Origin of the sequence: Rhodoferax sp. OV413, assembly GCF_900104385.1 — a bacterium.
In the GTDB taxonomy this organism is placed as follows: domain Bacteria; phylum Pseudomonadota; class Gammaproteobacteria; order Burkholderiales; family Burkholderiaceae_C; genus Rhodoferax_B.
Window position 1 is genome coordinate 510,402 of the sequence record NZ_FNJA01000003.1, and the last position, 106,516, is coordinate 616,917.

The 106,516-nt window shown below is 64.7% G+C and carries 108 protein-coding genes and 2 riboswitches (1 of these 110 running past the window's edge); of the genes, 57 read left to right on the top strand and 51 right to left on the bottom strand.

Features of this window, described 5'->3' with window-relative positions:
• On the bottom strand, positions 1 to 19 hold the start of the coding sequence (locus BLT66_RS14035; RefSeq protein WP_255406900.1) for a 5-formyltetrahydrofolate cyclo-ligase. 584 nt of this gene lie to the left of the window's left edge; the window shows 19 of its 603 coding nt (coding positions 1–19); the start codon lies at positions 17 to 19; the stop codon falls past the left edge of the window.
• 82 nt (positions 20 to 101) lie between these two features.
• On the opposite strand from BLT66_RS14035, the gene BLT66_RS14040 reads away from it, so the two are divergent.
• Genes BLT66_RS14040 through panC form a run of 3 tightly spaced genes read left to right on the top strand, consistent with a single transcriptional unit; the run spans position 102 to position 3,866 of the window.
• Positions 102 to 2,099: a lytic transglycosylase domain-containing protein gene (locus BLT66_RS14040; protein ID WP_092758323.1), complete on the top strand. Its 1,998-nt coding sequence runs from the start codon at positions 102 to 104 to the stop codon at positions 2,097 to 2,099.
• On the top strand, positions 2,096 to 2,992 hold the full coding sequence (panB, locus tag BLT66_RS14045; RefSeq protein WP_092758324.1) for a 3-methyl-2-oxobutanoate hydroxymethyltransferase: 897 nt from the start codon (positions 2,096 to 2,098) through the stop codon (positions 2,990 to 2,992). Before BLT66_RS14040 ends, panB begins: the two co-directional genes overlap by 4 nt.
• A 28-nt stretch (positions 2,993 to 3,020) precedes the next feature.
• Positions 3,021 to 3,866: a pantoate--beta-alanine ligase gene (panC, locus tag BLT66_RS14050; protein WP_092758325.1), complete on the top strand. Its 846-nt coding sequence runs from the start codon at positions 3,021 to 3,023 to the stop codon at positions 3,864 to 3,866.
• A gap of 79 nt (positions 3,867 to 3,945) precedes the next feature.
• Here panC and BLT66_RS14055 read toward each other — a convergent pair whose 3' ends face one another.
• The 6 genes from BLT66_RS14055 to BLT66_RS14080 form a co-directional block, all read right to left on the bottom strand.
• Positions 3,946 to 5,136: an ABC transporter ATP-binding protein gene (locus BLT66_RS14055; RefSeq protein WP_092758326.1), complete on the bottom strand. Its 1,191-nt coding sequence runs from the start codon at positions 5,134 to 5,136 to the stop codon at positions 3,946 to 3,948.
• Positions 5,137 to 5,192: 56 nt separating this feature from the next.
• The gene (locus BLT66_RS14060; RefSeq protein WP_092758327.1) at positions 5,193 to 6,818 is read right to left on the bottom strand and encodes an alpha-glucosidase family protein; all 1,626 of its coding nucleotides are present in this window, start codon (positions 6,816 to 6,818) and stop codon (positions 5,193 to 5,195) included.
• A gap of 2 nt (positions 6,819 to 6,820) precedes the next feature.
• Entirely contained in the window at positions 6,821 to 7,666 is an 846-nt protein-coding gene (locus BLT66_RS14065; protein WP_092758328.1) for a carbohydrate ABC transporter permease, read from the bottom strand.
• Positions 7,667 to 7,677: 11 nt separating this feature from the next.
• A complete protein-coding gene (locus tag BLT66_RS14070; RefSeq protein ID WP_092758329.1) occupies positions 7,678 to 8,616 on the bottom strand; it encodes a carbohydrate ABC transporter permease in 939 nt (312 codons plus the stop codon).
• A gap of 78 nt (positions 8,617 to 8,694) precedes the next feature.
• Positions 8,695 to 9,963 (bottom strand): ABC transporter substrate-binding protein, encoded by a 1,269-nt coding sequence (locus BLT66_RS14075; protein ID WP_092758330.1) that lies wholly within the window; start codon positions 9,961 to 9,963, stop codon positions 8,695 to 8,697.
• A gap of 285 nt (positions 9,964 to 10,248) precedes the next feature.
• Positions 10,249 to 11,283, bottom strand: coding sequence for a carbohydrate porin (locus BLT66_RS14080; RefSeq protein ID WP_092758331.1), 1,035 nt, complete (start codon positions 11,281 to 11,283; stop codon positions 10,249 to 10,251).
• Positions 11,284 to 11,784: 501 nt separating this feature from the next.
• Between BLT66_RS14080 and BLT66_RS14085 the strand changes: the two genes are divergently transcribed.
• A complete protein-coding gene (locus BLT66_RS14085) occupies positions 11,785 to 12,810 on the top strand; it encodes a substrate-binding domain-containing protein (RefSeq protein ID WP_092758332.1) in 1,026 nt (341 codons plus the stop codon).
• Positions 12,811 to 12,831: 21 nt separating this feature from the next.
• On the opposite strand, the gene BLT66_RS14090 is transcribed toward BLT66_RS14085, so the two are convergent.
• From BLT66_RS14090 to BLT66_RS14115, 6 genes are all read right to left on the bottom strand, one after another.
• On the bottom strand, positions 12,832 to 14,097 hold the full coding sequence (locus BLT66_RS14090; RefSeq protein WP_092758333.1) for a multifunctional CCA addition/repair protein: 1,266 nt from the start codon (positions 14,095 to 14,097) through the stop codon (positions 12,832 to 12,834).
• 13 nt (positions 14,098 to 14,110) lie between these two features.
• On the bottom strand, positions 14,111 to 14,794 hold the full coding sequence (locus BLT66_RS14095; RefSeq protein ID WP_092758334.1) for a glutathione S-transferase family protein: 684 nt from the start codon (positions 14,792 to 14,794) through the stop codon (positions 14,111 to 14,113).
• Positions 14,795 to 15,000: 206 nt separating this feature from the next.
• Positions 15,001 to 15,291 (bottom strand): H-NS histone family protein, encoded by a 291-nt coding sequence (locus BLT66_RS14100; protein ID WP_092758335.1) that lies wholly within the window; start codon positions 15,289 to 15,291, stop codon positions 15,001 to 15,003.
• A 190-nt stretch (positions 15,292 to 15,481) separates the two neighbouring features.
• Positions 15,482 to 16,408: an ROK family protein gene (locus tag BLT66_RS14105; protein WP_092758336.1), complete on the bottom strand. Its 927-nt coding sequence runs from the start codon at positions 16,406 to 16,408 to the stop codon at positions 15,482 to 15,484.
• Between the two features lie 12 nt (positions 16,409 to 16,420).
• Entirely contained in the window at positions 16,421 to 16,615 is a 195-nt protein-coding gene (locus BLT66_RS14110) for a DUF2905 domain-containing protein (RefSeq protein WP_092758337.1), read from the bottom strand.
• A 242-nt stretch (positions 16,616 to 16,857) separates the two neighbouring features.
• A complete protein-coding gene (locus BLT66_RS14115) occupies positions 16,858 to 17,922 on the bottom strand; it encodes a class I SAM-dependent methyltransferase (RefSeq protein WP_255406904.1) in 1,065 nt (354 codons plus the stop codon).
• Positions 17,923 to 17,993: 71 nt separating this feature from the next.
• Here BLT66_RS14115 and BLT66_RS14120 point away from each other — a divergent pair, with 71 nt between their 5' ends.
• The 9 genes from BLT66_RS14120 (at position 17,994) to BLT66_RS14160 (ending at position 25,023) form a co-directional block, all read left to right on the top strand.
• Positions 17,994 to 18,797: an SDR family oxidoreductase gene (locus tag BLT66_RS14120; protein ID WP_092758339.1), complete on the top strand. Its 804-nt coding sequence runs from the start codon at positions 17,994 to 17,996 to the stop codon at positions 18,795 to 18,797.
• 9 nt (positions 18,798 to 18,806) lie between these two features.
• A complete protein-coding gene (locus tag BLT66_RS14125; protein ID WP_092758340.1) occupies positions 18,807 to 19,178 on the top strand; it encodes a dihydroneopterin aldolase in 372 nt (123 codons plus the stop codon).
• A 111-nt stretch (positions 19,179 to 19,289) separates the two neighbouring features.
• Positions 19,290 to 20,057 (top strand): substrate-binding periplasmic protein, encoded by a 768-nt coding sequence (locus BLT66_RS14130; RefSeq protein WP_092758341.1) that lies wholly within the window; start codon positions 19,290 to 19,292, stop codon positions 20,055 to 20,057.
• A 48-nt stretch (positions 20,058 to 20,105) separates the two neighbouring features.
• Complete coding sequence (locus BLT66_RS14135; RefSeq protein ID WP_218922611.1) at positions 20,106 to 21,503, top strand: GGDEF domain-containing protein; 1,398 nt, start codon at positions 20,106 to 20,108, stop codon at positions 21,501 to 21,503.
• Complete coding sequence (locus BLT66_RS14140; RefSeq protein WP_092758342.1) at positions 21,496 to 22,269, top strand: substrate-binding periplasmic protein; 774 nt, start codon at positions 21,496 to 21,498, stop codon at positions 22,267 to 22,269. The genes BLT66_RS14135 and BLT66_RS14140 overlap by 8 nt, the downstream gene beginning before the upstream one ends.
• Positions 22,270 to 22,340: 71 nt before the next feature.
• Complete coding sequence (gene ttcA, locus BLT66_RS14145) at positions 22,341 to 23,276, top strand: tRNA 2-thiocytidine(32) synthetase TtcA (RefSeq protein WP_092758343.1); 936 nt, start codon at positions 22,341 to 22,343, stop codon at positions 23,274 to 23,276.
• A gap of 9 nt (positions 23,277 to 23,285) precedes the next feature.
• Entirely contained in the window at positions 23,286 to 23,882 is a 597-nt protein-coding gene (locus tag BLT66_RS14150; RefSeq protein WP_092758344.1) for a DUF4136 domain-containing protein, read from the top strand.
• Between the two features lie 21 nt (positions 23,883 to 23,903).
• Positions 23,904 to 24,548, top strand: a complete 645-nt coding sequence (locus tag BLT66_RS14155) for a histidine phosphatase family protein (RefSeq protein WP_092758345.1) — start codon at positions 23,904 to 23,906, stop codon at positions 24,546 to 24,548.
• 10 nt (positions 24,549 to 24,558) lie between these two features.
• The gene (locus BLT66_RS14160) at positions 24,559 to 25,023 is read left to right on the top strand and encodes a hypothetical protein (RefSeq protein WP_143029223.1); all 465 of its coding nucleotides are present in this window, start codon (positions 24,559 to 24,561) and stop codon (positions 25,021 to 25,023) included.
• Positions 25,024 to 25,119: 96 nt separating this feature from the next.
• Here BLT66_RS14160 and ruvB read toward each other — a convergent pair whose 3' ends face one another.
• Entirely contained in the window at positions 25,120 to 26,181 is a 1,062-nt protein-coding gene (ruvB, locus tag BLT66_RS14165) for a Holliday junction branch migration DNA helicase RuvB (RefSeq protein WP_092758347.1), read from the bottom strand.
• 115 nt (positions 26,182 to 26,296) lie between these two features.
• Here ruvB and BLT66_RS14170 point away from each other — a divergent pair, with 115 nt between their 5' ends.
• Positions 26,297 to 27,517 (top strand): carbonic anhydrase, encoded by a 1,221-nt coding sequence (locus tag BLT66_RS14170; RefSeq protein ID WP_092758348.1) that lies wholly within the window; start codon positions 26,297 to 26,299, stop codon positions 27,515 to 27,517.
• 67 nt (positions 27,518 to 27,584) lie between these two features.
• Here BLT66_RS14170 and ruvA read toward each other — a convergent pair whose 3' ends face one another.
• Positions 27,585 to 28,157: a Holliday junction branch migration protein RuvA gene (gene ruvA, locus BLT66_RS14175; RefSeq protein WP_092758349.1), complete on the bottom strand. Its 573-nt coding sequence runs from the start codon at positions 28,155 to 28,157 to the stop codon at positions 27,585 to 27,587.
• A gap of 154 nt (positions 28,158 to 28,311) precedes the next feature.
• On the opposite strand from ruvA, the gene BLT66_RS14180 reads away from it, so the two are divergent.
• From BLT66_RS14180 to ybeY, 3 genes are read left to right on the top strand one after another with little or no spacing between them, the layout of a single operon-like run.
• Complete coding sequence (locus BLT66_RS14180; RefSeq protein WP_092758350.1) at positions 28,312 to 28,848, top strand: bactofilin family protein; 537 nt, start codon at positions 28,312 to 28,314, stop codon at positions 28,846 to 28,848.
• A 55-nt stretch (positions 28,849 to 28,903) separates the two neighbouring features.
• Complete coding sequence (locus tag BLT66_RS14185) at positions 28,904 to 29,860, top strand: PhoH family protein (protein WP_092758351.1); 957 nt, start codon at positions 28,904 to 28,906, stop codon at positions 29,858 to 29,860.
• A 56-nt stretch (positions 29,861 to 29,916) separates the two neighbouring features.
• The gene (gene ybeY, locus BLT66_RS14190) at positions 29,917 to 30,372 is read left to right on the top strand and encodes an rRNA maturation RNase YbeY (RefSeq protein ID WP_092758352.1); all 456 of its coding nucleotides are present in this window, start codon (positions 29,917 to 29,919) and stop codon (positions 30,370 to 30,372) included.
• On the opposite strand, the gene dtd is transcribed toward ybeY, so the two are convergent.
• Positions 30,360 to 30,806, bottom strand: a complete 447-nt coding sequence (dtd, locus tag BLT66_RS14195; protein ID WP_092758353.1) for a D-aminoacyl-tRNA deacylase — start codon at positions 30,804 to 30,806, stop codon at positions 30,360 to 30,362. The two genes, ybeY and dtd, sit on opposite strands and share 13 nt — an antisense overlap.
• Before the next feature lie 52 nt (positions 30,807 to 30,858).
• Here dtd and BLT66_RS14200 point away from each other — a divergent pair, with 52 nt between their 5' ends.
• The 4 genes from BLT66_RS14200 (at position 30,859) to BLT66_RS14215 (ending at position 34,234) form a co-directional block, all read left to right on the top strand.
• On the top strand, positions 30,859 to 32,322 hold the full coding sequence (locus BLT66_RS14200; protein WP_092758354.1) for a sensor histidine kinase: 1,464 nt from the start codon (positions 30,859 to 30,861) through the stop codon (positions 32,320 to 32,322).
• A complete protein-coding gene (locus tag BLT66_RS14205; protein WP_092758355.1) occupies positions 32,319 to 32,945 on the top strand; it encodes a response regulator transcription factor in 627 nt (208 codons plus the stop codon). The genes BLT66_RS14200 and BLT66_RS14205 overlap by 4 nt, the downstream gene beginning before the upstream one ends.
• 104 nt (positions 32,946 to 33,049) lie before the next feature.
• The gene (locus BLT66_RS14210) at positions 33,050 to 33,541 is read left to right on the top strand and encodes a GlcG/HbpS family heme-binding protein (protein WP_092758356.1); all 492 of its coding nucleotides are present in this window, start codon (positions 33,050 to 33,052) and stop codon (positions 33,539 to 33,541) included.
• Positions 33,542 to 33,544: 3 nt separating this feature from the next.
• Positions 33,545 to 34,234, top strand: a complete 690-nt coding sequence (locus BLT66_RS14215; protein WP_092758357.1) for an ankyrin repeat domain-containing protein — start codon at positions 33,545 to 33,547, stop codon at positions 34,232 to 34,234.
• Positions 34,235 to 34,246: 12 nt separating this feature from the next.
• Here BLT66_RS14215 and tyrS read toward each other — a convergent pair whose 3' ends face one another.
• Positions 34,247 to 35,503, bottom strand: coding sequence for a tyrosine--tRNA ligase (gene tyrS, locus BLT66_RS14220; protein WP_092758358.1), 1,257 nt, complete (start codon positions 35,501 to 35,503; stop codon positions 34,247 to 34,249).
• A gap of 239 nt (positions 35,504 to 35,742) precedes the next feature.
• Here tyrS and BLT66_RS14225 point away from each other — a divergent pair, with 239 nt between their 5' ends.
• Together BLT66_RS14225 and BLT66_RS14230 are read left to right on the top strand one after the other, a co-directional pair.
• The gene (locus tag BLT66_RS14225) at positions 35,743 to 37,083 is read left to right on the top strand and encodes a M23 family metallopeptidase (protein WP_092758359.1); all 1,341 of its coding nucleotides are present in this window, start codon (positions 35,743 to 35,745) and stop codon (positions 37,081 to 37,083) included.
• A 4-nt stretch (positions 37,084 to 37,087) separates the two neighbouring features.
• Positions 37,088 to 38,191 carry an anhydro-N-acetylmuramic acid kinase gene (locus BLT66_RS14230; RefSeq protein WP_255406909.1) on the top strand — a complete coding sequence of 368 codons (1,104 nt, stop codon included), beginning with the start codon at positions 37,088 to 37,090 and terminating at the stop codon, positions 38,189 to 38,191.
• Here the strand turns inward: BLT66_RS14230 and mdtD are convergent.
• The 5 genes from mdtD to BLT66_RS14255 form a co-directional block, all read right to left on the bottom strand.
• On the bottom strand, positions 38,188 to 39,594 hold the full coding sequence (gene mdtD, locus BLT66_RS14235; RefSeq protein ID WP_092758361.1) for a multidrug transporter subunit MdtD: 1,407 nt from the start codon (positions 39,592 to 39,594) through the stop codon (positions 38,188 to 38,190). The two genes, BLT66_RS14230 and mdtD, sit on opposite strands and share 4 nt — an antisense overlap.
• A gap of 62 nt (positions 39,595 to 39,656) precedes the next feature.
• Positions 39,657 to 40,022 carry an iron-sulfur cluster insertion protein ErpA gene (gene erpA / locus BLT66_RS14240; RefSeq protein ID WP_092758362.1) on the bottom strand — a complete coding sequence of 122 codons (366 nt, stop codon included), beginning with the start codon at positions 40,020 to 40,022 and terminating at the stop codon, positions 39,657 to 39,659.
• A 159-nt stretch (positions 40,023 to 40,181) separates the two neighbouring features.
• Positions 40,182 to 40,574 carry a 30S ribosomal protein S9 gene (gene rpsI, locus BLT66_RS14245; protein ID WP_092758363.1) on the bottom strand — a complete coding sequence of 131 codons (393 nt, stop codon included), beginning with the start codon at positions 40,572 to 40,574 and terminating at the stop codon, positions 40,182 to 40,184.
• 10 nt (positions 40,575 to 40,584) lie between these two features.
• On the bottom strand, positions 40,585 to 41,016 hold the full coding sequence (gene rplM / locus BLT66_RS14250) for a 50S ribosomal protein L13 (RefSeq protein WP_092758364.1): 432 nt from the start codon (positions 41,014 to 41,016) through the stop codon (positions 40,585 to 40,587).
• Between the two features lie 186 nt (positions 41,017 to 41,202).
• Positions 41,203 to 42,810, bottom strand: a complete 1,608-nt coding sequence (locus BLT66_RS14255) for a serine/threonine protein kinase (protein ID WP_092758365.1) — start codon at positions 42,808 to 42,810, stop codon at positions 41,203 to 41,205.
• A gap of 74 nt (positions 42,811 to 42,884) precedes the next feature.
• On the opposite strand from BLT66_RS14255, the gene BLT66_RS14260 reads away from it, so the two are divergent.
• The 11 genes from BLT66_RS14260 (at position 42,885) to BLT66_RS14310 (ending at position 54,103) form a co-directional block, all read left to right on the top strand.
• Positions 42,885 to 43,787 carry a 23S rRNA (adenine(2030)-N(6))-methyltransferase RlmJ gene (locus tag BLT66_RS14260; RefSeq protein ID WP_092758366.1) on the top strand — a complete coding sequence of 301 codons (903 nt, stop codon included), beginning with the start codon at positions 42,885 to 42,887 and terminating at the stop codon, positions 43,785 to 43,787.
• A 234-nt stretch (positions 43,788 to 44,021) separates the two neighbouring features.
• Entirely contained in the window at positions 44,022 to 45,017 is a 996-nt protein-coding gene (locus BLT66_RS14265) for a BMP family lipoprotein (protein WP_092758367.1), read from the top strand.
• 42 nt (positions 45,018 to 45,059) lie between these two features.
• Positions 45,060 to 46,589 carry an ABC transporter ATP-binding protein gene (locus BLT66_RS14270; protein WP_092758459.1) on the top strand — a complete coding sequence of 510 codons (1,530 nt, stop codon included), beginning with the start codon at positions 45,060 to 45,062 and terminating at the stop codon, positions 46,587 to 46,589.
• Between the two features lie 4 nt (positions 46,590 to 46,593).
• Positions 46,594 to 47,688, top strand: a complete 1,095-nt coding sequence (locus BLT66_RS14275; protein WP_092758368.1) for an ABC transporter permease — start codon at positions 46,594 to 46,596, stop codon at positions 47,686 to 47,688.
• Entirely contained in the window at positions 47,688 to 48,653 is a 966-nt protein-coding gene (locus BLT66_RS14280) for an ABC transporter permease (protein ID WP_092758369.1), read from the top strand. The genes BLT66_RS14275 and BLT66_RS14280 overlap by 1 nt, the downstream gene beginning before the upstream one ends.
• Positions 48,654 to 48,666: 13 nt before the next feature.
• Positions 48,667 to 49,596, top strand: a complete 930-nt coding sequence (locus tag BLT66_RS14285) for a ribokinase (RefSeq protein WP_092758370.1) — start codon at positions 48,667 to 48,669, stop codon at positions 49,594 to 49,596.
• 30 nt (positions 49,597 to 49,626) lie between these two features.
• Positions 49,627 to 50,610 carry a nucleoside hydrolase gene (locus tag BLT66_RS14290; RefSeq protein ID WP_092758371.1) on the top strand — a complete coding sequence of 328 codons (984 nt, stop codon included), beginning with the start codon at positions 49,627 to 49,629 and terminating at the stop codon, positions 50,608 to 50,610.
• Between the two features lie 22 nt (positions 50,611 to 50,632).
• Positions 50,633 to 51,475, top strand: a complete 843-nt coding sequence (locus BLT66_RS14295; protein ID WP_092758372.1) for a 2OG-Fe(II) oxygenase family protein — start codon at positions 50,633 to 50,635, stop codon at positions 51,473 to 51,475.
• A gap of 158 nt (positions 51,476 to 51,633) precedes the next feature.
• A complete protein-coding gene (gene ushA / locus BLT66_RS14300; protein ID WP_092758373.1) occupies positions 51,634 to 53,274 on the top strand; it encodes a bifunctional UDP-sugar hydrolase/5'-nucleotidase UshA in 1,641 nt (546 codons plus the stop codon).
• Between the two features lie 155 nt (positions 53,275 to 53,429).
• Complete coding sequence (locus tag BLT66_RS14305; protein ID WP_092758374.1) at positions 53,430 to 53,735, top strand: DUF6172 family protein; 306 nt, start codon at positions 53,430 to 53,432, stop codon at positions 53,733 to 53,735.
• Positions 53,736 to 53,740: 5 nt separating this feature from the next.
• Positions 53,741 to 54,103: a hypothetical protein gene (locus tag BLT66_RS14310; protein ID WP_092758375.1), complete on the top strand. Its 363-nt coding sequence runs from the start codon at positions 53,741 to 53,743 to the stop codon at positions 54,101 to 54,103.
• A gap of 3 nt (positions 54,104 to 54,106) precedes the next feature.
• Here the strand turns inward: BLT66_RS14310 and metF are convergent, their stop codons facing one another.
• The 6 genes from metF to BLT66_RS14340 all read right to left on the bottom strand — a co-directional run bounded on the left by metF (position 54,107) and on the right by BLT66_RS14340 (position 60,632).
• Positions 54,107 to 54,952 (bottom strand): methylenetetrahydrofolate reductase [NAD(P)H], encoded by an 846-nt coding sequence (gene metF, locus BLT66_RS14315; protein WP_092758376.1) that lies wholly within the window; start codon positions 54,950 to 54,952, stop codon positions 54,107 to 54,109.
• On the bottom strand, positions 54,949 to 55,965 hold the full coding sequence (locus BLT66_RS14320; RefSeq protein ID WP_092758377.1) for a TlyA family RNA methyltransferase: 1,017 nt from the start codon (positions 55,963 to 55,965) through the stop codon (positions 54,949 to 54,951). The genes metF and BLT66_RS14320 overlap by 4 nt, the downstream gene beginning before the upstream one ends.
• 54 nt (positions 55,966 to 56,019) lie before the next feature.
• Entirely contained in the window at positions 56,020 to 57,453 is a 1,434-nt protein-coding gene (gene ahcY, locus BLT66_RS14325; RefSeq protein WP_092758378.1) for an adenosylhomocysteinase, read from the bottom strand.
• Positions 57,454 to 57,541: 88 nt separating this feature from the next.
• Positions 57,542 to 57,635, bottom strand: a riboswitch (S-adenosyl-L-homocysteine riboswitch).
• 51 nt (positions 57,636 to 57,686) lie between these two features.
• Positions 57,687 to 58,355 carry an SDR family oxidoreductase gene (locus BLT66_RS14330; protein ID WP_092758379.1) on the bottom strand — a complete coding sequence of 223 codons (669 nt, stop codon included), beginning with the start codon at positions 58,353 to 58,355 and terminating at the stop codon, positions 57,687 to 57,689.
• A 114-nt stretch (positions 58,356 to 58,469) separates the two neighbouring features.
• Positions 58,470 to 59,663, bottom strand: a complete 1,194-nt coding sequence (locus BLT66_RS14335) for an acetyl-CoA C-acyltransferase (protein WP_092758380.1) — start codon at positions 59,661 to 59,663, stop codon at positions 58,470 to 58,472.
• 117 nt (positions 59,664 to 59,780) lie between these two features.
• Entirely contained in the window at positions 59,781 to 60,632 is an 852-nt protein-coding gene (locus tag BLT66_RS14340) for a helix-turn-helix domain-containing protein (protein ID WP_092758381.1), read from the bottom strand.
• Positions 60,633 to 60,829: 197 nt separating this feature from the next.
• Between BLT66_RS14340 and BLT66_RS14345 the strand changes: the two genes are divergently transcribed.
• From BLT66_RS14345 to BLT66_RS14355, 3 genes are read left to right on the top strand one after another with little or no spacing between them, the layout of a single operon-like run.
• Positions 60,830 to 61,699: a fumarylacetoacetate hydrolase family protein gene (locus tag BLT66_RS14345; RefSeq protein ID WP_092758382.1), complete on the top strand. Its 870-nt coding sequence runs from the start codon at positions 60,830 to 60,832 to the stop codon at positions 61,697 to 61,699.
• A gap of 7 nt (positions 61,700 to 61,706) precedes the next feature.
• Positions 61,707 to 62,486 carry an alpha/beta fold hydrolase gene (locus BLT66_RS14350; RefSeq protein ID WP_092758383.1) on the top strand — a complete coding sequence of 260 codons (780 nt, stop codon included), beginning with the start codon at positions 61,707 to 61,709 and terminating at the stop codon, positions 62,484 to 62,486.
• 23 nt (positions 62,487 to 62,509) lie between these two features.
• Positions 62,510 to 63,850 (top strand): metal-dependent hydrolase family protein, encoded by a 1,341-nt coding sequence (locus tag BLT66_RS14355; RefSeq protein ID WP_092758384.1) that lies wholly within the window; start codon positions 62,510 to 62,512, stop codon positions 63,848 to 63,850.
• Positions 63,851 to 63,857: 7 nt separating this feature from the next.
• Here BLT66_RS14355 and BLT66_RS14360 read toward each other — a convergent pair whose 3' ends face one another.
• Positions 63,858 to 64,745 carry a LysR family transcriptional regulator gene (locus BLT66_RS14360; protein ID WP_092758385.1) on the bottom strand — a complete coding sequence of 296 codons (888 nt, stop codon included), beginning with the start codon at positions 64,743 to 64,745 and terminating at the stop codon, positions 63,858 to 63,860.
• Positions 64,746 to 64,839: 94 nt separating this feature from the next.
• On the opposite strand from BLT66_RS14360, the gene BLT66_RS14365 reads away from it, so the two are divergent.
• The 4 genes from BLT66_RS14365 to BLT66_RS14380 are packed head-to-tail and all read left to right on the top strand — an operon-like array spanning position 64,840 to position 67,613.
• Positions 64,840 to 65,448: an MFS transporter gene (locus BLT66_RS14365; protein ID WP_176955053.1), complete on the top strand. Its 609-nt coding sequence runs from the start codon at positions 64,840 to 64,842 to the stop codon at positions 65,446 to 65,448.
• Complete coding sequence (locus BLT66_RS14370; protein ID WP_369821601.1) at positions 65,396 to 66,046, top strand: MFS transporter; 651 nt, start codon at positions 65,396 to 65,398, stop codon at positions 66,044 to 66,046. The genes BLT66_RS14365 and BLT66_RS14370 overlap by 53 nt, the downstream gene beginning before the upstream one ends.
• Positions 66,047 to 66,048: 2 nt before the next feature.
• A complete protein-coding gene (locus BLT66_RS14375) occupies positions 66,049 to 66,765 on the top strand; it encodes an SDR family oxidoreductase (protein ID WP_218922612.1) in 717 nt (238 codons plus the stop codon).
• A gap of 41 nt (positions 66,766 to 66,806) precedes the next feature.
• Positions 66,807 to 67,613 (top strand): aldo/keto reductase, encoded by an 807-nt coding sequence (locus BLT66_RS14380; RefSeq protein ID WP_092758389.1) that lies wholly within the window; start codon positions 66,807 to 66,809, stop codon positions 67,611 to 67,613.
• On the opposite strand, the gene thiC is transcribed toward BLT66_RS14380, so the two are convergent.
• The 7 genes from thiC to BLT66_RS14415 all read right to left on the bottom strand — a co-directional run bounded on the left by thiC (position 67,610) and on the right by BLT66_RS14415 (position 76,602).
• Positions 67,610 to 69,502, bottom strand: coding sequence for a phosphomethylpyrimidine synthase ThiC (gene thiC / locus BLT66_RS14385; protein ID WP_092758390.1), 1,893 nt, complete (start codon positions 69,500 to 69,502; stop codon positions 67,610 to 67,612). The two genes, BLT66_RS14380 and thiC, sit on opposite strands and share 4 nt — an antisense overlap.
• Positions 69,503 to 69,609: 107 nt before the next feature.
• A riboswitch (TPP riboswitch) is annotated at positions 69,610 to 69,710 on the bottom strand.
• Between the two features lie 11 nt (positions 69,711 to 69,721).
• Entirely contained in the window at positions 69,722 to 71,512 is a 1,791-nt protein-coding gene (gene aceK / locus BLT66_RS14390; protein WP_092758391.1) for a bifunctional isocitrate dehydrogenase kinase/phosphatase, read from the bottom strand.
• Between the two features lie 36 nt (positions 71,513 to 71,548).
• Positions 71,549 to 72,208, bottom strand: a complete 660-nt coding sequence (gene can / locus BLT66_RS14395; protein WP_092758392.1) for a carbonate dehydratase — start codon at positions 72,206 to 72,208, stop codon at positions 71,549 to 71,551.
• 105 nt (positions 72,209 to 72,313) lie between these two features.
• Positions 72,314 to 72,781 carry an SgcJ/EcaC family oxidoreductase gene (locus BLT66_RS14400; RefSeq protein ID WP_092758393.1) on the bottom strand — a complete coding sequence of 156 codons (468 nt, stop codon included), beginning with the start codon at positions 72,779 to 72,781 and terminating at the stop codon, positions 72,314 to 72,316.
• 167 nt (positions 72,782 to 72,948) lie between these two features.
• Positions 72,949 to 73,656 (bottom strand): response regulator transcription factor, encoded by a 708-nt coding sequence (locus tag BLT66_RS14405; RefSeq protein WP_092758394.1) that lies wholly within the window; start codon positions 73,654 to 73,656, stop codon positions 72,949 to 72,951.
• A 4-nt stretch (positions 73,657 to 73,660) separates the two neighbouring features.
• Positions 73,661 to 75,271, bottom strand: a complete 1,611-nt coding sequence (locus BLT66_RS14410) for a sensor histidine kinase (RefSeq protein WP_092758395.1) — start codon at positions 75,269 to 75,271, stop codon at positions 73,661 to 73,663.
• Between the two features lie 152 nt (positions 75,272 to 75,423).
• Positions 75,424 to 76,602: an isovaleryl-CoA dehydrogenase gene (locus tag BLT66_RS14415; protein ID WP_092758396.1), complete on the bottom strand. Its 1,179-nt coding sequence runs from the start codon at positions 76,600 to 76,602 to the stop codon at positions 75,424 to 75,426.
• Positions 76,603 to 76,785: 183 nt separating this feature from the next.
• Here BLT66_RS14415 and BLT66_RS14420 point away from each other — a divergent pair, with 183 nt between their 5' ends.
• Positions 76,786 to 77,187, top strand: coding sequence for a cupin domain-containing protein (locus tag BLT66_RS14420; protein ID WP_092758460.1), 402 nt, complete (start codon positions 76,786 to 76,788; stop codon positions 77,185 to 77,187).
• Here the strand turns inward: BLT66_RS14420 and BLT66_RS14425 are convergent.
• Positions 77,184 to 77,615: a MerR family transcriptional regulator gene (locus BLT66_RS14425; RefSeq protein ID WP_092758397.1), complete on the bottom strand. Its 432-nt coding sequence runs from the start codon at positions 77,613 to 77,615 to the stop codon at positions 77,184 to 77,186. The two genes, BLT66_RS14420 and BLT66_RS14425, sit on opposite strands and share 4 nt — an antisense overlap.
• 42 nt (positions 77,616 to 77,657) lie before the next feature.
• Between BLT66_RS14425 and BLT66_RS14430 the strand changes: the two genes are divergently transcribed.
• The gene (locus BLT66_RS14430) at positions 77,658 to 78,845 is read left to right on the top strand and encodes an MBL fold metallo-hydrolase (RefSeq protein ID WP_092758398.1); all 1,188 of its coding nucleotides are present in this window, start codon (positions 77,658 to 77,660) and stop codon (positions 78,843 to 78,845) included.
• 115 nt (positions 78,846 to 78,960) lie between these two features.
• Here BLT66_RS14430 and BLT66_RS14435 read toward each other — a convergent pair whose 3' ends face one another.
• Complete coding sequence (locus tag BLT66_RS14435) at positions 78,961 to 79,812, bottom strand: M48 family metallopeptidase (RefSeq protein ID WP_255406915.1); 852 nt, start codon at positions 79,810 to 79,812, stop codon at positions 78,961 to 78,963.
• A gap of 358 nt (positions 79,813 to 80,170) precedes the next feature.
• Between BLT66_RS14435 and BLT66_RS27425 the strand changes: the two genes are divergently transcribed.
• Both BLT66_RS27425 and BLT66_RS14445 read left to right on the top strand, forming a co-directional pair.
• Complete coding sequence (locus BLT66_RS27425) at positions 80,171 to 81,910, top strand: methyl-accepting chemotaxis protein (RefSeq protein ID WP_092758400.1); 1,740 nt, start codon at positions 80,171 to 80,173, stop codon at positions 81,908 to 81,910.
• The gene (locus BLT66_RS14445) at positions 81,910 to 82,107 is read left to right on the top strand and encodes a hypothetical protein (protein ID WP_143029225.1); all 198 of its coding nucleotides are present in this window, start codon (positions 81,910 to 81,912) and stop codon (positions 82,105 to 82,107) included. Before BLT66_RS27425 ends, BLT66_RS14445 begins: the two co-directional genes overlap by 1 nt.
• 3 nt (positions 82,108 to 82,110) lie before the next feature.
• Here the strand turns inward: BLT66_RS14445 and BLT66_RS14450 are convergent, their stop codons facing one another.
• The 4 genes from BLT66_RS14450 to glyQ all read right to left on the bottom strand — a co-directional run bounded on the left by BLT66_RS14450 (position 82,111) and on the right by glyQ (position 86,541).
• Complete coding sequence (locus BLT66_RS14450) at positions 82,111 to 82,863, bottom strand: lysophospholipid acyltransferase family protein (RefSeq protein ID WP_092758402.1); 753 nt, start codon at positions 82,861 to 82,863, stop codon at positions 82,111 to 82,113.
• Between the two features lie 64 nt (positions 82,864 to 82,927).
• On the bottom strand, positions 82,928 to 83,503 hold the full coding sequence (gmhB, locus tag BLT66_RS14455) for a D-glycero-beta-D-manno-heptose 1,7-bisphosphate 7-phosphatase (protein WP_092758403.1): 576 nt from the start codon (positions 83,501 to 83,503) through the stop codon (positions 82,928 to 82,930).
• Between the two features lies 1 nt (position 83,504).
• Positions 83,505 to 85,622: a glycine--tRNA ligase subunit beta gene (gene glyS / locus BLT66_RS14460; protein WP_092758404.1), complete on the bottom strand. Its 2,118-nt coding sequence runs from the start codon at positions 85,620 to 85,622 to the stop codon at positions 83,505 to 83,507.
• Position 85,623: 1 nt separating this feature from the next.
• A complete protein-coding gene (glyQ, locus tag BLT66_RS14465; RefSeq protein ID WP_092758405.1) occupies positions 85,624 to 86,541 on the bottom strand; it encodes a glycine--tRNA ligase subunit alpha in 918 nt (305 codons plus the stop codon).
• Positions 86,542 to 86,741: 200 nt separating this feature from the next.
• On the opposite strand from glyQ, the gene BLT66_RS14470 reads away from it, so the two are divergent.
• Positions 86,742 to 86,936, top strand: coding sequence for a hypothetical protein (locus tag BLT66_RS14470; protein WP_092758406.1), 195 nt, complete (start codon positions 86,742 to 86,744; stop codon positions 86,934 to 86,936).
• 93 nt (positions 86,937 to 87,029) lie between these two features.
• Here BLT66_RS14470 and BLT66_RS14475 read toward each other — a convergent pair whose 3' ends face one another.
• The 4 genes from BLT66_RS14475 to BLT66_RS14490 all read right to left on the bottom strand — a co-directional run bounded on the left by BLT66_RS14475 (position 87,030) and on the right by BLT66_RS14490 (position 92,048).
• A complete protein-coding gene (locus tag BLT66_RS14475) occupies positions 87,030 to 88,118 on the bottom strand; it encodes an asparaginase (protein WP_092758407.1) in 1,089 nt (362 codons plus the stop codon).
• Positions 88,119 to 88,347: 229 nt separating this feature from the next.
• Entirely contained in the window at positions 88,348 to 89,868 is a 1,521-nt protein-coding gene (locus BLT66_RS14480) for an amidase (RefSeq protein ID WP_092758408.1), read from the bottom strand.
• Positions 89,869 to 89,874: 6 nt separating this feature from the next.
• A complete protein-coding gene (locus tag BLT66_RS14485; protein ID WP_092758409.1) occupies positions 89,875 to 90,873 on the bottom strand; it encodes a Bug family tripartite tricarboxylate transporter substrate binding protein in 999 nt (332 codons plus the stop codon).
• Positions 90,874 to 90,908: 35 nt separating this feature from the next.
• Positions 90,909 to 92,048, bottom strand: a complete 1,140-nt coding sequence (locus BLT66_RS14490) for an NAD(P)/FAD-dependent oxidoreductase (RefSeq protein WP_092758410.1) — start codon at positions 92,046 to 92,048, stop codon at positions 90,909 to 90,911.
• A 77-nt stretch (positions 92,049 to 92,125) separates the two neighbouring features.
• On the opposite strand from BLT66_RS14490, the gene BLT66_RS14495 reads away from it, so the two are divergent.
• Positions 92,126 to 92,734 (top strand): helix-turn-helix domain-containing protein, encoded by a 609-nt coding sequence (locus BLT66_RS14495; RefSeq protein ID WP_092758411.1) that lies wholly within the window; start codon positions 92,126 to 92,128, stop codon positions 92,732 to 92,734.
• Between the two features lie 19 nt (positions 92,735 to 92,753).
• Here BLT66_RS14495 and lnt read toward each other — a convergent pair whose 3' ends face one another.
• From lnt to BLT66_RS14510, 3 genes are all read right to left on the bottom strand, one after another.
• Positions 92,754 to 94,280: an apolipoprotein N-acyltransferase gene (gene lnt, locus BLT66_RS14500; protein ID WP_092758412.1), complete on the bottom strand. Its 1,527-nt coding sequence runs from the start codon at positions 94,278 to 94,280 to the stop codon at positions 92,754 to 92,756.
• Positions 94,280 to 95,164, bottom strand: a complete 885-nt coding sequence (locus BLT66_RS14505) for an HlyC/CorC family transporter (RefSeq protein ID WP_092758413.1) — start codon at positions 95,162 to 95,164, stop codon at positions 94,280 to 94,282. The genes lnt and BLT66_RS14505 overlap by 1 nt, the downstream gene beginning before the upstream one ends.
• A gap of 123 nt (positions 95,165 to 95,287) precedes the next feature.
• Positions 95,288 to 96,025, bottom strand: a complete 738-nt coding sequence (locus BLT66_RS14510) for a GNAT family N-acetyltransferase (RefSeq protein WP_092758414.1) — start codon at positions 96,023 to 96,025, stop codon at positions 95,288 to 95,290.
• Positions 96,026 to 96,219: 194 nt separating this feature from the next.
• Here BLT66_RS14510 and BLT66_RS14515 point away from each other — a divergent pair, with 194 nt between their 5' ends.
• Positions 96,220 to 96,777 (top strand): HdeD family acid-resistance protein, encoded by a 558-nt coding sequence (locus BLT66_RS14515; protein WP_255406916.1) that lies wholly within the window; start codon positions 96,220 to 96,222, stop codon positions 96,775 to 96,777.
• A gap of 4 nt (positions 96,778 to 96,781) precedes the next feature.
• On the opposite strand, the gene BLT66_RS14520 is transcribed toward BLT66_RS14515, so the two are convergent.
• Entirely contained in the window at positions 96,782 to 97,255 is a 474-nt protein-coding gene (locus tag BLT66_RS14520; protein ID WP_092758415.1) for an Lrp/AsnC family transcriptional regulator, read from the bottom strand.
• 139 nt (positions 97,256 to 97,394) lie between these two features.
• Here BLT66_RS14520 and BLT66_RS14525 point away from each other — a divergent pair, with 139 nt between their 5' ends.
• Genes BLT66_RS14525 through otnI form a run of 3 tightly spaced genes read left to right on the top strand, consistent with a single transcriptional unit; the run spans position 97,395 to position 99,892 of the window.
• Positions 97,395 to 98,177, top strand: a complete 783-nt coding sequence (locus tag BLT66_RS14525) for a transporter substrate-binding domain-containing protein (RefSeq protein WP_092758416.1) — start codon at positions 97,395 to 97,397, stop codon at positions 98,175 to 98,177.
• Positions 98,165 to 99,034 carry a phenylalanine 4-monooxygenase gene (phhA, locus tag BLT66_RS14530; protein WP_092758417.1) on the top strand — a complete coding sequence of 290 codons (870 nt, stop codon included), beginning with the start codon at positions 98,165 to 98,167 and terminating at the stop codon, positions 99,032 to 99,034. Before BLT66_RS14525 ends, phhA begins: the two co-directional genes overlap by 13 nt.
• 60 nt (positions 99,035 to 99,094) lie before the next feature.
• On the top strand, positions 99,095 to 99,892 hold the full coding sequence (gene otnI, locus BLT66_RS14535; protein WP_092758418.1) for a 2-oxo-tetronate isomerase: 798 nt from the start codon (positions 99,095 to 99,097) through the stop codon (positions 99,890 to 99,892).
• Positions 99,893 to 99,954: 62 nt separating this feature from the next.
• Here otnI and BLT66_RS14540 read toward each other — a convergent pair whose 3' ends face one another.
• Positions 99,955 to 100,878 (bottom strand): LysR family transcriptional regulator, encoded by a 924-nt coding sequence (locus BLT66_RS14540; RefSeq protein ID WP_092758419.1) that lies wholly within the window; start codon positions 100,876 to 100,878, stop codon positions 99,955 to 99,957.
• Positions 100,879 to 100,975: 97 nt separating this feature from the next.
• On the opposite strand from BLT66_RS14540, the gene BLT66_RS14545 reads away from it, so the two are divergent.
• The 6 genes from BLT66_RS14545 to BLT66_RS14570 form a co-directional block, all read left to right on the top strand.
• Entirely contained in the window at positions 100,976 to 101,950 is a 975-nt protein-coding gene (locus BLT66_RS14545; RefSeq protein WP_092758420.1) for a Bug family tripartite tricarboxylate transporter substrate binding protein, read from the top strand.
• A 17-nt stretch (positions 101,951 to 101,967) separates the two neighbouring features.
• Complete coding sequence (locus BLT66_RS14550) at positions 101,968 to 102,996, top strand: 4-hydroxythreonine-4-phosphate dehydrogenase PdxA (protein ID WP_092758421.1); 1,029 nt, start codon at positions 101,968 to 101,970, stop codon at positions 102,994 to 102,996.
• A 15-nt stretch (positions 102,997 to 103,011) separates the two neighbouring features.
• Positions 103,012 to 104,184 (top strand): L-rhamnonate dehydratase, encoded by a 1,173-nt coding sequence (locus BLT66_RS14555; protein ID WP_092758422.1) that lies wholly within the window; start codon positions 103,012 to 103,014, stop codon positions 104,182 to 104,184.
• A 4-nt stretch (positions 104,185 to 104,188) separates the two neighbouring features.
• Positions 104,189 to 105,217, top strand: a complete 1,029-nt coding sequence (locus BLT66_RS14560; RefSeq protein WP_092758423.1) for a c-type cytochrome — start codon at positions 104,189 to 104,191, stop codon at positions 105,215 to 105,217.
• Between the two features lie 5 nt (positions 105,218 to 105,222).
• Positions 105,223 to 106,161, top strand: a complete 939-nt coding sequence (locus BLT66_RS14565; protein ID WP_092758462.1) for a dihydrodipicolinate synthase family protein — start codon at positions 105,223 to 105,225, stop codon at positions 106,159 to 106,161.
• 9 nt (positions 106,162 to 106,170) lie between these two features.
• Positions 106,171 to 106,516, top strand: a 346-nt coding sequence (locus BLT66_RS14570) for an aldehyde dehydrogenase family protein (RefSeq protein WP_143029226.1), incomplete at its 3' end; no start/stop codon positions are given.

The following is a 106,516-nucleotide window of genomic DNA, read 5'->3' on the forward strand; positions in this document are numbered from 1 at the left end:
CGTTCATTGAGTTTTCCATAGGGACTTGGTGTATTTCCTGGTCGAAGGGCTTGGAGACCTGCGACCAGGAAATACACCAAGTCGTGTCCATAATCCCCCACATGCAAGTTCCAGCCATTTTGACATCGTTCGCACTCGCCCTGAGCTTCGTATTCTCAGGCGCGGCCTGCAGCCAACCCAAATCCGATCCCGCCGGTGACAGCACCATTCTGGAGATGAACCAGGCCTTCAAACGCGCAGACCGCAAGCGGCTGAGCGCGCTCCTGCCCCAGGTGCGCGGCCACCTACTGGAGCCCTGGGCCGCCTATTGGGAGCAGCGCGCGCGGCTGGACGAGCTGACATCGCTGGACCTGCAGAGCTTCAGCAGCCGCTTCCCCGGCAGCTACCAGGAAGACCGCTTGCGCAACGACTGGTTGCTGCTACTGGGCCAGCGCCGCGACTGGGCCACGTTTGCCGAGGAACATGCGCGCTACCGCATGGCCGATGACCGCGAAGTCCGCTGCTACGCGCTGCTGATCGACCAGATCAAACTGGGCGCCGACAGCCCACCGGCCCTGGCCGAAGAAGTGCGCCGCAACTGGTATGCCCAGCGCGAGCTGGACGACGGCTGCACCCAAGCCGCCAGCCACTTGTATGCAGCCAAGAAACTCACACCGGTCGACATCTGGCGCAAAGCCCGCCTGGGCATGGAAGCCAACCGCCCGCGGGTTGCCGCCAAGGCCGTGGAAATCGTCGCCCCCGAGTCGCTGGCTATGCTGAACGAGCTGAACGACAGCCCGACGAAGTTTTTGCTGGGCAAGGTCACCGCCCTGTCCCGTGCCCGCCGCGAAGTGATGCTGCTGGCGTTGGTCAAGCTGGCCACCTCCGACCCCGACAATGCCGCCGCCCTGATGGAGAGCAAGTGGGAAACCCAACTGAATGTGGAAGAACGCAATTGGACCTGGGGCGTCATCGGCAAGCAGGCCGCCATGCGCTTGTCCAACAGCGCATCCGACTACTACGCCAAAGTCAGCAAAGACAGCGACCTGAACGACGAGATGCTGGCCTGGAAGGTCCGCAGCGCCCTGCGCCTGGGCCGCTGGAAAGACGTGGCCAGCGCCACCCAGGCCATGGGCGACAACCTGCACGCCGATGCCACCTGGGTCTACTGGCGCGCACGGGCGTTGCAAGCCCTGGCCAAGTCCGACCTGGACCGCGAGGAACCCACGCGTTTGCTGCAAAGCATTGCCGGAGTGCGCGGGTTTTACGAGCAGCTGGCATTGGAAGAGCTGGGCCAGAAGACCACGGTGCCGCCCCGCCCCCCGGCCGTCACCCCCGAAGAAAAAGACGCAGCCCGCGCCAACCTGGGCCTGCAGCGCGGCCTGGCCGCCATCCAGCTGGGCCTGCGCAGCGAGGGCAACCGCGAGTGGAACTACACCACCAATCTGCATGAGCGCGGCGGCATGGGCGACCGCGAGCTGCTCGCCGCCGCCGACCTGGCCTGCCAGCGCGAGGTATGGGACCGCTGCATCAACACCAGCGAACGCACCCGCAATGTGATGGACTTCGAGCAGCGTTTTCCCATGCCCTACCGCGATACCGTGGTCAGGCGCAGCCGCGAGATCAACCTCGACCCGGCCTACGTCTATGGCCTGATCCGCCAGGAGTCGCGCTTCATCATGGATGCGCGCTCCGGCGTGGGCGCCTCCGGCCTGATGCAGGTCATGCCCGCCACCGCCCGCTGGACCGCCAAGAAGATCGGCCTGAGCGGCTTCACCCCTGACCAGTTGAACGACCGCGACACCAATATCACCATCGGCACCGGCTACCTGAAGCTGGTGCTGGACGACTTTGCCGGCTCCATGCCCATGGCCGCCGCCGCCTACAACGCCGGCCCGGGGCGGCCCCGCGTCTGGCGCAACGGCCCGGTGCTGGAAGCCGCCATTTGGGCCGAGAATGTGCCGTTTACCGAAACTCGCGACTACGTCAAAAAAGTCCTCTCCAACACCACCAACTACGCCGCCATCCTGAGCGGCCAGCCGCAGTCACTGAAGGCCCGCCTGGGTTTGGTGGGTCCGCTGGCCGCCAATGCCGTAGAACCCTACAAGGACCTGCCATGAGCCAGCCCGCCACGAGCAACACCACATCGGCATCGGCATCGCCATACGGCACCCTGCCCCCGACCAGCACGCCCGCGCAGCGCAAGCCCATCAGCCTGCCGCGCCTGGCCGAGATGCACCAGCGCGGCGAAAAAATCACCATGCTGACGGCTTACGACGCCACCTTTGCCGCCGTGGCCGACGCCGCCGGTGTCGAATGCCTGTTGGTCGGCGACTCGTTGGGCATGGTCTGCCAAGGCCTGCACAACACCGTGGGCGTGAGCCTGGAAACCATGCGCTACCACACCGAAAGCGTGGTGCGCGGCCTGCAGCGCACCCAGGCCACCGCCTGGGTGATTGCCGACCTGCCGTTTGGCAGCTACCACGAAGGCCGCGAGCAAGCCCTGCGCAGCGCCGCTGTGCTGATGCAGGCGGGCGCGCACATGGTCAAGCTGGAAGGCGGCGGCTGGACCAGCGAGATCGTGCAGTTCCTGGTCGACCGCGGCATCCCGGTCTGCGCCCACCTGGGGCTGACGCCGCAGACCGTGCATGCACTGGGCGGCTACCGGGTCCAAGGCAAGTCGGACGCGGCGGCCAGCACGCTGCGCCAGCATGCCCATGCGCTGCAGGACGCGGGCGCGACCATGGTGGTGCTGGAAATGGTGCCGGCGCCACTGGCGGCCGAGCTGACTAAGGCGCTCACGCACTGCGCCACCATCGGCATCGGCGCCGGCAAGGACACCGCCGGCCAGGTGCTGGTGTTGCACGACATGCTGGGGATCAACCTGGGTAAGATGCCGCGGTTTGTGCGCAACTTCATGGACAGCGCCAGCAGTGTGCGCGGCGCCATGGAGGCCTATGTACACGCCGTGAAAGAAGGCAGCTTCCCCGACAACAGCCAGCACGCCTGGTGATTTTTGCAGCCTAGGCTGCGCCTGCAACATGTTCATCGCCCACACCATTGAAGAGCTGCGCGCCCATCTGGGCGCCTACCAGCATCCCGCTTTTGTACCCACCATGGGCAACCTGCACGCCGGCCACCTGGCCCTGGTGCGCCAGGCCAAGCCGCTGGGCGACGTCACCGTGGCCAGCATCTTCGTGAACCGGCTGCAGTTTCTGCCGCACGAGGACTTCGACAGCTACCCGCGCACCTGGGACAGCGACTGCGCCCAGTTGCGCGCCGCCGGCTGCGACGTGCTGTTTGCGCCGACCGAAAAAGAGCTGTACCCCGAAGCGCAGACCTACAAGATCCATCCGCCAGCCGGCCTGGCCGATCTGCTGGAAGGCCAGTTCCGGCCCGGCTTCTTTGTCGGCGTAGCCACCGTGGTGATGAAGATGTTTGCCTGCGTGTTCTCCGAAGCCAAGGGCCGGCGCACCGCCGTGTTCGGCCAGAAGGACTACCAGCAGCTGATGGTGATACGCAGCATGGTGCGGCAGTTTGCCTTGCCCATCGACATCGTGGCCGGCCCCACCCAGCGTGCGGACGACGGACTGGCCTTGTCTTCCCGCAACGGCTATTTGAGCCCTGCCGAGCGGGCCGAGGCAGTGCAACTGTCGGCCACCCTGAAGCGCATGGCAAGCGCCTTGCGCGATGGCGCTACCGATACCGCAGCGCTGGAAGCCCAGGCCATGGATGGCCTGCGCCAGCGTGGCTGGGCACCCGACTACCTGGTAGCACGCCGGCGCAGCGATCTGCTGCCGCCCGATGCCAGCGCCCCGGCGCCGCTGGTGGTGCTGGGCGCAGCCCGGCTGGGCCAGACCCGTCTGATCGACAACCTCGAGGTTTAAAACCGCTTGCTATCAATAAAAGAGCTGCCTGCGCTTATTAAATAAGCGCAGGCAGCTCTTTTTATATGTAAACGCGGACTCAGCTGGCGTGCGTGCTGGCGCGCGAAATCGACACGCCCGCCACCAGCGGCTGGCCCAGGATCTCGGGGCGCGCGGTGCGCGGCGTCGCCACATCGTTTTCATCAAACAAATGCATGCAGTGCGGCGGGAAGTACAGGTTCACCGCGCTGCCCACGCTGCAGCTGGACTGGCCGCTTTCGCGCACCGTGACCAGCTCGCCACCGGCCAGGCGCACATAGATATAGCTGGCTTCGCCCAACTGCTCCAGAAAGGCCACCAGGCCGGCGACCACATTGCTGCCACCGGGTGGCACGATTTGCACATGCTCAGGCCGCACGCCCAGCGTCACCATACTGTGGCCGGCGAGGCGCGAGGCATCGACCTCGGCTTGCACCTCGACCTCGGCCACTTTGGCGGTGGCCACGCCGTTGGCGGCGCCGACCAGTTGGGCGGCGATGAAGTTCATCTTCGGGCTGCCGATGAAGCCGGCCACAAACTTGTTCACCGGGTGGTGGTAGAGCTGCAGCGGCGCGCCACACTGGGCCACGCTGCCGTCGCGCTGCACGGCTTCGCCGGCATTCAACAGCACGATCTTGTCGGCCAAGGTCATGGCCTCGACCTGGTCGTGGGTCACGTAGATCATGCTGGCGGTACCGATGTCCTTGTGCAGCTTGGCGATCTCCAGGCGCGTCTGTACGCGCAGCGAGGCGTCCAGGTTCGACAGCGGCTCGTCAAACAAAAACACATCGGGTTCGCGCACGATGGCCCGGCCAATCGCCACGCGCTGGCGCTGGCCGCCGGACAGTTCTTTGGGCAGGCGCTTGAGCAGCGGATCGAGCTGCAGAATCTTGGAGGCCTTGCGCACCCGCTGCTCCACGGTGGCGGTATCGGTCTTGGCCTGCTTCAGGCCAAACGCCATGTTGTCGTAGACGCTCATGTGCGGGTACAGCGCATAGCTTTGGAACACCATGGCCACGCCGCGGCGCGAGGGCGGGGTTTCGTTCATGCGCTGGCCCTTGATGCTGAGCTCGCCGCTGGTGATGTCCTCCAGGCCCGCGACCATGCGCAGCAGCGTGGACTTGCCGCAACCCGAGGGGCCGACAAACACCACGAACTCGCCTTTGTCGATGTCCAGATCGACCTTGCGGATGGTGTCGGGAACACTGCTGTTGTAGCGTTTATGCACATCACGGAAGCGGATTTCAGACATGAAGGTCTCCTTGTTATGAGGGCCTGCGTAACGGGTTGCGCAGGCCGTGGTTTTAATTAAAGCGTTGCGAATAGCGCGCCATACGGCGGCAGCAGCAGGGTCTGACCATCCAATTCACCCGACGGCAAGGCATGGCGGGTGTCCATAGCCAGCGGCCGCACATGGTCGGGCAAGGCATAGCGCACCGGGCTGGCACCCAGGTTGAAGGCACACAGCAGGGCGGCGTCATCGCTGCGGCGCACAAAGGCCAGCACCGTGTCGTCGGCAGCCAGCAGCTCGATGTCGCCGGTCCGCAGCACCGCGTGCTGGCGCCGCCAGGCCAGCATGGCCTGGTAGAAATGGAACATCGAATCCGGGGCCGCCCTCTGGCTGGCGGCAGCCAGCGGCAGATGTTCCGAGGCCACGGGCAACCAGGTCTTGGCGGCGCTGCTAAAGCCCGCATGGGGTGCGGCCGCGTCCCAGACCATGGGCGTGCGGCAGCCATCGCGGCCTACAAACTCGGGCCACATGGCGATGCCATACGGATCTTGCAAATCTTCGAAGGCCACGCTGGCTTCGGTCAAGCCCAGCTCGTCGCCCTGGTAAATGCAGGGCGAACCGCGCAGGCTCAGCTGCAGCCCAAACACCAGCCGCAGCCAGGCGGCATTGTGCGCAGGCTGCTGCCAACGGCTGGCCACCCGCACCGCGTCGTGGTTGGATACCGACCAGCAGGGCCAGCCGTCCAGACACACGGCTTCGAGACGCTGGACCACGCCATGGATGTAGCGTGCATCGCACTTGGGGCCGAGCAGGTCAAACGAATACGCGGTGTGCAGCTTGTCGCCACCACCGGTGTACTCGGCAATCCGGGCCGGGGTGTCGTCGTCGCCGATTTCACCCACCGTCATCAGGTCTGGGTACTGGTTCAGCAGGCTGCGGATGCGGCGCAGAAAGTCCAGCATCTCCGGCTGGCTCTTGTCGTACACGTGGCGCTGCCAACCGTAGGGATTGACCTTGTTCACCGACGGATCGTCGGTCGGCATGCCGCGCGCCGGGTTGTTGCGCAGCTGCGCGTCGTGCACGCAGAAGTTGACGGCATCCAGCCGGAAGCCATCGACGCCGCGGTCCAGCCAGAACTGCATATTGTCCAGCGCCGCCTGCTGCACCTGCGGGTTGTGGAAGTTCAGGTCCGGCTGGCTGGCCAGAAAGTTGTGCATGTAGTACTGGCAGCGGCGCGTGTCCCACTGCCAGGCAGAACCGCCGAAGATCGACAGCCAGTTGTTCGGCGGCGTACCGTCGTCCTGGGGGTCGGCCCAGACGAACCAGTCGGCACGCGGGTTGTCGCGGCTGGAGCGCGACTCGACAAACCAGGGGTTCTGGTCGGAGCAGTGGCTCAGCACCTGGTCGATCAGCACCTTGATGCCCAGCGCGTGGGCTTTGGCCACCACCGCATCGAAGTCCGCCAGGCTGCCGAACATCGGGTCGACCGCCCGGTAGTCGGAAATGTCGTAGCCAAAATCCTTCATCGGACTCTGGAAAAACGGCGACAGCCAGACCGCCTCTACCCCCAGCTCGGCCAGATAGGGCAGGCGCTGCACCACACCGGCCAAGTCGCCAATACCGTCGCCATTGCTGTCTTGAAAACTGCGCGGGTAGATTTGGTAAATCACCCCGCCACGCCACCACTCGTTCGCCTGTGCCATGCTCAGCCCTTCACGGCACCAGAGGTCAAACCACCCACGATCTTGCGCTGGAATATGAGTACCAGGGCGATCAGCGGCAGGGTCACCAGCACCGAGGCCGCCATGATCTTGCCCCAGGGGATTTCATATTTGTCGGCGCCGCTGATCAGCGAGATTGACACGGGCACCGTGCGATCGTTGTTGTTCAGCACGAAGGTCAGGGCGAACATGAATTCGTTCCAGGCGGCGATGAAGGCCAGCAGTCCGGTGGTCACCAGGGCCGGCCACATCACTGGCAAGAACACCTTGGTGATGATGCCCCAGGGGGTGCAACCGTCCATGATGGCGGCCTCTTCCAGCTCCTTGGGCAGGTCGCGCACGAAGGTGGTCAACACCCATACGGTGAACGGCAGGGTGAACACCATGTACGGCAGGGTCAGTCCCCACCAGTGGTTGTACAGACCAAAGGCTTGCATCAGCTCGAACATGCCCGACAGCACCGCCACCTGCGGAAACATGGACACAGCCAGCACCGTCAACAGCAGCAAGCCGCGGCCACGGAACTGGATGCGGCCCAGCGCATAGGAGGCCGTCACGCCCAGGAACAGCGAGGCGATCACCACCAAGGTCGACACTGCCACCGAATTGAGAATGTGGCGACCAAACGGATGCTCGGACACGGTGAACATGGCGATGTAGTTCTTCAGCGAAGGCGCATCCGGCCATAGCGAGGTGCTGAACAGCTCGGTGCCCGACTTCAGCGAAGTGACGATCGCGTAATAGAAAGGGAACAGGCAGAACAGCGCGATGATGGCCACCAGGGCGTACAAACCGATGGAGCCGAGGATTTTTTGGAAAGTGTGGTTCATGCTCGGTTTCCTTACTTCTTGCCGCCCAGATCGACACGCGACAGCTTCAGATACAGCAGGGTGCAGACCGCAATGATGAGGAACAGCACGGTGGAAGCCGCCGAGCCATAGCCCACGTAGTTGTTGTCGACGATTTCACGCCGCACAAAGCCCGACATGCTGATGGTGTCCACGCTGTTGGAGGTCATCACATAGATGATGTCGAACACCCGCAAGGCATCGAGCAGCCGGAAGATCACCGCCACCATCAGGGCCGGCCAGATCAGCGGCAGCGTCACCTTAAAGAACACGCGCACCGGGTGGATGCCGTCCACGTGGGCAGCTTCGTAGCAATCGGTAGGCAGCATCTGCAGCGCCGCCAAGGTCAGCAAGGCCATGAAGGGCGTGGTCTTCCACACGTCGACCAGCATGACCGACCACAACGCGTAGTCGGGATCAGCAGTCCAGGCGATGTTGTGGTCGATGATGCCCGCGCCTTTGAGCAGCGCATTCATCACGCCAAACTGATCGTGCATGATCCAGGCCCACATCTTGGCCGACACGATAGTAGGGATCGCCCAGGGCACCAGCACCGCAGCCCGTACAAATGAGCGGCCTTTGAAGTTGGCATTCAGCACCAGCGCGAACACCACCCCCAACAAGGTTTCGGTGACAACGGAGACGATGGCGAATTTGAAGGTATTGCGGATCGCCATGCCCCAATCGGTTTTCCAGAAGCCTTCAACGGCGTCCAAATTGAAAACACCGTATTTTCCGAAGTAGTTCTGCAGGCCCACCATGTTGTAGGAAGACTCGCCGATGTTCTCCAGCGTGGCATCGGTAAAGCTGAACCAGATGGTGCGGCCCAGCGGCCAACCCGCGACGAGCAGCAGGACGATGAGCGTGGGGGTCAGAAAAATCCACGCGCTACGGGTGCGCTCGCGGGTGAGTTCGGATGTTTGGGTGCGCATGGCGACTCCTGGGATCAAGGTGCTGAACGGGCCGCCATGCTGTGTGGCATAGCGGCCCGGGGGTTCAACAGTGGGGGCTTACCACTTAGGACCGCGGCGGATCGAATCCAGCTTGCCTTCGAGCTTCTTCACGCTCTCTTCACCGGTGGATTTGCCCGACAGCACTTCGTGCGTGGCATTCCAGAAAGCGGCAGAGACTTCGTTGTACTTGGCACCCGTGACTGTGGCCGGGCGGGGTACTGCACCCACGAAGGTGTCATACAGATCACCAAAGAACGGGTTGGCGGCCAGTACTTCCTTGTCCTTGTACAGCGAGGCGATGGTGGGGTTGTACGAACCGCGGATGGCACGGTCTTTTTGCACGGCCTCACTGGTCAGGTACATCACAAAATCAGCCGCTTCCTTGGGGCTCTTGGAGTACTTGCTCACTGCCAGCTGCCAGCCACCCAGGGCAGCTGCCGTCTTGCCGCCATCGCCCTTGGGCAGCGCGACGACGCCGACCTTGCCCTTGACCGGGCTGTCTGCGCCCTGGCTCAGCGACCAGGCGTACGGCCAGTTGCGCATGTACACAGCATTGCCCTTTTGGAACACGCCGCGGGCGTCTTCTTCTGCATAGTTCAGCACGCCCTTGGGCGCAATGGTGCCGATCCAGCCGGCAGCCGTGTTCAGCGCCTTGGCGGCAGCGGGGTTGTTGATGGTGATCTTGCCGGTGCTGTCCACAATACTGCCGCCGCCGAAGCTGGACACCCATTCAATCCCATCGCAGGTCAAACCTTCGTAGGCCTTGGCCTGGAACACAAAACCTTGCATGTCGGCATTGCCCGCCTTGCGCTCGCCGTCCATCACCTTCTGGGCAGAAGAGGTGAGCTCGGCCCAGGTGGTGGGGGCTTTTTCTCCGTACTTGGTCAACAAGTCCTTGCGGTAATACAGAACGCCGGCATCGGTGAACCAGGGCATGGCCAACAGCTTGCCGCCCACGGTGTTGTTCGCCACGATGGCCGGGAAATGGGCCTTTTCGGCGCCTTTGGTGTACGAGGTCAGATCCAGCAAATGGTCTTTCAAAAGACCGGGCCACACCACATCCACGTTGATCACATCCACCTCGGTGGATTTGGCGGCGAACATCTGGCGGAACAGGCCCAGGATGTCGCTGGTGGACTGGGGAATGCTCAGATGCTTCACCGTATTGCCGGTTTTGCTGGCCCACTCATCGCCGGCTTTTTTGCAGAACTCGTAGTCCTGCCCCACCGAGCCGCAGGAAATGGTGATGGTCACCCCCGCTGCATGTGCCCCCATAGCGCCGAGGCTGAGCAGCACAGCGGCTGCGGTTTTGGTGATTGCTGTCATGTAGATGTCTCCTTGTTTATTCGATGTGGGCCCAGGCTGTTCTGGCAGTCCATGCCAAGCCGCAGGCCATTGTTTTATCGCCGGTAAAAGCCGAGCCAGTATAAATTCAAAGCGCTTTGAATTGAACACTGGGTTTACCCGAGGGCACGCACATTTGGCGTCCCCAAACATCCATCCAATGCAAAAAGCCTGCATCTCCCAGAGGGCGATGCAGGCTTTTCATGGAAGACATGCTCCCGCTTAGACAGCAGGAAGCATGGTTGCAGCGGTCATAGCCGCCAGAGCTTAGAACTCGTAGTTCACGCGCAGAGCGAAACCAGTTGCGTTAGGCGCTTCGTTGGGGCCGCTGGACTTGGAGTGGGAGATCGCGGGGGTGATCTTGGCACCCTTCACGTCAAAGAATGGAATCGCGTAGGCAACCCAGAAGGTGGTGACCTTGTCGTCGGCGCTCAGGTTGGAACCCTTACCGAACACGCTGGCCACGGTCAGATTGCCAATACCGGCCATCAGCGCAAAGGTGTTTTGCTTGATGTTGGACAGGCTCTTGCCGGCTGCGTAGTTGGCATACAGGGTCACACCGCCGAAGTTGTAGTCACCGGTCAAACCGTAGCCGGTGCGGTTCACGCTACCTGTAGCGGGAGTGCCAGCCGTGGTGGTAGCAAGTACCGACGTGCAAACGCCGGCGGTGATGGCTCCGCAGCTCAACGTGGTGGTTGCTGCGGTAGCTGCGGTACCTTCGTACTTGATCGCTTCAACACCAGCGGCCAAATGCAGAGGGCCGTTGGCGTAGTTCAGCACAGGACGCAAACCGGTAGCACCGCCGGCGCCTTTGCTGGACACGCCGCTGACTTCCAGGCTCAGGCCGCCGCCCAATTGGACGTTCACAGCTGCATGGAAAGGTGCGCTGCCATTGGCGTAAGCGCCTTGGCGGCCGCGCAGCACATTGGCTTGGTAAGGCGAGAAGCCGGAGTACTCAACGATCACGTCGCCAGGGGTTTGGAACAGATTGGCAGCTTCGAAACGGCCCAGCTTGATGTCGGCGGTTTCGGAACCGAACTGTGCCCACAAGTCATCCGTACCAGCCGAGCCATCAGGCTTGGACAGGTAGGTGGCGCGACCGGCCATGAAGTACTTGGAACCCAGTTTTTGGCTGGCATTCAGTTCGACACGGCCGGACTGGGAAGCGCCGCGGTCGTTGTTTTGGTACTTGCTATCGAGCTCGATATTGGCGTCGATATTGGGCAAAGCGAAAGCCGAGGCAGAAACCATCGCGAAAGCGGCGAGGGCAGTGGCGCGAACGGTAAAGGTAGCTTGGTTCAAGGATGTCTCCAGTGTGATTAAGTTTGTTCTTGATTTGCTAGTCCAACGGCTGCCTGAACGCTGCAGGAGCTGTGTGAAGACCGTGCAAATCTGGGGGTATTCTTGGTGGACGGTCTTTTTCGACCGATAAGCAATTACCCTTGTTACAGAAACAAGCGAGTTACCAAAATGCAAAAATTTTTCGGTAGACGCTTCAAGAGTTAGGTCGAGCAAAAAACAAAGTTCAGATCGCGTCCTTTCCTCCATTTCTCCAATGAAAACAGCGCTTCCGACGCGGTTTTTCAGATGTCCAACTGATGCCAAATTTGCTTTGGATTACGGAGAAATTTGAAAAAAATTGGCATCGAAAATGGAACTTTTTTGCCACCCAAGGCATCGGCGTTTTTGTTGCGGAATTGCGACACGATGCAGGCTTGACAGCCGGTTCACCTATTGACACAGCCTCTATGCGGGTAGCAAACGCTACTATCGCCCAGCCCTTACACGCTTTTACCCGCCTAGATGTCACTGAAACGGATCGCCGAAGAACTCGGCCTGTCGCTCACCACGGTGAGCCGCGCGCTGAATGGTTACCCTGAGGTAGCGGCCGCTACGCGCCGCGATGTGATGGCGGCCGCGTTACGACTTAATTACAAACCCGACGCACGCGCCAGGGGCCTGGCGCTGGGCCGGGCGGACGCAGTCGGTATCGTCTTCCCCATTACCACCGGCGATTTGGGCGACCAGCAGTTTCTGCAGGTCGCCTCTTCCATGAGCGAACGCTTTGCCCAGGCCGGGCTGGATTTGTTGATCATGTCGGCCCCTGCCCAGGACGAGCTGGCGGCCTACGAGCGCGCTATCACCGGCCGGCATATCGGCGTCTTTGTGGTGCCGCGCACCCGCCTGCATGACCGCCGGCTGGAATTGCTGCAGTCACGCAACGTGCCGTTTGTGGCCTATGGGCGCAGCTCCTTGCCTGCGCAGAGCAGCTACCCCTGGTTCGACTTCGACAACCTGGCCGGTGCCCGCATGGCCACCGACCGCCTGCTGCGCCTGGGCCACCGCCGCATCGCCTATCTGGGCGCACCACCCGAATACAACTTTGCCGACCAGCGCTATGCGGGTTTCTGCGCCAGCCTGAAAGCCGCCGGCGTGGCTCTCAAGCCCACGTCCGTGCAGCGCAATGCGCTGGAGCGCCGCTCCGGCTATGCGGCCATGCAAAAACTGCTGGCCCTGCCCCAGCGGCCCACGGCCGTGCTGGTAGACAACAACCTGGCCGGCATAGGCGCGGTACATGCGGTGCTGCATTCCGGGCTGGTGCTCGGGCGCGACCTGTCGGTCATCGTCTACGACGGCCTGGGTTCGGATTCGGTAGTGCGTACCAGCGTGACCGCGGTGATGCAGCCCACGCCGGCCGCCACCGGCCTGGCCCTGGCCGAGCTGACCCTGGCCCGCATGCGCGACGAGCCGGTGGAATCACTGCAAAAGCTGTGCATGCCCGAGTTGGAAATCGGCGACAGCGACGGGCCGCCGCCGGCCACCTCCTAACAAGCTGATCTGAGCCTCTGCCTAGGCGGCCATCCCGCTGTTCCGTAAGGCCGCCACCCGCGCGGCATGCACCAGCCCCCCAATGTCCTTGCCCTGCAAGCCCTTGGCTTGTGCCTCGCGGGCAATCACGTCGGTCGCGACCGACTGCGCCGCCGCCAAAGCCGCCAGCCAGTGCGGGCGCTGGGGATAGGCAGAGTCGTGCAAACCCAACCGGCCGCGTGCATCGCACTCACAAGCCAGCAAGGCATCGGCAAAACGCTGGGGTTTGCGCAAGGCATCGCAGCGCTCTAGCAAACGCAGCGTCGTCGCCGCCCCGAAGTCCATGCCGCGGTGGATATTCCCGTGTTCGCGCGCCACCACATCGGCCAGCTCGCGGCAGTCGGTGGGCAAGCGCAGGCGCTGGCACACGCCTTTGAGCAACTCGGCGCTGCGGGCCTCGTGCCCGATATGGCGTGGCAGCACATCGGCCGGCGTGGTGGCCTTGCCCAGGTCGTGGGTCAGGCAGGCAAATCGCACGGGTAGCGGGGCCTGCAGGCGTGCCGCTATGTCCAGCACCATCATCAGGTGCACGCCGGTATCGATCTCGGGGTGGTAGTCGGCACGCTGGGGCACGCCCCACAGCGCCGCCACTTCGGGCAGCAGGCGGGCCAGCGCACCGCAGTCGCGCAACACCTCGAACATGCGTGAAGGCTGGGCTTCCATCAGGCCGCGCGTCAGCTCTTGCCAGACGCGCTCGGGCACCAGGGCATCGACCTCGCCCGCGTCCACCATCTCGCGCATCAGCGCCATGGTCTCCGAGGCCACGCTGAAATCGGTGAAGCGAGCGGCGAACCGGGCCACGCGCAAAATCCGCACCGGGTCTTCGCGGAAAGCCTCGGTCACGTGGCGCAGTACCTTGTCGTGCAAATCCCGCTGGCCGCCGTAGGGGTCGATCAGGTTGTCGGAATTTATAGAAAATGTGCCGCTAGCGCTGATGGAATCTGCGGGAGCCGCTATCGCATTGATAGTGAGGTCGCGGCGCGCCAGATCCTGCTCCAGCGTGACATCCGGCGCGGCGTGGACCGCAAAGCCGCGGTAACCGGGGGCGGTCTTACGTTCGGTGCGGGCCAGCGCGTATTCCTCGTGGGTGCGCGGGTGCAGGAACACCGGGAAGTCCTTGCCCACCGCCAGGTAGCCCTGGGCCAGCAATACCTCGGGCGTTGCCCCCACCACCACCCAATCACGGTCACCCGGCGGGCGGCCCAACCAGGCATCGCGCACCGCCCCACCCACCAGATAAATTTGCATGCCCGCAGTTTAGCTAGCGCGCCAACCGGTAAGGCTCCTCGAAGTCCAGAAAATCCTGCTCGGCCAGCGCTTCGGTGATCCAGCCCTGTACACCAGGCAAGGCGGTCACCCGGTCCACATAGGCCTGAATGGCGGCGGGCAGCGGCAGTGCGTAGGTGTTGAAGCGCATGCACACCGGCGCAAAGTAGGCGTCGGCGATAGAAAAATCGCCGAACAGCATCGGGCCGCCATGCGCGTCCAGCAACTCGCCCCACATGGCGGCCAGCCGCGCCACGTCGGCCCGCACGGCCGGCTTGTCACGCCAGAGCAGCTGGCCGACTTCGGGCAAGCGGGCCTCGATGTTCATCGGGCAGTGGCTGCGCAGAGCGGTAAAGCCGGCGTGCATTTCGGCACATACGCTGCGGGCCCGAGCGCGCGCCTGGGGCTGGCGTGGCCACAGGGCTTTGTCGGGAAACTGCTCGGCCAGGGTTTCGGCAATCGCCAGCGTGTCCCAAACTGCCAAATCCCCATCCACCCAGACCGGCACCTTGCCGACCGGATTGACGGCCTGCACCGCCGCCTTGAAATGCGATTGGGCGTCAAACGAGTCAAACCGCAGCATGACCTCTTCAAACGGAATATCCGCCTGCTTCAAAAGCACCCAGGGGCGCATGGACCAAGACGAATAATTTTTATTACCGATGTAGAGCTGTGGCATGGGGTTTCCAGAGAATAAAGCCGGGGGATGGAATCAAAGTACAAGACTACCGCAAGCCGGCCCAGGTATTGATGCAAAAATCAGGGCAAATTGATGCAGCCCGGCCCATCCAAAGCCCTAAATGCAAAAAAGCCCGGTCAAACGACAGGGCTTTTTTGCAGAATCTCAACCGCCGCGGGTTGAATGCGGCAGCAGGAGAATATCGATCAGGCAATCAGGAATTGATCGCGCTCTTGGCCTTGGATCCATTTTGGCGGCTTGCCGCGACCGGTCCAGGTATCACCCGTAACTGGGTTACGGAATTTAGGCGCCACCTTGGCAACGCTCTTTACCTTGGCTTTACCACCGGTAGAAAAAATATCCTCAGCGGTCAAACCAAAATCTGCCACCAGCGTTTTTACCTTTTCAATCGCATCGGCATTTTCACGCTGACGGGCTTCAGAAATTTGCTGCTCGAGGAGTTCACGTTGCTGCAGAAGTTCTTTGTAGGATGACATTTTTTTGTTTCCGGATACGTCGAAAGTTAAAATCAGGCCCGATTATATGCTGCGAAAAAACCCTGCGCAGACTCTAGCCTATTAAAAATAGTTTTTCAATGTATTTATCCGGATGGGCTGTGCAATAAGCCCACTCCAATAGACGCCATATAAATCCCACTGCGGCGAATGGCGCCTGATTACCCCACTATCAGGCCAATGCCACAGCCGCGTAATCACCGACTTTGTCGGCCAATCCGGCGGGCACCAGCAAGGCACCTGCAGTTAATGCCGGCAGTTTGCCGTCAATATGCGATTGCAGGCGCGGCAACAGAAACTCGCGGTTGTGCCAGAACACGCTGCCACCCAGGCTGATACGCTGCAAATCCAATGTCACAACCAGGTTGTACAGGGCGCGGCCCAGCACGCGGCACAGGTCGTCGACCTTGGCCAGCGCAGCCGGATCGCCCGCACGCGCGGCCTGGAACAGCACGGCGGCGTCCTGGCCAAAGCGGCGGGCGATCGCATTGCCGGCCACCAGGCCTTCGACGTCGCCGATATTGCCGCAGCCGCAGAGCGCATCGTCGTTGTCCGAGACAAACATATGGCCGGCATGGCCGGCATTGCCGTTCTTGCCACGCAGCACATGGCCGTCCACGCACACACCCATGCCGATACCCGTGCTCCAGGTCACATAGGCGCAGTGGTCAAAACCGGCCAGCGCGCCCCAGTGGCGCTCGGCTTCGAGCGCAGCAACGCAGTCGTTTTCGATGCGCACGCGGGCGAAACGCGCGCCCAGCGGTGCCTCCAGCAGAGCCGTATCCCAGTCGTTCGGCAGGCCACGCGCCGGGCCGGCCATGCCGCCGCAGATATTCGGTGCGGCCAGCTCGATCAGGCCGTCGCGGATGATGAACGGGCCGCAGGACGACACGCCGGCGTTCTGCACCGTGGCCGGGTCCACGCCGATTTCGGCGCAGGCCTCGCCGACCATGCGGATGATCTGCACCGCCAGCGCATCGTTGGTGCCGGTTTTGGCCGTGGGTTCGGTGCGCCGCGCCTGCAGCACGGGCAGCGCCTCATTGCCAGTAGCCAGGCTGACGGCGACCTTGGTGCCGCCGATGTCGATACATGCTTTCATGGGATCAGTTCTTTAGAGGAGTTTGGAAACAAGGCTGGCCAGAAAGCTCAGCACCAGGGTGGTGGTCAACGGAATAAACCAGGGTCGGCCAAAGAGTCTGAAGCGCAAGTCGCCAGGCAGTCTGCCAAAGCCGAGCTTGTGCAACAACGGGGAAAACCAGTCAATCAATAACAGGGCCAGGAAAATAACCAGCAGCCAGCGGATCATCCTAGATTCCGTAGTTGGACACGTCCGAGTGTGCCGCTGGGGGCGTGGCTGGATAGGCGCGACAACGAAGCGGGCTCATGCCCGCCAGGCGGAGCAACGAAGCCAGACGCGGCGCCAGTGGTGCAATCGGATGTGTAGCGTGGTCCACCCAGAAGGTGTGCGACTAGAGGGTCACAAAATTCAATAGCCATACGGTGTTCCAAGTGATAACAAGCGGTCAACTGCGGAATCTAGGATCATGGCTACAGCGTATGGCTGCGGTCGCCGACAGCGAAGCCCAGGGGCTCCCACTCGGGGCCGGCGCCGAAGGCGGTGACTTTGAACAGCTCGCCCATCTCGTGTTCAGTGATCAATTTGAGCGCTTGCGCACGTTCTGCGTGCGTAGCACGCTCCATTTTTGAGAGCAAACCGCAGTTCATCAGAAAGCGCGCCTGGGTGGTGTAGCCCAGCACCGTCAGGCCCGCGTCCTGGCCGGCCAGCGCAATGCCGGTGAAGTTGACGTGGGCGGTAATGTCCTTCAGGCCCACATCGGCCAGCGGGTCGGGGTCGGAGCGGTGCGCGTAGTGGCACATCACCGTGCCGGTGTTGCGCTGCGGGTGGTAGTACTCGCCTTCGGGGAAGCCGTAGTCCAGGAAGAAGGCCGCGCCCTGGGTCAGGCGATCGGCCAGGGTGCGGATGAAGGACTCGGCCTGGGGGTGGATTTCGGTCAGGTAGTCGTGCGGGCCGTCGATCTCGACCGGCGGGCGCAGATCGGTGGGGAGGTCTTGCCAGACGAAGTCTTCGCCCTGCAGCGCCACGCCGCGCTCATGCCAGGCGCCGCTCTGGCGCACCAGCAGCTGCACCGGCATCGCATCCAGCACCTCGTTGCCGACCACCACCGCCTGCAGACGGGCGGGTAGCTCGGTCACCCATTCCACCTTGTCGGCAAAGCGCTGCAGCCGCAGCTGCTGGCGCGCGCGCAGGCTGCCCGACAGGTCAACGATGCAGTAGCGCTGCACCTGGTCGCCCAGGGCTTCCAGCAATTGCAGGGCCAGTGCGCCGGAGCCGGCGCCGAACTCCCACACCTCATTCGTCTGGGTGACCTGCAGCGCCTGCGCCACCTGCACGGCCAGGGCCTGGCCGAACAGCGCCGACATCTCGGGCGCGGTGACGAAGTCGCTGCCCTCGACCCGCTGGCCGTCTTGCAGCTGCGTGGGCATGGCGCCGAACTTGGGGCGGTCGTTGGCGTAGTAGCCCAGGCCGGGGTGGTACAGGGCCAGGGCCATAAAGCGGTCAAAGGCGATCCAGCCGCCGGCAGCGGTGATCACATGCCGAATCTCCGCCTGGAGCGCGCTCGTTAAACTGGGGGGTGTTTTTTCCACCCCTGGATTGTCTCTGAATGTTGCCTCCCTCTCCGCCCTCCCCGCAAGCTCGTACCGTGTTGGTAACTGGCGCAGCCAAACGGCTGGGGCGCGAAATCGCCCTGGCGCTGGCCCGCGGCGGCTGGCAAGTGGCCGTGCATTACCGCCATTCCGCGCAGGATGCTATTCAAACTGTAGCTGACTGCGCAGCTATTACCAGCGCCAGCGGCCTAAAACATGCTGCATTCCAGGCCGACCTGGCGGACGAGGCCGCGGTGCGCGCCCTGCTGCCCCAGGTGCTGGCGCAGTTCGGCACGGTCGATGCAGTGGTCAATAGTGCGTCCACCTTCGAGCACGACAGCGCCCAGAGCTTCGGCTTCAAGGCCATGGAGCAGCATCTGCGCAGCAATACCGGCGCGCCCATTCTGCTGGCGCAGGCGCTGCACCAGCATCTGCACACCCGCGGCACCCACAGCGGCGCGGTGGTGAACCTGCTGGACCAGAAGCTGTGGAACCTGAACCCCGACTTCTTCAGCTACACCCTGTCCAAGGCCGCGCTCGAAGTAGCCAACACCATGCTGGCCCAGGCCCTTGCGCCCTGGGTGCGGGTGGTGGGCGTAGCCCCCGGCCTGACCCTGAAGAGCCATATGCTGAGCGACGAACAGTTTGCCGCGCTGCACCAGATCTCGCCGCTGGGCCGCTCGTCCACCGCCGCCGATGTGGCGGCCACGGTGAAGTTTGCGCTGGAGAATGGGTCCATCACCGGCACCACCTTGCTGGTCGACGGCGGCCAGCACCTGATGCAATTCGAGCGCGATTTTTCCCTGATGGACCTTACCTAGAAGAACACCATGTCCCACACCTCCGGCAACCAAACCCTGCAACTCACCGGGCTGCGTTTCGACGCCAATCTGGGCATTCTGGAGTCCGAAAAAACCTCGCCCCAGCCCATCCTGGTGGACGCCGAGCTGAACCTGGGGCCGCAGCCACTGGAGCCCAGCGACGACGACATCAACCACGTGCTCGACTACCGCAAGGTGCGCCAGATCATCATCGACGACTGCACCGCCGAACACGTGAACCTGCTGGAAAGCCTGATCGGCAAGCTGGCCCAGCGCTTGATGCAACTGCCCGGCGTGCTGGGCGTGCGCGTGAAGATCGCCAAGCTGGAGATTTTTGACGACTGCGAAGTCGCCATAAGAGTCGAAACCGGCCAGTGGTAAGGCCCCAAATCTCGCCCCAAACACGGACGGTCAGCCCATAGAATAAACTGATCCAGCCTGCCCCCCCGGTTATGCGCAGGCCCGTTCATTCGCCACCGTGGAGATAGCTGCATGATCTTGTCCGGCTTTGCGACATCGGCCCGCCGCACCTTTGTGCTGCTGGGACTTTGCGCTTGCGCACTGCCCTCCTGGTCGGTGGAGACCATCAAGATACTGACCGAGGAATACCCGCCCTTCAATTACACCGACAAGGGCAAGATCACCGGGCTCGGCACCGAGGTGGTCCAGGCGGTATTGAAAGAGATCAATATAGAAGGCCAGTTCCAGTCGGTTCCCTGGGCCCGGGCGTATGAAACGGCGCAGAACAGCGACAGCGTGCTGATCTATTCCATGAACCGTTCCAAGGAACGCGAAAAGCTGTTCAAGTGGGTCGGCCAGATCACGCCGACCGACTTCTACCTGTTCTCGCTGAAAAGCCGCCACATCCAGCTGGCCGACCTGGAAAGCGCCAAGAGCCTGCAGATCGGCACGGTCAACCAAGACATCGGCGAGCAGTTCCTGGCCTCGCAGGGCTTCGCCCTGGGCCGCAACCTGCAGTCCAGCAGCAAATACGAATTGAACTACGAGAAGCTCAAGCTCGGCCGCGTCGACCTGTGGGTCATGAACGAGCTGGGCGCCTACTTCATGTCGCGCCAGGCCGGCGACGACCCGGCCCAGGTGCTGCACAAGTCACTGCGCATCCCCGAGCTCAGCGGCGGTGGCAACTACATGGCCTTTGGGCTCAAGACGCCCGACGCCTTGGTCGAACGCTTTCGCAAGGGTCTGGAGGCCATCAAGAAAAATGGCACCTACGACGCCCTGCAGAAAAAATGGCTTTGAGTGCAGCCCATCCCCGCCCCCGTCGGCCCCACCCCGCCTGTTGACGCAGTGACAGAAGCACCTTCTGTAAAGCCGCCGACATCGGTGTCCCTGGGCGGCCGCATTGTGCTGGCCACGCTGGGGTTTTGCCTGCTGTTCACCTTGGCAGTCGTGGGCTTGCGCACCTGGTCGGCCTGGCAAAACAGTGTGGCGGTGATGTCGGGCGAGCTGAAGCTGATCGCCCAAGTCTACGAGCGCACCCTGTCCAAATCCATCTGGGAGATGGACCGCGAATCCATGCAAACGCATATCGCCAGCGTGGTGAATGTGCCGTCAGTCGGCCAGGTGGTCGTGACCCTGCAGTCGGCCAACCGCGTGCCCGAGGTGTTCCGGCGCACCCGCGAAGGCTGGCAGATGTCCAACCTGGCGCCCACGCTGCAGACCCAGCTGGACTACGAGGTGTTTCCCGGCACCAAGGAGACCGTGGGCACGTTTGCCTTGTATGGCGATGAGCGGGTGCTGTGGACCCGGCTGCGCGCCGAGATTGCCAACATCGTGATCACCCAGGTCGCGCAGTCCCTGCTGCTGGCCGGGCTGATCATGCTGCTGTTCAGCCGCCTGGTCACCGTGCATGTGCGGCGCATCGCCCAGCACCTGGGCCAGCTGACGCCCAGCAATCTGCGCCAGCTGCTGACGCTGGACCGCCATCCGAACCGCCAGGACGAACTGTCACAGCTGGTCACCGGGGTCAACCAGCTGCAGAGCAATCTGTCTGATTACCTGGAGCGCCAGCAGCGCGATGAAAAAGAGCTGGTGGCCCACCGCGACCACCTGGCCGACCTGGTACGCGAACGCACTACCGAACTGGAAAACACCAATACCCGGCTGGAAGATGCGAACGCCTTGCTCGATGGCCTGGCGCGTACCGACCCGCTGACCGGCCTGGCCAACCGGCGGCATTTCGACGAGGTCAAGCAAATCGAGTTCCGCCGCGCGCTGCGTACCGGCCAGCCGCTGTCGCTGCTGGTCTGCGACATCGACTTCTTCAAGCGCTACAACGACCGCTATGGCCACGCCGCCGGCGACCAATGCCTGCGCGCCGTAGCCGAAGCCATGCAGACCAGCTGCGCCCGCGCCGGCGACCTGGTGGCCCGCATCGGCGGCGAAGAGTTCGCCATCCTGCTACCGGGTATCGACGCCGCCCATGGTGCGGAGCTGGCGTCCCATCTGTGCAAGGCCGTGGCTGCGCTGGCCATCCCCCACCAGGACTCCGAGGCCGCGGCCCACGTGACCATCAGCGTCGGCCTGGCCCAGCTCGACGCCACACAAGTGGAGCGCTTTGACACCTTGTTCGACCAGGCCGACAAAGCGCTCTACCAGGCCAAGAGCCAAGGCAGGAACCAGGTGGTGGTGCATAGCCCCGCGGCTATTGCCTTGCAGAGCAACACAGGAACAGACCATGGATAAAGCATTGCGGATGTGGCTGCTGTCGGCCACCCTGCTGGCGCCGCTGCTCAGCAGCGCGCAAACCGTGCGGGTGGTTACCGAAACCACGCCCTATGTCTATATGCAGGGCGACAAGATCGCCGGCCCGGCCACCGAGATCCTGCAAAAAACCCTGCAGCTGGCCAACATCAAGGACTACAGCCTGACCATGTACCCCTGGGCACGGGCCTACGACATGGCCTTGAAAGAGCCGAATGTACTGATCTATCTGATCGCCCGCACCCCCGAGCGCGATCCGCAGTTCCAGTGGGTTGGCGAACTGCTGCAGGTGCGCTACCACCTGTACAAGCTGAAAGACCGCAGCGATATCAGCGCAACCAACCTGGACGCCGCGCGCAACTACGTGGTCGGCGTGATGCGCGACGACCTGCGCCACCAGTTCCTGCAACGCCAGGGCTTTACGCGGCTAGTGGTCTCCGCTCAAAGCACCGAAAACTTCGCCCAGCTGGTGAACCGCAAGGTCGACATGGTGCCGCTCAGCGAATCCGGCGCGCTGGCCCAGTGCCAGACCACCCACTTCGACTGCGCGGGGCTGGAAAAGGTGCTGAGCCTGGACGAAATGACCACTGGCGTCTACATGGCATACAGCAAATTCACCTCGGCGGAACTGGTGGCGCGCACCCAGGCCGCGTTCGAGCAATTGCGCGCCAACGGCACGGTACGCCGCGCCATGGAGCCTAAAACGCCCATGGCAAAGTCCACGGCCAGCACCAGCAAATCGCAGTGATATAGCCGGGTTCGACCCGGTTGGCAGCGCAGCGCGGGATAATCGGGGTTTTTAGAACCGATTGCACCCCTATGAGCGCCGTATGGACCACCGACGAGGCCGAAGCCCCAACGCCTAGCAGCCCCGCCGCCCCTGACTTCAAGATCGAGCGGGAAACCCACAAGTTGGAGAAGCGCCTGTGCCGCGAAATGGGCAAGGCCATCGTCGACTACAACATGGTCGAAGAAGGCGACAAAGTCATGGTCTGCGTCAGTGGCGGCAAGGACAGCTACGCCATGCTGGACATCCTGCTGAAGCTGAAAGCCCGTGCGCCCATCCACTTCGACATCATCGCGGTGAACCTCGACCAGAAGCAGCCCGGCTTTCCCGAGCATGTGCTGCCCACCTACCTGACAGCGCTGGGCGTGCCCTTCCACATCGAGAACCAGGACACCTACAGCATCGTCAAGCGCGTGATCCCCGAGGGCAAGACCACCTGCGGCCTGTGCAGCCGGCTGCGCCGCGGCATTCTGTACCGCGTGGCCGACGAGCTGGGCGCCACCAAGATCGCCCTGGGCCACCACCGCGACGACATGCTGCAGACCTTCTTTTTGAACATGTTCTTCGGCGGCAAGCTCAAGGGCATGCCGCCCAAGCTGGTCAGCGACGACGGCAAACACATCGTGATCCGCCCGCTGGCCTATGTGACTGAAAAAGACCTGGTGCGCTGGGCCACCCACAAGCAGTTCCCCATCATCCCCTGCACCCTGTGCGGCAGCCAGGAAAACCTGCAGCGCAAGCAGATCTCGCAGATGCTGCAGGAATGGGAAAAGAAGTTTCCCGGCCGCGTCGAGAGCATGTTCAGTGCGCTGCAGAACGTCGTGCCCTCGCACCTGATGGACCGCAGCCGCTACGACTTCGAAGGCCTGCAGACCACCGGCGTACCCAGTGAAGACGGTGACCAGGCCTTCGATGCTCCGAGCTTCCCACCAGCCGGTCTACCCGGCCTGCAAGTCGTCCGCCTTTAAGGAGCTCCCATGCTGATCTGGCGCACCCTCCTCCTCGCAGCCGCCGTGCTGCTGACCGGTTGCGCCAACCTCTGGCGTGTGGACAGCGAAGTGCAGAGCTTCGCCTCCTGGAGCAGCCCGCCCGGCCCGCTGCCGTTCCGCTTCGAACGCCTGCCTTCGCAGCAGACCGAGGCCCAGAACGCGCTGGAGCAACTGGCGCTGCCGGCGCTGAACCAGGCCGGTTTTGTGCTGGACACTGCGCGCCCGGCCTACAGCCTGCTGATCACCACCCAGGCGCAAGAAACCACCTACCGCGACGACCCGTTCATGTGGGGCGGTGGCTACTACTCGCCGTGGATCGGTGGTGGGATTGGTGCCGGCCGGGGTTGGGGCATGGGCTTCTCGGCCCCGCTGTGGCGGGCACCACCGCGCAACTTCCAGCGCCAGCTGAGTCTGGTGCTGCGCGAGCTGTCCACCGGCCAGGTGGTCTACGAGACCCGCGCCGGTTTTGACAGCCGCTCGCCGATCGGCACCGACGTGGTGCCCGCGCTGGTGGCTGCCGCCCTGCAAGGCTTTCCGCACCCGCCCGCCGGCCCGCGCAACGTCACCATCGAACTGCCGCACTAACCTACCTGCCACTCTGGAGCCCTGATGGACCCCACCCGCATCATCGCCATCCGCCATGGCGAAACCGCCTGGAACGTTGACACCCGCATCCAGGGCCAACTGGATATTCCGCTCAATGCCACTGGCCGCTGGCAAGCCCAGCAGTTAGGCCTGGCGCTGGCCGGCGAACCCATCACCGCTGTCTACGCCAGCGACCTGTGGCGCGCCTACGAGACCGCGCTGGCGGTGGCCGGCGCCGTGGGGCTGGAGATCGACACCGACGAGGGCTTGCGCGAACGCGGTTTCGGCGTGTTCCAGGGCCATACCTTTGCCGAGATCGAAGCCAGTCTGCCGGACCAGGCGCTGCGCTGGCGCAAGCGCGACCCGGAATTCGCCCCCGAAGGCGGCGAGTGCCTGAACGATTTCCGCGACCGGGTGCTCGGCTGCGTGCAAGACCTGGCGGCAAAACACCCGGGCGAGCTGATCGCCATCGTGGCCCACGGCGGCGTGATGGACGTGCTGTACCGCGCAGCGGTCGGCCTGGGCCTGCAAGACCCGCGCAGCTGGGAGCTGGGCAACGCGGCCATCAACCGCCTGCTGTGGACGCCGCAAGGCTTCAACTTAGTGGGCTGGGCCGATACCCAGCATCTGGAAACCGATAACGCACTGGACGAAACCAGCGCCTGAGGAACAGACCATGCTCCATTACTTGATGCACGCAAGCGAATACCCGTGGCAGGAGCAATTGCTGTACGCTGGTCTCTTCGTTGCAGCTCTTGTGTTGCTGTTTGTGTTTTTTTGGTGGCGCAAGCGTGCTACGCGGCCCCGCCAGGGCGACTTTGCGGCACTGGTACAGCGCAACTCCATCGCCGAAGCCTTGGTGGAGCAACAACAACAAAGCCCGCTGGCCGACGCGGCCGATGCCTGGCAGCAAACGCAAACCGCGCTGGGCACCGTCAAAACCGGCGTGGAACGTGCACTGGCACTGGTCTGGCTGCTGCTGTCGGGTCTGCTGTGCGCCATCAGCACCTTGTTTGTGCTCATAGGCCTGGCGAAATTTCCGGCGCTGAACTGGGGCCTGCAGGGGTTCTACCTGGCACTGGCCGCGGTATGTGCCTGGTTTGCGCGGGCGCAATGGCGCGACCTGCGTGGCGTGAAGTAGGCCGACAGCCCTGCCACGCTTATAGCCCAATCAGCCGTTTGCGCAGGCACCACCTGCGCAGGCAGCTATTAATTAAATAGCAAAGCTAAATTCCCCTCACTCCGCAGTAAACAGCCCACCCTCAGTCTGTGGCGGTGTCACGCCCAGATGCCGGTAGGCGGCCAGGGTGGCGATGCGGCCGCGGTTGGTGCGCTGCAAGAAGCCCTGCTGTATCAGGTAGGGTTCGATCACATCCTCGATCGTGTCGCGCTCTTCGCCGATGCTGGCGGCGATGTTGTCCAGCCCCACCGGGCCGCCGTCAAAGCGGTGGATCACCGCCTCCAGCAGCTTGCGGTCCATCAGGTCGAAGCCTTGCGGGTCCACGTCCAGCATGGACAAGGCGCGGTTCGCAATGTCCAGGGTGATGGTGCCCGTGCCTTTGACATCCGCATAGTCGCGCACCCGGCGCAGCAGGCGGTTGGCGATGCGCGGCGTGCCCCGGGAGCGGCGGGCGATCTCGTAGCCGCCTTCGGCGTCCATAGGCGCATTCAACAAGCCGGCGCTGCGCTTGACGATGCGGGCCAGCTCGTCCGGCGTGTAGAACTCCAGCCGCGCGACGATGCCGAAGCGGTCGCGCAGCGGGTTGGTCAGCATGCCGGCGCGGGTGGTAGCACCGACCAGGGTGAAGGGCTGCAAATCGAGCTTGATGCTGCGCGCCGCCGGGCCTTCGCCGATCATGATGTCGATCTGGTAGTCCTCCAGCGCGGGGTACAAAATTTCTTCGACCACCGGGCTCAGGCGGTGGATTTCATCAATAAAGAGGACGTCGTTCTTTTCCAGATTGGTCAGCAACGCGGCCAGGTCCTTGGGTTTTTCAAGCACCGGGCCGCTGGTCTGGCGCAGGTTCACGCCGAGTTCGTGGGCAATGATGTGGCTCAGCGTGGTCTTGCCCAGGCCGGGTGGGCCGAACAGCAGCACATGGTCCAGGGCCTCGCCGCGCTTGGTGGCCGCGCCTATGAAGATCTCTAGCTGCTCACGCGCCTTGGTCTGGCCCACGTAGTCATCAAACAGCTTGGGGCGCAGCGCGCGTTCAATCGCCTCTTCCTGCGGCGAGGACGGGGCGGCGGAGACTACGCGCTTGGGCGGCGGCGCAGCAAAATCATCAGTCTGGATGGACACGGCAGTCAGAGGGCAGAGGGTGGGCTGGTCACTATAGCGTGTCACTGGGCTGAAACACGCGAACGCTTATGGCTATAGTCGATGCAACACATTCTCCGAAGCCAGGACCTCTTCCATGATGCACCGCCCCGCCCCAGTGCGCGCTGTCCCCTCCACTCCCTCTACTCCCACCTCCCCTTGGCGCACTGTGCGCGGCAGCGCGATAGGCTGGCTGCTGTGCTCGGGGCTGCTGGCCAGCGCCTGGGCCGCCGATGCACCGGCCGAGAAACCCAAGCCCATAGGCAAGATCACCCTGCCCGCCAAGCCCGAGCCGCAAGATCCGGGCAGCAAGGAATCCATCGCCCAGCAGGTGCGCGACGCCGCCGACAAGGTCAATGCCGCGCCGCCGCCGGCCAAGAAGGGCAAGGCCGCCAAAAGCAAGCCGGCCGAGGTGCCCAAGATGGTCCTGACCATCGAGGCCGAACCCAAGAAGGCCGGTGCCCGCGGCGCCCCCGTGCCGCCGCCGGACGTGGCTGCGGCCTATAAGAAAGCCCATGGCGGCCTGGTGAACCCGGTGGACAGCCGGGCCGCCACGCGCGCAGCCGCCCTGGCCGCCGCCGGGCGCGAGCCCAGCGCCGCCCCCCACGGCAACAGCGGCAGCAACATCGGTGGTGAAGCCCGCTGGGGCTACGAGGGCAGCAACGGCCCACAGGCCTGGGCCAAGCTGAGCCCCGAATTCAATCTCTGCGCCCAGGGCACGCGCCAGTCGCCCATCGCCATCGACCAGCTGAACACCTTGCAAGGCCCGGCCGAGCCGCTGCAGATCCGCTACCAGCCGAGCAGCGCCATGGTGTTGAACAACGGCCGCACCATCCAGGTCGATGTGGCGGGCGAGAACACGCTGACGGTGCGCAGCGCCACCTACAAGCTGCACCAGATCGTGTTCCACCACCCGAGCGAAGAGCGCGTAAACGGCAAGACCTTCGCCATGGTGGCCCACCTGGTGCACCGTGACCCCGATGGCCAGGTGGCGGTGATTGCGGTGCTGCTCGACCCCGGCCAGGCGAATGCGCTGATCAACAAGGTCTGGACCTATATGCCGCTGGACAGCGGCGACCGGGTGCGCATGCCCGCCGGCCTGCTGGACCTGAACGAGCTGCTGCCGCAAGACATGCGCTACTACCAGTTCATGGGGTCCTTGACCACGCCGCCCTGCTCCGAAGGCGTGCTGTGGATGGTGCTGAAGCAGCCGGTGCAGATCAGCCCCGAGCAGCTGCGGCTGTTCAGCCAGCTGTTTCCGTACAACGCACGGCCGGTGCAGCCACTGAACGGCCGCGTGGTCCGTGACGCACAGTAAATAGGCTGCCAGCGCATAGTCCACCTGCGCGGGCAGCTATCAAAAGCATAACAAGCCGGTTGAGCGCTTACTTCGCCAAAGCCTTCAGCGCCAGCTTGATGCCTTCGCTCACGCCCACACCAGCCGGCAAGGCCTTCAGCGCCAGCGCGGCTTCCTTGTCGCTATAGCCCAGGGCCACCAGGGCTTGCAGGATGTCGGCCTGGGCGTCGCTGGTGGCGCCGGTGCGTACGCCGATGTCGGAACCCAGCTTGCCCTTCAGCTCCAGCAGCAGGCGCTCGGCGGTTTTGGGGCCGATGCCGGGCACCTTCTTGAGCCGCCCCACCTCTTGCAAGGTGATGGCCTGGGCCAGATCGTCCACGCCCATGCCCGACAGCACACTCAAGGCGGTGCGCGGCCCCACGCCGCTGATCTTGATCAGCTGGCGGAACGCGTCGCGCTCACCCGGCGTGGCAAAGCCGTAGAGGATTTGCGCGTCTTCGCGCACCACGAAATGGGTCAGCAGGCTGACCGACTCGCCCAGCGCCGGCAGGTTGTAGAAGGTGCTCATAGGCACATCCACCTCGTAGCCCACGCCGTGGCAGTCGATCAGCACCTGGGGCGGGTTCTTGGCGGCCAGCAGGCCTTGGAGTCGTCCGATCATGGGGTTCCCGTGTTGAAAACGTGATTGTCCACGACGGGGGCGATCCGCCATTTTGTTACAAACCTTGCATCCTGCGGGGCGATGTAACCGGCTTAGGCCCCTACCATCAACGGCTTCTGAGACGTATGTCGTGTCTCTTCAAGGAGGAATCCCCATGGCTTTGCAAGCCCCGTTTTTTGGCAAGCGTGAACCCGAAACCTTTGGCTTGCGCCAGAACCTGACGAATACCCCCCCTCCCCTGGCCCGGACTCCCCCCATGAACACCAACCCCGTCGAATCGCCCGCTATGACCGCCTCCCCTGTGGCTGCAGCCGAAGCCCCCGTCAAAACCACCGGCAGCACCCTGACCGTCGGGCCCAACATCAAGCTCAAAGGCGTGGAAATCACCGACTGCGACACCCTGGTGGTCGAAGGCACGGTCGAAGCCACGATGGACTCGCGCCTGATGCAGATCACCTCGGCCGGCGCATTCAAAGGCTCAGCCGACATCGACATCGCCGAAATCCACGGCGCCTTCGACGGCGAGCTGACGGTGCGCGACAAGCTGGTGATCTACGCCACGGGCAAGGTGACCGGCAAGGTGCGCTACGGCAAGCTGGTGATCGAAGAAGGCGGCCAACTGTCGGGCGAAATCGCGTTCGGCACCAACAAAACCGCACCCACCAAGGCCCCGCTGCAAGCCATCGTCTGACGGACTGCAAGGCTACCCGCAACAGCGTTGCGGGTAGCAGGCGACAATACACACCATGATTGTTCGCCACACCTTCTCGCCCCCCAACAACACCCGGCTCGACCACCTCTGCGGCCCCATGGACGCGCATCTGCGCACCATCGAAGACGCGCTGCAGATCAAGATCGCCCACCGGCACGAACAGTTCAAGATCGACGGCCCCAAGGCCACCGCCCAGCAGGCGCTGGAGCTGCTGCAGGCCTTGTACGAACAGGCCGGCCGCCCGATCAAGCCCGACACCGTGCAGCTGATGCTGGCCAGCGATGCCGACCTGGGCGCCGACGGCCACAGCCTGCAAACCCGCCGCACCGACCTGCGCGCCCGCACGCCGAACCAGACCACCTACCTGGACAACATCGCCCAGCACGACATCACCTTCGGCATCGGCCCGGCCGGCACCGGCAAGACCTATCTGGCCGTGGCCTGTGCAGTGGACGCGCTGGAGCGTAGCGCCGTGCAGCGCATCGTGCTGACCCGCCCGGCGGTGGAAGCCGGCGAACGCCTGGGCTTTCTGCCCGGCGACCTGAACCAGAAGATCGACCCGTATCTGCGCCCCTTGTACGACGCGCTGTACGAGCTGATGGGGCCGGAGAAAGTGCAAAAAGCCTTCGAGCGCAATGCGCTGGAAGTGGCGCCGCTGGCCTTCATGCGCGGCCGCACGCTGAACAACGCCTTCGTCATCCTGGACGAAGCGCAGAACACCACGCCCGAGCAGATGAAGATGTTTCTGACCCGCATCGGCTTCGGTTCCAAGGCCGTGGTGACTGGCGACGTCAGCCAGATTGATCTGCCCAAAACCCAGCTCAGCGGCCTGATCGACGCCGAGCAGGTACTGCGCCGCACCAAGGGCATCGCCATCTGCCGCTTCACCAGCGCCGACGTGGTGCGGCACCCGCTGGTGGCGCGCATCGTCGACGCCTACGACACCCGCGGCAAGTCCGACATACCCGTGCGCAGCCGCAAGGCCGCCTGACACTACAAAAACCATAGCTGCCTGCGCAGATAGATCCTGCGCCAGAGGCCTAAAACATGCTTAACAACCTGCAACTCTCGCTGCAATTCGGCAAGCTTGCGGATGCAGCCACGCACCGCGCCGCCCTACCGCGCCACAGCGTAGCCCGCTGGATTCGCCATGCCTTGGCCGTGGACGCCGAAATCACCGTGCGCATCGTGGATGCCGAAGAAGGCCAGGCCCTGAACCGCGCGTATCGCAAGAAGGACTACGCGACCAATGTGCTGACCTTCGACTACACCCAGGAGCCGGTGATCACGGCCGACCTGGTGCTCTGCGCGCCAGTCGTGGCCCGCGAAGCCGCCGAGAACGGCAAGTCGCTGCAAGACCACTACGCCCACTTGCTGGTCCACGGCACCCTGCACGCCCAGGGCTGGGACCACGAAACCAGCGCCGCCGATGCCGACGATATGGAAGCCTACGAGACCGAAATCCTGGCCGAACTGGGCATTGCCGATCCCTACGCGGGCTGAATCTGAAGCGGAATCGTCACCGGTCCGTCGTTCACCAAGTGCACCTGCATGTCGGCCGCAAACCGCCCGGTCTGCACCGGCTGGTGCACCAGCCGGGCCTGGGCCACAAAGTAGTCGTAGAGCCGGCGCCCGTCCTCGGGTAGCGCCGCGCTGGTAAAGCTGGGCCGGTTCCCGCCCGAGGCATCGGCCGCCAGCGTGAACTGGCTGACCACCAGCAAACCGCCGGCCACGTCCTGCAAGCTCAGGTTCATCTTGCCGGCCGCGTCGCTGAAGATGCGCAGCTTCAAAATCTTGGCCAGCAGCTTGTCGGCCTGGGCCTCGGCATCACCACGCTCGGCGCACAGCAGCACAAGCAGGCCTGGGCCAATCTCCCCCACCAGCTCGGCGCCGACCACGACACGGGCTTCGCGCACTCTTTGCAAAACGGCTTTCATCCAGACTCCTCAGAAGACCGGGATTGTCACCCGGCGAGGCACAATGGGTTCCATGTGGAAAGCCGTACAGCGCCGTGGTTGGTGGCTCCTGGCGTGGTGCCTGCTCACCGCGCTGGGCAGCCTGGCGTTGGCGCGGCTGGAGCTGGCGCAGCTGCGCGATGCGTTTGAAACCGATGCCCGCATCGCCCACCGCCTGCTGAGCCAGCGCGCGGTACAGCACGACGCCGTGCTGGCCATGCTGGCCCTGGTGCAGCCGGCCAGCGCCGCCGGCCTGTCGGCCGCGCCCGAGCAGCGCCTGGCCTCGGTCTACCCGCAAATTCTGGGGGTGCAGCACCGCGCCCCCAATGCCAGCTGGCCGGACGCCGCGCTGGCCGCAGCCGAGGAGCGCTCGCGCCGCAGCCACCAGGTGGTGTTGGCCAGCGCCCACCTGGCCCAAGGCCACTTCCAGCTGCTGCTGGCCGCCGACCCGAACAGCTATGCGCTGCGCATAGACGCGCGCAGCATGGTGCCCTGGAGCGAATGGCCGATGGTGGCCGATAGCAGCCCGGTGCGCCTGATGCTGGAGCAGGCGGGCCAGGAGTTCGTGGTGCAGCCAGGCCGCATCGGCGACGGCGGCTGGCGCTTTGAATTCCACAAGCACCTGGCCACCGACAGCCAGCCCTTCGACGTTGCCGCGCTGCGCCAGGTGGGCTGGAATGAACTGCCCTGGACATGGATGCTGGCCTGGGCTGTGGCCATGGCCGCCCTGCTGCTGGCCGTACGGGCGCTGCAGCGCCAGCGTAACCAACGCCGCCGCGCCGAAGAGCTGCTGCGCCTGGGCCAGGTGGCCCGGCTCAACACCCTGGGCGAGCTGGCCGCCGGCATGGCCCACGAGCTGAACCAGCCGCTGACCGCCATGCTGGCCAATACCCAAGCCGCCAGCCGCCTGCTAGACGAAGACCCGCCCGAACTGAGCACCGCGCGCAGCGCCATGGCGCAGGCGGTGGAGCAGGCCCGGCGCGCCAGCAGCGTGGTCGGCCGGCTGCGCCGCGCGGTGGAGCGGCCCGACCTGGCCGGCCCCCTGCAGCCGGTGAACCTGCAGGACGCGGTACACGACGCCCTCTACCTGCTGGAGCCCGAATGCACGCGCCGCGAAGTGCGCCCCAGCGTACTCAGCAGCCTGCCGAACATCAGCGTGCTGGCCGAGCCGGTGGCGCTAGAGCAGATCGTGCACAACCTGCTGATGAATGCTCTGCAGGCGCTGGAGCAGCTGCCACCGGCCGAGCGCCAGCTGACGCTGAGCATCACCGCCGACCCGCAACACGGCCGGTTGACGGTGCAGGACAGCGGCCCCGGCATTCCGCCCGAAGTGCTGCCGCGCATCTTCGAGCCGTTTTTCTCCACCCGCCACGGCGGCCTGGGCCTGGGCCTGAACCTCTGCGAAAGCCTGGCCAGCGGCATGGGCGGAACGCTGGAGGCCAGCAATGTGGCCCCGCACGGGGCCGCGCTGCGCCTGTCCTTACCCTTGGCGCCATGACCACCACCTTGTCCCCGCTGATCCATTTGATCGACGACGACGCCGCCGTGCGCGACAGCCTGGCGCTGCTGATCAGCACCGTCGGGCTGCGGGTGCAGACCTGGGCCGACCCGCAGGCGTTCCTGGCCGAATTCGACCGCCAAGGCATAGGCGCCATCGTGCTGGATGTGCGCATGCCCGGCATCAGCGGCCTGGCCATGCTGGACACCCTGGTGGCCCAAGGCGTGGACCAGCCGGTGATCATGCTGACCGGCCACGGCACGGTCGCCATGTGCCGGCGCGCGTTCAAGGCCGGCGCCGCCGAGTTTCTGGAAAAACCGGTCAACGACGAAGCCCTGCTCGAAGCCCTGCAGAACGCAGTGCGCCAGCATGTGCAGTCCCGCACCCGCCACCAGGCCGACCGGCAGGCGCGCGAGCGCTACGCCCAGCTGTCGGAGCGCGAGCGCGAGGTGCTGGGCTTGATCGTCGCCGGCCTGACCAACAAGGAGATTGGCCGGGCCCTGGAGGTGTCGCCGCGTACCGTGGAAACCCACCGCGCCAATCTGTTCGCCAAGCTGGAGGCCGAGTCGCTGGCGCAGCTGATCCGCAGCTACGCGGCGCTGGCCGAGGAACAGGCTCCGTAGTTCTACGGAGGGCCGGGCGTAGCCGTACGCATGGGCAAATCGTGCCTTAATTTTTACAGTTCTCCCACGGTTGATCGAACCGCTACCGCCCCTCGGAGAACACCATGACCCTCAGCTTCAAAACTGCTTTCATCGCCCTGTCCTGCATCGCCGGCGCCGCACAGGCCCAGGCCGTACGCACAGAACACAACATCTCGCTGGACCTGGCCAACCAGATCGCCGCTGCCAGCGTCTCGGCCTGCGCCGCCAATGGCTACGCGGTCAGCGCCACCGTGGTGGACCGCGCGGGTGGGGTACGCGCCGTACAGCGCGCCGACAACGCCGGCCCGCACACCCTAGCCGCCAGCCAGCAAAAAGCCTATACCTCGGCCTCAGCGAAGAACAGCACCTTGGCGATGATGGAAGGCGCACAGAAGAACCCGGCAGCCGCCAACCTGGTCTACATCCCGGGCTATCTGCTGCTGGGCGGTGGCGTGCCGATCAAGCTGGGGAATGAAGTCATCGGCGCTGTCGGTGTCGGCGGCGCGCCCGGTGGCCACCTGGACGAGCAATGCGCGCTGGCCGCGCTGGACAAGATCAAGGACCAGCTGAAGTAAGCCATGCGTAGCTACCGCCTCTCCCTGACGCTGGTCGCCGCCTGCCTGCTGGCCAGCCCCGGCTGGAGCCAGGTACCGCCCAGCGCCGTACAGATCAGCCGCTATACCGGCCTGCATGCGGCGGCGCAGCGTGGCGACATGGTCCAACTGCAACAGCTGCTGGCGCAGAAGGCCGAGCTGAACAGCCGCGATCCACAGGGTCGCACCCCGCTGCACGTTGCCACCTTTGCCCGGCAGACGCAGGCCATCCGTCTGCTGGCGGGCGCGGGCGCCGATCTGGGTTTGCTAGAAAACGACCGCTACGACGCCGTCACCATCGCCGCGGTGGCCGACGACGAAGCTACGCTGGCCACGCTGTTGACCCTGGGCGCCAGCGCCAAGCTGACCACCAGCCGCTACGACGGCACGGCGCTGATAGCAGCCGCGCACCTGGGCCATGACGGCGTGGTGCGACAGCTGATTGCCGCCGGTGCACCGCTGGACCATGTGAACAATCTGCACTGGACCGCGCTGATCGAGTCCATCGTGCTCGGCGATGGCGGGCCACGCCACCAGCGGACTCTGGCCGCACTGGTGCAGGCCGGGGCCAATCTGCAGCTCAGCGACCGCGCGGGCAATACGCCGCTGCAGCTGGCGCGCGCCCGGGGCTACCGCGAGATGGTGGTCTTGCTGGAGCAGGCGGGCGCCAAGTAGCGCCGTAAGAACTTATTGCAGGGTAACGCGGGCAAATTTACGCTTGCCAACCTGCACCACATAGGTACCGGCACCCAGCTTCAAGCCCTTGTCGCTGACCACGCTGGAGTCGACGCGCACGCCGCCGCCGTCGATCAGGCGATTGCCTTCGCCGCTGCTGGCGGCCAGGCCGGCCATCTTCAGCAGCGCACCGATGCCGACCGCGGCACCACCCTCGCCCAGCAGCAGGTTCAGCACAGGGATCTCGTCCGGCACGCCGCCCTTGCTGCGGTTGTTGAAATCCTGTTCGGCGGCATCGGCCGCGGCCGCACTGTGGAAACGCGCGGTGATTTCTTTCGCCAGCGCCACCTTGGCGTCTTTCGGGTTCCGGCCAGTGTCCACCTCGGCCTTGAGCGCGGCGATTTCAGCCTCGGTCTTGAACGACAGCAAGGTGTACCAACGCCACATCAGCACGTCGGAAATGCTCAACACCTTGGCGAACATGGTGTTCGGCTCTTCGCTGATGCCGATGTAGTTGTTCTTCGACTTGGACATCTTCTCCACGCCGTCCAGGCCTTCGAGCAGCGGCATGGTCAGAATGCACTGCGGCTCCTGGCCGTACTCGGCCTGCAGGTGGCGGCCCATCAGCAGGTTGAACTTCTGGTCGGTGCCGCCGAGTTCCAGATCGCTCTTCAAGGCCACGGAGTCGTAGCCCTGCATCAGCGGATACAGGAACTCGTGCACCGCGATCGACTGACCTCCATGGAAGCGGTCATGGAAGTCGTTGCGCTCCATCATGCGCGCCACGGTATAGCGAGAAGCCAGTTGGATCATGCCGCGCGCACCCAGCGGGTCGCTCCATTCGCTGTTGTAGCGGATCTCGGTCTTGCTCGGGTCCAGCACCAGGCTGGCCTGCTTGTAATAGGTTTCGGCGTTGACCTTGATCTGCTCGGCGGTCAACGGCGGGCGCGTGCTGTTGCGGCCCGAGGGGTCGCCGATCATGCTGGTGAAGTCGCCGATCAGGAAGATCACCGTATGGCCCAGGTCCTGCAGCTGGCGCATTTTGTTCAGCACCACGGTGTGGCCGATGTGGATGTCGGGCGCCGTCGGGTCCAGGCCCAGCTTGATGCGCAGCGGCACGCCGGTGGCTTCGGAACGGGCCAGCTTCTTCAGCCAGTCTTCCTGCGGAATCAGCTCGTCGCAGCCGCGCAGCGACACCGCCAAGGCCTCCCGCACACGGTCTGTTACAGGAAATGAGCCACCAGGCTCGGCATGTACTGCTTGATTCATAAGGGTTTTTCAGGGCTTTTTCAGTTGTGGCGCACGGGGCACGCCGCTATACTCGCTGCTTTGCTGTCTGCCCTGATTTTAGTGGTGCGTTGCCTGATAGGCCGCCCAAAGACTGAACTTCCAGGGCTCTTCTCTACTCAGCAGTCCACCTTCGCGACTTTCGCAGTGCCCGCGAGGCAGGCCACAGGCCTAGCCCCAGGGGGTAGCGCAAGTCCTAATTTTTGTTGGGAATCCCTCTTTTGAACCACGGTCTCACCACCGTCAGCGATAGGCTTTTGTCCGTACTACAACGCCACCCCAAGCGCATCACCGCGCTGGTGGCCGCTGTATTGCTGGGCGGCGGCGGCGGCGCATATGCTGTTGCCTCCCTGGCCCCGGACCCCGCTGACCTGCCCATCCGCCAAATCACCGAATCCGTCCAACCCCTGTCGCTGCAAGAGCAAGCGAACAGCCTGGACACCCACAGCTTCAACCTGTTCCGCACCGAAACCACCCGCTCCAGCGATACCGCCAAGTCCTTGCTGCAGCGTCTGGGCATTGACGACGCCGACGCCGCAGCCTTCCTGCGCAGCGATGCCCTGGCCAGCAAGGCGGTACTGGGCCGTGCAGGCCGCACGGTGCACGCCGAAGCCAGCGACAACCACGCCCTGCAACGCCTGAGCGTGCGCTGGAACCCCGGCAACGCCGGCGTGTTTGAGCGCCTGGTGATTGAGAAAACTCCGCAGGGCTTCCGCTCGCGCATCGAAGAAGCCGCGCTGCAAAACACCAGTCGGCTGGCTGGTGGCACCATCCGCAGCTCGCTGTTTGCCGCTACCGACGAGGCCGGCATCCCCGACCCGGTAGCCACCCAGATCGCTGAAATCTTCTCCGGCGACATCGATTTCCACCGTGCACTGCGCAAGGGCGACCATTTTTCGGTAGTCTATGAAACCGCCGAGGCCGATGGCCAGGTGCTGCGCAGCGGCCGTGTGCTGAGCGCCGAGTTCACCAGCAATGGCAAGACCTACCAAGCCATGTGGTTTGCCGAGCCGGGTCAAAAAGGCGGCTATTACACGCTGGACGGCCAAAGCCTGCGCCGATCGTTCTTGGCCTCGCCGGTCGAGTTTTCGCGCATCACCAGCGGTTTCAGCATGCGCATGCACCCGATTCTGCAAAAGTGGCGCGCGCATCTGGGCGTGGACTACGCAGCCAGCACCGGCACCTCCGTGCGCACCGTGGGCGATGGCGTGGTGGAGTTTGCCGGCGTGCAAAACGGCTACGGCAACGTAATCATCGTCAAGCACCGCAATCAGAACGAAACCGTCTACGCGCATCTGAGCCGCATCGATGTGCGGCCCGGCCAAAGCGTCAGCCAGGGCGACCATATCGGCGCCGTTGGTTCCACCGGCTGGGCGACCGGACCGCATCTGCACTTTGAATTCCGCGTCAACGGCGTGCACCAAGACCCGCTGACCGTGGCGCGCCAGAATGACAGCCAGCCGGTGTCGACCGCCGCAAAGCCGGCATTCAACCAGTTGGCTTCGATCATGCGTCTGCAGCTGTCTGCAGCCACATCGATCCAGCAAGCCAGCGCCGATTAAACCCGTGCGCGAACTCACCATCGGCCTGATGTCCGGCACCTCGCTGGATGGGGTGGATGGTGTGCTGGTAGCTTTCTCCGATGGCGCGCTGCAGGTGCTGCAGTACGCCACCCAAACCTTCCCCCCGGAAACCAAGGCCGAGCTGCTGGCGCTAAACAGCCCTGGCAGCAACGAGCTGCACCGGGCCGCGCTGGCCGCCAATGCCCTGGTCGGCGTCTATGCCGACGTGGTGCAACAACTGCTGGAACGCAGCGGCTGCAGCGCCGCCGACATCCAGGCCATCGGTGCGCACGGCCAGACGGTGCGGCACCGACCGCAGGAGTTCGACGGCATCGGCTACACCCTGCAGCTCAACAACCCGGCCCTGCTGGCCGAACGCACCGGCATCACCGTGGTGGCGGACTTCCGCAGCCGCGATGTGGCGGCCGGCGGCCAGGGGGCACCCCTGGTGCCCGCCTTCCACAGCCAGGTTTTTGGCCGAACGGACGAAGCTGTTGCGGTGCTGAACATTGGCGGCATCTCCAACCTGAGCCTGCTGGGCGCACACATCCTGGGCTTCGACTGCGGCCCCGGCAATGCGCTGATGGACTACTGGTGCCAGCAGCACACCGGCCAGGCCTATGACGCCGACGGCGCCTGGGCCGCCAGCGGCACTGTGCAGCCCGCGCTGCTGGTCGCGCTGCTGGCCGAACCCTATCTCAGCAAAGCCCCGCCCAAAAGCACAGGACGCGACCTGTTCAACCCGGCCTGGCTGGCCGCCAAGCTGCAAGACTTCGCCGCACTGGCCCCGGTCGACGTGCAAGCCACATTGACCGAATTGACCGCTAGCGCAATTGCTACCTGCATGGGCAGCTACGAAAAAAATAGCAAACTACTGATCGTCTGCGGTGGCGGTGCGCTGAACGGTTATTTGATGCAGCGCCTGCAGGCCGCCTTGCCTGCGGTACAGGTGCAATCTTCGGCAGCGCACGGCCTGCCGCCGTTGCAGGTCGAGGCTGCTGCCTTCGCCTGGCTGGCCCGCCAGGCGCTGCTGCTGCAGCCGGGCAACCTAGCCAGCGTGACCGGCGCCCGGGGCAGCCGGGTGCTAGGGGCGATCTACCCGGCCTAGTGGTTGTCGGCGGGGTCGGCGCCGACACCGCGGGCGTCAGGCGACAGCTGCCAGAAAATCCAGGCCGATGCCAGCGTCATCAAGCCCATGGTCGCAAACGTAGCGTGGAAGGCTTGCAAGGTCTGCGCAGCACCGGCAGGTGTGAAGTAGCCCGTATAGCCCGCCAGCACCGCACCCGCAGCCGCCACACCCATACTCATGGCCAGCATCTGCACCATGGACAGCAGGCTATTGCCGCTGCTGGCCAGCGGGCCATCCAGGTCCTTGAGCGTGACAGTGTTCATGGCCGTGAACTGCATCGAATTGACCGCGCCAAAGAACGCCAGTTGCACCAGGCGCAGCCACAGCGGCTGGCCGGGCGCCACCAAAGCAAAGCTGGCCATCGTCAGCCCCACCAGCGCGGTGTTCAGCACCAGCACCTTGCGGTAACCCAGCCAGGTGATGAGGCGGGTGGCCAAGGTCTTGGTGACCATGCCGGCCAGCGCCACCGGCAGCATCATCATGCCGGCCTGCGAAGGCGAATAACCCATGCTGACCTGCAGCAGCAAGGGAATCAGAAACGGCATACAGCTGCTGCCGATGCGGGCAAACAGATTGCCGAGCAAGCCTATGGTCAGCGAGGGAATGTCGAACAGCCGGGGCGAGAATAAAGGCTCGGGCTGGCGCGTCGCATGCAGCCAGTAGGCCACCAGGCTGGCCAAGCCGAACACCAGCAGCACCAGCACCGTAGCCTGGCGCAAGCCCAGCTCCGACAAGCCGTCCAGCGATAAGGACAAGGCCACCATGCCGAAGGACAGCATCAGGTAGCCGCTGAGGTCAAACCGCCGCGCCGCACCACGCACGCCCTCGGGCATCAGCGCCAGCGTGGCCACACAGCCTGCCAGCCCTACCGGCAGGTTGATCAGAAAGATCCAGTGCCAGGTGGCGTACTCCACCAGCCAACCGCCCAGCGTGGGGCCGATCAGAGGGCCAATCAGCCCGGGCAAGGCCACAAAACTCATGGCCTTGAGGAACTGCTCGCGTGGGAATGCCCGCAGCACGGCTAGGCGCCCCACCGGCAACAACAAGGCCCCGCCGACGCCTTGCAGCACCCGGGAGATCACCAGTTGGGTCAGACTGTGCGAAATGGCGCAGAACAGCGAACCCAGCGAAAACAAGGCAATCGCCGCCACGAACAGCCGGCGCGTCCCAAAGCGGTCGGCCATCCAGCCCGAAGCCGGAATCAGCATGGCCATGGTCAGCGAATAGGCCACCACCACCGACTGCATGCGCAGCGGGCTCTCGCCCAGGCTGGCCGCCATGGCCGGCAAGGCGGTGTTGACGATGGTGGCATCCAGCGTCTGCATGAAGAAGCCTATGGCGACCAGCCAGAGCAGGCGTTGGTTGGATTTGTCGTCTTGCATGGGCAGGTTTCGGGCAAGAAAAAGCCGCCCTCAGGCGGCCATGTTTTAGAAGCGCAGCAAGCTCAGGCAGAGAAGCTGGAGCCGCAGCCACAGGTGCTGGTGGCGTTGGGGTTCTTGATGACGAACTGTGCGCCCTGCAGATCTTCTTTGTAGTCGATCTCGGCGCCCAGCAGGTACTGGTAACTCATCGCATCGATCAGCAAGGACACGCCATTCTTGGTCATGGTGGTGTCGTCTTCGTTGGTGATCTCGTCGAAGGTGAAGCCGTACTGGAAGCCTGAGCAGCCGCCACCTTGCACAAACACCCGCAGCTTGAGATCCGGATTACCTTCTTCCGCGATCAAGTCGGCCACCTTGGCAGCAGCGCTGTCGGTGAAGACGATGGGGGTCGGCATTTCGGTCTGGATGTTTTCGGCAAGGGCGCTCATGTGGGGTACTCCGTAAGAATCTAGGTGATGCTACTGCAATTCCCGACTTAAGTTGCGGGGCAAACAATTTGCCGGTATCGGCAGTGCGGTCTTTTCAAAAACAAAAACCGCCAAAACCCGAAGGCCTGGCGGTTTTTGCGGACACAAGGGTCGCGAGGCTTAACGCTTCGAGAACTGCTTGCGGCGACGAGCAGAATGCAAGCCGACCTTCTTACGTTCGACTTCGCGCGCATCACGCGTCACGAAACCGGCTTTGCTCAGCTCAGCCTTGAGCGTTGCATCGTAGTCGATCAGGGCGCGGGTAATGCCGTGGCGGGTTGCGCCAGCCTGGCCGGACTCGCCACCACCGTGCACGTTCACCATCACGTCGAAAGTCTCGGCGTGGTTGGTCAACACCAGGGGTTGCTTGCAAATCATGATCGAGGTAGCACGACCGAAGAATTCGGTGATGTCTTTACCGTTGACCTTGATCTGGCCGGAGCCTTTTTTCAGAAACACACGAGCGACGCTGGATTTGCGACGACCGGTGCCATTGTTCCAATCACCAATCATTTAGAGCTCCTTAGATGTCCAACACTTTGGGTTGCTGGGCGGTGTGGGGGTGCACAGCACCACCGTAGACCTTGAGCTTCTTGATCATGGCGTAGCCGAGCGGGCCCTTGGGCAGCATGCCCTTGACGGCTTTTTCCAAAGCGCGGCCTGGGTGCTTGGCTTGCATGTCGCGGAACGAGATGGCAGAAATGCCACCTGGGTAACCGGAATGGCTGTAGTAAATCTTGTCAGTCGACTTGGCGCCGGTGACACGCAGCTGGGCTGCGTTGATGATGACGATGAAGTCACCGGTATCGACGTGAGGCGTGTAAATGGCCTTGTGTTTGCCGCGCAAACGGAGAGCAACTTCGCTGGCTACTCGTCCGAGGACCTTGTCGGTCGCGTCAATCACAAACCACTCGTGCACCACGTCAGCGGGTTTGGCGCTGAAAGTTTTGGTCATGAGTTTTCTCTTTAAAAGAATGGTTTGGCCAACCCTAGGGGTTGGCGTCCTAGCAGCCCTTTTCCACGGTCGGCGTCTCTCTGGTGGAGATCTCTTAGGTGGGTTTGAACCTTCGCCGCGGGGCCAGCTAAACGCTGCGAAGCCTTTGATTATACAAAGTTGCCCCGCTGTGCGTCAAATATGGGACTAACGCCGCTGTTGTTGCTGGGCTAACAGGCGCTGGGTGTTGTCCACGCACACAGGCAAATCGGCAAATTCCGGCTTCTGGCATTCGCGGTACATGCACATGGAGCGGGTGAAGAAGTTGCTATCGCCACACAGGGCCGCCGGCGGTGCCTTGCTGGTGCGGTAGTGCGCCGCCAGCTCGGAAGGGGTGGAAGCCGGCGCCGAGCGGGGCTCCGCACGGGCGCTCTTGACCGGCTGCGGCGTAACAGTCCGCTTGCGTGGTTCGCTTTTGGCCACCGGCTTGGCAACCACCGTCACAGGCTCTGCGACCACCTCCAGCGTGATCGGCTCTTCCAGCACTTCCGCCGCCGCGACGACTTCAGCAGCCGGTGCTACCGCTGCGACCGGCAGCGGCGACGCGGGCGGATGGCCCCACCATGCGGCCGAAGCCAGAACGCTGGCCAGTGCCAAGGATGCGAGCACCGCCGGCATCTTCCAGCGCCGCGGTTCCACATCCACCACGCTGTCCAGCACCGCCAGGCCATCGGCCGACTGCCGCGGTGGATACATGAATTGCGTGGGCAACTCCGCCAGATCCATGGGCCCCGTCCGCGCCCGCCGTGCCTGCTCTTCGCGCGACAACTGCCAGCCCGGGCCCATCTCGGCACGCCAGTCAAACTGGGCCATATCCCGCGGCGCCTGCAAGCCCAGAGCCCGGGAGAAGTCGGTCACCGACTGGGGACGTTCTTCAGGACGTATCGCCAGACTGCGGTCCAGCGTGGCCACAAACGCAGGCGAATACACCCGGCCATGCTCGGCCTGGGCCAATTGCGCCACATCTTGCATGCTGGGCATGCGGTCACGCAGTACGCGGAAAGTGGCGGGCAAAGGCAAGTCGTTGGCCAAGCAGCCGTGGACCACCGCCGCCAGCGAATACAGGTCGCTCCAGGCCCCCTGCTCCATGTCGCGGGCATCGGCGTACTGCTCGATCGGCGCGTAATTCACCTTCAGCACCGCCGTGTGCCGGCGGCTCAGGTCGCCAATCGCCCGCCGGGCCGCACCCAGGTCCAGCAGCACCGGCGGCCCGCTGTCCTGCAGAAAAATGTTGTCGGGCGATACGTCGCGGTGCACCGTGTCCTGCGCATGCAGCAGCTTGAGCGCCTCCAGCACCGACCACAGCACCTGGCGCAGCCAGGCCTCGGACGGCGGATGGCGCATCTGGCTGCGCGCCTGCTTGAGAGTCAGGCCCACATACAGCGGCATCACCATATAGGCCGTGTTGTGCGCCTCCCAGAAGCGGAACACCTTGACCAACGAGGGATGGTCAAACCGCGCCAGCAAGCGCGCCTCGGCCACGAACGACTGCAGGCCCGCGCGGTAGCTGGCACCGTCCAGCGACGAACGGATGGACACCGACACCCCCTCGGCACGCCCCGCCAGCGCGGTCGGCATGTATTCCTTGATGGCCACCGAGCGCTGCAGCGAATGGTCGTAGGCCTGGTAGACCATGCCAAAGCCGCCCACCCCCAGCAGGCGGATGATCTCGAACTCACCCAGCCGTGCGCCGTTGGGCAACGCATCGGTATGGAGCACCTTGGGCGGCGCAGTGAGATGGACGGAGTTGGTCATGGAACGGTACGCAATGGTGCGAAGTTTAGTGCCCATGGCAACACCGCGGGCGTGGCTCTCGTTACCATAGGGGTATGTTTAGTTACCGTCACGCCTTCCATGCAGGCAACCACGCCGATGTGCTCAAACACACGGTTTTGATTGCAACCCTCAAATACCTCGCCGAAAAAGACCCGGCCCTGGCAGTGCTGGACACCCATGCCGGCGCCGGTCTGTACCGGCTGGATGGCGACTACGCCGAAACCAGCGGCGAGGCGGCCAATGGCATCCTGAAGCTGCTGGCAGCCCCCGAGCCCGGACAGCCCCCGTTCCAGGCGGCGCCCGCGCTGCAAGACTATCTGGACATGGTGGCCAGCTTCAACAAGTCGGGCGGCAAAAAAGTCTACCCCGGCTCGCCGTTCATCTTGCAACAATTGTTACGCGACCACGACCGGCTCAAGCTGTTTGAACTGCACCCCACCGACAGCAAAACCCTGTCGGCCAATATCGCCCAGCTGGAGGCCGGCCGCCAGGTCGCCGTATTCCGCGAAGACGGCTTTGAAGGCATCCGCAAGTTCTTACCCCCACCGAGCCGCCGCGCTTTGCTGCTCTGCGATCCTAGCTATGAAATCAAGAGCGACTACAGCCGTGTGGCGGAGATGATTGGCAACTGCCTGAAGCTGTTTGCCACCGGCACCTACGCGGTCTGGTACCCGATCATTCCGCGCCCCGAAGCGCACGATCTGCCGCGCAAGCTCAAAACCCTCGCCACCAAGGCCGGCAAGAGCTGGCTGCACGCCACCCTGACCGTCAAGTTCAGCAAACTCACCACCGACGCGGCGGGCGAAACCGTTCGCCCCGGCCTGCCCGCCAGCGGCATGTTCCTCATCAACCCACCGCACACATTGAAGGCCGCGCTCAAGCCGGCACTGGAGCAGATGGTGGAACGCCTGGGCCAGGACAAGCACGCCACCTCGACGCTGGATTCGGGCGGCTAATCCGGCAGGCGCAGCCCGGCGGCAGGGCTGCAACCCGGTCGTCGCGGGCGAATCGTCCGCCATCCATTGGTCGTTTCAAATTACGAAATTCGATATATCCGGTATCAGCAGACACTGGTTTTCGCCACTTCCCGGGCGCTTAAATTCGCTTAGCATGTAGCACCGCTCGGCGGTTCCCCGTCACACAGCGTGTGGCGGTCCCCTGCTTTCCTTTACTCAACCCATTTGTCCGCTATGAAAATCACTTCCATTTCCCTGGCTGTAGCTGCTGCACTGTGCGCATTTGGAGCCCATGCCGCCGACCCCAAACTGGCGCTGGTCTACGGCAGCGGCGGCAAGTTCGACAAGTCCTTCAACCAGTCGGCCTATGAGGGCGCAGAGCGCTTCAAGAAGGACACCAAAATCGGCTACCTGGAAGCCCAGGTGAACTCGGATGCGCAAAGCGAGCAGGTGCTGCGCCAGATGGCCCGCAAGAATGTCGACCTGGTGGTCTCCATCGGCTTCTCCATGACCAATGCGGTGACCACCGTGTCCAAGGAATTCCCCAAGGTCAAGTTCATGATCATTGACGACGAGGTCAAGGGCGACAACGTCAACTCCGTCACCTTCAAGGAGCAGGAAGGTTCTTACTTGGTCGGCGTCGCTGCCGCACTGGCCAGCAAGTCGCAAAAAGTCGGCTTCATCGGCGGCATGGACGTGCCTCTGATCCGCGCCTTCGGCTGCGGCTACGCCCAGGGCGTGAAGGCAGTGGACCCCAAAATCGAAGTCACCCAGAACATGGTCGGCACCACGCCCGCCGCCTGGAGCGACCCGGCCAAGGGCGGTGAGCTGGCCCGCGCGCAATTCGACCGTGGCGTCGACGTGGTGTTCGCCGCTGCCGGCGGTAGCGGCATGGGTGCGCTGCAAGCGGTCAAGGACAAGGGCAAACTCGGCATTGGCGTGGATTCCAACCAGAACCCGCTGTACCCCGGCTTCATCCTGACCTCCATGCTCAAGCGCGTGGACAACGCCACCTATGACGGCTTCATGAGCGTCAAGAACGGCACCTGGGCCGCTGGCGTGACCAACAAGGGCCTGAAAGAAGGCGGCGTGGACTGGGCGCTGGACGCCAACAACCGCAAGCTGATCACCCCCGCCATGGAAACCCGCATCAAGCAGGCCGCCACCGACATCAAGTCGGGCAAGGTCAGCGTGGTGGACTACCGCGCCGCCAACAGCTGCCCCGTCTAACCAGGAGTGGCGTTGACGCTGCAACACAAGGGCGCCACCGCCGTGGCGCCGGTCGTGGAATTCCGGGGTATTTGCAAGCAGTTCGGCGCGGTCAAGGCCAACGCCAACGTCAGCTTCCGGATCCGCAAGGGCTCGATCCACGGCATCGTCGGAGAAAACGGCGCCGGCAAATCCACGCTGATGAGCATTCTGTACGGCTACTACCAGGCCGACAGTGGGCAAATTCTGCTGGACGGCCAGCCCGTTCCCATCCGCAACAGCCAGGAAGCCATACAGCGCGGCATCGGCATGATCCACCAGCACTTCATGCTGGTGGACAGCTTTACCGTGCTGGAAAACATCATGCTGGGCGTGGAAGGCGCGCTGGTGCTGGATGCGAAGTTCAAGATCGCAGAACAAAAGCTGCGCGAACTCGGCGCCCAGTACCAACTGGAAGTCGACCCGAATGTGCGGGTCGAGCACCTGTCGGTGGGCGCCCAGCAACGGGTGGAAATCCTCAAGCTGATCTACCGCGGCGCCGACATCCTGATCCTGGACGAGCCCACTGCCGTACTCACCCCGCAGGAAACCGATGCGCTGTTCGCCATCCTGCGGGTGTTCCGCGACCAGGGCAAAACCATCATCCTGATCACCCACAAGCTGCAGGAAATCTTTGCGCTGACCGACCGCGTCACCGTGATGCGCGCCGGCACCGTGGTGGGCGAGGTCGATACCGCCACCAGCAGCCGCGAAGCCGTGGCCAGCCTGATGATCGGCCGCTCGATTGAGTCCACCTTGTCGCGCGGGCCCTACCAGCCCGGGGCGACGGTGCTGGATGTCGCGCATCTGGGCTTGCAGAATGCCCAAGGGGTGAAGCTGCTCGACGACCTGAGCTTCTCGGTGCGGGCTGGCGAGATTGTGGCCATCGCCGGCGTCTCCGGCAACGGCCAGTCGGAGCTGCTGGAAGTGCTGGCCGGCATGCGCCTGCCCAGCCATGGTGACATCCGCTACCAAGGCAATCTTTTGCCCTATACCGGCCGGCGCGATGCCGACGGCCTACCCGCCGCCTACCGTACGCTGGGCATCGCCCATGCGCCGGAAGACCGCTTGCGCGAAGGCCTGGTCAAAGCCAATTCGGTGGCGCTCAACACCTTGCTCGGCCACCAGAACGACGCCGAATTCGCCGCCGGCTGGCTGCTCAACCCGCCCGCCATCCTGGCCCATGCGCAACAGCTGATCCAGGAATTCGACGTGCGCCCCACCGACCCGCAGCTGCGCGTCGGCCTGCTCTCCGGCGGAAATCAACAAAAAGTGGTGCTAGCGCGCGAGATTGCTGCGAAGCCTGCTCTCATTTTGATAGGACAGCCGACGCGCGGCGTGGACATCGGCTCGATTGAAACCATCCACCGCCGGCTGCTGGCGCTGCGCGATGCCGGCATTGCCATCGTGCTGGTGTCGGTAGAGCTGGAAGAAATCCGCGTGCTGGCCGACCGCATCCTGGTGATGTGTGGCGGCCGCATCACCGGCGAGCTGGCGGCCGGCGATTTCGATACCACCCGCATCGGCTTGATGATGGGCGGCGTAAGCCACTGACCTTATGAACCCACACAATCTGCCCCGCTGGGCCACCAACCTACTGCTGCCCATACTGAACCTCGTCTCGGCCATGCTGGTAGCGGGCGTGGTGATCTTTGCCCTGGGCGAAAGCCCGATCGAGTCGCTGGGCATCCTGGTCAACAGCGCCTTCCTGAACCCCGAGGGGCTGGGCTACACCCTGTTCTACGCCACCACCTTCATCTTCACCGGGCTGGCGGTGGCATTTGCACTGCACGCCGGCCTGTTCAACATCGGCGGCGAAGGTCAGATGTACATCGGTGGCCTGGGCATGGCGCTGGTGGTGCTGAACATGGACGCCCACTGGGGTCCGTGGGTGGTGATTCCGCTGGCGATTGCGGCCAGCACCGTGTTCGGCGCAGCCTGGGCTTTCTTGCCCGGGTACTTGCAAGCCAAGCGCGGTAGCCATATCGTGGTGACCACCATCATGTTCAACTTCATCGCCTCCTCGCTGATGAACTACATCATCGTCAGCCTGCTGATCCCGGTCGGCCAGCAAAGCACGTCGAGCCGCCAGTTCGCCGAATCCGGCTGGCTGCCGCGGCTCAACGACTGGCTGCCGGTGCTGGGCCAGACTCCGGTGAACATCAGCTTCCTGCTGGCGCTGCTGGCGCTGGGCGCGTATGCACTGGTGATGTGGCGCACCTCCTGGGGCTATGGCGTCAGCACGGTCGGGCTGAATCCGCACGCCGCCCACTACGCGGGCATTTCCATCAAGCGCACCATCATCGGCGTGATGGCGGTATCGGGTGCGCTGGCCGGCATGGCGGCAGTCAACAGCCAGATGGGCTCGTCGCACAACCTGGGCCTCAACTTCACTGCCGGCGCCGGCTTCATCGGCATCGCGGTGGCCCTGATGGGGCGCAACCACCCGATTGGCATCCTGCTGTCGGCCATTTTGTTTGGCGGGCTGATCCAGGGCGGGTTTGATTTGTCGCTGGAAAAATCCAACATCCCACCCGAGACCTTTGTGTTCATCCAGGGCCTGATCATCCTGTTCTGCGGCGCGATGGAAAACCTCTACGCCCCGGCCCTGGCTGCGCTGCTGCAGCGCTTTAAAAAGACGAGTGCCGCCTGATGGACGATATCCAACTCTCCAGCATCCTGGTCGCCATGGTGCGCAGCGCGCCGGTGCTGATTTTTGCGGCCCTGGGCGGCCTGTTCGCCGAGCGCTCGGGCATCGTCGACATCAGCCTGGAAGGCAAGATACTGGGCAGCGCATTTGCCTCGGCCTGCGTCGCCTATGCCACGCAAAACCCCTGGTTCGGGGTGCTGGCCGGCATTGCCGTGTCCTGCCTGCTGGCCTTGCTGCACGGCTATGTGTGCATCCGACAACGCGGCAACCAACTGGTGTCGGGCATGGCCATCAACATCGCCGTCAGCGGCCTGACCTTTGTGCTTGCGCAGTTCTTCTTCCAGCAAGGCGGGCGCTCGCCCTCGCTGGACGAAGGGCGCTTCGGCGTGCTCAACATCCCCGGCACGCAGGGCCTGGCCGATGTACCGCTGCTGGGCTGGCTGCTGCGCCAGCTGATCGGCGGCCATACCGTGCTGGTGTACCTGGCGTTTCTGGCCGTGCCGCTGGTGCACTGGGTGGTCAACCACACCCGCTTTGGCCTGCGCCTGCGCGCCGTGGGCGACAACCCGCACGCGGCCGACACGGCCGGCATCAACGTGGGTCGCACGCGGTTTCTGGCCCTGCTGGTCGGCGGTGTGCTGTGCGGCTTGTCGGGTGCCTACCTGGCGATCGTGCAGACCGGATTCTTCCTCAGTGATATGTCGGCCGGCAACGGCTTTCTGGCGCTGGCGGCGCTGGTGTTTGGCAGCTGGCGCGCGGTACACACCACGCTGGGCTGCCTGATGTTTGCGTTCTTCAGCGCCCTGCAGATCCAGCTCGAAGGCGTGGTGCTGCCCGTCATCGGCAAGGTGCCGGGCTCGCTGATCCAGATGATTCCCTACATCGTCACCGTCATTATCCTGGCGGGCTTCATGGCCAAGTCGGTGGCCCCCAAGGCCATCGGCGTGCCCTTTATCAAATCGCGTTAACCTTTTCTGTCCCATGATTTTTGTTGCTGGCTCAGCCAATCTTGATTTTGTAGTGCGTGCCTCCCACATCCCCGCACCGGGCGAAACCGTGCTGGGCCGCGCGTTCCAGACCTTCCCCGGCGGCAAGGGCGCGAACCAGGCCATCGCCTGCGCGCGCGCCGGTGGCGCCCCTACCCATATGCTGCTGGCACTGGGCGACGACGCCTTTGCCCAGCCACTCGAAGCCTCGCTGGCCGACGCCGGCGTGGTGTCGCACGTAGTGCGTACCGCGGACACGCCCACGGGCACCGCCTTCATCTGCGTCTCTGACGATGCCGAAAACGCCATCACCGTAGCCCCCGGCGCCAATCTTGCCCTGCAGGCCAAGCACCTGCCACCGCTGGCCGGCTTCAGCCACCTGCTGCTGCAGCTGGAGACGCCGCTGGACAGCGTCACCGCCTACGCCCAAGCGGCGCAGGCACAAGGCGTGCAAGTGGTGCTGAATGCCGCCCCTGCCCAATTGCTGCCGCCAGCCCTGCTGGCCACGGTAGACGTGCTGGTGGTGAACGAAGGCGAACTGGCCAGCGTGGCCCAGCACCAGGGCAGCGTGGCCGAGTGCCTGGAACGCCTGGCCGTGCCCTGCGTGGTCGTCACCCTGGGCCACCGCGGCTGCTGCGCCCGGCTGAACGGCCAGATCCTGCTGCAAGCCGCCTTCCCGGTAACGCCGGTAGACACCACCGCCGCGGGCGACAGCTTTTGCGGCGCACTCACCGCCGCCCTGGCCCAAGGCCACAGCCTGGCGCTGGCCATGCAATACGGCAGCGCTGCCGGCGCCATGGCCTGCACCCGGCCTGGCGCGCAGTCCAGCATTCCGACGCACGCCGAAGTACAGGCTTTGGTGCAGAGCGGCACGCCCGCGGGCGCGGACGCCGAACTGCGGGCATTCTGCGGATTCCCCGCCTAACCTCTTTTATCTAGCACTGGACCGAACGCCATGAGCACACCTACCAAAGTCATTTTTGATACCGATCCTGGCGTGGACGACGCCATGGCCCTGTACTTCGCGCTGGCCCACCCGGCCATCGACGTGGTCGGCATCACCACCACCTTCGGCAATGTGACGGTGGAACAGGCAGCCACCAACGCCCTGTACCTCACCGCCATCGCCGGCAAGACGATTCCCGTCACCAAAGGCGTGGCCACGCCCTGGGTCAAGCCCGGCGAAGCGCCGCCCGCCTTCATCCACGGCGCCGATGGCCTGGGCAACCTGGCCTCGCGCGTCGCCACCAGCAACCAACTGGACCCACGCTCCAGCGCCCAGTTCATCGTCGACATGGCGCGCGCCCACCCCGGTGAAATCACCCTGGTGGCCGTTGGCCCACTGGGCAATCTGAGCCTGGCCCTGAAGCTGGAACCCCAGTTGCCCAAGCTGTTGAAGGAAGTGATCCTGATGGCCGGCACCGTGACCGAGCCCGGCAATGTATCGCCAGTCGCCGAAGCCAATGTGTGGAACGACCCGCACGCGGCTGACCATGTGTTCACCGCCGGCTGGAAGCTGACCATGGTCGGCCTGGACGTGACCCACCGCGTGATCGTGCCGCTGGCCATGTTCAAGAAGATTGCCGACAAGCAAAAGCACATCGCCACCGATGTGCTGCACCACGCGGTCAGCTTCTACGCCGACTTCTACAGCGGCATCTACCCGCATGTGGCCAAGATCCACGGCTGCTTCGGCCACGACGTGCTGGCCTTCATCTACCTGGTGAACCCCGAGCTGTTCACCATCGAGTCGGGCGCCATCCGCGTCGCCACCGAGGGCATCGCCAACGGCCAGACCATGATGAAGCGCAAGGACATCTTCCACCCGCAGGCCGGCTGGGCCGACAAGCCGGCTACCCAGGTCTGCATGCAGGTCCAGGCCGAAGCCTGCAACACGCTGCTGGAAGAAGTGCTAATGTCGGATTGGCTGCCGCGCTAAGCCCTTTCAAGGAGAGGTATCCATGCAATTCCCCGTCGTCAATTACCACAGCCCCACCGCTGCGCAAGACTTCTGCAAGAGCCTGCACGAGACCGGTTTCGGGGTGTTGGCCAACCATCCGCTCGACCAGCATCTGGTGGACGGCATCTATGCCGAGTGGCTGGCCTTCTTCGGCTCCGAGGCCAAGCACAAGTATGCGCACAACCCGGAAACGCACGACGGCTACTTCTCCCCCGCCGTGTCCGAAACCGCTAAGGGCAACGACAAGCGCGACCTCAAAGAGTTCTTTCATATCTACCCCTGGGGCCGCTATCCAGCCGAGGTGTCGGATGCGGCGCAGCGCTACTACCAAGCCGGCAGCGCCCTGGCCGCCGAGCTGCTGAAATGGGTGGAGGACAACTCGCCGCCCGAGGTCCGCGCCCGCTACTCCGAACCCCTGCCCAAGATGATCGAGGGCTGCGACCAGACCCTGCTGCGGGTGCTGCATTACCCGCCGCTGCGCGGCAACGAAGAACCCGGCAGCGTGCGCGCTGCCGCCCATGGCGACATCAACCTGCTGACCATCCTGCCCGCGGCCACCGAGCCCGGCCTGCAGGTGCTGGGCAAGGACCAGCAGTGGTACGACGTACCCTGCGACTTCGGCCTGCTGATCGTCAACATCGGCGACATGCTGCAAGAAGCCTCCGGCCATTACTACCCGTCCACCACCCACCGGGTGCTGAATCCCACGGGCGAAGGCCGCTTCAAGTCGCGGGTTTCGCTGCCACTGTTCCTGCACCCGCGGCGCGACGTGGTGCTGTCGGAGCGCTACACGGTAAAAAGCTATTTCGACGAGCGCATGCAGGAGCTGCGCGGAGGGAAATAGGCTCACCCCCAGGCTCCACGCTGCGCGTTTCCGCCACCCCCCTTGCAAGGGGCGAGACCAGTGGCCCGGCGGAGCCGGTTCCACGGTATCCCTGGAATAAGACAGTTGCGTCCCTTGGCCTCTGTCTTGCTTTTCTCTCGTTCATCTCAGGAGTTCCCATGCAAATGCCAAACCGCCGTTTCACCCTGCTCTTGCTGGTCGCCGCCCTGGCAGGCTGCTCGTCCATGGGGCCCAAGGGCCCGGAAAAAGACAAGACCTACAACATCACCATCCTGCACACCAATGACCACCACGGCCATTTCTGGAAGAACAGCGATGGCGAATACGGCCTGTCGGCCCAGAAAACCGTGGTCGACCAGGTACGGGCCGAGGTGACGGCGGCCGGCGGCTCGGTGCTGCTGCTGAGCGGCGGCGACATCAATACCGGCGTACCCGAATCCGACCTGCAAGACGCCGTGCCCGACTTCAAGGGCATGAACCTGCTGGGCTTCGATGCCATGGCCGTGGGCAACCACGAGTTCGACAAGCCGCGCGTCGTGCTGAAGATGCAGCGCGACCTGGCCACCTTCCCCATGCTGTCGGCCAATATCTACGACAACGGCCAGCGCATGTTTGCGCCCTACAAGATCTTCAACGTCGGCGGTGTCCGCGTCGGCGTGATGGGCCTGACCACCGAAGACACCTACAAGATGGTGCACCCCGACAACGTCAAGGGCGTCGAATTCCGCAGCGTGATTGCCGAAGCCAATAAGGTCGTGCCCGAGCTGCGCAGCAAGGCCGACGTGGTGATCGCCGCCACCCACATGGGCCACTACACCAACGGCAACCACGGCACCCAGGCCGAGGGCGATGTGGAGATGGCCCGCGCCGTCAAGGGCATCGACCTGGTGGTCGGCGGCCACTCGCAAAACCCGGTCTGCATGAAGGCCGAAAACGTGCGCGACGACGCCTACGTGCCCGGCACCGCCTGCGCCCCGGACCGACAAAACGGCACCTGGATCGTGCAAGCCCACGAATGGGGCAAATACGTGGGCCGGGCCGACTTCAGCTACCGCAACGGCGAGTTCAAGCTGGTCAAGTACGCGCTGATCCCGATCAACCTGAAAAAGACCGTCAAGACCGACGATGGCAAGACCGCCAAGGTGGTCTACACCACGGAAATCGCCGAAAACAAGGAAATGCTGGCCCTGCTCACGCCGTACCAGAACATCGGCCAGGAAAAGCTGGGCATCACCGTGGGTAGCAGCGATGTGCGCATCGAAGGCGACCGCAGCGTGATCCGCGCCCAGCCGGCCGCCATGGGCGTGCTGGTCGGGCTGTCGATGATGGACAAGACCAAGGCCGACTTCTCTGTCGTCAATGCCGGTGGCGTGCGCGACTCGCTGCCCGCCGGCCCGCTGACCTACAAGGACGTGCTCAAGGTCCAGCCGTTTGGCAACACCATCGCCACCGTGGATCTGACCGGCGCCGAAGTCATGGACTACCTGAATGCCGTGGCCAAGATGTCGGTCGGCTCGGGCGCGTTCTCGCAGTTTGCCGGCGTGCAGTTGGTCATTACCGGCGGCGTGGTCAGCAACGCCCGCATCCGCGGCGCAGCCGTAGACCCCACCAAAACCTACCGCCTGGTAATCAACAACTTCCAGGCCGTGGGCGGCGACGGCTACCCCAAGATGCTGGCCCACAAAACCTATGTGGACACCGGCTTCGTCGACGCCGACGTGCTGCGCAGCTTTATCACCAGCCGCAGCCCGCTGAAGGCCGCCGACTTCGCCCCCGGTGACGCGGTGGTGCGCAAGTAAGCGATTTATAAAAAATCGGCTGCTGGCGCATATTCCACCTGCGCCAGCAGCTATTTATTTAATAGCAAAACAAGTTCCAGGGCGCCAGGCCTCATAATCGAGCGCCTGCCGTGTGCCATCCAACCAGGATGGCAACGGTCTCTCAAAGGCACTCTGTGAAGAAAACGTTCCCCCTGGACATCGAAGGCAAGCACCGCGACCGCGTGCTGGATGCCACCAAACACGAAATCCGCAAATACATCAAACGCCAGCTGCGCGTCCCCCTGCCCGAAGGCGTGGACTACTGGGACTGGGATTGCCGCTTTGGCAGCAGCGCCGACACCGCCGTGGTCGCGCACTATGCCGCCATCACCAAGCTGATCGACGAGATCGCCGCTACTGGCGCGCCCTCGTTTTACATCGAGCTGGTGGCCAAGAACGGTGTGCGCAGCGCCAAACCGGCAGCCCCCGCACAAGACTGAACCGCATGCTCTACCTCGACTTTGACTACAGCGAAGACGAGCTAGGCTGTGGCACGTTCGAGGCCATGGCCTCGACGCGGCCCGAGCAGGTGCCGGCGGTGCGGCAAGAGGTCAAACAGGTGTTGGACTGGGCGCACACGTCCTTCCCCGGCATGCGCGCCCCGCTGGACGATGGCGGCGAGTGGGACTTCTACCTGCACGGCCAGCAGGAATGGACGGCCACCGAAGAAATCCACTACGACACGCAGAGCCGCGAGCTGCATGTGCAGCTGGGCCCGCAAGGCCTGCCGCGGCACACGCTGACCCTGTCGCTATCGGGCACGGCGCAGTTCTGCGACGCGTTCCGCCAGCAGTTCTTGACCGACTAGCGATTAGCCAGGCAGACCCAGGCGTTTGCCGATTTCCAGCGTAGCCACGCTCTGGTTCATGGTGTAGAAATGCAGACTGGGTGCGCCGCCGGCAATCAGCCGTTCGCACAAATCCGTCACCACGTCCAGGCCAAAGGCCTTGATGCTGGCCGTGTCGTCGCCAAAACCTTGCAGGCGCAGGCGTATCCAACGCGGGATCTCGGCGCCGCAGGCGTCGCTGAAGCGCATCAGCTGCGATGAACTGGAGATCGGCATGATGCCCGGCACGATGGGAATGGTCACGCCCAGCTTGCGCGCGTCTTCCACCAGGCGGAAGTAGGCGTCGGCGTTGTAGAAATACTGGGTCATCGCCGAGTTCGCCCCCGCATGCACCTTGATGGCAAATGCGTTCAGATCGGCATCGGCCGATTTGGCCTGGGGGTGCACCTCGGGGTAGCAGGCGACTTCCAGCTGGAAAGCGTCGCCAGTCTCGGCGCGGATGAAGGCCACCAGGTCGCTGGCGTAGTGGAACTCGCCACCTGCGCCATAGCCGCTGGGCAAATCGCCGCGCAAGGCCACCAGGCGCTTCACGCCCATGGCCTGCAAGGTGGCCAGTTGGGTGCGCACCGTCGCCTTGGTCGCGCCCACGCAGGAGAAATGGCTGGCGGCAGGCACGCCCTCGCCAAGTATCTCGGCCACAGTGGCAAACGTGCCTTCCTGGGTCGAGCCGCCGGCGCCGAAGGTGACCGAGCAGAACTCGGGTTTCAGCGCATACAGCGCCTCGCGCACGGTGCGCAGCTTGGCCGCGCCTTCGGGCGTTTTCGGCGGGAAGAATTCGAGACTGATGGGTAGATGGGATGCGAGACTCATGCGCCACTCGTTTTTGCAAAAATAAAATATTCACGGTTGCCGTCGCCGCCGACCACGGCGCTGTCAAACCAGTCCAGCACCTCCAGGCCGACGTCGGCGCAGCACTGGCGCAAACGCGCTTCGACAACACCGTACATGGCTTCGTCGCGCACGATGCCGCCCTTGCCGACCTGGCCGGGCTGCAGTTCGAACTGCGGCTTGACCAGCATCAGCAAACGGCTGTCCGGGTTCAGCAGCGGCACGAGCGCCGGCAAGATCAGCGTCAGCGAAATGAACGACACATCGCCCGTCACCAGGTCGAACTCCGGGTCGGTGTCCACACCGTCCAAGCCGGCTTTGCGGCGGTTCCGGCGCGGGTGGGGTGCCGCATCGGCTGCGGGGTCCGCATCCAGAGGCCGCGCGTTCACCTTGCCCGTTGCCTGCGCAATATGCGCCTCGACCTCGGCATCGTCGGCATCGTCGCTGTCGTCGTAGTCGGTGACTTCGCCTCCACCGCGCATCCAGCTGTAGGGCGCCTCAGGCTCCGGGTCGTCCACCGCGGGTGGCTCCCAGTGTTCGGACAGCACCATTTCGCAGGCTTCCTGCAGCGATTCAGGCGTGAGCGAACGGGCGTTCAGTCCTTCCACGCACAGCACCCGCAGGTCGCCACGCAGCTTGGGGTGCAACTGGCCATGGCCTACGTCCACACCGGTGACCTGGGCCGCACCGGCCTGCAGCAGGCAGTCGGTGAAACCGCCGGTGGACTGGCCCACGTCCAGCACCTTGCAGTCGGTCACGTCCAGGCTCAGGTGCTTCAGTGCGGCTTCCAGCTTGAGCCCGCCACGCGACACATAGCGCGCCTCGGCGTCGTCGAGCAACTCGATCTTGGCGTCGGTCGGAATGTCGTCCTTGTTCTTGGCGACATCACGCCATTTGATGCCGTCGAACCAGCGCATGCCCCCGGTGATCAGGCGCACGGCCTGGGAGCGGGATGCGGCCAGGCCGCGTTCTACAAGTAATTGGTCAGCGCGCATCGGGCTCCGAAGGTGAAGGTAAAAACTCCCCCGGGATGCGGGGGAGCGGACGCTTTAGTAGCGGTAGGTTTCGGCCTTGTAGGGGCCGTTTTTGGAGACGCCGATGTAGGCAGCTTGCTCGTCGGTCAGCTCGGTCAGCTGGGCGCCGACCTTCTTCAGGTGCAGGCGCGCCACCTTCTCGTCCAGGTGCTTGGGCAGCACATAGACCTTGCCGGCTTCGTAGGCGTCCTTCTTGGTGAACAGCTCGATCTGGGCGATGGTCTGGTTGGCAAAGCTGGCCGACATCACAAAACTCGGGTGGCCGGTGCCGCAGCCCAGGTTCACCAAACGGCCCTTGGCCAGCAGGATGATCTTCTTGCCGTCAGGAAACTTGATGTGGTCGACTTGCGGCTTGATTTCTTCCCACTCGTATTGCTCGATCGCCGCGACTTCGATTTCGTTGTCGAAGTGGCCGATGTTGCAGACGATGGCCTGGTCCTTCATCTTCAGCATGTGGGCGTGGGTTATGACGCTCTTGTTGCCGGTGGTGGTGACGAAGATGTCGGCGTGTTCACACGCGTAGTCCATGGTCACGACGCGGTAGCCTTCCATCGCGGCCTGCAGGGCGTTGATCGGGTCGATTTCGGTCACCCACACCTGGGCGCTCAGCGCGCGCAGTGCCTGGGCCGAGCCCTTGCCCACGTCGCCGTAGCCGGCCACGCATGCCACCTTGCCGGCGATCATCACGTCGGTGGCGCGCTTGATGCCGTCCACCAGGGATTCGCGGCAGCCGTACAGGTTGTCGAACTTGCTCTTGGTCACCGAGTCATTCACGTTGATGGCGCGGAACAGCAGCGTGCCCTTGGCCGACATTTCGTTCAGGCGGTGCACGCCGGTGGTGGTTTCTTCGGTCACGCCGATGATCTCGGCCGACTTGCGGGTGTACCAGGTAGGGTCCACAGCCAGCTTGGCCTTGATGGCGGCAAACAGCAGGGTTTCTTCTTCGCTGGTCGGGTTGCCGACGACGCTGATGTCCTTCTCGGCGCGTTGGCCCAGGTGCATCAGCAAGGTGGCGTCGCCGCCGTCGTCCAGGATCATGTTCGGGCCTTCACCGGGCGTGCCCTTGGCGCCGAAGTCGAAGATGCTGTGGGTGTAGTCCCAGTAGTCTTTCAGCGACTCGCCCTTGATGGCGAACACCGGCGTGCCGGCGGCGGCAATCGCGGCGGCAGCGTGGTCTTGGGTCGAGAAGATGTTGCACGAAGCCCAGCGCACGGTGGCGCCCAGGGCTTGCAGGGTTTCGATCAGCACGGCGGTCTGGATCGTCATGTGCAGCGAACCGGTGATGCGTGCGCCCTTCAGCGGCTGGGCTGCGGCGAACTCTTCGCGGATGGCCATCAGGCCGGGCATTTCGGTTTCGGCAATGCGGATTTCGCGCTGGCCCCAGGCAGCAAGGCTCAGGTCGGCAATGGCTTGGTCGGCGGTCAGGATGGGTTTGAGAACTGCGTTCATGGTGGGCTCCAAAACAGGTTGGTACATGTTGGTAGGGCCACTGCGCAGACGGTGAACCGGGACTCACCCGAATCTCAGCCTAGCAGGCAGTGGGTGAGCGCGGTTATCACTTGATGGACGGTTTCCGAGCCTCACACCCGTACCTGTGTGCCAGGCCAGGGGTTGCAGCGCTCCTCGGAGGGGTGGATTATACGTAGAGCCGCGCGGCCGGGGCCGCCGTTACACATCGGCCCTCACCAGCCCGCATAGGGCCGGCCGTCGTGGTGCAGAAAACGGCCCCGGTCGGCCGGTGTGGCGGCGGCCAAGGTGTTGCGCATGGCAGCCACGCTGTCCTGCACCGTCAAGCGTGCGCCCGGCCCGCCCATATCGGTCTGCACCCAGCCCGGGCACAGCGCCAGCAGGGTGGCGCGCGGATAGTCGTGCTGGGCCGCAGCCACCGCCATGTTCAGCGCCGCCTTGCTGACGCGGTAGGCCCAGACGTCGCTGGACGACACATCCCCAATCTGCCCCATGCCACTGCTGATGAAGGCGAACACGCCACCGGCCTCCTCCACCAATGGCGCCACCTGCGGAATCGCCTGCATCGCGCCCAGCACATTGGTGTGCATCACGCGGTCGAAGGCCTCGCGCGTCGGCGGCGACGTGGCGCGGCCCTCGGCATACACGCCGGCCACGTAAACGGCGGTGTCAATCTTTTCGCCGTCCAGCAGCCAGGCCAGGCCGCTGACACTGGCCGGATCGGCCACGTCCAGCCGCTGCGGCTCGGCCCCCAGCGCCTTCAGCCGGGCCAGGCCAGCGGCATCGCGGGCGGTGGCGATCACGCGGTGGCCTGCCGCCAAGTACTGGCGCGCAAACTCCAGGCCGATACCGCGCGACGCGCCAAGAATGAGGATGTGGGCCATGGCCAGGTTCCTGTGTGCAAAAACCGGCATCGTAGGCCAAGTAGGCTACGCGCAGAGAATTTAAACAAAATAGGCCTCTGGCGCATATGGAATCAGCGCTAGCAGCTACGCTATCTATAGCAACTCCAGCGCCATTGCCGTGGCCTCACCGCCGCCTATGCACAGCGTGGCGACGCCGCGGCGCAGGCCGCGCGCGCGCAAGGCGTACAGCAGGGTGACCAGAATCCGCGCGCCGCTGGCGCCGATAGGGTGGCCTAGCGCGCAGGCGCCGCCGTGCACGTTGACGATGCTGTGCGCAATATCCAACTCGGCCATCAGCGCCATCGGCACCACGGCGAAAGCCTCGTTCACCTCCCACAGGTCCACATCGGCGACGCTCCAGCCGGTCTGGGCCAGCAGCTTCTGCACCGCGCCCAGCGGCGCCGTGGCAAACCATTCGGGCGCCTGCGCATGGGTAGCATGGCCAACGACCCGGGCCAGCGGCTGTGCGCCCAGGCGCTGGGCGGTAGAGGCCAAGGCCAGCACAAGGGCCGCAGCGCCGTCGTTGATCGACGAGCTGGAGGCGGCGGTGATGCTGCCGTCCTTCTTGAATGCTGGCCGCAACGTGGGAATCTTGTCGAGTCGGATCTTGCCCGGGCCTTCGTCTATGGACACCAGCGTGTCGCCGTTACGGCCGGGCACGGTCACCGGCGTAATCTCGGCCGCAAACGCCCCCGAGGTGATGGCCGCCTGGGCGCGCTGCACGCTGGTGGTGGCAAAAGAGTCCTGCGCCGCGCGGGTGAAGCCGTATTTGGCCGCGCAGTCTTCGCCGAACGTGCCCATGGAGCGGCCGGGTTGGTAGGCGTCTTCCAGGCCGTCGAGCATCATGTGGTCCAGCACCTGGCCGTGGCCGATGCGGATGCCGCTGCGGCCCTTGGGCAGCAGGTGCGGCGCGTTGGTCATGCTCTCCATGCCGCCGGCCAGCATGACGTCGAAGCTGCCGGCGCGCAGCATGTCGTGCGCCAGCATCGCCGCCTTCATGCCCGAGCCGCACATCTTCGACAAAGTCACCGCGCCGCAGCTCTGCGGCAGACCGCCCTTGAAGGCTGCCTGCCGCGCCGGCGCCTGGCCCTGGCCGGCCATCAGGCAGTTGCCCAGCAGCGCCTCGCCGATGCGTGCCGGGTCCACCCCGGCACGCGCCACGGCAGCGCGGATCGCCGCGCCACCCAGGTCGTGGGCGGCGAGCGCGGCGAAGTCGCCCTGGAACCCGCCCATGGGCGTGCGGGCGGCACCTAGGATGACGATGGGATCGGCGGCAGGTATAGACATGGTGGGAGCTCCTTTGGGTCCACTGTACGCCGACTCCCGGCACAGAGAGTCACTATACATTTGATAGCATATCCCGCAGGATAAATAAGCGCTATCAGCGTATTTCTCTACATAACCCTAGCGGGGCACGCCGGTCACGGTGTTCGGCAATGGATCGCGCACGGCACGCCGAAATATCGACGGCGACACGCCGGTGTGCTCCTTGAAGAAGCGCGAAAAATTGCCCGGGGCCGAGAAGCCCAGGTCCAACGCCACGTCGGTCAGCGGCAGGCCTTCGCTGACGCGGCGCATCGCTTCCTCGACCCGCACGGCACTCCAGAACACCTGCGGCGTGGCGTTGAGCTGGTCGCGGAACAGCGCAAAGAAATGCGCGCGCGACAAACCGACCTGGGCGGCGATGTCGTCCACCGTGGTCTTCTCGGCCACGTGCTCGCGCATATGGGCGATGGCCTTGCGCAGCCGGTGGTCCAGCGTGGGGCCGAAGGCGGCGGGCGGCGGCACCTCGACCTGCTCGGTCGAGGCCTGGATGGCGGCTTCCAGCAGCCGCCCCACTTCTTCGTCCACCGCGTCGCGCGGCGTGTCCAGCGCCAGTATCAAGTCCAGCACCCGCCAGCAGGCTTGGCGCAGCGCCGGGTGGATGGGGATGCGCGGCGATGGAAAGCGGAAGTTGCGCCCCAGCGCCTGGCTGCGTGCATCCAGCCAGGGCTTGGACAGCATGAAGGCTAGGAAAAGGCAGGGGCCGCTATCGTCCAGCAGCACCATGTCGTGCGACTCAAAGGCGTTCGCCCCCAGGGCGACGTTCTCGCTGTAGTCCACCACCGTCGCACCCACCAGGGCACGGGCGCGGGCCCCACCGAGCCAGAAGGCGATCTGCGTTTCGGAGTGCGCGTGCGCCACCAGATTGGCGCGCAGCTCCAGCACGATGGCCGTGCCAAATGCGCCTGTGTGGAGTGCGTACGCCTCGGCCATCGTGAAAGTCCTGGTGGTGGGGAATGGCCGCATTGTGTGCCCGCCCAAACCCGCCCGAGCCCCCGGCTAGGGAATGTACTTAGCACGCCATCAGACGATTTGATACGCCGCCGGACGGGCGGATAAGCCGGTTTTCGGCGCTCTACCTACAGTTGCGCTGCACCCTGCTTCAACCCTTTTTGCACTGGAAAGCCACCATGAAAATCGCCACCTACCTCGTCGCAGGCCAACGCTATGTAGGCCTCGTCGCTGCCGATGAAAGCAGCGTCACCGCTCTGGACCTGACACCGGCGGAAGCCTTGAAAGGCGCTCTGTCCGTCATCGAAACCCTGGCCGCAGGCGGCAAGATGCCCGCCACCACTGGCACGCCGATCGCCCTGGCCGACGTGGCGCTGGACGCACCCATTCCCCTGCCCCGGCGCAACCTCTGGTGCGTGGGCCGCAACTACCACGCGCACGCCAAGGAACTGGCCGCGTCGGTGTTCAAGGACAACAGCGCCAACACCGAAGAGTGGCCCATCGTCTTCACCAAGGTGCCCGAATGCGTGGTTGGCCCGCACGACGCAGTGCGCGTGCCGGTGGAAGTGACGACCGCCGTGGACTACGAAGCCGAGCTAGCCGTGGTGATCGGCAAGGGCGGCAAGAACATTTCCCGCGCTGCGGCCATGGAACATGTGTTTGGCTACACCATCGTCAACGACGTGTCGGCCCGCGACGTGCAGGTGCGCCACCAGCAGTGGGACATGGGCAAGTCCTTCGACACCTTCTGCCCGATGGGCCCGTGGATCGTCACCGCCGACGTGCTGGACGGCCGCGAGACCCGTGTGCGCTGCTGGGTCAACGGCGAGCTGCGCCAGGACGGCCCCACGCAGAACATGATTTTTGACATCCCCACGCTGATCGAAACCATCTCGCGCGGCATCACCCTGTACCCCGGCGACGTGATCGCCACCGGCACCCCGGCGGGCGTGGGCATGGGCATGCAGCCCCCGCGCTACCTGGCGGCAGGCGATGTGGTGCGCATCGAAGTCGACGGCATCGGTGCCATCGAAAACCGTTTCGTCTGAGGTCAGCATGGCAAGCCAACTGATCCACGGCCTGGCCGTTGAAATCGAAGGCAGCGGCCCACCGCTGCTGTGCATCCACGGCCTGGGCGGCTCGTCGAATGTGTGGACCCCGCTGCTGGGCGCGCTGACGGGCTTTCGGGTCATCCGGCCCGACCTGCCGGGCAGCGCCCGCTCGGCCCTGCCGCCGGGCGCGCTGTCCATCCAGGGCTATGTAGATGCGCTCATAGCCCTGCTGGACGCGCTGGATATTCCGGCCGCGCATGTCGCCGCGCATTCGCTGGGCACGGTGGTCGCGCAGCACCTGGCGGTGCAGCACCCGGGCCGCGTGCTGTCGCTGGCGCTGTTTGGCCCGCTGGTAGCTCCGCCCGAAGCCGGCCGCCCCGGTATCCACGCCCGCGCCCAGTTAGCCCGCAGCGGCCTGACCGGCATGCAGGAGATTGCCGATGCCATCGCCAAGGGCGCCACCGGTGCAGAGACCAAGGCGCAGCAGCCCGCGGTGCTGGCCCTGGTGCGCGAGATCGTGATGCGCCAATCGGCCGAAGGCTACGCCCAGAGCTGCGAAGCCCTGGCCCGGGCTGAGTCTGCCGCCATCGAGCAGATCCGCGTGCCCACCTTGCTGGTCACCGGCGACCAGGACGGCGTGGCCCCGGCGGCGAATGTGGCGCTGATGGCCACGCGCATTCCCGGCAGCCAGACGCTGCTATTCGAGGCCTGCGGCCACTGGACCCCGTTCGAGCAAGCAGCCCGCTGCATGCAGGCGCTGCAAACCTTTTACGCCACCCTTTGATTCAGACACAACAGGAGACAACCATGACCCGTACCGCATTCACCAATGTCCGCATCTTCGACGGCAGCGGCGCCGACACCTACCTGGGCGACGTGCTCGTGGAGGGCAAACGCATTGTGCAGGTGACTCGCCTGCCCGAGCGCATCAGCACCGACGACGCCCGCGTCATCGAGGGCCGAGGCCGCTTTCTGATGCCCGGCATGACCGAGGCGCACACGCATTTCTCGTGGAACGACCAGCCCTCGCTGGCGGCCATCCAGTTCATGCCGCCCGAAGAGCACATGCTGTGGTGCGTGCGGGTGGCCAAGCGCTACCTGGACATGGGCTGGACCTCGGCCATCGGCGCGGCGGCGGCCAAGCCACGGCTCGACGTGGTGCTGCGCAATGCCATCGACGCGGGCGAGTTCCCCGGCCCACGCTATCTGGCCGGCAGCCAGGAGATCACCACCATCGGCGCGCTGGGTGACAACACGCTGCCGCACATGCCGTTTCCGGAGCTGAGCTTTGGCAGCGTCTGCAGCGGACCGGAAGAAATCCGCCGCTCGGCGCGCACCTTCATCAAGTACGGCGTAGACCATCTGAAGATCAATCTGTCGGGCGAATACATCGCTGGACTGCCGGCCGAGATGTCGCCTTTTGCCGAAGAAGAAATCGCCATGCTCGCGCAAGAGGCCAAACGCTACGGCAAGCGCATGGCCGCGCATGCACGCTCTAGCGAATCGGTGAAGCAGTGCGTGCGCCACGGCATCGAGATGGTCTACCACGCCAGCTTTGCCGACGAGGAAGCACTGGACATGCTGGAAGCCGCCAAGGACAAGCACTTTGTTGCCCCCGGCATTGGCTGGCTGATCCGTACCACCTACAACGCTGCCGAGTTCGGCATCACCGAGGCCGTGGCCACGCAAATGGGCTACAAGCGCGAGCTGGAGGTTGCCGCCGCCTCGTTGCGCGCCATGCACAAACGCGGCATCCGCATCCTGCCCGGCGGTGACTACGGCTTTGCCTGGATGCCGCACGGCACCAATGCCAACGACCTGCAGTACTTCGTGGACTACATCGGCATGACCCCCGTCGAAGCCCTGCGCGCCGCCACCCAGCTCGGCGGGCAGATCATGCAGCGCCCGGATGAGCTGGGCCTGCTCAAAGCCGGCTACCTGGCGGACATCATGCTGGTCGACGGCAACCCGCTGGAGAACCTGGCGTTGCTGACCGACCCGGCCAAGATCCAGCTGGTGATGAAGGACGGCGTGGTCCACAAAGACTGCGCCACCCCGGTGCCCGACCATGCCGCCCTGCACCTGGGCGGCACCAGCTCGCCGCTGGTGGAAGAAGGGGTGAAGGAGGCGCTGGCGGAGATGCTGTAAGCAGCCCCTAGCAAGGCGGCACCACCACGTTCGCCTGCAAAAACGCCATCACGTGCCGCACCGGGGGAGAGCGGTGTCGGCTGGCCGGGAGCACCAGGTAGAACACGCTGTGCTCCACGCCGTCCCAGTCGGGCAGGATGCGCTGCAACCGCCCCTCGGCCACCAGGCCGTGGGCGTAGTAGGCCGGGACATTCACAATGCCCAAGCCGTCCAGCGCCGCCTGGGTCATCGCCGCCCCGCTGTTGCTGGCGAAGCGCCCGGCGGGTTGCAGGCTGGCACGCTGCGCGCCCTGCACAAAGTCCCAGGGCCGCTGCACCAGCGGCAAACACCATTCGGCGGGCAGATCGGCCGGGGTGCGGATGGGCGGCAGGCTGCGCAGCAAGGCCGGGCTGGCCAGTACCCATAGCGGCACGGCCAGCAGCCGGGTGGCGACCAGAGAGCTGCTGCTCTCCAGCGGCCCCATGCGTACCGCCAGGTGAAAGCCCTCGGCCACCAGGTCCACATTGCGGGCCGATACGTCCAGCTCCAGCTGCACCAGCGGGTGCTCGGTGCAAAACCGTGTCAGCAGCGGCACCAGTTGCTCTTCGGCAAACTTGCCCGCCAGGCTGATGCGCAGGCGGCCCTCCACCACGTCCTGCGTGTCCAGCACGATGTCTTGCGCCCGCATCAGCTCTTGCAGCAGCGGCTGGCTGGTGTCGAACAAACGCCGGCCGGGCTCGGTCAGTTGCATTTGCCGGGTGGTGCGCACGAACAGCTGCGCGGCCAGGCGGCCCTCCAGCTCGGCAATCTGGCGGCTGATGTGGGACACCGACACCCCCATCTGCCGCGCCGCCCCGGTGAAGGTGCCGCGCTCCACCACCGCCACAAATTCCAGCAGGCCGTTCAAGCTTCCCATATTTGCAATCCTGCAAGAGTGTTTCTTCAATTCAACGGATTATCAACTTGCAAGCAAGAAAATACGATACGGGCTCTTATCCCTTGGAGCCTGTATGTCCCCTGCCCTGCTCGCCTTGAGCGCTGGTACGTTTGCCCTCGGCTTTGCCGAGTTCGTCGCGGTCAGTCTGGTGCCCGCCATCGCCGCTGACACCGGCCTGGGCCTGGGCGAGGTGGGCCTGGTGGTGGGCGTATATGCCATCGGGGTCAGTATCGGCGCACCGGTGTTGAGCGCCTGGCTGGCTCCCGCGTCTCGGCGGCGGGTGCTGGCGGTCAGCATGCTGCTGTTTGCGGTGGGCAATGCGGTTACGGCCTTGAGCAGCTCCTTGCCCTTGCTGCTGGGCAGCCGCTTGCTGGCAGGGCTGATGCACGGCGTGGTGCTGGCGTTGGCCGCATCCACCGCCGCCAGCGCTGCCGGGCCGGCCCGCAGCGGCCAAGCGATTGCCACCGTGTTTGGCGGACTGACGCTAGCGCTGGTGCTGGGTGTGCCGCTAGGCACACTGGCCAGCGGCACCGTGCGCTGGCAGTTCATTTTTGGCGCCATCGCGCTGCTGTCTGCTGTCTGCGGTCAGCGCAGTCGCACTGCTGCGGTGGGCCCCGGCCAGTACCGCATTGCCTGCAGCGGCGGGTACGCCCCGGCCCAGCGTCTGGGCCACGGTGTCTGATCTGCCCACCTTGCGGCCGGTGGTGACCACGGCGCTGGCCTACGCGGGCTCGTTCACCGGCTTCACCTACATCGCGGTGCTGCTGGCGCAGAGCACCCATTTGGGAGCCCAGGGCATCACCGGCATGTTTGCCCTGTATGGGGTCAGCGCGGCGATGGGCAACACCCTGGGAGGCCGATTTGTAGACCGCGTGGGCAGCCGCAGCGCCGCGCTGTGCGTGGTCGGCGGCCTGGTACTGGCACTGCTGGGTGCCGCCCTGGGGGCGGCATCGGCCCCGGCCATGGCCGCGGTGATGCTGGTCTGGGGCCTGGCATCCTTTGGGGCGGTGCCGGTGCTGCAAAAAACCGTGCTGGTCGCCGCCCAACAGAACCCGGCGGGCAGCCCCGAGCTGGCCTCGGGCATGAACATCGCCGCCTTCAACCTGGGCATTGCCGTGGGCTCGGTGGCAGGCGGCATCGCCAGCGCGCACTCGCCCCAAATGCCCATGTGGGTGGGCTTGGTGCCTCTTTTTTTCGCGGCCATCGTGGCCACACGTCTAGCCCCTGCCGCCCGGTCTATCCATCCGGCACGGGGCGCATTTAACCAAGCAGGAGTATGAACATGGACATCACCCAGAAACACATTGCCATCGCCGGTGGCAGCTCGGGCATCGGCTTCGCCATTGCCGCCTTGGCGCTGGAGCGGGGCGCACGCGTCACCATTCTGGGCCGCTCGGAGGCCAAGCTCGCCGATGCCCGCCAGCGCCTGGGCGGCGGTGTAGCCACCATCCCCATGGACCTGGGCGATGCGGCCTCCGCAGCCGCTGGCTTCCAGGCGTTGGGCGCGTTTGATTACTTTGTGTCTACCGCTGCCGACCTGACCTACAGCCCCTTGGCCAGCATGCCGCGCGATGCGATTGAACGCATGCTGGCGGGCAAATTCTGGGGACCGGTGCACCTGGTGCAGTTTGGCCTACCGCAGCTCCAGCCCGGCGGCTCCATCCTGTTGTTTTCTGGCTTGGCGGCTGACCGCCCTGCGCCTGGCACGGCCATGGTGTCGGCGCTGAATGCAGGGGTGGAAGGCCTGGTGCGGGCGTTGGCGGTAGAGCTGGCCCCGGTGCGCGTCAACGCCATATCGCCCGGCGTGGTGGATACCGAAGGCTGGGCCTTCATGGACGAAGCCAGCCGCAGCGCCTTCTTTGCCAGCCTGGCCAGCAGCCTGCCCGCGCGCCGCATTGGCAGCCCGGCAGACCTGGCCGATGCCGCCCTGTTTGCGTTGACCAACCCCTACCTGACGGGCGAGGTATTGCACGTCAACGGAGGTGGCAGTCTGGGCTAACGGGAGGGTTGCAGGCCCTGCAGGATTACGATGGAAGCCCTATGCACACACGCCTGATTCCCGGAACCACCGAATCACTGCCGGTGATCGGCTGCGGAACCTACCGGGGCTTCGACCACCGCCCCGGTAGCCCCGAATACGCGCGCCTTCCCGGCGTGCTGAACGCACTGTTCACTGCCGGAGGCAGCGTATTGGACAGCTCGCCGATGTATGGCCGGGCGGAAGCCACCACGGGGGAGATGCTGCACCACGCGCAGAGCCCGGCATTCATCGCCACCAAGGTCTGGACCCAAGGGCGCGAGGCCGGGCTGCGGCAAATGGAGACATCTATGCAGCGACTCGGCACCACCCGCATCGACCTGATGCAAATCCACAACCTGCTGGACTGGCGCACCCAGTTGGCCAGCGTGCGGGAGTGGCAGGCCGCGGGCCGGGTACGCTACATCGGCATTTCACACTACACCGCTTCGGCCTATGCCGATGTGGAGGCCGTTCTGCGCACCGAAAAACTCGACTTCTTGCAGATCAACTACGCCTGGGATGCGCCTGAAGCCGCCGAACGCCTGCTGCCACTGGCCGCCGAGCGGGGTGTGGCGGTGCTGGTGAACATGCCGTTTGGCGGCGGCGGCCTGCTGCGCCGATTAAAAACCAAGGCCTTGCCCGCCTGGGCGGCGGACATTGGCTGTACCCATTGGTCGCAGGTGTTGCTCAAATTTGTTCTGAGCCACCCTGCTGTGACCTGTGCCATACCGGGCAGCGGCGACGCTGCGCACATGGCCCAGAATGCGGCCGCCGGCACCGGAGTGCTGCCGGACGCCCAGTTTTGGCGGGATAAGTCGCTGGCTTAGCCCTGTGCGATAGGGATCACGCCGTTCACCGGCACATAGATTTCGCCGCCACCGCTCTTGAACTCTTCCGACTTGGCCTGCATGCCTTGCTCGGCCGCGGCCTCTTCGCTGACGCCCAGGTTCTTCGCGTACTCACGCACCTCCTGCGTGATCTTCATCGAGCAGAATTTGGGCCCGCACATCGAACAGAAATGCGCCACTTTGGCCGAATCCTTGGGCAGGGTTTCGTCGTGGAATTTCTTCGCAGTTTCCGGGTCCAGCGACAGGTTGAACTGGTCCATCCAGCGGAACTCGAAGCGGGCTTTGGACAGCGCATCGTCGCGGTAGCGCGCACCGGGGTGGCCCTTGGCCACATCGGCGGCGTGGGCGGCGATCTTGTAGGTAATGATGCCCACCTTCACGTCGTCGCGGTCGGGCAGGCCCAGGTGTTCCTTGGGCGTGACGTAGCACAGCATCGCCGTACCGAACCAGCCGATCATCGCCGCGCCGATGCCGCTGGTGATGTGGTCGTAGCCGGGCGCGATGTCGGTGGTCAGTGGGCCGAGTGTGTAGAACGGCGCTTCGTGGCAGTGCTTGAGCTGCTCGGTCATGTTCTCCTGCACCATGTGCATGGGCACATGGCCGGGGCCTTCAATCATCACCTGTACGTCTTGCTCCCAGGCCTTTTGCGTCAGCTCGCCCAGGGTGCGCAGCTCTGCAAACTGGGCTTCGTCGTTCGCGTCGGCGCCGGAGCCGGGACGCAGGCCGTCGCCCAGCGAGTAGCTGACGTCGTAGGCCTTCAGGATCTCGGTCATTTCATCGAAATGGGTGTAGATGAAATTCTCTTTGTGGTGGGCGATGCACCACTTGGCCATGATGGAGCCGCCGCGCGAGACGATGCCGGTCATGCGGTTGGCCGTGAGGTGGATGAAGGGCAGGCGCACGCCGGCGTGCACGGTGAAATAGTCCACGCCCTGCTCGGCCTGCTCGATCAAGGTGTCGCGGAAGATCTCCCAGGTCAGGTCTTCGGCAATGCCGCCCACCTTCTCCAGCGCCTGGTAGATCGGCACGGTACCAATCGGCACGGGCGAGTTGCGGATGATCCAGTCGCGGGTGGTGTGGATGTTCTTGCCGGTGGACAGATCCATCACCGTGTCGGCGCCCCAGCGGATCGCCCAGACCAGCTTTTCGACTTCTTCTTCGATGCTGGAGGTTACTGCGCTGTTGCCGATGTTGGCGTTGATCTTCACCAGGAAGTTGCGGCCGATGGCCATGGGCTCGACTTCGGGGTGGTTGATGTTCAGCGGGATCACCGCGCGGCCGCGGGCCACTTCGGAGCGCACGAACTCGGGCGTCATGACCTTGGGAATGGACGCTCCGAAACTGTTGCCGGCCAGGCGTTTATCACGCTCGGTGTTGGCGGCGTACTGCTCCATCCATTCCAGCTTCTGGTTCTCGCGCAGAGCCACGAATTCCATCTCGGGCGTGATGATGCCTTTGCGGGCGTAGTGCATCTGCGAAACGTTGGCGCCGGCCTTGGCGCGGCGTGGCGCGCGTTGCAGGCCGGAAGCCTGGGCACGCAGCAATTGCAGCGCCTCGTTCTCGTCGCTCTTGCGGCCGTCGTCCAGCGCGTGGAGGATGCGGGCGGCATAGGTTTCGGTATCACCACGGTCGGCAATCCAGCCGGCGCGCAGGGCCTGCAAACCGGCACGCACGTCGATCTGGGCAGTGGGGTCGGTGTAGGGGCCGGATGTGTCGTAGACGGTGACGGCTTCGCCGTTGCTCTGCATGATCTCGCGCAGCGGCACGCGCAGATCGGGGCGGCTGCCCTGGATGTAGCGCTTGGTGGAGGCCGGCAGCGGGTCGCAGGCGTAGCGCAGCAGCTGGGTGAATTTGTCGGGTGCGTTCATGGTGGGTTCTCCTGTGAAAGTGGGAGCCCGAAAGCGCAGCCAGACCGCGCAAACTCCCAAGGAGAACACCCACGACGGGTGGTGTGACCACACCGCCCGCAAAGGGACAGCATGGTCAAGCTCTTCTTACGCTGGTATGAACCAGATCAAGTTCGCGGGTTTGGATTTCCATCTCAGCGCAGCTCACTGCACACCCCGGGCGGGTCGCAGTGTACGCGATCAGCGGCCAGGGTTGAAGCGTTTGTCCTGCTCGTACGGAAACACGTCGTGCACGTAGCCGGCCTGGATACGCTCCTTGTGCGCCTGCCAGAAGCTGGGCTCCAGCAGCTCGGCGTGGTGGCGCATGAAGGCCTCGCGCACCAGCGGATTGCCCAGCAGGAACGGGCCGAAGGTCTCGGGGAACACGTCCTTGGGGCCAACCTTGTACCAAATCTCGCCGCTCATCTCTTCCTCTTCATTGCGCGGCTGCGGCAGCTTACGGAAGTTGCAGTCGGTCAGGTATTCAATCTCGTCGTAGTCGTAGAACACCACCTTGCCGTGGCGCGTCACGCCGAAGTTCTTCCATAGCATGTCACCGGGGAAGATGTTGGCGGCCACCAGGTCCTTGATGGCGTTGCCGTATTCCAGCACCACGCGCTCGATCTGGGCACGCGCGCGGCGGTCGTCCGGGCCGGCGTCAAAGGCTTCCTGCAGATAGATGTTGAGCGGGATCATGCGGCGCTCGATGTAGACATGCCGGATCACCACCTCCTGCTGGCCGTCACCATCGCGGTCGCTGATCTCCAGCTGGCTGGGGGCGAACTTTTCGATCTCGGCGATCACCGCGTCGTCGAAGCGCGCGCGCGGAAACGCCACGCCGCTGTACTCCAGGGTGTCGGCCATGCGGCCCACGCGGTCGTGCTGTTTCACCAACTGGTACTTGGCCTTGATCTGCTCGCGGCTGGTGTCTTTCTGCGGCGGGTAATAGTCCTTGATGAGCTTGAACACGTAGGGGAATGATGGCATGTCGAACACCAGCATCACCATGCCCTTGATGCCGGGCGCGATGCGGAACTTGTCGCTGGAATGGCGCTGGTGCTGCAGCAGGTCGCGGTAGAACAAGGTCTTGCCCTGCTTGGCCAGGCCCAGCGCGTTGTAGATTTCGTTGCGTGGCTTTCGCGGCATCATGCTGCGCAGGAACTGCACGTAGGCGCTGGGGATCTCCATGTCGACCATGAAGTAGGCGCGCGCAAAACTGAACAGCAGCAGCATGTCGTCCTCGCCAAACAGCGCGGCGTCGATCACCAGCTTGCCGTCGGCGTTGTGCAGGATGGGCAGCGCAAACGGGTGCTCCTGGAAGCCGTTGATCAGCTTGCCGCAGACGTAGGCGCCCTTGTTGCGGAAGAACAGGCCGCTCAGCACCTGGATCTGGAAATTGGCCCGCAGCGTGACCTCGCCCAGCTGCTGCTGCAGCGCCGCCTGCACGCAGGCGATATCGCGCGGCAGGTCGGCAAAGGCGCACTGCAGGTCGAAGTCCTGCAGCAGCAGCTGCAGCACCTCACCCAGCGTGGCGCGGGTGGGGTAGTAGGCGCGGTAGGTGGGGCGCTGCTCGGCGTTTTCGATGTACTCGGTGCTGACCGCCGGGCGCACGAAGATGAAGTCGTTCTGGAAATAGCTGCGGTGCAGCATCTTGGTGGTGACCGAGTTGAAGAAGGTCTCGGCCAGCTCGGGCTGGCGGTGGTCGACCAGCAGGCCGATGTAGTGCAGCTTGACCTGTTGCCACACGTCCATGCCCTGCTCGCCGGCCTTGAACTCGCGCTCCAGCCGGGTCGAGCATTCGCGCACCCGCAAGTCGTAGAACTCGATGCGCTCACGCTGGGCCCGCTGCTGGCCGTGCCAGTCTGCCGTTTCAAACCGGTGCTTGGCCCGCGCCGATTCGCTGCGGAACAGGCGGTAGTGCCGGTTGAAACCATCCATCATCGCCTTGGCAATCTCGTAGGCGAGCGGCGAGTCCAGGCGCTGGGGAAACATGGTTTGCTATATTTTCAATAGCTACTCACGCAGGTATTAATTGCGCTCGGCCTTTGAAACACCTTCAATCGCCGCCTTGTACGCGGCTTCCAGGGAGTCGACGCCGTCGACGCTGATGTGCAGGTTCTGCAGCAGGCCGTCGTGGATGCCGTAGACCCAGCCGTGCACGCTGACCTTCTGGCCGCGTGCCCAGGCATCGACCATGACGGTGCTCTGGCAAACGTTCACCACCTGTTCGATGGCGTTCAACTCCACCAACGCATCGTGGCGGCGGCCTTCGGGGATGGCGTCGATCAGGTGCCAATGGCGGTCGCGCACATCCTGGATGTGGCGCAGCCAGTTGTCGGCCAGGCCGACGCGCTGGCCGGCCAGCGCCGCCGCCACGCCCGAGCAGCCGTAGTGGCCGACCACGGTGATGTGCTCGACCTTGATCACGTCCACCGCGAACTGCACGGTGGACAGCGCGTTCAGATCGGAATGCACCACCACATTGGCCACGTTGCGGTGCACGAACACCTCGCCTGGGTCCAGGCCCATGATTTCGTTGGCCGGCACCCGGCTGTCCGAGCAGCCTATCCACATGTACTTGGGCTTTTGCTGGCGCGTGAGTTCGGTGAAGAAGCCGGGCCGCTGGCGCTCCATCTGGGCAGCCCAGGCACGGTTGTTAGCAAAAATATCAGGAATAGTGTGTGTCATGGTGCGTATTTTGCCGCCAGTTGGTTACCAGGCAGCACCAAGTGCAGCCGCACCGGGCTGCACTCGGCCACGGACAGGCGTCCAGCCTGCCCGGATCACCCTCGGTTACTTCTTCTCGGGCATGGCCGAAGAGTGGTGGTGGGCGATCAGCCACTTGCCGCCGGTGAACTCGTACACATAGGTGTAGCGCGCATGGACCTTGGCGCCGTCTTTCAGGCTGAAGGTGTAGGTACCCACGTCCTGCGCCACATTGCAGCCGATTTTGACGAAGCGCTTGTCGATCTTGCCCTGGGGCTGCGCCTTCAAGAACTTGACGAAGTAATCATTGATCTCGGCCGGCGTGCTGCGCGGCTGGTCGGTCACGGTGGGCAGCAGCACGCCATCTTCCGCATAGTTGGCGGTGACCTTGGCCGGGTCCAGGGTCTTCAGCGAGTCGTTCCAGCGGTCAAACAGGCTGGTCACTTCCTTCTCGGTGATGGTCTCGCAGCTCTGGGCGCTGGCGTGGGCGGTGCCGGTAGCCAGCACGGCAAACAGGGCAGCAGCAGGGATCAAACGGGTGGTAACAGACATCATGGTGTTCACTCTTTCATGGGTTGGCCCGGTGGGGCAAAACCTGCAGCGGCTTATCTGCTGCAGTGAAAGAAGTGTCAAAGCCGGGCATGAACCCCAGCCGGCCCGTGGCGTTAAGCCCGGCTGACGTTTGCATGAACGCCAGATGAACAGCCTGCGCTCAGCGCCGCTTAGCCCAGCGCTTCCAGCCGGTAGCCCAGGCCGCGCAGCGTATGGATCAGGGGCTGGGCCTGACCGTCGTCGATCTTGCTGCGCAGGCGGCGGATGTAGACGTCGACCACATTGGTCAACGGGTCTTCGTGCGTGCCCCAAATGACCGACAAAATGCGCTCGCGGCTGAACAAGCGGCCGGGGGCCGACATCAGCAGCTCCAGCAGGGCCAGCTCGCGTGCGGTCAGGGTCAGGGCCTGGCCGCCACGGCTGGCGCGCATGGCATCGCGGTCCAGCACCAGGTCGCCCACCTCCAGGCGCGTGGCGTTGGCCGGCGCCAGGTCGCGGGATCGCCGCATCAATGCCTCAATGCGGGCCAGCAGTTCCTCGAACGCAAACGGCTTGACCAGGTAGTCGTCGGCGCCCAGGCGCAGGCCTGAGACCCGGTCGTCCAGCGTGCCGAGCGCAGTGAGCATCAGGATGGGCAAGGCCACGCCAGCGGCGCGCAGGGTCTGGCAGACCTCCAGCCCGCCCATGCCGGGCAACATCAGGTCCAGCAGCATGACGGTGGGCGTGCCGTCTTCGCGGACCTGCTGGGCCACTTGGCGGGCCAAGGCCAGGCCGTCGATGCCGTTGCGCGCCACCTGGGTGCGGTAACCCTCGGCACGCAGGCCGCGGTCCAGAAAGTCGGCCACGCGGGCGTCGTCTTCCACAATCAGAATATGCATGGTGTCAGCTCGGTTCTGTCAGCAAGGGCAGGCGCAGGATGGCGGTGGTACCACGCTCCGGCGCACTGTCGATCTCAATACGGCCGCCATGGGCGCGGGCCAGGGTAGCCGCAATCGGCAGGCCCAGGCCGCTGCCATCGGCACGGTGCAAACGGGCCCGCTCGCTGCGGAAGTTGCGCTCGAATACCCGGCCCAAATCTTCCGCCGCAATGCCAATGCCCTGGTCGATGGCGCGCATCTCCCACTGCGCCACGCCGCTGGCATCGACCACCTGCTGGGCCTGTACCTGCACCACGCCGCCCGCATGCGAATAGCGCACCGCGTTGTGCAGCAGCAGGGTGAACAGCTGGCGCAGGCGCTGCGCATCACCCAGCAGCCGCCAGCCCGGGGGCGGGTACGGCGCGGTGTATTCCACCTGCACGCGGTGCTCGCGGCCCAGGGTGCGGGCCTGCTCCACGGCTTCCTGCAAAGGCTCGGCCACATCCAGCGGCGTGCGCAACAACGCCAGTGTGTCGATGTCGCTGCGCGCCATGGTCAGCAGGTCGTCGATCACGCCGCCCAGCTGCTGGGCGGCGCCGACGATGCGCTGCATTGCGCCCTGGTAATAGGCCGCGGGCTTGTCCTGGCCGCGCAAGGCGATGTCGGCCTCACCGCGGATCGCGGTGGTGGGCGTGCGCAGCTCGTGGCTGACATCGGCAAACAGCTGGCGGCGCCGGGCTTCGAGCTGCTGCAAGGTCTGCAGTGCGTCCTGCAGCTCGGCGGTGCGGGCTTGTACCAGGTCTTCCAGTCGATGGCGGGCCTCCACTTCGCGGTCACGGTGGTGGGAGATCTCGGCCGCCATGGCGTTGACCCGCTGGGCGAAGCGCGAAAACTCGTCATGCCGGTGCGCCGGAATCCGGTGCTGCAGCTCGCCGCGCTGCAGGGCTTCGACGCCGGTGCTCAGCTCTTCCAGCGGCTGGCGCAACGCGCGGGCGAAGTACAGCGCCAGCAGCGCGGCCGCCAGCGCCAGCGAGGTGGCCGCGCCCAGGGCCAAGGTGCGCACCAGGGCCAGAGAGCTATCGGCAGCCGCCCGGTCGCGGGCCACGGCCGCCCTTTCGCGCGCGATGTTGCGGTCCAGCAGCGAGCGCAGATCCCGGCCCTGGGATACGTCGAATACCCGGGTGATTTCCGACCACAGCGCTACCGAGCTGTCGTTGGGTGGCTGGGGTTGCACGCTGGCCATGGCGATGCGCAATTCGTCCAGGCTCTGGTGCAGCACCCGCAGGTCTTCCTGGCGCTGGCGGTGCTCGGCTTGCAGCGCGCCGCGGTCGCCATCCAGCTCGGCCGCCTGCAAGGCCATGGCGTCCAGCCGCTCCAGCGTGGCCGCCATCTCGCTTTGCAGCTGCTCGCGCAGTTGCGGCGCCACCGGCGCGCCCAGCAAGGACTGCGACAGCCAGGCGCGCAGCCGCTGCTTGGTGCCATAGAGGTCGAGAAAACCGGCCAGCACATCGCTGGCGACGCGGCCGCGGTAGACCTTGTCGCTGGCCGCCTGCAAGGCCCACAAGGACACGCCGCCCTGCAGCAGTGCGGCGAAAGCCAGGGTTCCCAGGGCGACGGTGAGGCGTTTGCGAAACATGCGGCATTATCGTTTCCGGCCCCATGAACGGCAGATGACAGCCGGGTGAACCGCGGATGAAGCGCCGCCGGCCCCCAGGCCGTCATTTATAAAAAATCGGCCTGCAGCGCATATTCCACCTGCGCGAGCAGCTACACATTCAATAGCACATACTAGCGCGTCTCGGCAAACAGCTCGCGGCCGATCAGCATGCGGCGGATCTCGCTGGTGCCGGCGCCGATCTCGTACAGCTTGGCGTCGCGCCACAACCGGCCCAGCGGGTAGTCGAGGGTGTAGCCGTTGCCGCCAAAGATCTGCACGCCCTCGCCGGCCATCCAGGTGGCTTTTTCGGCGCACCACAGAATCACCGAAGCGCAGTCCTTGCGCACCTGGCGCACGTGGTCAGGGCCGAGCGCGTCCAGGTTCTTGCCCACGGTGTAGGCAAAAGCGCGGGCCGCCTGCAAGGTGGTGTACATATCGGCCAGCTTGGCCTGGATCAGCTGAAACTCACCGATGCTCTGGCCGAACTGCTGGCGCTCGTGCACGTAGGGCAGCACGTTGTCCATCACCGCCTGCATGATGCCGATGGGGCCGGCGGACAGCACGGCGCGCTCGTAGTCCAGCCCGCTCATCAGCACCTTGGCGCCCTGGTTCAGGCCGCCGAGAATGTGGCGGGCCGGCACGGCCACGTTGTCGAACACCAGCTCGCCGGTATGGCTGCCGCGCATGCCCAGCTTGTTGAGCTTCTGCGCGACCGAGAAGCCGGGCATGGATTTCTCGACCAGGAAGGCTGTGACGCCGCGTGCGCCCAGCTCGGGCGCGGTCTTGGCGTAGACCACCAGCACGTCGGCATCGGGGCCGTTGGTGATCCACATCTTGCTGCCGTTCAGCAGGTAGTGGTCGCCCTTATCTTCGGCCTTCAGCTTCATCGACAGCACGTCGCTGCCAGCGCCGGTCTCGCTCATGGCCAGCGCGCCCACGTGCTCGCCACTGATCAGTTTCGGCAGGTATTTATCGCGCTGGGCATCGCTGCCGTTGCGCTTGATCTGGTTCACGCAGAGGTTGCTGTGCGCGCCGTAGCTCAGGCCGACCGAGGCGCTGGCGCGACTGATTTCCTCCATCGCCACCATGTGCGCTAGGTAGCCCATGTTGGCGCCGCCAAAGGCCTCGGGCGCGGTGATGCCCAGCACGCCCAGATCCCCCATCTTGCGCCACAGGTCCATGGGGAACTGGTCTGTCGCATCGATGTCGGCCGCGCGCGGCGCGATCTCGGCTTGGGCGAAAGTGCGCACCGCATCGCGCAGCGCGTCGATGTCGGCACCGAGTTGAAAGTCGAGTCCGGGCAATTGCATGGCTTGTCTCCTGCTGGTTATCGGCCGATCGTGTCGGCCGTTTTTAAGTTGACGTTTACGTCAACGTAAAGTATAGCCATGCTGGCCGCATTTGGGGAATCTGTACACAAAACCGCCCGCTGGGCAGAGAATGCCCAGGCGGAAATTTCCGCAGAACACACCCACTATTTGCAGGAGACAGAGATGCATGCATTCCCCCACGCCGCCGCGCGTACGCTTTTACTGTTGGGGCTGGCCTGCGCCGGCGCCGCCATGGCCCAGAACAGCGGCTTGCAGCGCACCCTGGTGGGCCGGGCCGATGTGTCGGTGCCCGGGCGCGAGGCCGTGGTGGCACGGGTCGAAGTGGCTCCGGGCGCCAAAGCCGGCCGCCACACCCATCCGGGCGACGAAATCAGCTACGTACTGGAGGGCGAAGCCACGCTGCTGGTCGACGGCCAGCCGCCGCGCATCGTCAAGGCCGGCGAATCGTTTGTGGTGCCTGCCGGCGTGGTGCACGATGCGCACAACGACGGCAGCGTGCCGATCAAGCTGGTCGGGGTGTATGTGGTGGAAAAAGGCCAGCCGCTGGCCAAGCCCGCGCCTTAAACCAGCGGTTTGGCCGCCGGCTTGGCGGCCTTGGTGGTTTTAGCGCTTTTGCCCAGCAAGGCCCGCGCCTCTTTCTCGTGGGCTTTGACTTCGTCGATATTCGCCAGCAGCTCGGCCAGCTGCGCCTCCAGCTGCTCGCGGTGGGCGGCCAGCACCAGCAGGAACTTCTGCAGCTGCGGTGCGGTATCGCGCGGGCTGTCGTACATGTCGATGACGTCCTTGGCCTCGGTCAGGCTCAGGCCCAGCCGCTTGGCGCGCAAGGTGAGCTTGAGCCGGGCTCGGTCGCGCGCGCTGTAGACGCGGGTGCGGCCGCCCGGGCCGGTGCGCTCGGGCTGCAGCAAGCCCATGTCTTCGTAGAAGCGCATGGCGCGGGTGGTCAGATCGAACTCTTGGGCCAGGTCGCTGATGCTGTAGGTGCTGATCGCCATGGTGTCTAAAATGACGTTTACGTAAACGTCAACTATACCGCCATGAACCTGCTGGAACAACAACTGCACTACCCCTTGGGCGACGCCCTGCCCGCGCAAGGCCAGACCCTGGCCGTGGCACCGGGCGTGCGCTGGATCCGCATGGCGCTGCCGTTTGCGCTGGACCACATCAACCTATGGCTGCTGCGCGACGAGATCGACGGACGCGCCGGTTGGAGCGTGGTCGACTGCTGCATCAGCCGCGACGAATCGCGTGCCCAGTGGGAAGAGATTTTTGCCACCCAGCTAGAAGGCCTGCCTATCCTGCGGGTCATCGTGACCCACATGCACCCCGACCACATCGGCTTGGCCTATTGGCTGTGCGAGCGCTGGAACGCACCGCTGTGGATCAGCGCCACCGACTACTTCACTGCCTACCACCATAGCCAGCACACCAGCGGCAACGGCGGCGCCGGGGCAGCGGCGTTCTTCCAGAAGCACGGCCTGACCGACCCGGAAGCCATGGCCAAGATCAGCGCCCGCACCAGCTACTACGCGGCCATGGTGCCAGCCCTACCGCCGAGTTTTGTGCGCATGCAAGACGGCCAGACCCTGCGCATCGGCGGCCGCGACTGGCAGTGCATCAGCGGCTACGGCCACGCGCCCGAGCACATCGCCTTGTACTGCGCGGATGTGCAGCAGGGGGTGGCGCGCAATGCCGTCAGCGCCCAGACGGACACGCAGGGCATCCTGCACAAGGCTTTCCCCATTCTGATCGGCGGCGACATGATGCTGCCGCGCATTTCCACCAACGTCAGCGTGTTCGACATGGAGCCGGAATCCAACCCGCTGCAGCAGTTCCTGGACTCGATCGACAAGTTTGCCGCACTGGACACCGACACCCTGACCCTGCCGGCCCACGGCAAGCCCTTCCAGGGCCTGCACACGCGCATCCAGCAGCTGCACGACCACCACCGCGACCACCTGGGCCGGGTGATGGCGTTCGCGCGCGACAAGCAAAGCTGTAGCGCAGCCGACATCCTGCCTGTGCTGTTCAAACGCCAGCTGGACCTGCACCAGACCACCTTCGCCATGGGCGAAGCCATAGCGCATCTGCACAAGCTGTGGGTGGATGGATATCTGCAGCGCCAGCGTAGCGCCGACGGCGTGTACCGCTTCAGCCCCACACCGTTGGCCTATCCGCACGGCCTAGTGCCGGGCGAGAGCGAAGAGCTTCCCGTCAGCGCTTAAACGCCAACCAGCGGCGCAATACCAGAAACACCGTGGAACCGGCTCAGCCGGGCCACCGGTGTTGCCCCCTGCAAGGGGGTGGGAGGCCACGCGCAGCGGGCAAGCCTGGGGGTGTTCAACAATCCTCCCACTTAGGGACGGTCAAGCTGCGCAGCTCTGCGCGCAGTGCCGGGTAGCCGGGCAGTATCGAGCCCACCGTGTCCCAGAAACGCGCGCTGTGGTCCATGTGGCGCAGGTGGCTGAGCTCGTGCACCACCACGTAGTCGATCACCTCCATGCGGTGGTGCAGCAGGCGCCAGTTCAGCCGGATCGCACCTGTCACATTGGCGCTGCCCCAGCGGGTTGCCGCACTCGACAAAGCCAAGCGGGTCCATTGCACATCCAGCTGCGGGGCGAAGTGGTTAAGCCGTTCGGCAAACAGCACGCGGGCCTGGGCCAGCAGCCATTTGTGCGCGGCTGCGCGAATCTTGTCGGGCGGCGCATCCAGCGGCAGGCCCAGCTGCAGCACCGCGCCGTTCAACAGCGCACCACGTTGCGTAGGCACCAGGTCGATGACCAGCGGCTGCGCCAGGTACGGCAGCGTGCCGCCATTCACCCAGCTGATGCGCGTAGCCTGCTGCTGGGCCTGGCGCTCCTGCGCCTCACCCAGCTTCTGCACGATCCAGCCACCCTTGTCGCGCACGGCGGCATCCACCCCGGCCAGCGGCAGCCAACGCGGCGCACTCACCACCAGGCCTTGGGCACCGACGACGAAGCCGATGCTGCGGCGCTTGGCCCGCTTGAACGCATAGGCCACCAGCACATTGCCCAGCTGGGCCTGGCGGGTGGCAAGCGGGTGCGCGAAATGCGGCGACGCCAGCACCTGGCCCGTGGCGGCGCTGTCCAACTGCATGGCGTCGGCGGCCAACTCAGGCGCAGCCAAGGCCGCGTGGGTCGGCGCCTTGGCCTTTTTCTTCTTGCTATTCATAGGGGAAACAGGGAGCGGAATCGGGGACTGCGCTGGCTGCTGCGCAGGGCCAAATAGATCGAGGGTGAATTGCAGTAAGTTGCGCATAAGTGGAAAGTTTAGCGTGGTGCTCCCGACCCGCTACTTCGGCCTATGTCCGGCAGACGTGACTTAACGCACCCATCGCCCGAAAAAGCTCCTCAACAAGGAGGATGTTTGCAATCTCCCGCCCCGCTCTGCGGCTTGACGCTGCGGCGCCCAGCCCTTACAAAAATACCAGGCAACAGGTGGAGGGAATCTGCCCCTCTGCACCTGGTTTACATGCTTGCCGGCCATCCTCTTCTTCGGCTTTTTTTCTTCATCCACACAAGGAACCACCATGGCACTTGATCGTTTGAAAGTCAGCACCCGCCTGAGCCTGGGCTTCGGTAGCGCCATCGTCCTCGGCATGGTGATCGCCACCCTGGGCGCGGTGCAAATGCAGCAGATGGCCTCGAACCTGGACGAGATCGCCAACAACCGCATGCTCAAGGTAGACCAGTTCTCGGAGATCAAGGACAACTTCAACACCATTGCCCGAACCGCCCGCAATATCGCACTCAAGCAAGACCCGGCATTCCACGAAGCCGAGCAAAAAACCATTGCCCACATGCGTGCCGCCAATACCGAGCTGCTGGGAAAGCTGGACAAAAGCATGTCTCCCGCCCTACCCAAAGGGCGCGAGTACCTGAAAACCATTGTGGACGCACGGGTCCACTACGAACAAGGCATCGACCAGGTGGTGGATCTGGCCAAACAAGGCAAGGCACCCGAAGCCGCCGACGTGCTGGTCGGCCCGCTGCGTGCGGTGCAGGGCACACTGTTCAAAGCCGTTGACGACGTGACCGACTACCAGGCCGGCCTGAGCAAAGGCCTGGCCAATGAAGCCTCGACCAATGCCAACCACTATGCCATGTTGATGGTCGCACTGGCTGCCGCCATCGCTGCGGTGGGCGGCCTGCTGGGCTGGACCATCACCCGCAGCCTGACCCGCGCCCTGGGCGCCGAACCCGCCCAGGTCAGCGAAGCCGTGCAGCGCGTGGCAGATGGCAAGCTGGACACTCCGGTGCCAGTGCGCCCCAACGACAGCACCAGCATGATGGCCACGGTGCATCGCATGCAGGAATCGCTGATCCGCACCGTCAGCCATGTGCGCAGCAATGCCGAGGGCGTGGCCGCCGCCAGCGCCCAGATCGCCCAGGGCAATAACGACCTGAGCAGCCGCACCGAGCAGCAGGCCAGCGCCCTCGAAGAAACCGCCGCCTCGATGGAGCAGCTCAATGCCACCGTCAAGCAAAACGCCGACAACGCGCGCCAGGCCAACCAGCTGGCCCAGAGCGCGAGCGCGGTGGCCATCCGCGGCGGCGAGGTAGTCACCCAGGTGGTCGAAACCATGAAGGGCATCAACGACTCGTCGAAGAAGATTTCCGACATCATCAGCGTGATCGACGGCATTGCCTTCCAAACGAACATCCTGGCCTTGAACGCAGCCGTTGAAGCCGCGCGGGCCGGCGAGCAAGGCCGCGGCTTTGCGGTGGTGGCCAGCGAGGTACGCAATCTGGCCGGCCGCTCCGCCGAAGCCGCCAAGGAGATCAAGCAGCTGATCAACGCCAGCGTCGAGCGCGTCGAGCAAGGCACAGCCCAGGTCGACCAGGCGGGCGTGACCATGACCGAGGTGGTCGGCTCGATCCGCCGGGTCACCGACATCATGGGCGAGATCAGCGCCGCCAGCAGCGAGCAAAGCAGTGGCGTGTCGCAGGTCGGCGAGGCCATCATCCAGATGGACCAGGTGACGCAACAGAATGCCGCGCTGGTGGAAGAAATGGCCGCTGCCGCCGGCAGCCTCAACCACCAGGCCGACGAGCTGGTGGGCACGGTGGCCGTGTTCCAGCTACCCGGTGGCAGCGGTTCAACCGCCTTGGCCACGCGGGCCAGTGCACCCAAGCCGGTGCCGTTCAAAGCCGCCCGGCCCGCCATTGCCGCAGCCCGTCCGCCCGCGCTGGCCAGCAAACCGGCGGCGCCCAAGGCCTTGCCCAAAGCCAAGACGGCGGCCGACGAAGAGGAATGGAGCGCGTTCTGATGTCCGACACAGCGCCGCAAGAGGATGCCGACGACGCTCCACTGCGTGCGCTGGCCGAGGCCCTGCAGGGCATGCGCGATGCCTGGGTACGGGCCTCGCTATTCCTGCACGAGCTGCAGTTTCAAATCGACAGCGAGCAGCGCAGCGCTGCCAACGAGCAGGTGCAGAAGCTGCTGGACCGCATCAACGGCCGCTAGACGCTATTTAGCGGCTTCCAGCGGCGGATAAGCCTCGGGGTCGAGCCGGCGCATCTCGGCTTCGATCCAGGCCTGCACCTCGGCCATCAGCTCATCCGGGCGGCGGCCCACGCTGGGGATAGGCTTGCCGATGGAGATGTCCACGATGCCCGGGGTCTTGATGAAGGCCTTGCGCGGCCAGCATTTGGCCGAGGTCACGGCGATAGGAATTACCGGCACGCCGCACTGGATCGCCAGCCGCGTGCCACCGGTCTTGTACTCGCCGACCTGGCCGCGGTCGATGCGCGTGCCCTCGGGGAACAGGATGATCCAGGTGCCCTGACCAACCAGGCGCTTGCCCGATGCCACCATCTTCTTGAAGGCCTGGCTGCCCTGGCTGCGGTCGATGTGGATCATGTCCATGCAGGCCATGGCCCAGCCAAAGAACGGCACCCACAGCAGCTCTTTCTTGAACACATAGGCCAGCGGGCGCGGCATGATGGCCGGCATCAGCAGCGCCTCCCAGGTGGACTGGTGCTTGCACAGCAACACCGCCGAATCCAGCGGGCCGGTGGGCAGGTTTTCCATACCGGTAATACGGTTCTGGATGCCCAGGATCACCGTGCCGCTGTCCACCGCCAGCTTCAGCCAGCGCGCGCAGGCCCAGTAGATGCGGGTCGGGCCGGCAAACAGCGCCAGCACCAGCACGGCCAGGGCCCAGGGGATGACGGTCAACGCCAGCCACAGCATATGTACAACAGAACGCAACAAAGGCATTTTTTGATCTTTTAGGTAGTTGGCGCATATTCAATATGCGCAGGCAGCTATTAATTAAATAGCACTAAGACGCCGCGGCCTTGGCGGCCGACTCGCGCTGGATGAGGAAGTTGGCAAACGCCAGCAGGTCCTGGTGCACCCAGGTGCCCACCGGGAACCCGACCGGCAGCGTCGCATGGCCGCGGTAGGCCGCAGCCTTGCCGGTCAGCACCACATGCGGCTCGCAGCCCGCGGCCACACCGGCCTGCAGATCGCGCAGGCTGTCGCCCACCGTCGGCACGCCGTGCAGCTCGATACCAAAGCGCTCGCCGATCTGCTCGAACAAACCCGGCGCCGGTTTGCGGCAATGGCAGCCCTCGTCGGGCGCATGCGGGCAGAAGAACACAGCGTCGATGCGGCCGCCGGCAGCCGCCAGCAGCTTGTGCATCTTGGCGTGCATGGCATTCAGCGCCGCCATGTCGAACAGCCCGCGGCCCAGACCCGACTGGTTGGTCGCCACCACCACATGCCAGCCCGCATGGTTGAGCTTGGCAATCGCCTCCAGCGCACCGGGCAAGGGCAGCCATTCTTCGGGCGACTTGACGAACTCGTCGCTGTCGGCGTTGATGGTGCCGTCGCGGTCCAGGATGGCGATTTTCATGTCAGCTCGCTAACTTCGACAGGTCGGCCACGCGGTTCATGGCGTTGTGCAGGCTTTGCAGCAAGCCCAGGCGGTTCAGGCGCACATCGGTCTCTTCGGCGTTCACCATCACGCCGTCGAAAAACGCATCCACCGGTGCGCGCAGCGCCGCCAGCGACTGCAGCGAAGCCGTGTAGTCGCCGGACTCGAACTGCGCCTGGGCCGTGGGCGCGGTCGCCTCCATCGCGGCAAACAAGGCCACTTCGGCGGCTTCCTTCAGCAGCACCGGGCTGACATGCGCGTCCACGCTATCGGCCTTCTTCAGGATGTTGGCAATGCGCTTGTTGGCCGCGGCCAGGGCCGCGGCTTCGGGCAGGGCCGCGAACACGCGTACAGCGGCCAGGCGCTTGGGCACTTCGGCCAGGCGCTGCGGGCGCAGGGCGAGAACGGCGTCGACTTCTTGGGCGCTGTAGCCCTGCTCGCGCAGGCTGCCACCGAGGCGGTCGTAGATGAAGCCCAGCAGGGCTTGCACCGAGGCCTCGCGCGGCGCGGTCAGCTTGTCGCCCAGCACGTCGAATGCGGTATCGACCAGGCCGGCCACATCCAGCGCCAGGTTCTGCTCGGTCAGCATGCGCAGCACACCCAGCGCATGGCGGCGCAGCGCGAACGGATCCTTGTCGCCGGTCGGCAGGTTGCCGATGCCGAACATGCCGACCAGGGTCTCCAGCTTGTCGGCCAGCGCCACGGCGATGCCCACCGCATTGCGCGGCAGGCTGTCGCCGGCAAAGCGCGGCTTGTAGTGGTCTTCAATCGCATCGGCCACGTCGGCATGCAGGCCGTCGTTCAGCGCGTAGTAGCGGCCCATCGTGCCTTGCAGCTCGGGGAACTCGCCCACCATGTCGGTCACCAGGTCGGACTTGGCCAGTTGCGCGGCCTGGTCGGCCTGCTGCGCCAGGGCGTCGCCGCCGAGCTGCTGGGCAATGGCTTTGGCAATCGCGCGGACGCGCAGCACGCGCTCGCCTTGCGAACCGAGCTGGTTGTGGTAAACCACCTTGTCCAGGCCTTCGACGCGCGACAGCAGGGTCTTCTTGCGGTCCTGGTCGAAGAAGAACTTGGCATCGGCCAGGCGCGGACGCACCACGCGCTCATTGCCACCAATGACCTGGCTGGCATCGTCTGGACGGATGTTGCTGACGATCAGAAACTGGTTGGTCAGCTTGCCAGCGGCGTTCAGCAGCGGGAAGTACTTCTGGTTGGCCTTCATGGTCAGGATCAGGCATTCCTGCGGCACGCCCAGGAACTCTTCTTCGAAGCTGCAGACCAGCACATTCGGGCGCTCGACCAAGGCCGTCACCTCGTCCAGCAATGCTTCATCTTCGATAGCACGCACCCCACCACCGATCTGCGCCGCAGCTGCATTCAGCTGGCGCACGATGTCGGCGCGGCGCTCGGCAAAGCTGACGATCACCGCGCCATCGCGGGCCAGGGTGGCGGCGTAGCTGTCGGCATCCTTCAGCACCACCGGATCGACCGCGGCTTCAAAGCGGTGGCCATGGGTGGTATTGCCGGACTGCAGGCCCAGGGCTTCGACGTGCACCACGTCGGCACCGTGCAAAGCCACCAGGCCGTGGGCCGGACGCACAAAGTTCACGCTGCTCCAGCCGTCGGCCAGCTGGTACTGCATGACCTTGGGGATGGGCAGCTTGGCAAGGGCCTCCGACAAGGCTTTTTGCAGGCCTTCCTGCAGCGTGGCGCCGGCCACCGTGCGTTCCAGAAACAGGGCTTCGGCCTTGCCGTCCATGGCGCGCTTCAGGCTGGCGACAGCGGAGGCGTCGGCACCCAGCGCCTGCAGCTTTTTCAGCAGTGCAGGCGTGGGCTGGCCGTCGGCACCCAGGCCCACAGCCACGGGCATCAGCTTGGCCGAAACGGCCTTGTCGGCGGCGAAAGCGGCCACGGCAGTAATGTGCGCAGCCAGGCGGCGCGGCGAGGCGAAGGCGGTGAGCTGCGATTCGGCCGTCGCCAGGCCTTGGGCCTTGAGCTGCTCCAGCAGCACGCCGGCAAACGCGTCGCCCAGTTTCTTCAAGGCCTTGGGTGGCAGCTCTTCGACAAACAGCTCCACCAGTAGATTCTTCACGGTCATATCAGGCGGCTTTCTTTTCAATCTGGGCCAGGACTTCGGCAGCCCATTCTTTGGGCGCCATCGGGAAGCCCAGGCGGGCACGGCTGTCCAGGTAGCTTTGCGCCACGCTGCGGGCCAGGTTGCGGATGCGGCCCATGTAGGCGGCGCGTTCGGTCACGCTGATGGCGCCGCGTGCGTCCAGCAGGTTGAAGCTGTGCGCGGCTTTCAGCACCTGCTCGTAGGCGGGCAGAGCAAGTTGCGCACCGATCAGGTGTTTGGCCTGTTTTTCGTGCGCGGTGAAGGCGGTGAACAAGAAGTCGGTATCGCTGTGTTCGAAGTTGTAGGTCGATTGCTCGACCTCGTTCTGCTTGTAAACGTCGCCGTAGCTCAGGCCGTCGGTCCAGACCAGGTTGTAGACGTTGTCCACGCCCTGCAGGTACATGGCCAGGCGCTCCAGGCCGTAGGTGATCTCGCCGGTGGCGGGCTTGCAATCAATGCCGCCAACCTGTTGGAAGTAGGTGAACTGCGTGACTTCCATGCCGTTCAGCCAGACTTCCCAGCCCAGGCCCCAGGCGCCCAGGGTCGGGTTTTCCCAGTCGTCTTCAACGAAACGGATGTCGTTCTTCTTCAGATCGAAACCCAGGGCTTCGAGCGAACCCAGGTACAGCTCCAGGATGTTGGCCGGCGCGGGCTTCAAGACCACCTGGTACTGGTAGTAATGCTGCAGGCGGTTCGGGTTCTCGCCGTAGCGCCCGTCCTTGGGGCGGCGGCTGGGCTGCACATAGGCGGCCTTCCAGGGCTCGGGGCCGATGGCGCGCAAGAAGGTAGCGGTGTGCGAGGTGCCCGCGCCCACTTCCATGTCGTAGGGCTGCAAGAGCGCACAGCCTTGCTCAGCCCAGTAGGACTGCAGGGTCAGAATGATTTGCTGGAATGTCTTCATGGAGGTCTGCAAAAGAGGAGGCCACCGGTAGCGGCCTAATCTTTGATTTTACGGGTCTGCCGGCCGGGCTTGCGCTAGCCGATTCCCGGGCGGCCGAATGCCCGCCATCGCGCAGGAAAAGGCCGCTTGTGTGACTTTGGCCCGCTTATTGCGCGCAGCCAGCGCTTACATTGCACGCAAACAACAAATCGGAGGTGTGTATGGATGACACGGGCAGCGAATTCGGCTGGTTTATGGCGTATTTGTTCTGCGCAGTGCTGGCCTTGGGCACCATCGTCTGGTCCGCCGTGGCATGGTGGCACCGCAAGCAAAAACGCGAACGCCGCGCGGCCAAAAAAGACTCGTACAACCAGTTCCGCGCCTGGCGTGACGGCAAAGAGCCACCACCCAAATAGACATAAAAAAAGCTGCTAACGCATATTCAATATGCGCTAGCAGCTATCATTTTTGCAGCCATCGGCAGCTAGGCCGCCGGTGGCCCGCAGGCATCAATATTCCCAGAAGATCCGTTGCAGTTCCTTGGTGTCGCTGGTCTTGGTCAGGGCGACCATGGCCAGGATGCGGGCTTTTTGCGGACGCAGATCGTGGGCTACGACCCAGTCGTACTTGTCGTCAGGCTGCTCGGCATTGCGCAGCACGAAGCCGTCGGGCACGCGGGCGCTGCGGATCACGATGGCACCATCGGCGCGCACTTTTTGCAGGTAGGGCACGATGCGGTCGGCCACCGAGCCGTTGCCAGGGCCGCCGTGGACCAGCGCCTTGATGCCACTCTTGCCCAGGGCTTCAATGGCGGTAGGTGCCACGCCTTCGTAGCCCATGGCGATTTCCACGTTGGGCAGCGAGGTGATGGTGTCGATGTCGAACTCGGAGTTCATGGTGTGGCGCTTGATGGGCGCGCGGAACCAGTAGCTCTTGCCTTCGACGATCATGCCCAGCGGGCCCCATTGGCTGGAGAACGCATTGGTCTTGATGTTGACGTTCTTGCTCACGTCACGGCCGCTGTCGATGGTGTCGTTCATGGTCAGCAACACGCCCTTGCCCATGGCGTCCTTGCTGCCGGCTACGGCTACCGCGTCGTACAGGTTCAGCGCGCCATCGGCCGACAAGGCCGTGCCCGGGCGCATAGACGCCACCATCACGATGGGCTTGTTGGTGCGCTCCACCAGGGTCAGGAAGTAAGCGGTTTCTTCCACGGTGTCGGTGCCGTGGGTGATGACGATGCCGTCCACATCGGCCTGCTTGGCCAAGGCCGAGACGCGCTTGGCCAGGGTCAGCAGGTTGTCGTTGGTCAGGCTTTCAGACGCCACCTGGAACACCTGCTCGCCGCGCACATTGGCCACATTGGCCAGTTCGGGCAGGCCAGCGATCAGCTTTTCCACGCCGACCTTGGCGGCCGCGTAGGTGGCGCTGTTGATGGCAGAAGCGCCGGCGCCGGCGATGGTGCCGCCGGTGGCCAGAATCACCACATTGGGCTTGGCCGCCTGGGCGTGGGCGATAGAGGCGAAGGCGGATAAAGCGGATAGGGCCGCAATGGCGGCGCCTGCCATGAATTTGTCGATCCCGAAATGGATGCGCATAAAGAGTTGCTCCTGTAGATGTTGTGCTTATGAAAACGCCTCGAATCAGAGGTGCCTGATGGTAGCGACGCACACCCCACAGGCCTCGCAAGACCCATGCCTTCTTTTCATAACCCCATCGCTACCGGTCATCGGCATGCGGGCACGGGCATTCGAGAATTTATATAAAAAGTGCCTTCAGCGCTGGCATTACCTGCACCAGCAGCTATTTATTCAATAGCAAATTTCGCTACACCGCGGTGCGTCCACCCGGGAAACTACCGGGTTCGCCGTGCAAGGGCGGGTGGGTGACGATGGACTTCAGCTCGGGCCGGGCCTGGGCCAGCGCCTGCAGATCGGGCCGCGGCCGGCACAGCGCGGGGCTGGCGGCAAACGCCTGCTCCAGCGCCTGCGCGGCCGACAGCAGCTGCGCGTCGCCATGCAGGCGGCCGACCATCTGCAGGCCAAACGGCATGCCGTGTTCATCCGTCCCGCAGGGCAGCGACAGCGCCGGGTTGGTGGCCAGCGTGACCACATAGGTCAGGCCCAGCCAGTGGTAGTAGTTGCGCATGTCCTGGCCGTCGATGCGGCCGGCGAACAGCTCGGTCCAGGGGAATGGCGAGACCGGCGTGACTGGCGCCAGGATCAGGTCGTACTGCTCGAAGGCCTTGGCGAAGCGACGCTGGATACGGGTCTGCTCCAGGTGCGCCCAGGCGCGGTCGGCCAGGGTGATGGCGGCGGCCATCTCCACATTGGCGCGCACGTTCGGGCCCAGGGTCTCGGGCGCGTTGCGAAAGGTATCGGCAAACGCCGCCACAAAGCTCTCGGCACGCAGGACGTCGAAGGCGCGGTCGGCGTCGCCCAGTTGCAAGTCCACTGGCTCGCATTGCGCGACCAGCGGGCGGATCGCCTCGACCCGCTGGCGGAACACGCGGCGGATCTCGGGGTCGACGATGCACATGCCGAAGTCTTCGGTGGTGCCGACGCGCAGCCGGGACAGGTCGATGTCCTTCAGCGGCCAGAACTGCGAAGCGTCCACCGGATACGACAGCGGGTCGCGCGGGTCCGGCCCAACGCTGGCGGCGAACTGCAGCGCGGTGTCGGCCACCGTGCGGCCCATCGGCCCGAGTACCGAAATCACCGACCAGCCCAGCGGCCGCGCGTCGTTCGCCACCAGGCCTGGCGACGGCCGCAGCCCCACCACGCCGCACAGCGCGGCCGGAATCCGCAGCGAGCCGCCGGTGTCCGAGCCGGTGCACAGCGGCAGCAGATCGGCCGCCAGCGCCGCAGCCGAGCCACCGGATGAACCGCCCGCGTTCAACGCCGGGTTGAACGGGTTGCCGGTCGCGCCCCAGACCGGATTGCGGCTGTTCGCGCCCGCGCCCATGTCGGGCACATTGGTCTTGGCGGTGACGATGGCACCGGCCGCGCGCAGCCGCGCCACCAGCAAGTTGTCGGCCGTGGGCACGTTGCCGCGCAGGCCCACATTGCCATAGGTGGTGAGCAGGCCGGCGGTGTCCTGCAAGTCCTTCACGCCCAGCGGCAGGCCATGCAGCGGGCCCAGCGGCGCACCGCGCATCACCTGGGCCTCGGCCTCGCGGGCCGCGCTGCGGGCGCGGTCGAAGTCGGTAGCGCAGATGGCGTTGATGGCCGGGTTCAGGGCTTCGATGCGCGCGATGCAGGCGTCCATCAGTTCGACGGGCGAAAGCTGGCGGCTGCCGATCAGGCGGCGCAGTTCGACGGCGGAGGTTTCGGGCAGGCGGGTATCCATAGCTGGTCACTCAATCTTGATTTGCGAATGTTCGGCGATGCTGCGCATCTTGGCGATGTCGGCCGACACCATACCCGCCCAGTCAGGGATAGCACTGTAAGCGGGCTCGAAACCGGCGAGCTTCATCTTCTCCTGCGTGTCCGGGCTGGCCATCAGCGCGGCCAAGGCCTTCTCCAGCCGGGCTTTGACAGCGGGCGGCAGACCACGCGGGGCGACCAGGGCCAGCCAGGCCGTCATGTCGAAGCCCGGGTAGCCGCTTTCGGCCACGGTGGGCACATCGGGCATCACGCTGGAGCGCTTGGCGGTGGCCACGGCCAGCACCTTCACCTTGCCGCTCTTGAGCTGCTGCGAGGCGGCCACTACCGTGTCGAAGGAGATCGGAATCTGCCCGCCGATCAGGTCGGTCATCAGCGGCGCGCTGCCCTTGTAGGGCACGTGCGTCATCTTCAGGCCGGTCGCGCTGTTGAACATGGCGCCGGCAAAGTTGGAGCTGGTGCCGTTGCCAAAGCTGCCGTAGACAAAGTCATCGGGCTTGGCCTTGACCGCCGCCACCAGCTGCTGCACGTTGCTCGCCTTAACGGTCGGATTCACCAGCAGCGCCAGGGCCACCGAACCAACCATGCCCACTGCATCAAAGCCCTTGACCGGGTCGTAGGCCAGCTTGCTCTGCAGCGCCGGGTTCAACGTGAAGGTGGAGTTGGAGCTGATCAGCAGCGTGTAGCCATCGGGCTTGGCATTCGCCACATAGGCCGCGCCAATCGCAGTGCCGGCGCCGGGCTTGTTCTCCACCACCACCGGCTGACCCAGCTGATCCTGCAAGGTCTTGCCGAGGATGCGGGCCAGCACGTCGGCCGCACCGCCGGCCGGATACGGCGCCACCAGGGTCAGGGGCCGGTCCGGGAAGTCGGCCGCCTGCGCCAGCCCGCCCGCAGCGGCCAGGGTGGAGGCAAGAATGCCACCGGCGATCAGCCGGCGGCGCGTGGCGTGGAATGGCGGTAGGTGCATAGCGGCCTCGTGGGTGGATGAAGAATTGAAGGTGCTTAGCGCAGCCGTGCCGGTGACAAGGCCGCGGGGTCCACCCCTTGGCGCTGCAGTTCGTCCGGCACAGGCAGGCCGCGGACCAGCGCATCGGCCAAGGCGCTGGCGCCGGCCGCGCTCTGGATGCCGTAGCCGCCCTGGGCCGCCAGCCAGAAGAAACCCGGGCAGTGCGCATCGAAGCCGATGACCATTTCGCCATCGGGCACGAAGGAGCGCAAACCGGCCCAGGTGCTGCCCGGGCGGCGGATGTGCAGCGTGGTGACGCTTTCGATCTGGTGGATGCCCATGGCGATGTCCAGCTCTTCGGGCACCACATCGTGCGGCACGGTGGCGTCGGCATTCGCTGGCGAGCCCAGCAGTTGCCCGGCATCGGGCTTGAAGTAATAGCTCTCGTCCACGCCCACCACGGCCGGCCAGCCGGATGCGTCCAGACCCTCGGGCACGGGGAAGGTGAAGGCGCTGCGCCGGTGCGGTACCAGGCCGATCGGCTGGACACCGAACAGCGCGGCCAGCTCGTCAGCCCAGGCGCCCGCGGCGTTGACGACGGTGCGGGCGCGCAGGCTCTGGCCATCGGCGAAATCCAGCGTCCAGTGCTGGCCGTCGTGGCGCGCCCCGGTCAGCTCCACGCCGGTGTGTAGCTCGGCGCTGTGCGCCCCAGCCTTGCGCCGGAAGCCGCGCAGAAAGCCTTGGAGCAGGGCATGCACATCCAGGTCTTGCGCACCACCGTCGTACAGCGCGCCGTGCACCATTTCGGGCCGCAGGCAGGGCACGCGGGCCAGGGTGGTGGCGGCATCCCACTCCACCAGATCGGGGCAGCTAGATGCCAATGCGCTACGGGTGCTGGCCAGCTCCGCCTCCTGCCCCGGTGAAGCCAGGTACAGCACGCCGCGCGGATGCACCAGCGGCACCTCGGCAAAGCCCGCTGGCGGCTGCTCGTAGAACGCCCGGCTGGCGCGGGTCAGCGCCCGCACCATGGGCGGGCCGTAGCTCTCCATGAACATGGCCGCCGAGCGGCCGGTGGCGTGGTAGCCGGGCTGGCTCTCGCGCTCCAGCAGGGCCACGCTGCGCTGGCCCGCCAGGCGCCAGGCCAGGGAGGCACCGGCAATGCCGGCGCCCAGGATGATGACGTCAAATTCTCGCATTTGAGAATTCTCACATGCGAGAATCATGCCCGTCCAGCAAAACTTGGATGCTTCCGGCCCACACTAGGGAAAACGACATGCCCGCACGCCCCGCCAGTCCCCCTCCCGATGCACCCGAGGCCGACCGCGCACGCCTGGGGCTGCGTCTGCGCACTTACCGCAAGTCACGCAAGCTGACGCTGAAGGAGCTGTCGGCCCGCTCGGGTGTGCCGCTGTCCACCCTGTCGAAGATGGAGCTTGGCCAATCGTCGGTGGGCTACGAGAAAGTGGCCGCCGTGGCCCGTGCGCTGGCGCTGGACATCAACCAGCTGTTCGACACCCGCGCACCCGCGCCGGCCGACCTGGCTGCACCCACGGTGGTGTGGTCGTCGGTGGCGGCGGCGCCGGTGTACAGCTCGGGCAACTACGAGTACCGCGCATTGGCCACGGAATTCCCGGGCAAGCGCATGACGCCCATGCACGGGCGCATCCTGGCGCGGGAGCGCAGCCAGTTCCCGGACTTCATCCGCCATGCGGGCCAGGAGTTCGTCACCGTGCTGTCCGGCCGGGTACGGCTAGAGTTTGAAACCGGCGAAACCATCGAGCTGGGGCGCCATGAATCGGCCTACTTCGACAGCGGCATCGGCCACATCTATCTGTCGCTAGGCCGTACCGAGGCCCAGATGCTGGTGGTGATGAGCGCCTAAGCGCCGGATCAGCGCCAGGTCAGCGTCGGGTGCGCCAGGCCAGCAGCCAGACCAGCAGGCCCAGCCCCCACAGCGGCCACAGCCCGCCGCGGGCTACCCACCAGGCATAGGGCGTGATGCGCCAGCCGCTGGTGGCGTTCAGCCCCCGGCCTTCCACCTCGCCGACCAGCACGTCGCGCGTCAAACGGGGCAAGGCCTGCGTCACCTGGCCGCGGTAGTCGATGATCGCAGTGGCGCCGGTATTGGTGGCGCGCAGCATAGGCCGCTCAAACTCCAGCGCGCGCATGCGCGAGATGCTCAGATGCTGGTCGATGGCCAGCGAGTTGCCAAACCAGCCGATGTTGCTGACGTTGACGAAGATGGTCGGCGCCTGCGCGGGGTCGATGAAGCGCGCGCCCAGCTCTTCGCCAAACAAATCCTCGTAGCAGATGTTGGGCGCCAGCCGCTGGCCGGCCACTGCCAGCGAGGGCTGACCGACCGCGCCGCGGTTGAAGTCGCCCAGCGGGATCTTCATCATCTCGGTGAACCACTTGAACAGCGGCGGAATGAACTCGCCAAACGGCACCAGATGGTGCTTGGCGTATTCATAGGGCTTGGGGCTGCCAGGCTGCAGGCCGACCACGGCGTTCAGATAGCCGTCGCGCGCATTGCCCAGCGGCACGCCGACCAGGGCTGTCTGGCCGCCGCTGGCAAAGCGCTGCAGCAGGCCGGGCCAGTAGCCGGCCGGCAGCTGCTGCGGCAGCATGGGGATGGCGGTTTCGGGCGCCACCACCAGCGGCGTGCGGGCCTGGGCCAGCTGCTCGCCGTACCAGTTCAGGGCCACAGGCACGCCGGCACCCATCTCGAACTTTTCGTCCTGCGGGATATTGCCTTGCAGCAAGGTCACCGGCAGCACGGCCGCCGGGTCGCTGGGCGGCAGGCGTACCGCCAGCGCCGCCCCGGCCAGCAGGCCTACGGCGAGCAAAGGCAACCACTGGCGCAGCAACACACAGGCAGCTACCAGCGCCGCAATCCAGCCCACGCCGTACACGCCCACATAGCGCGCAAACAGCGCCAGCCCGTCCAGCTGGGCATAGCCGCCCGCGCCCCAGGGAAAGCCGGTAAACCACTGGCCGCGGGCCAGCTCGGCCAGCATCCACGAAGATGCAAAAACAATAGCACGCAGCGCAGGATGGGTGGGCGCCAGCGCCTTGAAAACCCCACAAGCCAGCGCATAAATCAGCGCCAGCGCCATGGCCAGGCCGCCGACGGCTAGCACGGTCAGCGGCGCCGGCAGGCCGCCATAGGTATGCATGGAGATGAACAGCCACCAAAAGGTGCCGGTCAGCCAGGCGCTGGCAAACAACCAGCCGCGCAGTGCCGCCTGCCGGGGCGTGTCAGCGCGCTCCAGCAGCCAGACCAGTCCGCCCAGCGACAGCAGTTGCAGCCACCACAGGGGCAGTCCGTTCCAGGGGTTGGCAATCGACGCGGCCTGGGCCAGGCCCGCAGCCACGCACAGCAGCAGCGCCGGAGCCGCGCCGGGCCGCCGCCGAAACAGGCTGCGCATCAACCGGTGTTGTCGTTGTCGGCCGCGGGCGAAACCTTGAACCAGCGTACCGCACCGCCCTTGGCGTGCAGCACCACAAAATTCAACCCGGCCAACGCAAAGTGCTCGCCACGCTTGGGCACATGGCCCATTTCGTGAGCGATCAGGCCGCCGATGGTCTCGAACGCGTCGTCGGGGTCGACGCCGGCCAGCTTCACGCCGAAGGCCTCGTTGACCCGCTCGATCGAGGTCACGCCGCTGACCCGGTAGGTGCGGTCGGCCAAGCCGAAGATGTCGCCGTCGTCCTCAGCAATGTCGAACTCGTCTTCGATCTCGCCGACGATCTGCTCGAGCACGTCTTCGATGGTGATCAGTCCGGCAACCCGGCCGAACTCGTCGATCACGATGGCCAGGTGGTTGCGGTTGCCGCGGAAATCGCGCAGCAGGTCGTTCAGGCCCTTGGTTTCGGGCACGAACACCGCGGGGCGCAGCAGGGCCCGGATGTTCAGCTCGGGCGCACGTTGCAGCTTGAGCAAATCCTTGGCCAGCAGAATGCCGATGATGTTTTCTTTTTCGCCTTCGAACACCGGAAAGCGCGAGTGGGCGGTTTCGATCACCACGTGCAGCAATTCGTCGAACGGTGCCGCGATGTTCAGCAGGTCCATGCGGGTGGCGGCCACCATCACCTCGCCGGCCGTCATGTCGGCCATGCGGATCACGCCTTCGAGCATGACGCGCGACTCGGAACCAATGATGTGGTTGTCCTCGGCTTCGGACAGGGTTTCTAGAAGCTCGTCGCGCGAATCCGGCCCGGGATGTATGAATTCGGCGAGTTTTTGCAGAAAGCCACGCTTGTCTTCACGTTCAGGAACAGAGGACGAGCGCGCGGGGTAAGGGTCTGACACAGCCTTGGATGCAGGACGTGCGGTTGTGGATAAGCCTCAAGGATAGCGGATTGCGGTTACCACAACGGTCCGCCGCGCAAATTCCAGTACAACCCTCTGTAACGCTGGCTAGTGCAGCTTGGTTTACATGGCCGATTTATGCCGGCCTTCGCGCACGCCCTGTCGCACGTTCTGTAGGGCCTCCAGCAAGTCCCAGAAGCTTTTGGCGTGGGTCTTCAGCTGGTAGTCGGTCTGGCCCAGTTGCTCGGCCACCATTTCGGTCATGCGGCTGTCGAGCGTGGCTTCGGGCAGGCGCAAAAAGGCTTCGGTCTCGGCGCCATCGCGCTCCACCACGGCGCCAGCTTTGCGGGCGATCTTCAGCATGGCGGTGTTTTCGCTGAGTGCGTGGACGAACAGCAAGTCCACCCCTTCGTTGCTGGCGTGCATGACGGCCCGCTCGAACAGTCGGCCGCCATAGCCCCGGCCGCGCGCCTGAGGCCGCACCGACACGCCGAACTCGGCACACGACTTGAACTGCGGGTTCACCGAATACGCCAGGTGCGCCATGGCGATCAGTTCCAGCTTGCGGTTGTAAATGCCAAAGATGTCGTCGCGCTCGAAATTCAGGCCATCCACATAGTCGCGGATATGCCGGTCGGCAGCGTTGTAGCCAAAGCGCAGGTAGCGGTCACGCTCGTCCAGCGCCAACAAATGGTTGGCGATGCGCTCGCGGTGCCCCTCGCCCAGGGAGCGGATCGGCACCACCGTAGAAGCCACCGCGCCATGGCTGCCGTGGACGCCACCGCGTACCAAGGGCGAACGCCACAGGTCCCCCCGGCCGGCATCGGCAGAGGTGTGGGACGGGTGCTTCAATTCATGCATCCGTCGAATATAAGGGTTTTCCCCAGTTTTGCGCGGCAGTTCCGCACGAAACCCCGCCGAATAAAGCGGTATCTCCTGAAGAAATCACATTTTCTTCCAAATAATTGTGTACAAAGCGTTGCAGAAAATTTCACAAATTACGCTTTGCGGCATAAACTTTGCATGGAATTCAAAAGTAGAAACGGGACGTTTTCATGCGCATACACACGGATTATTTTTTGACCCAAATGGGCCGGCAGTGGGGCTGGGTGGTGTTCCGTGGCGCGGTGGCCGTGCTGTTTGGCGGCCTGGCGTTTCTGGTCCCCAGCCGCGAACTCGACGCCTTGACCCCGATCTGGGGTGCGTATGTGATGGCCGACGGCTTCCTGGCGCTGCTCACCGCCTACCAGATCCGCGAGGAAGACCGCCCCTGGTGGTCGCTGGCGCTGGTCGGCGCAGCCGGCGCCTGCGCGGGCCTGGTGATTTTTTGGCCAGGCACCAGCAGCCTGGCCTTGTCGACCCTGGTGGCCAGTTGGTCGGTCGCCATGGGCGGCTTCCAGATCCTGGCGGCCTTGCGCATGCGCCAGTCGATTGAAGGCGAGTGGCGGCTGATCCTGTCGGGCGTGCTGGCGGTGCTGTTCGGCCTGCTGCTGTTCATTACGCCGGGCAATGCGCTGGCCGTGGTCTGGCTGATTGCCGGCTATGCGATCGGCTTTGGCGCGCTGGTGATTGCGTTCGGCCTGCGGCTGCGCAGCGTGGCGAACGCCGCCTGAAGGTTCACACAGGCAGTGCTGTGGTCGCCTTGACGTGGTCCAGCACAAAGCTGGTCTTGCAGTCTTCCACGCTCGGGTGCTTGAGCAAGGTGTCCATGATGAAGCGCGAATAGGCCCCCATGTCCTGCACCACCACGCGCAGCAGATAGTCCATCTCGCCGGTCAGCGACGCGCATTCCACCACTTCGGGCCAGGTCTGCACGCTAGCGCGGAACACATCCATGGGGTTGCGCTTGTGGCTTTCGGTGTGCTTCTCCAACCGCACGTTCAAGTAGGCCGTTAGGCCCAGACCGACAGCCTCGGGCTTGACCAGCGCCACGTAGCGGGCGATCACCCCCGTGTCTTCCAGCCGCTTGACGCGGCGCAGCACCGCGCTGGGCGACAGGCTGACCTGCTCCGAAATCTGGTCGTAAGTGGCCCGGCCATCGGCCTGCAAACTGCGCAGAATCAGGCGGTCAATCTTGTCTAGTGCTTCCATGGCCTGTATTTTGCAACCTTCCTGCACGGGAGGCTATGCACAGGCCCCAACTTGCAGCAAAAATGCCTTCCCCCGCTCCTACAGTTGTAACGGCGGCTTTGCCGCCGATCACCCTCCTCCACCGCCTACAGGAATTCCCATGAAACCATCGCTCCGCAAGACCGCCGCCACCCTGGCCCTGACCGTAGGCAGCGCGCTGTGCGCCCAGGCCCAGACGCCGTCCACCCTGGACAGCGTGATGCAATCCGGTGTGCTGCGCGCCTGCACCCCGGGCGACTACAAGCCGTTCAGCTTCCTGCGCGCCGATGGCGTGTTCGAAGGCATAGACGCCGACCTGGTGCAGTCGCTGGCCACGGCCTTGGGCGCCAAGGTGAGCTTCGTCAAAACCAGCTGGGCGAACCTGGTGCCCGACATGGTGGCGGGCAAGTGCGACATCGGCGTGGGCGGCATCTCCGTCACCACCGAGCGGCAGAAGAAAGCCTTCTTCAGTACCGCCTACATGGTGAACGGCAAGACCCCCATCGTGCGCTGTGCCGACGTGGGCAAGTTCCAGTCGCTGGCCGACATCGACAAGCCCGGCGTGCGCGCCATCGCCAACCCCGGCGGCAGCAACGAAAAGTTTGCCAAGACCAACTACAAGCAGGCCACGCTGACCATCCACCCCGAAAACCTGACCATCTTTGACGAGGTGCTGCAAGGCCGCGCCGACATCTTTGTGACCGAAGCTGCCGAGGCCCTGGTGCAGCAAAAGCTCAAGCCCGGCCTGTGCGCAGTCAACCCCGACAAGCCGCTGCAGTACGGTGAAATGGCCTATCTGCTGCCGCGCGGCGATGTGCCCATGAAGGCCTTTGTCGACCAGTGGCTGCACCTGACCCAGGTGACCGGCGAATACCAACGCACGGCCGACAAATGGCTGCGCTAACGCCCCCCGCGCCGGTGGTCTACGGCGAAGGCAGCCGGCCGCCGCGCGGCGACTATGCGCGCGACGGCCTGGTGCTGGCCGACTACACCTGCCCGCAGAATTACGCGGCCTACACCGCGCAGGACCACGACACCTACCGCCAGCTGTATGAACGCCAGTCGGCCCTGGTGCCGGGGCTGGCCTGCGACGAATTCATCGCCGCCCTGCCCTTGCTGGGCGTCAAGGACCGGATTCCGCGCTTTGAGGAAATCAACGCCCGCCTGACCCCGGCCACTGGCTGGGAGGTGGTGGCCGTGCCCGGGCTGATCCCCGAGGTGCCGTTCTTCACCCTGCTGGCGAACCGCAAGTTCCCGGTGACCGACTGGATACGCACGCCCGAGGAGATGGACTACATCGTCGAGCCCGATGTGTTTCACGACCTGTTCGGCCATGTGCCGCTGCTGTTCAATCCGGTGTTTGCCGCGCACATGCAGGCCTACGGCGCGGGCGGCCTAAAGGCGCACGGCCTAGGCGCCTGCGAACAGCTGTCGCGCCTGTACTGGTACACCATCGAGTTCGGCCTGGTGCGGCAGGCGGATGGCTTGCGCGCCTACGGTGCCGGCATTCTCAGTTCGTCCGGCGAGCTGAAACACAGCGTGCGCAGCCCCGAGCCGCAGCGTCTGGCGCTGGACGTGACGCGCTGCATGCGCACCCGCTACAAGATCGACAGCTACCAGCAAACCTATTTTGTGATCGACAGCTTCCAGCAGCTGTTCGACCTGACAGCGCCCGACTTCACACCGCTGTATGCGCAGGTGCAGACCCTTGGCGAGCTGGCGGCCGATGCGCGGCTAGACAGCGACGTTGCTATCAATTAAAGAGCTACCTGCGCAGGAAGAATAAGCGCTAACGACCTGAAAAGCCTGCAAAATAGCCGCATGCCCCAATTTGCTGCCAACCTCAGCATGCTGTATCCAGAGCATGCGTTCCTGGACCGCTTCGGCGCTGCCGCCGCCGACGGCTTTAACGCCGTGGAATGCCTGTTCCCCTATGCCTACGCCGCCGCCGATCTGGCCGCGCAGTTGCAGGCCCATGGCCTGCGCCAAGTGCTGTTCAACGCCCCGCCGGGTGACTGGGATGCGGGTGAACGTGGCATGGCCAGCCTGCCGGGCCGGGAGGCCGAGTTCCGCGATGGCATCCGGCGGGCCCTGGACTACGCCCAGACACTGGCCTGCCCGCGCATCCACGTGATGGCCGGCATCGTGCCGGCGGGCCAGGACCGCGGCAGCCTGCGCCCGCGCTACGAAGCCAATCTGGCCTGGGCCGCCGAGCAGGCCGCCGCGGCGGGTGTGGACGTGTTGATCGAACCCATCAACAGCCGCGACATGCCCGGCTACTTCCTGAGCCGGCAAGACCAGGCGCATGCGATCGTGCAGGCCGTGGGCGCGGTCAACCTCAAGGTGCAGATGGACCTGTACCACTGCCAGATCATGGAGGGCGACCTGGCGATGCAGCTGCGCCGGCATCTGCCGACCGGCCGGGTCGGCCACATCCAGATCGCCGGCGTGCCGGATCGGCACGAGCCGGACCAGGGCGAGGTCCACTTCCCCTACCTGTTCGCGCTGCTGGACACGCTGGGCTACACCGGCCATGTGGGCTGCGAATACCGGCCCCGGCGCGGCGCCGTGGCCGGCGGCACCACGGCCGGATTGGGCTGGCTGCCGCGACAGCAATAGCTACATAATTTATAGCTTCTCGCGCAATCTCTACCTGCGCTAGAGCCCTAAAAGGCTTGAATCTAGGCGTGGAGTAATTCGAGGAAGCGCGCGGCCGCCACGCTGACCGGTCGGTCGCTGCGCACGATGCTGCCGTAGGCGGCCAGCTTGTGGTCGATGGTGTAGGGCAGGATCTTCAGCAGGCCGTGGGTCTGGTAGCGGCTGGCGCTGGACTCGGGGATCACCGCAATCATCTGGGTCTTGAAGATCAGGTTGGTGGTGGTCAGGATCGACGAGGTCTCGATCAGGCCGCGGCGGAAGGTGGTGTGGTGGTCGCGGAACTCCTGCTCCAGCACCTCGCGCATCGGGCTGCCGTGCGGCTGCAGAATCCACGGAAACTGCAGCATGTCGTCAAACGACACGCTGGCTTTGCCGGCCAATGGGTGGTCGGTGGCCACCACGATGGACAGCGGCTCCTCGCCAATCGGCCGGAAGTGGTGGTTCTGCCGCACCGGGCCCAGCATGCGGCCGATCACCACGTCCAGCGCGCCTTCGCGCATCTGGTCCATCAGCCGGTCGCTGGTGTCCACCGCAATCTCTATCGCCAGCAGCGGGTACTCGTCCTTCAGGCGGATCAGGGTGTCGGTCAGCAGCACCGGCGACGCGGCCATGATGCTGCCGATGAACAGCTTGCCCGCGCCGCCCAGGCGCAGCGCCTGCAGCTCACGGTTCAAGGCCTCCATGGTGCCGCGCATGCCGCGGAAGGTGTTCATCACCGCCTGCCCCGCGGGGTTCAGCTGCAGGCCGCGGCCGACGCGGTCAAACAGCGGCTGGCCCAGCGCATCCTCCAGCTCGTGCAACATCTTGGTGGCCGCGGGCTGGGTCATGCCCAGCTGCTGCGAAGCCGCATGCAGGGTGCGGTGCTCGTCGATGGCCAGCAGCAGGGCGATCTGGCGCATGCGCAGGCGGTTCAGCAGCTGCGAAGTGGTGTCGGTGGTGGCGCTCATTTGATAACCCCTTGGAATCAATGCATCAAATTCTTTCAATATACGGGAATCAATCGGCTTTCTAAGATGCAGTCCATAAATACATCTGGAGACAAGCATGGCGAACATTCCTTTCACCGCATGGGCTGCTGCCGCCATCGTGGCCTGCAGCAGCATCGCCGCCCCGGCGCTGGCGCAGGAATGGCCTGGCAAACCCGTGAAGATTCTGGTCGGCTCGGCCCCCGGTGGCGGCACCGACGCCATGGCACGCGCCGTGGCCGACCGCCTCGGCCCGCTGCTCAAGCAAGCCGTGGTGGTGGAAAACAAACCCGGCGCGTCCAACACCTTGGCGGCCGACGCGGTGGCCAAATCCACCGACGGCCATACCCTTCTGATGGGCGTGTCCACCGCCCAGGCGATTGCGCCGCATCTGCTGAAGCTCAACTACGACAGCAACAAGGACCTGGTGCCCGTGGCCTTCGTCGGCTCGGTGCCGAATGTGCTGGTGGTCAACAACGCGCTGGGCGCCAACGATGTGCAGTCCCTGATCAAGCTGGCCAAGGTCAAGCCCGGCCAGCTGAACTACGCCACCAGCGGCGCCGGTAGCACCCAGCACATCGCGGCCGAGCTGTTCAAGGAATCGGCCGGCGTGTTCATCACCCACATCCCCTACCGCGGCAGCGGCCCGGCCATGGTCGACCTGATCGGCGGCCAGGTGCAGATGAGCTTTGACACCCTGCCCTCGGTGATCGGCCAGATCAAGGCGGGCAAGATCAAGGCCCTGGCGGTGGCCGCGCCCAAGCGCAATGCCCAGCTGCCCGATGTGCCGACCCTGGCCGAGTCCGGCGTCAAAGGCGTGGAGATGAGCGCCTGGTACGGCATCTACATGCCGGCCAGCACGCCCAAGGCGGTGCAGGAGCGGGTGCTGGCCGAAGTCAACAAAGTGCTGGCCATGCCCGAAACCATCACCCGGCTGGAAGGCATAGGCGCCGAGATCACGCCGATGGCGCAAGCCAAATTCCAGGACTTCCACAACGCCGAATACAAGCGCTTCGGCGACCTGATCCAGCGCAAGAACATCAAACTAGATTGAGCATTTGAGGAGAAACCATGCAAAACCGTAAACCCGCTACCGTGCCGGTTGTCGCGCTCACCTTGGGCGACCCCGCGGGCATAGGCCCCGAGCTGATTGCCCGCCTGCTGGGCCAGACCGATGCCACCCAGCACGCCAACATCGTGCTGGTGGGCGACCCTTGGTTGTGGGCCGATGGGCAAAAGATTGCCGGCGTGCAGGTAGCCACCACGCCGGTCAGCAGCTTCGCCGAAGTCCGCGGCCGCGCCGACAGCAGTCAGGCCGCCTGGCTGGCGATGGACACCGTGGCCGCCGCCCAGGTGCAGCGCAGCCAGGCCCAGGCCATTGGCGGTGCGTCGGTACTGCAGGTGCTGAATGCCTGCATGGACGCGACCCAGCGCAAGGAGGTGGATGCCATCTGCTTCGCCCCGCTGAACAAGTTCGCCATGAAGCAAGGCGGCCTGCAGCACGAGGACGAGCTGCACCACTTTGCCCAGTACCTGGGTGTGACCAGCTATTTCTGCGAGTTCAACACCCTGGGCGACCTGTGGACCTCGCGCGTGTCCTCGCACATCCCACTAAAGGACGCGGCCAGCTACCTAAGCCAGGAGCGCATCCAGCAGGCCACGCAGCTGATCTACCGCTCGCTGCAGGCGGCGGGCGTAGCCGCACCCAAGGTGGCGGTGGCCGCCTTCAACCCGCACGGCGGCGACGGCGGCACCTGCGGCCGCGAAGAAGTGGACATCATCGCCCCGGCCGTGGCCGCGCTGAACGCCCAGGGCCTGGCCATCGCCGGCCCGTTCCCGGCCGACACCATCTTCCTGAAGGCCCGCGACGGCGAGTACCAGGCCATCGTCACCATGTACCACGACCAGGGCCAGATCGCCATCAAGCTGATGGGCTTCAGCAAGGGCGTGACCGTGCAGGGCGGCCTGCCAGTGCCCATCACCACGCCGGCCCACGGCACGGCCTATGACATCGCCGGCCAGGGCAAGGCCGACGTCAACGCCACCTACAACGCATTCCGCATTGCCGCCCGCATGGGCCTGGCCACGCACAACCACTGAAACAGGAGACTCTGCATGAAAATCAAATCCGTCCGCGCCCGTGTTTTCGAATGGAAGGGCAAGACCGTTCCACCGCAAGGCAATTTCTGCTCCAACGCCATGGACTTGGTGTATTCCAAGACCGAGAGCATGAGCACCTTCCGCTTCCACTCCTGGACGGTGGTGGAGATCGAAACCGACGACGGCATCGTCGGACTCGGCAATGTGGCGCTGGCCCCCAAGATCGCCAAGGCCATCATCGACGAATACCTGGCGCCGCTGGTCATAGGCCAGGACCCGTGGGACTATGAATACCTGTGGCAGCGCATGTACCGCGCCACCCACGCCTGGGGCCGCAAGGGCGTCACCATGGGCGCGATCTCGGCCATCGACCTGGCGATCTGGGACATCCTCGGCAAGTCGGTCAACAAGCCGGTGTTCAAGCTGCTGGGCGGCCGCACCAAGGAGAAGATCCCCTGCTACTACAGCAAGCTGTACCGCACCGATCTGGCCGAGATGCAGAAGGAAGCCCAGACCTTCAAGGACCAGGGTTTCACCGCCTTCAAGATGCGCTTTGGCTACGGCCCGGCCCACCTGCAACACGGCGTGGCCGAGAACCTGAAATCGGTAGCCGCCATCCGCGAGGTCATCGGCTACGACGCTGACCTGATGCTCGAGTGCTACATGGGTTGGAACCTGGAATACGCCAAGCGCATGCTGCCCAAGCTGGCTAAATACGAACCGCGCTGGCTGGAAGAACCAGTGATCGCCGACGACATCGACGGCTATGCCGAACTCAACGCCATGAACATCGTGCCGATCAGCGGCGGCGAGCATGAATTCAGCCTCTACGGCTTCAAGCAACTGCTGGAGCGCAAGGCCGTGAGCGTGGTGCAGTACGACACGAACCGCGTCGGCGGCATCACCGCCGCCCACAAGATCAACGCGCTGTGCGAAGCCTATAGCGTGCCGGTGATTCCGCATGCCGGCCAGATGCACAACTACCACCTGACCATGAGCACCATCGCCAGCCCGATGAGCGAATACTTCCCGATGTTCGACGTGGAAGTCGGCAACGAGCTGTTCTATTACATCTTCAAAGGCGAACCGGTGGCCCAGAACGGCTTTGTGCAGCTCGACGACAACACGCCGGGCCTGGGCCTGACGCTGAACACCGAGTTCCTCGACCAATTCAACATCGTCGAATAAGCCCATGCGCTGCGCCTTGTTATCCCTGCTGCTGTGTGTCTCGGGCGTCGCCCAGGCTTTCGACGTGGCCCCGCACAAGGTGGGCGACGCATTGCCTACCGCCGATGCGCAAGCCCTGTTAGCGCGCTATGCCGCCCGGCCGCAGCAGCCCTGGCGCGAGCCCAGCGAGGCGCGCATTCCCGCAGGCCCGGCAGGCGACCAGATCCGCGACGGCATCGACATCTTGCGCAACACCGCCACCCGCGTCGGCAAGCTGGCCCCCGATGCATCCAAGCGCATGAACTGGAACAGCCTGAACTGCGTCAACTGCCACCAGGCCGGTCCGTCCGGCCTGCCCGGCAGCAAGAAGTTCACCCTGCCCCTGGTCAACGCCGTCAACGACTACCCCAAGTTCGACATCAAATCGGGCAAGATCATCTCACTGGAGCAACGCGCCATGGGCATGTTTGGCGCCGGCGCAGTGCCCATCAAGGTGGAGGCGCCCGAGTTCCAGGCCGTCCTGGCCTACCTGCGCTGGCTGGCCCAGGACACCCTGCCTGACGCCGCCATGGACGGCGCGGGCCTGCTACCCATGAAGGCCCTTGACCGTGCCGCCGACCCGGTGCGCGGCCAGAAGCTGTACGCCAGCAAATGCCAGGCCTGCCATGGTGTGGATGCGACCGGCCAACGCAAGCCCAACTTCGACCAGGGTGGCGGCTACCTGTTCCCACCGCTGGCTGGCAGCGACACCTATGACAACGCCGGCCATATGTTTGCCGTACCGCTGCTGGCGCGCTACATCCGCGCCTCCATGCCGTTTGGCGCCAGCGCCGACAAGCCGCAGCTCACGCCGGCCGAGGCGCTGGACATCGCTGCCTTTGTGAACGACGACACCACCCCGCGGGGGCAAAACCCGAACCGCAGCAAGCTCTACCCCGACGCGGCACTGCGCCCCCAGGGCTTTGCGATTCCCGAGAACTTTGCCGGCCAGCCGGCACAGGCCTACCAGCGCGCCAAGTTCGGCCCCTTCCGCAACATCAACGAGCACTATTGAGCACCATGCGATCCCCCTCCTCCCGCTCTTCCCCCCGCTACCAGGGCGTTTTCCCCGTCGTGCCCACCATCTTCCACGCCGATGGCGCGCTGGACCTGGAAGGCCAGAAGCGCTGCATCGACTTCATGATCGACGCCGGCTCGAATGGCATCTGCATCCTGGCCAACTTCTCCGAGCAGTTCTCGCTGTCGGACGACGAGCGCGAAGTCATCACGCGTACCGTACTGGAACACGTGGCCGGCCGGGTGCCGGTGATCGTCACCACCACCCACTACGGCACGGCCATCTGCGCAGCCCGCAGCCGCCGCGCGCAGGACATGGGCGCGGCCATGGTGATGGTGATGCCGCCCTACCACGGCGCCACCTTCCGCGTGCCCGAGGCGCAAATCTACGAGTTCTATGCCCGGCTGTCGGACGCGATCTCCATCCCCATCATGGTCCAGGACGCACCGGCCAGCGGCACCGTGCTGTCGGCAGCCTTCCTGGCGCGCATGGCCCAGGAGATCGAGCAGCTGAGTTACTTCAAGATCGAGACCGCCGGCGCTGCCAGCAAACTGCGCGAGCTGATCCGCCTGGGCGGCGATGCAATTGAAGGCCCGTGGGACGGCGAAGAAGCCATCACCCTGCTGGCCGACCTGGACGCCGGCGCCACCGGCGCCATGACCGGCGGCGCCTTCCCCGACGGCATACGCCCGATTGTCGAAGCCCACCGCGCGGGTCGGCACGACGAGGCCTTCACGCTGTACCAGCGCTGGCTGCCGCTGATCAACCACGAAAACCGCCAGGGCGGCATCCTCACCGCCAAGGCCTTGATGGCCGAGGGCGGCGTGATCGCCTGCGAAGCCGGGCGCCACCCGTTTCCGCCCATGCACCCCGAGGTGCGCAAAGGCTTGATAGACATCGCACGCCGGCTGGACCCGCTGGTCCTGCGCTGGAACACCTAGAGCTTCACCATGACCCAAAAACACGACAACTACATCAACGGCGCCTGGGTGGCCGGCAATAGCTACGCCCCCAACATCAACCCGTCGAACCTGTCCGACGTCATCGGCGAGTACACCCAGGGCGACGCGGCCCAGCTGGATGCAGCCGTGCAGGCGGCGCAAGCCGCCTTCCCCGCCTGGTCGACCGGCAATGTGCAGGCCCGCGCCGACGCACTGGACAAGATCGGCACCGAAATCCTGGCCCGCCGCGAAGAGCTGGGCACGCTGCTGGCCCGCGAAGAAGGCAAGACCAAGGCCGAAGGCATTGGCGAGGCCACCCGTGCCGGCAACATCTTCAAGTTCTTCGCTGGCGAAT

Excerpts from the sequence above, each read along its gene's own strand:
- BLT66_RS14040 (WP_092758323.1), top strand. The coding sequence starts at position 102 with ATGCAAGTTCCAGCCATTTTGACATCGTTCGCACTCGCCCTGAGCTTC.
- panB (WP_092758324.1), top strand. The coding sequence starts at position 2,096 with ATGAGCCAGCCCGCCACGAGCAACACCACATCGGCATCGGCATCGCCA.
- panC (WP_092758325.1), top strand. The coding sequence starts at position 3,021 with ATGTTCATCGCCCACACCATTGAAGAGCTGCGCGCCCATCTGGGCGCC.
- BLT66_RS14055 (WP_092758326.1), bottom strand. The coding sequence starts at position 5,136 with ATGTCTGAAATCCGCTTCCGTGATGTGCATAAACGCTACAACAGCAGT.
- BLT66_RS14060 (WP_092758327.1), bottom strand. The coding sequence starts at position 6,818 with ATGGCACAGGCGAACGAGTGGTGGCGTGGCGGGGTGATTTACCAAATC.
- BLT66_RS14065 (WP_092758328.1), bottom strand. The coding sequence starts at position 7,666 with ATGAACCACACTTTCCAAAAAATCCTCGGCTCCATCGGTTTGTACGCC.
- BLT66_RS14070 (WP_092758329.1), bottom strand. The coding sequence starts at position 8,616 with ATGCGCACCCAAACATCCGAACTCACCCGCGAGCGCACCCGTAGCGCG.
- BLT66_RS14075 (WP_092758330.1), bottom strand. The coding sequence starts at position 9,963 with ATGACAGCAATCACCAAAACCGCAGCCGCTGTGCTGCTCAGCCTCGGC.
- BLT66_RS14085 (WP_092758332.1), top strand. The coding sequence starts at position 11,785 with ATGTCACTGAAACGGATCGCCGAAGAACTCGGCCTGTCGCTCACCACG.
- BLT66_RS14090 (WP_092758333.1), bottom strand. The coding sequence starts at position 14,097 with ATGCAAATTTATCTGGTGGGTGGGGCGGTGCGCGATGCCTGGTTGGGC.
- BLT66_RS14095 (WP_092758334.1), bottom strand. The coding sequence starts at position 14,794 with ATGCCACAGCTCTACATCGGTAATAAAAATTATTCGTCTTGGTCCATG.
- BLT66_RS14100 (WP_092758335.1), bottom strand. The coding sequence starts at position 15,291 with ATGTCATCCTACAAAGAACTTCTGCAGCAACGTGAACTCCTCGAGCAG.
- BLT66_RS14105 (WP_092758336.1), bottom strand. The coding sequence starts at position 16,408 with ATGAAAGCATGTATCGACATCGGCGGCACCAAGGTCGCCGTCAGCCTG.
- BLT66_RS14110 (WP_092758337.1), bottom strand. The coding sequence starts at position 16,615 with ATGATCCGCTGGCTGCTGGTTATTTTCCTGGCCCTGTTATTGATTGAC.
- BLT66_RS14120 (WP_092758339.1), top strand. The coding sequence starts at position 17,994 with ATGTTGCCTCCCTCTCCGCCCTCCCCGCAAGCTCGTACCGTGTTGGTA.
- BLT66_RS14125 (WP_092758340.1), top strand. The coding sequence starts at position 18,807 with ATGTCCCACACCTCCGGCAACCAAACCCTGCAACTCACCGGGCTGCGT.
- BLT66_RS14130 (WP_092758341.1), top strand. The coding sequence starts at position 19,290 with ATGATCTTGTCCGGCTTTGCGACATCGGCCCGCCGCACCTTTGTGCTG.
- BLT66_RS14140 (WP_092758342.1), top strand. The coding sequence starts at position 21,496 with ATGGATAAAGCATTGCGGATGTGGCTGCTGTCGGCCACCCTGCTGGCG.
- ttcA (WP_092758343.1), top strand. The coding sequence starts at position 22,341 with ATGAGCGCCGTATGGACCACCGACGAGGCCGAAGCCCCAACGCCTAGC.
- BLT66_RS14150 (WP_092758344.1), top strand. The coding sequence starts at position 23,286 with ATGCTGATCTGGCGCACCCTCCTCCTCGCAGCCGCCGTGCTGCTGACC.
- BLT66_RS14160 (WP_143029223.1), top strand. The coding sequence starts at position 24,559 with ATGCTCCATTACTTGATGCACGCAAGCGAATACCCGTGGCAGGAGCAA.
- BLT66_RS14170 (WP_092758348.1), top strand. The coding sequence starts at position 26,297 with ATGATGCACCGCCCCGCCCCAGTGCGCGCTGTCCCCTCCACTCCCTCT.
- ruvA (WP_092758349.1), bottom strand. The coding sequence starts at position 28,157 with ATGATCGGACGACTCCAAGGCCTGCTGGCCGCCAAGAACCCGCCCCAG.
- BLT66_RS14180 (WP_092758350.1), top strand. The coding sequence starts at position 28,312 with ATGGCTTTGCAAGCCCCGTTTTTTGGCAAGCGTGAACCCGAAACCTTT.
- BLT66_RS14185 (WP_092758351.1), top strand. The coding sequence starts at position 28,904 with ATGATTGTTCGCCACACCTTCTCGCCCCCCAACAACACCCGGCTCGAC.
- ybeY (WP_092758352.1), top strand. The coding sequence starts at position 29,917 with ATGCTTAACAACCTGCAACTCTCGCTGCAATTCGGCAAGCTTGCGGAT.
- dtd (WP_092758353.1), bottom strand. The coding sequence starts at position 30,806 with ATGAAAGCCGTTTTGCAAAGAGTGCGCGAAGCCCGTGTCGTGGTCGGC.
- BLT66_RS14200 (WP_092758354.1), top strand. The coding sequence starts at position 30,859 with ATGTGGAAAGCCGTACAGCGCCGTGGTTGGTGGCTCCTGGCGTGGTGC.
- BLT66_RS14205 (WP_092758355.1), top strand. The coding sequence starts at position 32,319 with ATGACCACCACCTTGTCCCCGCTGATCCATTTGATCGACGACGACGCC.
- BLT66_RS14210 (WP_092758356.1), top strand. The coding sequence starts at position 33,050 with ATGACCCTCAGCTTCAAAACTGCTTTCATCGCCCTGTCCTGCATCGCC.
- BLT66_RS14215 (WP_092758357.1), top strand. The coding sequence starts at position 33,545 with ATGCGTAGCTACCGCCTCTCCCTGACGCTGGTCGCCGCCTGCCTGCTG.
- tyrS (WP_092758358.1), bottom strand. The coding sequence starts at position 35,503 with ATGAATCAAGCAGTACATGCCGAGCCTGGTGGCTCATTTCCTGTAACA.
- mdtD (WP_092758361.1), bottom strand. The coding sequence starts at position 39,594 with ATGCAAGACGACAAATCCAACCAACGCCTGCTCTGGCTGGTCGCCATA.
- erpA (WP_092758362.1), bottom strand. The coding sequence starts at position 40,022 with ATGAGCGCCCTTGCCGAAAACATCCAGACCGAAATGCCGACCCCCATC.
- rpsI (WP_092758363.1), bottom strand. The coding sequence starts at position 40,574 with ATGATTGGTGATTGGAACAATGGCACCGGTCGTCGCAAATCCAGCGTC.
- rplM (WP_092758364.1), bottom strand. The coding sequence starts at position 41,016 with ATGACCAAAACTTTCAGCGCCAAACCCGCTGACGTGGTGCACGAGTGG.
- BLT66_RS14255 (WP_092758365.1), bottom strand. The coding sequence starts at position 42,810 with ATGACCAACTCCGTCCATCTCACTGCGCCGCCCAAGGTGCTCCATACC.
- BLT66_RS14260 (WP_092758366.1), top strand. The coding sequence starts at position 42,885 with ATGTTTAGTTACCGTCACGCCTTCCATGCAGGCAACCACGCCGATGTG.
- BLT66_RS14265 (WP_092758367.1), top strand. The coding sequence starts at position 44,022 with ATGAAAATCACTTCCATTTCCCTGGCTGTAGCTGCTGCACTGTGCGCA.
- BLT66_RS14275 (WP_092758368.1), top strand. The coding sequence starts at position 46,594 with ATGAACCCACACAATCTGCCCCGCTGGGCCACCAACCTACTGCTGCCC.
- BLT66_RS14280 (WP_092758369.1), top strand. The coding sequence starts at position 47,688 with ATGGACGATATCCAACTCTCCAGCATCCTGGTCGCCATGGTGCGCAGC.
- BLT66_RS14285 (WP_092758370.1), top strand. The coding sequence starts at position 48,667 with ATGATTTTTGTTGCTGGCTCAGCCAATCTTGATTTTGTAGTGCGTGCC.
- BLT66_RS14290 (WP_092758371.1), top strand. The coding sequence starts at position 49,627 with ATGAGCACACCTACCAAAGTCATTTTTGATACCGATCCTGGCGTGGAC.
- BLT66_RS14295 (WP_092758372.1), top strand. The coding sequence starts at position 50,633 with ATGCAATTCCCCGTCGTCAATTACCACAGCCCCACCGCTGCGCAAGAC.
- ushA (WP_092758373.1), top strand. The coding sequence starts at position 51,634 with ATGCAAATGCCAAACCGCCGTTTCACCCTGCTCTTGCTGGTCGCCGCC.
- BLT66_RS14310 (WP_092758375.1), top strand. The coding sequence starts at position 53,741 with ATGCTCTACCTCGACTTTGACTACAGCGAAGACGAGCTAGGCTGTGGC.
- metF (WP_092758376.1), bottom strand. The coding sequence starts at position 54,952 with ATGAGTCTCGCATCCCATCTACCCATCAGTCTCGAATTCTTCCCGCCG.
- BLT66_RS14320 (WP_092758377.1), bottom strand. The coding sequence starts at position 55,965 with ATGCGCGCTGACCAATTACTTGTAGAACGCGGCCTGGCCGCATCCCGC.
- ahcY (WP_092758378.1), bottom strand. The coding sequence starts at position 57,453 with ATGAACGCAGTTCTCAAACCCATCCTGACCGCCGACCAAGCCATTGCC.
- BLT66_RS14330 (WP_092758379.1), bottom strand. The coding sequence starts at position 58,355 with ATGGCCCACATCCTCATTCTTGGCGCGTCGCGCGGTATCGGCCTGGAG.
- BLT66_RS14335 (WP_092758380.1), bottom strand. The coding sequence starts at position 59,663 with ATGTCTATACCTGCCGCCGATCCCATCGTCATCCTAGGTGCCGCCCGC.
- BLT66_RS14340 (WP_092758381.1), bottom strand. The coding sequence starts at position 60,632 with ATGGCCGAGGCGTACGCACTCCACACAGGCGCATTTGGCACGGCCATC.
- BLT66_RS14345 (WP_092758382.1), top strand. The coding sequence starts at position 60,830 with ATGAAAATCGCCACCTACCTCGTCGCAGGCCAACGCTATGTAGGCCTC.
- BLT66_RS14350 (WP_092758383.1), top strand. The coding sequence starts at position 61,707 with ATGGCAAGCCAACTGATCCACGGCCTGGCCGTTGAAATCGAAGGCAGC.
- BLT66_RS14355 (WP_092758384.1), top strand. The coding sequence starts at position 62,510 with ATGACCCGTACCGCATTCACCAATGTCCGCATCTTCGACGGCAGCGGC.
- BLT66_RS14360 (WP_092758385.1), bottom strand. The coding sequence starts at position 64,745 with ATGGGAAGCTTGAACGGCCTGCTGGAATTTGTGGCGGTGGTGGAGCGC.
- BLT66_RS14365 (WP_176955053.1), top strand. The coding sequence starts at position 64,840 with ATGTCCCCTGCCCTGCTCGCCTTGAGCGCTGGTACGTTTGCCCTCGGC.
- BLT66_RS14375 (WP_218922612.1), top strand. The coding sequence starts at position 66,049 with ATGGACATCACCCAGAAACACATTGCCATCGCCGGTGGCAGCTCGGGC.
- BLT66_RS14380 (WP_092758389.1), top strand. The coding sequence starts at position 66,807 with ATGCACACACGCCTGATTCCCGGAACCACCGAATCACTGCCGGTGATC.
- thiC (WP_092758390.1), bottom strand. The coding sequence starts at position 69,502 with ATGAACGCACCCGACAAATTCACCCAGCTGCTGCGCTACGCCTGCGAC.
- aceK (WP_092758391.1), bottom strand. The coding sequence starts at position 71,512 with ATGTTTCCCCAGCGCCTGGACTCGCCGCTCGCCTACGAGATTGCCAAG.
- can (WP_092758392.1), bottom strand. The coding sequence starts at position 72,208 with ATGACACACACTATTCCTGATATTTTTGCTAACAACCGTGCCTGGGCT.
- BLT66_RS14400 (WP_092758393.1), bottom strand. The coding sequence starts at position 72,781 with ATGATGTCTGTTACCACCCGTTTGATCCCTGCTGCTGCCCTGTTTGCC.
- BLT66_RS14405 (WP_092758394.1), bottom strand. The coding sequence starts at position 73,656 with ATGCATATTCTGATTGTGGAAGACGACGCCCGCGTGGCCGACTTTCTG.
- BLT66_RS14410 (WP_092758395.1), bottom strand. The coding sequence starts at position 75,271 with ATGTTTCGCAAACGCCTCACCGTCGCCCTGGGAACCCTGGCTTTCGCC.
- BLT66_RS14415 (WP_092758396.1), bottom strand. The coding sequence starts at position 76,602 with ATGCAATTGCCCGGACTCGACTTTCAACTCGGTGCCGACATCGACGCG.
- BLT66_RS14420 (WP_092758460.1), top strand. The coding sequence starts at position 76,786 with ATGCATGCATTCCCCCACGCCGCCGCGCGTACGCTTTTACTGTTGGGG.
- BLT66_RS14425 (WP_092758397.1), bottom strand. The coding sequence starts at position 77,615 with ATGGCGATCAGCACCTACAGCATCAGCGACCTGGCCCAAGAGTTCGAT.
- BLT66_RS14430 (WP_092758398.1), top strand. The coding sequence starts at position 77,658 with ATGAACCTGCTGGAACAACAACTGCACTACCCCTTGGGCGACGCCCTG.
- BLT66_RS14435 (WP_255406915.1), bottom strand. The coding sequence starts at position 79,812 with ATGAATAGCAAGAAGAAAAAGGCCAAGGCGCCGACCCACGCGGCCTTG.
- BLT66_RS27425 (WP_092758400.1), top strand. The coding sequence starts at position 80,171 with ATGGCACTTGATCGTTTGAAAGTCAGCACCCGCCTGAGCCTGGGCTTC.
- BLT66_RS14445 (WP_143029225.1), top strand. The coding sequence starts at position 81,910 with ATGTCCGACACAGCGCCGCAAGAGGATGCCGACGACGCTCCACTGCGT.
- BLT66_RS14450 (WP_092758402.1), bottom strand. The coding sequence starts at position 82,863 with ATGCCTTTGTTGCGTTCTGTTGTACATATGCTGTGGCTGGCGTTGACC.
- gmhB (WP_092758403.1), bottom strand. The coding sequence starts at position 83,503 with ATGAAAATCGCCATCCTGGACCGCGACGGCACCATCAACGCCGACAGC.
- glyS (WP_092758404.1), bottom strand. The coding sequence starts at position 85,622 with ATGACCGTGAAGAATCTACTGGTGGAGCTGTTTGTCGAAGAGCTGCCA.
- glyQ (WP_092758405.1), bottom strand. The coding sequence starts at position 86,541 with ATGAAGACATTCCAGCAAATCATTCTGACCCTGCAGTCCTACTGGGCT.
- BLT66_RS14470 (WP_092758406.1), top strand. The coding sequence starts at position 86,742 with ATGGATGACACGGGCAGCGAATTCGGCTGGTTTATGGCGTATTTGTTC.
- BLT66_RS14475 (WP_092758407.1), bottom strand. The coding sequence starts at position 88,118 with ATGCGCATCCATTTCGGGATCGACAAATTCATGGCAGGCGCCGCCATT.
- BLT66_RS14480 (WP_092758408.1), bottom strand. The coding sequence starts at position 89,868 with ATGGATACCCGCCTGCCCGAAACCTCCGCCGTCGAACTGCGCCGCCTG.
- BLT66_RS14485 (WP_092758409.1), bottom strand. The coding sequence starts at position 90,873 with ATGCACCTACCGCCATTCCACGCCACGCGCCGCCGGCTGATCGCCGGT.
- BLT66_RS14490 (WP_092758410.1), bottom strand. The coding sequence starts at position 92,048 with ATGCGAGAATTTGACGTCATCATCCTGGGCGCCGGCATTGCCGGTGCC.
- BLT66_RS14495 (WP_092758411.1), top strand. The coding sequence starts at position 92,126 with ATGCCCGCACGCCCCGCCAGTCCCCCTCCCGATGCACCCGAGGCCGAC.
- lnt (WP_092758412.1), bottom strand. The coding sequence starts at position 94,280 with ATGCGCAGCCTGTTTCGGCGGCGGCCCGGCGCGGCTCCGGCGCTGCTG.
- BLT66_RS14510 (WP_092758414.1), bottom strand. The coding sequence starts at position 96,025 with ATGCATGAATTGAAGCACCCGTCCCACACCTCTGCCGATGCCGGCCGG.
- BLT66_RS14515 (WP_255406916.1), top strand. The coding sequence starts at position 96,220 with ATGCGCATACACACGGATTATTTTTTGACCCAAATGGGCCGGCAGTGG.
- BLT66_RS14520 (WP_092758415.1), bottom strand. The coding sequence starts at position 97,255 with ATGGAAGCACTAGACAAGATTGACCGCCTGATTCTGCGCAGTTTGCAG.
- BLT66_RS14525 (WP_092758416.1), top strand. The coding sequence starts at position 97,395 with ATGAAACCATCGCTCCGCAAGACCGCCGCCACCCTGGCCCTGACCGTA.
- phhA (WP_092758417.1), top strand. The coding sequence starts at position 98,165 with ATGGCTGCGCTAACGCCCCCCGCGCCGGTGGTCTACGGCGAAGGCAGC.
- otnI (WP_092758418.1), top strand. The coding sequence starts at position 99,095 with ATGCCCCAATTTGCTGCCAACCTCAGCATGCTGTATCCAGAGCATGCG.
- BLT66_RS14540 (WP_092758419.1), bottom strand. The coding sequence starts at position 100,878 with ATGAGCGCCACCACCGACACCACTTCGCAGCTGCTGAACCGCCTGCGC.
- BLT66_RS14545 (WP_092758420.1), top strand. The coding sequence starts at position 100,976 with ATGGCGAACATTCCTTTCACCGCATGGGCTGCTGCCGCCATCGTGGCC.
- BLT66_RS14550 (WP_092758421.1), top strand. The coding sequence starts at position 101,968 with ATGCAAAACCGTAAACCCGCTACCGTGCCGGTTGTCGCGCTCACCTTG.
- BLT66_RS14555 (WP_092758422.1), top strand. The coding sequence starts at position 103,012 with ATGAAAATCAAATCCGTCCGCGCCCGTGTTTTCGAATGGAAGGGCAAG.
- BLT66_RS14560 (WP_092758423.1), top strand. The coding sequence starts at position 104,189 with ATGCGCTGCGCCTTGTTATCCCTGCTGCTGTGTGTCTCGGGCGTCGCC.
- BLT66_RS14565 (WP_092758462.1), top strand. The coding sequence starts at position 105,223 with ATGCGATCCCCCTCCTCCCGCTCTTCCCCCCGCTACCAGGGCGTTTTC.